Here is a 114,527-nt window from a genome sequence, read left to right on the forward strand (position 1 = left end):
CACGGGCATGAAGAAGGACAAGGGAACGCTGGTGCTCTTCCACGTGACACCGGAGGCGACCTGGTCGAACCTGCCGATCTCCGGCAGCTTCGTCGAGATGCTGAGACGCATAGTGCAATTGTCGCGCAACCAGGGCACCGCGGTCGCCAATGCCGAGGCGGCCGCCGCTTCGCTGGCGCCCTATCGCATGATCGGCGCCGACGGCGCGCTGGTGCCGCCGACACCCGATGCGCGGCCGCTCGTGCCCGCCGCCGGCCCGCTTCCGGTGACGCTGGAAAACCCGCCCGGCCTCTACGGTTCGGAAACCGGCGTTTTCGCGCATAACCTGCTCAACGCCTCGAGCACATTCACGCCGCTTGCTCGGCCACAGGTCTCGCTGCCAGTGACGGCCATCGCTTACGCCTTCGACGAATCGGAGAACCTGAAAGGCCCGCTGGTCACATTGGCCCTCTTGCTGATGGTGCTCGACACGCTTGCCGTGTTCTGGATGGGTGGGCTGTTCTCGCGCCGGCCGCGCCGCGCCGCGGCGACCGCCGCTGCCCTGCTGATCGTGTTCGGCGGGCTCTTCGCCCACGTCGACTTTGCCCGCGCCGATGATTCGAAGCCGGGCGATGCCCAGGCCATCGAGGACATTTCGAAAACTCGCATCGCCTATGTCATCACCGGCGAGCCCGGCGTCGATTCAATCAGCCGCGCCGGCCTTGAGGGCCTCACCCGCTTCCTGATCGAGAAGACCGCGCTGGAACCCGGCCCGCCGGCGGGCGTCGACATCTCCAAGGACGAACTGACCTTCTATCCGCTGATCTACTGGCCGATCGACGCCACCGCGCCGATGCCCAGCGAAGCCGCGATCGCCCGCATCGACGCCTATATGCAGCAGGGCGGCACGGTTCTCTTCGACACGCGCGACCAGTTCTCCAACGGCATCGGCGCCGGCTCGGCAAGCCCGGCCACCGAGCGGCTGCGCGATATTCTCGGCAATCTGAACGTGCCGCCGCTGGAGCCGGTGCCCTCGGACCATGTGCTGACGAAGTCCTTCTTCATCCTTCCCGAGTTTCCCGGCCGCTTCAACGGCAGTCCGCTCTGGGTCGAAGCCTCGCTCGATGCCAGCAACACCGAGAACCGTCCCGTGCGCACCGGCGACGGCGTCTCCCCGATCATGATCACCGGTAATGATTTCGCCGGCGCCTGGGCGGTCGACGAGAACGGCGATCCGATGCTGCCGACCGTGCCGCCGGATCCGATGCAGCGCGTCTACGCGCTGCGCGCCGGCGTCAACATCATGATGTACATGCTGACCGGCAACTACAAATCCGACCAGGTGCATGTGCCCGTCCTGCTCGAACGGCTGGGACAGTAGTTCATGAACTGGTCGATCTCCTTCGAGCCGCTCGTTTCCTGGCCGCTGTTCTGGGTCGTCATCGTGCCGCTCGCGCTGCTCGCGCTGGCTGGCCTGTGGTTCCGTCAGCGCGGCTCTGTCCTGCGCTTCATCGCCCTGCTGGCGCTGGGCGCGGCACTGCTCAATCCCGTTTTCCTCGATGAGGAACGCGAGGCATTGAAGAGCGTCGTCGCGGTCATCGTCGATCGCAGCCAGAGCCAGGACATCGGCGACCGCACCAAGCAGACCGACGAAACGCTGACGGGCCTTCAGCAGCGCCTCGGCCGCTTCAAGCAATTCGACGTCCGCGTCGTCGAGGCCGGCAAATCCGAGGCCGCCGATGAGCGCACGGAAACCAGGCTGTTCGGCGCGCTGGAAAGCGCTTTCCGCGATGTGCCGCCCTCGCGCATCGGCGGCGCCATCATGATCACCGATGGCGAGGTGCATGACGCGCCGGCCGGCGCTCCGGAATTCAACGCGCCGCTCCATGCGCTGATCACGGGCAACGAGCACGAGAAGGACCGCCGCATCCGCTTCGAGAACGCGCCGCGCTTTGGCCTCGTCGGCAAGCCGCTCGACATGAGCTATCGGGTGCTTTCCACCGAAGGTCAGGGCGGCCCGGTCGACGTGCGGGTCTCGGTCAATGGCGAGCAGGTCTCTGTCGAGCATGCGACCATCGGTCAGCCGATGAAGCTTGAAGTCACCATTCCCAACGCGGGCCGCAACGTCGTCCAGCTTTCGATCGACCACGAGCCGGGCGAGTTGACCGACACCAACAACCGCGCCATCGCGCTGGTCGACGGCATTCGCGATCATCTGCGCGTGCTTTTGGTCTCCGGCGAGCCGCATGCCGGCGAGCGCACCTGGCGCAACCTGTTGAAATCCGACGCTTCGGTCGACCTCGTCCACTTCACCATTCTGCGACCGCCGGAAAAGCAGGACGGCACGCCGATCAACGAGCTGTCGCTGATCGCCTTCCCGACGCGCGAGCTGTTCGTCGAGAAGATCAAGGACTTCGATCTGATCATCTTCGACCGCTATCAGCACCGCGACGTGCTGCCGATCCTGTATTACGACTACATCTCCGAATATGTCGAAAAGGGTGGCGCGCTGCTGATTGCCGCCGGCCCCGAATATGCCGGCGAAAGCTCCATCGCCCGAACGCCGCTGATGTCGGCCCTGCCCGCGATGCCGAGCGGCGAGGTCGTCGATAAGGCCTTCTATCCGCGTCTCACCGATCTCGGCCAGCGCCACCCAGTCACGCGCGGGCTCGACGGCTCCGCCGCCGATCCGCCCCGCTGGAGCCGCTGGTTCCGCACCATCGGCGTCAAGAATCCCGAGGGCGCGGTGGTGATGAAAGGGGCCGACGACCGCCCCCTGCTTGTGCTCGACCGCAAGGGCGAAGGCCGGGTCGGCATGCTGCTTTCCGATCAGGGCTGGCTGTGGGCGCGCGGCTTCGAAGGCGGTGGACCGCATGTCCAGCTCTATCGGCGCATCGCCCATTGGCTGATGAAGGAACCCGAACTTGAAGAAGAACGGCTGACCGCCGACGGCCGCGGCATGGTGCTGGAAATCCGCCGCCAGACGATGAGCGACGATCCCGGCCCCGCCCAGGTGATCACGCCTTCCGGCAAGACGATGACGGTCAAGCTGGAAAAAGCCGAACCAGGGATTTTCACGGGCAGCCTGCAGACCAGCGAGATCGGCCTCTATCAGGTCGGCAACGGCGACCTCACCGCGCTTGCCCATGTCGGCCCGATCAATGCGCCTGAATTCGCCGATGTCGTTTCCACCGAGGACAGGCTGAAGGCGCCGGCCGAGGCGACCGGCGGCAGCGTGCGCCGGCTCGCGCCATCCTCCATGCTTGGCGATCTTGCCGGCGGTGTGGCATTGCCTTCGATCGTACCGGTCCGCTCCTCGGGGGCGGCATCGGGGAACGATTGGATCGGGCTGCGCACCACCGACGACAGCACGCTGAAGGCCGTCTCGCGCGTGCCGCTGTTCGGCGGCTTCCTCGGCCTCGGCTTGCTGCTCCTGGCCATCGGCTCGATGTGGTATCGAGAAGGAAGGTAGAGCCTTTTCCTTCTCCCCTTCCGGGGAAAGGTGCCCGAAAGGGCGGATGAGGGGCGGCGCGCAACAATCAATACGGCGCTTGCCCCCACCCTCACCCTGCTCGGCCGGCGGCCTCGCTTTCCCTCTCCAGGACACGGGCGAGGCAGAGCCGCCCTACTCTTCCGGCTCGGTCGTGAACAGCAGCGGATAGCCCTTGGCCTTACCGGCGTCGGTTGCTCGCGCGGCCTTGGTCTCGGCAACGTCGCGCGTGAAGACGGCGACCACGCAGACGCCGCGCGTATGCGCGGTGATCATCACGCGATGCGCCTGATCCTCGCTGAGCTTGAACTCGCCTTTAAGCACCGTCACCACGAACTCCCGCGGCGTGAAGTCGTCATTGACCAGGATGACCTTGTAGAGCTTCGGCCGCTCGGTCTTCGGCTGCGTCTTGGTACGCGGTTTGAGGACGGTCTCAGGCATTGGAATTCACCAGCTGGAAACTGGGTCTGGCTTGCACTCCCTCAGGCAGGGAAGCATTTGTCCATTTGTCCGCTGGAGGGCGGAGAATCGAGGGACGACGAAGGCTTATGTGGGATAGCGTTGTTTGCGCTTCAACGCCCCTGCCGACCGATCGTGCGACGCACCGTCGTCCATGTTGGAACCGCGCTCCATGAAGGCGCCAATCACCCAGGCGGCGAAGCCGATCAGAGTCGCGCCCGTCAGCGCGATCAGGATCCAGCTCTGTGCCGGCGTGATGTAGTCGAAGCTCGATGAGATGGCCGGTGCGAAAAGTTCCGGCTCGGTCCTGCCGCTGGCGGGATCCGGCACTGGGCTGGCTGTCAAGATGATCAGCGCTCTTGCTGCCGCGGTGGCAACCAAGCCGCCGAGAGCCAGCGAGCGCATCATGGACGAAAGCCGCTTCTTCATGCGGATTGTCCTACGGCACCGGCATTGCGATCGGGTTAAGGAAGTGGCGCGGCGCAAGCTGCCGGTGTCAGGATTCGGCCGCTGGAAGCCGCCCCGGCCGGTTTCGGCCGGAGCGGTCTTGAAAGATCAGGATCGAAGCCTGGATTAGGACTTCTTCGCGTCCTTCTTCGGGGCCTTCTTGACCGGGCACTTGTGGGTCTTGGTCACCTTGCAGGCCTTCTTGGCGGCGACCTTCTTCGGAGCGGTCTTCGCCGTAGCGTCAGCGGCCGGAGCCGTGGTCGTGGTCGAGGCGGCCGGAGCGGCGGTCGTCGTGGCGGCGGCGTTGCTGACAGCCGGCATCGAGAAAGCGAGAGCAACAGCGAGGCCGAGGGCGGAGAGGAGGGACTTTGTCATGGCTTCATTTCCTTTTTCATGCGGGTCGAGGAGTTGAGCGTCACTGAACCGGGTCGATCGGTGTCACTCCAAGCAGCTTCAAAGCGTTTGCGAGCATCCGGATGCCCTGCGCCTGTTTCTTGGCAGCGCAGAACCGGTTTCCCTTTCTTTGAAGTGCCTTCGCCGCGGTGACCTGCGTTGCCGCGGCATGGGTTTCGAGGGCTTCGTCAACTTGACGGTTGAGATTGGTGCAGCGCTCGGTCCGGGTCAGCGGCGTTACCTTTGCGTTGGAGGCCCCGACTGCGGCTGTGATGAGCGACATGCTAAGCAAAGCACCCATCACGCTGATCCAGAACCTCTGCATCGGTCTTGCCCGTTACTCCGGAAACTTGCGTCGCAGCCGATGACCTGACCGCCACGGCACCAGTTATGCCCTTGAAATTTTTCACGAGTTTTTCCCGAGTGTAGAATTTTGTTTCTGAATTGTTTCTGGGGAAGCCATTCCGTCCCACGTCGCCGCCACTGGCCAAGATGTGGCCCGAATTCTATCGTGTGGGTGATCACAGAAGGGCAGCTTGGCTACACAAATCGCGGGGTTCTCGTGAAATCCGACTCGCACATACTGATCGTCGATGACGACAAGGGCATACGCGACCTGCTTCAGGAGTTTTTCCAGAAGCGGGGGCTGCGCACGACAGTGGCCGCCGACGGCACCGAGATGGAGTCGATCCTGCGCCGGGCGCAGGTCGACCTGATCGTGCTCGATGTGATGCTTCCCGGTAAAAGCGGGCTGGAACTGTGCCGCGAGATCCGCGCCAATCACACGACACCGATCATCATGCTGACCGCGGTGACCGAGACGACGGATCGCGTCGTCGGGCTCGAGATGGGGGCTGATGACTATGTGCCGAAACCCTTCGATCCGCGCGAATTGCTCGCCCGCATCCGAGCGGTGCTGAGGCGCAACGGCACGGCCGAGCCGCGCCGGCCCACAGCCAAGCAGATCTACCGCTTTGCCGGCTGGACCATGGATTGCTCGCGCCGCCGGCTGACGGCGCCCGACGACGTGCGGGTGGAACTGACGATGGCGGAGTTCAACCTGCTGCAGACCTTCGTCAAGAGCGCGCAACGCGTTCTCACCCGCGAGCAGCTCATCGAGTTGTCCGGCGGCGACACCGGTTACAGCTTCGATCGCAGCGTCGACATCCTGGTCAGCCGCCTGCGCCGCAAGATGGAGGACGATCCCAAGACGCCGAAACTGATCTTGACTGTTCGCAGCGGTGGCTATCAGTTTCTGCCCGAAACGACCTCCGAATGAGACGCTTGCTGCCGCAAACCCTGCCTGTCTGGGTTCTGCTCATCGTTATTGCCGGCCTGATGATCAGCCAGGTCGCGACGCTTTATATCGTGGCGCGCGACCGCGCCGCCGCCAACGATGTGGTTGATCTCTACCGGCTGAACGACCGCGCCTATTCGCTGGTGCAGCTTATGCATGACGCCACGCCTGAAGAACGCAAGACGACCGCGTCCGGTCTATTCAATGCCACCTACGCATTGACCGTTTCGGACAGCCCCGCCGTCACTTCCTCGATCGCCGGCGATGACCAGCTAGCCGAGTTGGAGGACATCCTGGTCGGCCGCCTGTCCAAGTTCGGCATCACCGACGCGCGTGTGCGGCGCGATCCGGCAACGCAGGAAGCCGATGTCCCAGACGGCCAGGTGATGAACAAGGATGTCGGCCAGGTCGAGCGCGATCTGCTGGTGCTGGCCGCGGATTTCGCCCAGAGCGACAAGCTGACGGCATCGCTGCGCTTTTCCGACGGCCAGTGGCTGAACTTCACCGAGCCGATCACGCCGGCTGGGCCGATCCTGAGTTGGGACAGCCTACCGCTCTATTCGCTGATAGCGGGACTGATCATCGTGATGTCGATCTGGTCGCTGCGCCGGCTGACCGCACCCTATCGCATGATGGAGACCGCGGTGAACCGCATCGGCAAAGACCTCAAAAGCCCGCCCATCGCCGAGACCGGCAGCCGCGAGATCCGCGCCGCGGCAAAGGCGGTCAACGCCATGCAGATGCGCCTGCGCGACTATGTCGAGGACCGCGAGCACCTGGCGGCGGCACTGGCGCATGATTTGCGCACGCCGCTGACCAGGATGCGATTGCGTCTCGAGCTGCTGCGCAAATCGCCGGCCCGTGAAGCGCTGGCGCATGACCTTGCCGACATCGAGAGCATCGCAAGCTCGGTGATCGACTTCGCCAAATTCGAGGTCACCGAGGAAAAGGCCGAGCGGATCGACTTCTGGTCGCTGGTGGAGGCGGTCGCCGACATGTTCGAGGACGCTTCGTTCGACGAGGACGCCACGCCGTCGCGCGGCCTGGTCTGCATCGCGCGGCCGGTGGCGCTGCGCCGCTGCATCACCAATCTAGTCCAGAACGCCGTCACCTATGGCAAGAAGGCGCATATCGGCGTGCAGCGCTCTGGCGATACAATCACGCTCAGCATCCGCGATGAAGGGCCGGGCATTCCGCAGGTAAAGCTGGATCAGGTGTTCGGTTCCTTCGTGCGCCTCGAACAGTCGCGCAACCGCGAGACCGGCGGGCTCGGCCTCGGCCTGACCATCGCCCGCAACATCGCCCGCGGCGCCGGCGGCGAGATCAGCCTTTCCAACCATCCCGGCGGCGGCCTGCTGACGGAGCTGCGCCTGCCGCTGGCAGCTTGAGTCAGCAAGCGCTTTCCCGGCTGCTCCAGAGGACTGGATCAGCCGCGCCATCCTTGTGATAGTGCAGCCCGCCCTAAAGCGCCGTGCGTTCTCCAGGACGCGGGATGCTGTAGCACTTCAATTTGGTGCATGACCCTTACCGAACCGAAGGTCAGCGACGCAAAAATCGATTCTGATTTTCGGATCCCCGCACGAGGAACCGAACCATGTTCTACGCAATCCTTGCCTATCACGTCGAAGAGACCGTCGAGTCCTGGACGCCCGACGAGGATGCAGCCGTCATGAAAGACCTGCTCGAGATCAACGACAGGCTGACCCGCGCCGGCAAGCTGGGCCCGGCGGCAAGGCTGGGGGAGACGGCGAAAGCCGTCACGCTGCGCGGTCCGGGCGACGGCATGGTGATCGACGGCCCCTTTGCCGAGACCAAGGAGCAGTTGCTGGGCCTCTATGTGCTGGATTGCGCCAACCAGGACGAGGCGATAGCGGTGGCGCGCGATCTCAGGCGCGTCAATCCCACCGCCGTCTACGAGATCCGGCCGATTGCGCTTTATCTGCCGGGCGCGCCGCTGGCCTGAATTCCGGGAGTAGCGACGGATTCACCGCAGCGGGCGGCGCCCGGCGGTGCGGCTGCGCGCCGCAGCATCCGCGGGGGCTTCATCGGCCGGATAGCCGAAATCCTTCAGCTCCGAAATGGACAGACCGGCCAAAGCCCTGCGCTGCATGGCGTCCTGATACCGGCGCTGGAACCCGGCGAAGATTAACGCGATCTTGGCGGCGAGCGTGCCGGCAACTCGGGTGCTCGGCTGGCAGGTTCTGATATTGATGTAGGTCATTGTCATTCTCCCTCGTTCGAACTCACGAGGGCAGTGTCTCATCGGCGCGCTTTGGCAACGTTCGTCCAGGCGTGAAACCGCAGGAAAAAGCCCGCAAAATCGTCGTTAAGTCGGCGGCGGGACATGGTATTCTGCTTAACGCTGTTTCACGGGGCCCCGGATGTACATTCGATTGCTTGGCGGCATCGAGGTTGTCTCCGCAGGCGGGCAACCTCTGCACTTCGCGACGCGCAAGACGTCGCTGCTCTTTGCCGCGCTGGTTCTGGCCGGCCCGAAAGGGCTTCGCCGCGAGAAGGTGGCGGCGATGCTGTGGACCGGCAGCGGCGAGCAGCAGGCGCGAAACAGCCTGCGCCAGGCCCTGGTCGACATCAGGCGGCTGTTTCCGTCCACCGGCAACGAGGCCATTCGCATCGAAGGCAATGCCGACACCATCTGGGTGGTGGCGAATGACAACGAGGCCGACATCTGGATTTTCGACCGGAACTGCCAGGCCGATGACGGCGCGAGCCTCGCGGCAGCTGCCGACCTGTACCGGGGTGACCTGCTCGACGGACTGCCATCCCCCGGCGAAATCGACGAATGGCTTGCGCCGCTTCGGGCGAACTACACCCGCAAGGCGTTGGACCTGGCCGAACGGCTGAGCCTCCTGCCGGAACTCGGTGAACGCGAGGAGCAGGCCTGCGAAAGACTGGCTGAGCGGCTAGTGACGTCCGACCCATGCGCCGAGCAGGCCCACCGCGCCCTGATCCGCGTCTTCCGCCGCCACGGCCGCACCAACGACGCCTTTCGCCAGTTCCTGGCCTGTAAGGAAGCGCTCAAGCGCGAGCTCGGTGTCGAGCCTGAGGAAGCGACGCGGGCGCTGATCGAACGCATCGAGGCGCCAATGGAGCTGAAGGGTTCGATAGCCGACTATGGCCAGCCCGAGGCCGAACTTTCCCGCCTGGAAGCGAAGGCGCCTCGCCCTGTCGTTTCGGTGCCGGAAAAGCCGTCGATCGCGGTCCTGCCGTTCCAGAACATGAGCGGCGACGCCGAGCAGGAATATTTCACTGACGGCGTTGTCGAGGAGATCACGACGGCGCTGTCGCATGTCAGCTGGCTGTTCGTGATCGCGCGGAATTCCGCCTTCGCCTACAAGGGCCAGGCGGTTGACGTCACCCGCGTGGCACGCGAGCTCGGGGTGCGCTATGTGCTGGAGGGCAGTGTCCGCAAGGCCGGCAGCCGGCTTCGGGTGGCAGGTCAGCTTATCGAGGCGTCGGCGGGAGTAAATCTCTGGGCCGACCGCTTCGAAGGCGATGTCTCGGAAGTGTTCGAACTGCAGGACCTCGTTGCCTCCAGTGTCATCGGCGCAATTTCACCCAGACTCGAACAGGCCGAGATGGCGCGCGCCAAGCGCAAGCCCACCGAGAGCCTCGACGCCTATGACCACTATCTGCGCGGCATGGCGAGCCTTTACCGCTGGACGAGAGAAGGGCTGGAGGAGGCGTTGCCACAGTTCTACAGGGCCATCCAGCTCGACCCCGATTTTGCCGCCGCGGAAGGCGCTGCCGCCTGGTGCTATTTCTGGCGCATGGCGAATGGCTGGATGATCGACCGGCAGAAGGAAACAGCCGAGGTATCCAGGCTGGTCGGCGACGTGGCTATCGCCGGCAAGGACGATGCGGTGGCGCTGGCTTTCAGCGGCCTGGCGCTGGGTTATGTCACCGGCGATTACGAGGCCGGATCGGCACTGGCCGACCGCGCGCTCGTGCTCAACCCGAACTGCGCAGCCGCCTGGAGCGCCAGCGGCTGCCTCAAGGCCTGCCATGACGACCCGGACATGGCAATCGAGCACATGTCGCGGGCAAGGCGGCTGAGCCCGCTCGATCCGCTGACCTTCTTCATGCAGACCTTCACTGCCTTCGCTCACTTCGTGGCCGGCCGCTACGACGCCGCCTGGCCGCTCGCCGAGGCGGCGTCGCGCGCGCAGCCCTATTATCTCACCGGCCTGCGTGTGGCGGCCGCCAGCAACGCCATGGCCGGCAGGCTGGATGCCGCGAGCAGGCACATCGCGCGCTCGCTGGAGCTCGACCCGCAACTGAAGCTTTCCAACCTCAAGCATCGGGTAGGGCAGATCAGGCCAGAATATTTCGCCAAATATGTCGAGGCGCTACGGCTGGCCGGCCTCCCGGAATGACATGTCTTGGCGCTCTCTCGTCAGTCTGGTAGCGCCGCGGCCTTGATTTCCGCTCCGATGCGAAGCGTCTCACGCAGCAGGAGATCGAGGTCGTCGCGGCGGGTGCGGTGGTTGGTGATCGCGACCCGCAGGCAGTGCTGCCCGTGCACCGTGGTGTCGGACACGGCTGCAATGCCTTCTTCCTGCAGCCTGAGCATGATTTCGGTGTTGAACGCCTTGAGCCGTTCCTCGGAGGCGCCGTCCAGGCGATGGCGGAAGCAGACGATGTTGATGGTGGTCGGCGCCGTCAGCTCGAGCGCCGGCTCGGCCCGGATCAGCTCGGTCAGATAGCCGGCCTGGGCGATGTTCTGGTCGATCAGCCGCCCGAATTTCTCGATGCCATGCTCCTTGAGCGACATCCAGATCTTGAGCGCGCGAAAACCGCGCGATGTCTGCAGGCCATAGTCGTGCAGCCATTGCCCTGAGGCGAGGCCACGCGGCGTCGATTCCAGATATTCCGGCGTTACGGCGAAGGCGTTGCGGTGGGCGACGGCGTCGCGAACCAGCGCACAGCCCGCTTCGAATGGCGCGTGCAGCCATTTGTGCGGGTCGAGCGCGACGGAATGGGCGCGTTCAATGCCGGCGACGAGCGATCTGTTTTCAGGCGCGATGGCGATCAGGGCGCCGATGCAGCCATCGACATGAAACCAGAGGTCTTCCTCTGCCGCCAACACGGCCAGCGCCCGCAAGTCGTCGATCGCGCCCGTGTTGACGGTTCCTGCGGTGCCGATGATGCAAGCCGGCTTGAAACCTGCCGCGCGGTCTTCCGCGATGGCGGTCTTGAGCGCATCGACATCGATGCGCAGATCGGCGTCGGTCGAGACCCGCCGCAGCGCCCGGTTGCCGAGGCCGAGCGCTTCCATGGCCTTGCGGTGGCAGGAATGGACCTGGTCCGAGGCGTAGAAGCGCAACGGTTTTGGGATCGCCCCGACACCCCTTTCGCGCACGTCGACGCCTGCTTTGGCATTGCGCGCCACGGTCAAACCGATGAGGTTGGCCATCGAGCCGCCGCTGACAAGCGTGCCGCTGGCCGAAGCCGGGAAGCCCACCATCTCCTTGCACCAGTCGACCACCTGGCTGTCCATCAGCCCGGCGGCGTGATTGCCGCCGCCGAGGTTCGAGCCCTGGATCGCCGCCAGAAAATCGCCGAGCGCGCCCGTGAAATTGCTCGAGCCCATATACCAGGACCAGAAGCGCGGATGGATATTGCCCATCGGATAGGCCATGACGTTGCGGCCGACATCGCCATAGACCTCGGCTATCGGTGCCGGCGAGCGCGGCAGCGGCTCCGAGAAGAAGGCGCGAACCTCGACCGGCATTTGGCGCCACACCGGACGGTCCCGGACATCCTTGAGATAAGCGACGGCATCCTCGACGATCCGATGCGACAGGGCCTGCATCTCGGCCCAGTCTGGCGGGTCGAGCGTCTCATCCATCACCGCTGCTTCCTGCAAAGTGTCCATTCGCTGCTCCCCCGCCATCATTCCTGGATCGTCGCGCGGCGCCGCCATCCGAGTGGACGGCAGCGCCGCGATTTGTCCTCAGGCGTCGAACTGGCAGCCTGGTGTGGAGCGCGACAGTGCCGTCTCCTCGGCATCCATCTCAGCCTCGATGCCGTCGAAGAGCGGGGTCGACATGTAGCGCTCGCCGGTGTCGGGCAGCATGCACAAGATCACCGAGCCCGCCGGAGCGGTGCCCGCGATCTGGCGCGCGACGGCGAAGGTGGCGCCGCCTGAAATGCCGGTGAAGATGCCTTCCTGCTGCGCCAGAGCCTTGGCCCATTTAATGCCCTCCGGGCCGGCGATCGGCACCACATCGTCATAGTAGCGCTTATCGATCGCCTCCTGCAGCACGTTGGGGATGAAGTCCGGCGTCCAGCCCTGGATCGGATGCGGCTCGAAGGCCGGATGGCTGGCGGACGGCGCACCGCCCTGGCCACGCTCCTGCGGCTTGCCGCTGCCGATAAGCTGCGCGTTCGCCGGTTCGGCAAGCACGATGCGGACATCCGGCCGCTCGCGGCGCAGCACCCGGCCGACGCCGGCCACGGTCCCGCCGGTGCCGTAGCCGGTGACCAGCACGTCGAGGCGCGACCCTGCGAAATCGTTGATGATCTCGCGCGCCGTGGTCGCCTCGTGGATGGCGGCATTGGCTTCCGTCTCGAACTGGCGCGCCAGGAACCAGCCGTTGGCGTCGGCGAGTTCCACCGCCTTCTTGTACATCCCGAAACCCTTCTGGGCGCGCGGCGTCAGCACCACCTTGGCGCCAAGCATGCGCATCAGCTTGCGGCGCTCGATCGAGAAGCTGTCGGCCATCGTCACCACCAGCGGGTAGCCCTTCTGCGCGCAGACCATGGCAAGGCCGATACCGGTGTTGCCGCTGGTCGCCTCGACGACGGTCTGGCCCGGCTTCAGCTTGCCGCTACGCTCGCCTTCCTCGATGATGTTGAGCGCCAGCCGATCCTTCACCGAGGCCGCCGGATTGAAGAACTCGGCCTTCACATAGATGGTCGCGTGGCCGGGGCCGAGATTGTTGATACGGATGACCGGCGTGTCGCCGACGGTGTCGAGAATGCTGTCGAACAGCCGGCCGCGACCGGCAGTGGTCCTGATTTTCAACTTCTGCAACATGGGCTTTTCTCCTCGCGATCTCACGCGCCGGTTACAGACCGGCGGCTTGGGCGGCGCGGTTTCGACACCTTGCCGCGTTAGGTTGCTTGACCTGCCGCGAATGCGGCAACGGCGGCATTCCGGCATGGAATTGGGCTGCCGGATGCTTCCTGTCGTCTTTGGTGATAGAACATGGACCAACTGGTGAGCGTTGGAGAAGGCGTGGGAACATACGTGGAATCCAGCCGATCGAGCCCGAACGACACTGCCGCCGGCCTGTCCTTGCGACTGCTTGGGCAACTGACGATCGCGCGTGGCGGCGAGCCGGTTAAATTGCCTTCTTCGCGCAAGTTGCGCGCGCTGCTGGCCTATCTGGCGCTCGCGCCACATCCCGTCAGCCGCAGCCGGCTTTGCGAGCTTCTGTGGGACGTGCCGAACGATCCGCGCGGCGAGCTTCGCTGGTGCCTGAGCAAGCTTCGCGGCGCGCTTAACCAACCGGGCCGGCAGAGGGTCGAGACCGAGGGCGACACCGTGGCGCTTCGTCTTGCCGATACGAACGTCGATGCCGTCGAAGCCGCCGCAGCGGTCGCCGAAGGGATCGAGACGCTCAGCCTCGGGCGTCTTCGGGCGCTTGCGCAGCTCTTCGCCGGCGATTTCCTTGACGGGCTGGAGCTCGATCGGAGCCCGCATTTCACCAGCTGGCTGACCGCGCAACGCCGCCGTTTCAGCTCGTGCCACGTCGCCGTTCTGGAGCACATCATCGGCCTGCTCCCCCAGGGAGCCGATGAAGCGGGCGCCTATCTGGACAGATGGCTGGAACTCGCGCCCTTCGATGGCCGCGCCCATGTGGCGCTGCTGGAAAACCTTGCGCGGCGGGGACAGATCGGCGCCGGTGAGGAGCATATCGCGACCGCGGCGGAACTCTTCCGCTCCGAGGAGCTGGATGTCGCTCCCTTGCGGGAAGCATGGCATGAGATCAAGGCACGCCATTCCAGCGCAACGTCATGCGCGCGATCCGGGCTAGCTCTTCCGGCCCCGCAAGCACCGATCGTTGCCGTCGAATCCGAACCCGCATCGGTGCGCCGGGCCTCGTTGGCGGTGATGCCGTTCGCGGAAAGCGCCGTCAATTTCCGTGGCGGGCTTGCCGATGGCTTGACCCACGACATCATAACGCGGCTCGCCAAGCTTCGCGATTTCTTCGTCATTGCCCGCGGATCGGTTTTCGCGCTGGCCGAGAAGGACATCGCGCCGGAGGACGCCGGGCGCCGGCTGAATGTCGACTATGTGGCGACAGGCTCGGTCCGCAGCCTTTCGGGCAGGGTGATCGTCTCGGTCGAGCTCGTCGAGGTCCGCACCGCGAGGATTGTGTGGGCCGAGACCTTCGAGCACAGGCCGGACGAGATCTTCACGGTGATAGACGACATCGGCAACAGCATCGTCTCTTCGATCGCCGCCGAGATCGCGACCGTCGAGCGAAACCGGGCAATGCTTAAGGCGCCGAATTCGCTGAATGCGTGGGAAGCCTATCATCGCGGGCTCTGGCACATGTACCGCTTCACCCGCCAGGAAAACGAACTGGCGCAGCAGTTCTTCAATGACGCCCTGAAGCTCGACCCGACCTTCGCCCGAGCCTATGCAGGCCTCTCCTTCACGCATTGGCAGAATGCCTTTCAGCGTTGGGGCGATCGCGACCGTGAGGCGTCGCTGGCTTTCGCAACTGCCGGTCACAGCCTCCTGGTCGATGACCGCAATCCGGCCGCGCACTGGGCGATGGGCCGCGCCTTGTGGCTGCGCGGCGAGCAGGACGGCTCGCTGCTCGAGTTGGCAAAGGCCGTCGACCTCAGCCCGAACTTCGCGCTCGGCCACTATGCCCTGTCCTTTGTCCATTCGCAGTCGGGCGATCCGCAATCGGCGATCGGCTCCTCCGATCACTCGCGCCATCTCAGCCCCTTTGACCCATTGCTGTTCGGCATGATGGGCGCGCGGGCCATGGCCCATGCGCGGCTGGGCGAATACGATGAAGCCGCCGAATGGGCGCTGAAAGCTGCGGCCAGGCCCAACGCGCATGTCATCATCCTGGCGATCGCCGCGCATTGCTTGGCGCTGGCCGGCCGCCAGGACGAGGCACGAAACTTCGCCGCCGCGATCCGCACCACGTGGCCCGACTATCGGGCGGACGATTTCATCGCCACCTTCCGCTTCGACCGGGACGGCGAAGCCCTGTTCCGCAGAGGCGCGAAGCTGATCGGATTGAATTGATTTTCTGGCACATCCAAAGGCGTGTTGCGATTGAGGTCAGGCCGAGCCGAGAATGGCGGGTTCCGAGAGCCGGAGCGGAGCGTACTTGAAGTCCATGAGCACCAGCAAACGCGCGTTTGCAGGTCGGCATCACCTGAATATCAACAGGTCTCAGTGCATCAGCGGACCGCTGGCCTTGCGCCACGCATCGATGCCGCCCTGGATGTGGCGGGCGCTCGATATTCCGCGATCCTGCGCCGCCTGCACGGCCATCGCCGAGCGCTCGCCGAAGGCGCAATAGAACAGGATCTGCTTGGCTGTCGATTTCGCCAGCTCGTGCAGCATGCCGCCGGCGGCGATATTCTCCTGCAGCCGCGCATAGGGCAGATGGATCGCGCCGGGGATGACGCCGTGGCGATCCCGTTCGGATTGCTCGCGCAGATCGATCAGCGCCACGTCGGGCCGACCGACCAGCGCCAGCGCCTGTTCGGCGGTCACTGCCCAGCCGCGGCTGGCGATGTCGTCCTGATGCAGCCCCACCCGCATGTTGGCCGGCACGGCCACATCCATCATCTTCGGATTGGACAGCTTCAGGTTGTTCATGATATTCACGTACTCGTCCACCGACTTCACCTGCAGGCGCGGATTGAAGGCCTTTTCCTCGCCGATCGTCGACACGGTCTCGCCCTTGTAGTCGTGTGCCGGAAAGATCAGCGTCTCGTCGGGAAGCTTGAGCAGGCGGCCGAAGATCGAGTCATATTGCTGGCGCGGATCGCCGTTCTGGAAGTCGGTGCGGCCGGTGCCGCGAATGAGCAGCGTGTCGCCGGTGAAGACGCGGTCCGGCAGGACGAAGCTGTAGGAATCGTCGGTGTGGCCGGGCGTATAGACGACGTCCAGCGCCAGCCCCTCGATGGCAAGCTTGTCGCCGTCGGCAAGCCGCATCGACACGACGTCGGCCTTGGTCTGCTCACCCATCACGGTGACGCAATGCGTCCTGTCGCGCAACGCGCCGAGCCCGGTGATGTGGTCGGCATGAAGATGTGTGTCGACCGCTTTGACCAGTCTGAGGTCGAGCTCGTTGACCAGTTGCAGGTAGCGTTCGACCTTCTCCAGCACCGGATCGATGATCAGTGCCTCGCCGCCGCGGCGGCTGGCGAGGAGATAGGAATAAGTGCCCGAAACGGAATCGAAAAGCTGACGGAAGATCATTTTATCGGCCCCATGCGCGAGCGGCCCACCCCGGCTGCCGACCAAGTCTAGATCAAGCATGAGGTGCCCGCCAGCGAACACTTCATGCTTGAGTTAAGGCCGAGCTCCTACCGCCTGAGCACCGCGCTCAGCACGTCGCGGATGCCGATCGCGCCGACGAAGCGCGAGCCTTCGTCGAACAGCGCCACCGGTGCCGTCTGCGAGCGGTGCATGGCGAGCATCACCGTCTTCAGCGACGTGCCGGGATTGGCCCAGAACACCTGCGCACCCTCCTCCGGCTGCCTCTCGACCTCGGCGCAGGATACCCACACCGCCGGCTTGCCGTCGCGTTCGGCCGCCGCCACCAGGCCATGCTCGTCGATCTTGAAGCGCGTCGTCTTGCGCCGGTCGAGCCAGACCCAGCCATTCTCGCCCTGCTCGAGATCGCGGCGGTCGCGCATCACGTTCCAGGCGGTGAGCACCGAGAGCGGATTCACATTGGCGATGAAGTCGCGGACATAGTCGTTGGCCGGCCTGAGCACGATGTCTTCCGGCGCGCCGGTCTGGACGATGCGCCCGCCTTCCATGATGGTGATGTGGCTGCCGATCTTCAGCGCCTCCTCGAGGTCGTGGCTGACGAAGATGATGGTCTTCTTCAGCGCCGCCTGGAGCTGCAGGAGCTCGTCCTGCAGCTTGGTGCGGATCAGCGGATCGAGGGCCGAGAACGGCTCGTCCATCAACAGGATCGGCGCCTCGGTGGCGAAGGCGCGGGCGAGGCCGACGCGCTGCTGCATGCCGCCCGAAAGTTCATGCGCGTATTTCTTCGACCACTGGTCGAGATGGACCAGCTGGAGCTGCTTCTGCACCCGTGCCTTGCGCTCGGCCTCCGGCACGCCGGCGAGCTCCAGACCGAAGCCGACATTCTCCTCGACCGTGCGCCACGGCAGCAGGCCGAACTGTTGGAACACCATCGCCACCTGCTTCTGCCGCAGACGTCTCAGCGTCGGCTCATCGCAGGTGACGACGTCGACCGTGCGGTCGCCGTCATTGACCAGCACTTGGCCGCGCGACACCACGTTCAACCGGTTGACGGCTCTCAGCAGCGTCGACTTGCCGGAGCCGGAAAGGCCCATCAGCACCGAGATCTCGCCCTCATGCACGGTGAGGTTGGCGCCGGCGCAGCCCAGCACGTTGCCGGTCTTTTCGAGGATTTCGGCGCGGGTTGCGCCCTGGTCGATCAGCGCGAGGGATTGCGCCTGATCGGCACCGAAGACGATATCGACATTCTTGAAATCGACGGCGACGGTCATTTCTTGCCTCCAACGCCGATGCGGGTCATGCGATCGAGCACGATGGCGAGCACGACGATGGCAAGGCCTGCTTCAAGCCCGAGGTCGATCTTGCGGGAGCCCAGCGCGCGGTTGATTTCGGTGCCGAGACCGCCGGCGCCGATCAGCGCCGCGAACACCACCATCGACAGCGACAGCATGATCGACTGGGTCAGCCCCGCCATGATCGTGGGCAGCGCCGAGGGCAATTCGACCTTCCACAGAAGCTGGTTCTTGGTGGCGCCGAAGGACTCGCCCGCCTCGATGATCGCCTTGGGCACCGAGACGATGCCGAGATGGGTGAGACGCACCGCCGTCGGGATGACGAAGATGATGGTGACGATGAGGCCGGGCGCGTTGCCCAGCCCGAACAGCGTCAGCACCGGGATCAGGTAGACGAAGGTCGGCAGCGTCTGCATCAGGTCAAGCACCGGCAGCATCACGCGGTAGACCTTCGGCTTGTGCGCCGCCCAGATGCCGAGCGGCACGCCGATCGCCATTGCCATGGCGGCGGCGGCCACCACCAGCACCAGTGTCTGCACCGTCTGCTTCCAGAGGTTCTGGTTAATGATGAAGATGAGGCCGATGAAGACGCCGATGGCGAGCGGCCGCGAGCGTTGCAGGAACCAGGCGATGACGGCGACGACCAGCGCCAGCAGAACCGGCGGCAGCATCAGCAGGAGGTCCACCGCCCCGTCGAGGATGAAGTTCAGGCCGTTCGAAAAGGCCCTGAAGACGGTATCGAAATTCTCGGTGAGGAAGCCGAAGAAGGCCTTGCCCCATGGACCTATGGGAATCTTGTAGGCGACCAGAAATTTCGAGATCGGATCCATCTTTCCCCTCTTTGATCCTTGCCGCCCTTGCCGAGCGGTCACCTTCTCACAGCATATGAAAAAGGGCAGCCTTTTCCAGCGGCTGCCCCTTTCCGGAGATCATGCCGGACTCAAAGCCGGCTCAGCTCCCGAGCGCGGTCTTGATGGCCGCAGCCGCATCGCCGCCGTCGAAGGTGGTCACGCCGGCGATCCAGGGCGCGATCGCGTCCGGATGCTTCTTCAGCCAGTCGGTGGCGACCGTCTGGGCATCGCCGCCTTTCAGGATCGCGTCCATCATCTCGCCTTCCATGTCGAGATTGAATTTCAGGTTGGAGATGAACTTGCCGGCATTCGGGCACTCGGTGGTGTAGCCCTTGCGCGTGTTCGTATAGACGGTGGCGGCGCCGAAACCGCTGTCGCCCATCCCGTCGAGATAGGTGATCTTCATGGCGCCCATCACCGGATGCGGCGTCCAGCCGAGGAAGGCGATCCACTCATTGTTCTTCATCGACTGCTCGGCCTGCGTCAGCATGCCGGCTTCCGAGGACTCGACCAGCTCGAAGCCTTCGAGATTGTCCTTCGGGTTCTTGATCATGTCGAGGATGATGCGGTTGCCGTCATTGCCGGCCTCGATGCCGTAGATCTTGCCGTTGAACTTGTCCTTGAACTTGCCGAGATCGGTCAGTGTCTTGACGCCCGCATCGGCGACATAGGTCGGCACGACGATGCCGTAGCCGGCGCCGGTCAGGTTGGTGCTTACCGTCTCGACCGAGCCGTCGGCGGTATAGTCCTTGATGTCATTGGTCATCGACGGCATCCAGTTGCCGAGAAAGACGTCGAGGTCCTTGTTCTTCAGCGACGCATAAGTCACCGGCACCGAAAGCTGGATCACCTGCGGCTCGTAGCCGAGCGCGGTGAGCAGCACCGAAGCCACCCCGGTGGTTGCCTGGATATCGGTCCAGCCGACATCGGACAGTCGCACGGCCTTGCAGCTCGCCGGATCGCCGGCATAGGCCGCGGTCGTGGACAGAAGCGCCGCCAGCCCGAGGCCGGCGACGAAGGATTTCATACGCGACATGAACTTTCTCCCATTGCGGTTTTTTAAAGCGGCGCGAAGTCACGGTTCTTGCGCCCGCCTTGTTTCGCCAGCCAAACACCATTTTGATGCGGTTTCAAGCGGTTCCACACCGCGATCAACGGCGCGCGCTTGCCATTCAGCGACATGCCGCGCTTTCCGGCGGGCCCGCTTTTTTGGTGGAAGGAGCCCGCGGCCCCTTCCCCGCCCCGCGGCAATTGAGCTTAAACACTCATATGGCCAAGCTCTACTTCAACTACGCAACGATGAATGCCGGCAAGACGACGATGCTCCTGCAGGCATCCTACAACTATCGCGAACGCGGCATGACGACGATGCTGTTCGTCGCCGGCCATTATCGCAACGGCGACAAGGGACTGATCTCGTCGCGCATCGGTCTCGAGACCGAGGCCGAGATGTTCCGCGACGGCGACGATCTCTACGCCCGCGTCGCCGAGCATCATGAGCACACCACCGTGCATTGCATATTCGTCGACGAGGCGCAGTTCCTCGAGGAGGAGCAGGTCTGGCAGTTGGCCCGCATCGCCGACCGGCTGAACATCCCGGTCATGTGCTACGGCCTGCGCACCGATTTCCAAGGCAAGTTGTTTTCCGGCTCGCGCGCGCTGCTCGCCATCGCCGACGATCTGCGCGAAGTGCGCACCATCTGCCGCTGCGGCCGCAAGGCGACGATGGTCGTTCGCCTCGGTCCCGACGGCAAGGTGGCAAAGCAAGGCGAGCAGGTGGCGATCGGCAAGGACGTCTATGTCTCGCTCTGCCGCCGGCACTGGGAAGAGGAAATGGGCAGGGCTGCGCCCGACGACTTCATCGGCTTTGCCCGCAACTGAGACGGGAGCCTCGCGACTTCCGACTAAGTTGGGCAATCGCTGCCATCGGCCGGCTGATGGCCGGCTTGATTGCCACGATCCGCCACAAGAGATTTTGCACATTTCCCAGCGCCGCAGCTTGTTCGCAAAAACAAGAGCTTAAGGCATACCAGCTAAAGCTGCCTGAAGGCGGCGCGCATTACTCCGCCAGGAGCATGCTTGCCTTATCTTTCAAGGACCTGGCCAATTCTTTTGTTTTGCCACGTCTCCCTGTCTTCCTTCTTTCAATCCCTTGAGCCCCCACATATATTCGGCGACGTGCGACACGAAACCGGATGCCGAAGCGGGAGGCCCCTATGGCGACGTTGCAGAATTTCGATGCCGAAATTGCCAAGACCAAGCAGGTCGTCGAGGACATGCGCACCAAGATCGAGCAGTCCGGAACCGTGCTCGACACGCTGGCGCAGGCCGACAGGAAGATCGGCGATGCCAATTTCGACCTCGAGAACGCCCGCATCGAGGACGTGCTGAAACAGCAGAAGGTCATGGAAGGCAATATCGCCGACCTGATCATCGGGCTGGAGGACGCCACCAATGTCTTCGGCGCCGAATTCGAGAGCATGAAGAGCTATACCGGCTGGGAAAATCTGGTCGGCGTCTTCTCCGAGCAGCGCAAGCAGCGCATGCGCACCGACCGCGTGCGCAACATGTCGCTCGCCGGCAATTTGCAGGAGCTGCTGGCGAAATCGGACACCATCGTCGGCATCCTGAAAGCCCAGAAGCAGATCCTCGACCAGCGCTACAAGACCTCCGAAGCTAGCCTGTCGCAGGTGATCGAGCGCCGCAAGGCGACCATGACCAATCTCGAGGCGGTGCAGAAACGCATCGAGGAACTCAACCCGATGCTGCTCGACATCGAGAACAAGATCGCCGCCTCGACCAGCCAGAAGGAACGCACCCAGCTCGAGGGCGAGCGTTCGAAGATGGCGACCGAGTACAACGAGAAGCAGGCCAAGGAGCAGGAGCTGCTGGCCGAAAGCCAGACGCTGGAGCGCTACACCTCGATGTTTCAGACGTTTGTCGATTCCCTCAACAACCAGATCGCCGCGCAGTCGACGCTGATCAACAAGCTGACAATCGACACCGAGCAGCGCATCGTGCTCTACAAAGCTCTGGAAGACTCGCTGAAGACGGCCGCCCAGCAGGACGTTGCCCACAAGATCAACACGCTGGGCAGCCAGGTCGACAACACGGCCGAGGAGACGATGGCCGGCATCGGCGCCGCTTCGCAGAAGCACATCGGCGATCTCTTGGAGATGCACGAGAAGAATATGGTGGCCACCGCCGACATCCAGCGCCGCAAGAAACTCGCCGACGACGCCTTCGCCCGCCGCTTCGACGAGGTGATGAAGAAGCACAATTCGGCGAACTACGTGCAGCAGTAGGCGGTGTGACGGCATTCTTCGACACGGCGGTGCCATGACCCCCGAAAATGAAGCGGCGGCGCGCTACTTCTTCGCCATCACCGCAGCGCTGAGCGGGCTCGAACTGTTCATGCGCGACGACCGCTCGCCGCTCTACCGGCACGGCATCGTCGCCAAGATCGTCGCCGAATACATCGCCCGGCTGGAAAACTCATTCGACTGCTGGCGCAACCGGCTGGGCTTCATGGATACGTTCCGCATTTCGCGCGCCGACAGCGGCTATCCGGTGTTCCAGAATCTGCTCGAATTGGAGAACGACCGCCGACAGGCAGATAGCCGGTTGGCCAACATTCCGCAGGCCGGCGAGTTGCGCGAGGAGATGGCCGACTTCATCCTGCGCCACAAGGAATTGCCTGTGGCGCTGCAAAGGTCGATGGCCGAGCGGCTCTATCTGGAGGGTGTCAAGAGCGAGACCACCTTCGGTCCGTTCACCCTGGCGCAGACGGCCAAAGTCTCGGTCAATCCGAAGACCATGCGGCCTTACTACCTCGTCCACTGGGCCTCGTTCGACGGCAGCGCCAACCTGCCGCTGATCTATATGGTGACGGTCGAGGACTCCTCCGAGAGCATGGTGCGACAGCTCGTCGACGCGAACGGCAAGCTGAACGAGAAGATCGACATTCCGCTTCCTGTCGATGGCCTGCTCAACCCCGAGCTTGCCCACCGCTTCGACGATTTCACCGAGAAGAATTCCGCCTACACGCTGTCGCCGGCGACCATCGCGGTCAATCTCGACAAGGATTTCGAGCCGCTGCACCCGAAGCAGTTGCGGCGCGTCGTGCTCGGCCCCTTCTATTCGGCCGGGATCACCGAGAACAATTCGACCGTTACCGAGGTTCTGGCCAAGGTGCGCAAGCCGGAGAACGCCTGGCTGCTCACTTGGACCATCCAGGAAGTCTTTTCCAAGTCCGAGAAGCCCGGCCGCAAGGGGCTGTTCTCCAGCGAAAAGTCTACGCAGGAATTCTTCATCAACACCGACGACCTCGAAGCGGCGCGCCAAGGCGTCTCCAGCTACGAGAACCACGCGCTGATCCCGCACGAGGCCTATCAGGCGCTCTATGCCGCGGGCGAAGCGCAGAAGATCTTTTCCGGCTACAAGGTCCACATCCTGTCCAAAGGGCAGGTCATCAGCGATGTGTGACCGTCGAATCGCGGAGTATCCGTAATGGACACCGGGCTGACCACGATCTCGGAATCGACAATCGAAAAGCATCGCGCCACCGCGCAGAGCTTCATCACCCGCATCGTCGTGCTGGAGGATCCATCGCGCGAGTCCGGCACCGCGCTCGCCGGCACCAACCGGCGCTTCGTCTCGACCGTCTCGGCCGGTTCGGTGCGCCGCACGCGCGAGGTCGAACTGTCGAAAACGGTCGCCGCGATCCATCCCGACGACCAGCTGATGAGCATCCCCCAGCACATGCTTCTCTACCGCGCCCGCCGCGGCCTGGCGATCGCGCTGGCCATATCGGATGTCTTTGCCGAGGGATCCGATCTCGAAAGCCTGCAGGCCAAGAACGCGCGTGCCCCGCTCGAAGGCGACGAGGCGGCGACATTCAAGAAGCTGCTGTCGGCCTCCGCCTACGTTTCGGCTTTCAGCTTCGCCTCCTACCTGTTCCAGCTGATCGATAGCGACGGCGAGGCGCCGAACGACAGTCCCGAACCCGACTTCCTGTTCGACACGCCGCAGGACGCGGTGAAGTCGATCGTGGCAGGCCTCGACAAGGCGATTGCCGGCTCCAAGGACGATGCCGATCTGATGACCAGGGCGCGCGCATTCGCCCGCGTCGCCATCGACGGGCTGCTCGCGCGCAAGGGGCGCTTCGACGGCATCGGTCCGTTCGAGAACGCGCATATCCGCATTGATGCCGACGACTTCACCCTCGACGGTTTCGACGTCGCGCCCGGCAAGCGCTTGAAGCCGCTGGTGATGACCTTCAAGAAGCCGGAAGAGGTCGTCGGCAATCACATTGCCAAATACCAGTCGGTAAAGCTTGCCAAGATGCTGATGGCCTATGATTTCGACCGCGAGCTGAACCCCTTCGTCGAGCTCGGCGGCTTTCTGTTCACCTTCATCGGCGACGGCGCGCCAGGCACCGGCAAGACGACGCTGATCCAGATGATCGCCGGCCTCGTCAACAACTACTGTCAGGTCGCCGGCTATCCCTTCGTCTACAAGAATTTCGGGGTCGACCAGATTTCTTCCTACCAGGGCAAGTCCGGCCAGAACTGCCGGCAGTTCATCAACAATGTGCTCAATCCGCGGGCCATCGGTTTCGGCACCATCGACGACATCGACCAGGTTGCGGCGCGCCGCTCCGATGACCGCGCATCCGCCGGCCAGCAGGAGATCACGGGCGTCCTCATGGACGCATTCGCTGGCGCTTCCACCGTGGTGCGCGGCAACTGCTCCTTCGGCATGTTTTCCAACTACCCCGAAAATGTCGACGATGCGCTGCGCCAGCGCGCCGGCGCCCGCTGGCGGGTCGACGGCCCGCAGAGCCGTGACGACTACATCGACATCTTCGTGCTGCTCGCCGGCAAGAACCACAAGATCCCGCTGGGCGAGCACGAGCTCTATGCCGCGCAGGAAATCCAGCGCGCGGTGACTGCCGCTTATGAGGAGCACGAGAAGCCGCAGGAAGATGGGCTGATGAAGGTCTATGAGCGCTACATGAAGGAAAACGGCGCGCCGAAGACGATGGCCGATATCGGCACCTACCTGCACATGATCAAGGATGCCGAGCCGCGCTTCACCGGCCGCGCCATCAAGAATGTGACCGACGCCATCAAGATGCGCGCCATGGATATCGAGCTGCCGGACGACTGGTTCGAGAAGCCGGAAGCCTTCATGCACAAGAGCTACGACGACAAGAAGGCGATGATCGAGGAGTTGCGCGGGCCGTTCTCGATGGACATGGTCATGCAGGAGATCAACCGCTACGCCGATTCCGAATTCCGCTACTCCGACAAGTCCGACGACGCGGCGGTCGAGAAGCTTTTGCGCGACGCGCGGCTGCGCGAACGCGCCGTGCGCGAGATGGAGGAGCTGAAGAAGAAGGGGCTTTGGAATGCGTAGGCCTCCTTCGCTGCCCGCAAGTGCGGAAGGATGTGGTGCCAACGTCGGCGCCTCCCTCTCCCCGTCCTTCACGGGGAGAGGGTAAGGGTGAGGGGCAGCGCCGTGCGTGGACCAGAAGTCGCTACAACGAAACGGGCAAGACGCCTCCGGCAGTCGGATAACGACGCGGAAACAGCTCTTTGGATGGAACTGCGCGACAGACGATTGAATGGCCATAAGTTTGTGCGGCAGTTTCCGATAGGCAATTATTTCGCTGATTTTGCCTGCAGGGAGTGCCAGCTCGTTGTCGAGGACGATGGCAGCCAGCATGCAGGCAACAGCTACGACCAGATCAGGGATCGCTTCCTGGTCTCAAACAATCGGTCCGTTCTCCGCTTCTGGAATGTCGATGTCTTGAAGAAGCGGGATGAGGTGCTCGAAACCATACTTGCTGCGATCGAATGCCGTCTCGATCGTCTGATCGAGACGCACGAGCTTCGATTTATTGCTGCCAGCGGCTACGGGGAGACAAATCTTTGATCGTTGGCGCCGCCCCTCACCCTTACCCTCTCCCCGTCAAGAACGGGGAGAGGGGGGCGTCGGCGTTGCCGCTTCGCCTTTCGAGGCTACATCCGTCGGACCTTTGCCAATGACCCGTCCCGCCAAAAAGCCCGACCTTCTGCGCGACAACGAGCTGATCTATGGCAGGCTGCTCGTCGTCGATGAGCCGCATCTCATCCAGCGCTACAACAAGGCTCTCGTCGCCTTCGGCCTCGAGCCGACCAAGCTGACGAGCTTCCAGATCGACCGCACCGGTTTCTCGCCCGAGGTGGCCGAGGAATGCGGCGATTACGGCTATCTCGATCCCAACGAGGTCAACCGCCGCTTCATCATCCTGACGCCGTCGCAAATCGATCTGCCGGTCGTGCACACCGCCTTCTCCAACACCTCGCAGCTGATGTTCGAGTTCATGTCCAAGAACCAGCGCGCCATCGACGCGCTGACCATCAAGGACGTCATCTACGGCGAGATCGAGGACTCCGTCCCCAAGGTCGACGACATCGAGGACCTGCTGTCGATCAATCAGGTCGAGTTCAAGGTTTTGTCGGCCGAGGACGTGCTCGGCAAGGCGGCCGAGCTCGGCAAGCTGGTCGACCGGCTGAAGCAGGAGCCCGACGCCTGGCGCGACAACGCCATGCTCGAGCGCATGGTCGGCCTCGCCAAGGTCTGCGGCGACATCCGCGAGAACGCGCTGGTGCCCGATCAGGTGATCTTCCGCCACAACGCCTACTGGACCAGCCATTTCGGCGGGCTCTACGTCTTCGTCGACCCCGACATGACGACGGTGATCAGCGATCCGGCAGCCCCCGGCTTCCGCCGCTCGCGGCCGTGGCAGGTCAGCTATCTGTCGATCAACGACGCCGACAAGGTATTCCGCTTCCTCACCGCCACCGGCCGCCTGGACCTGCCGCGCGCTTCCTGGATCGAGACCTCGGGCTATCTGGAGCACCGCGCCGAGATGGTGGTGAGGGCGCTGATCCGCGATGCCGAGCCCAACCGCAACCTGACGAACGTCGACAAGGTCTGGCTGCAGACCTGGATCCACAGCCATGCCGACCTGATTGCCAGCGACGGCAATTTCCCTTTCCTCAACGTCGCCAAGCGCGAGATCGCCCAGTTCGGCCACCTGAAGCTTGAAGATGTGCCGCCGCGCCAGCGCTTCCTGGTTGTGCGCGCCAAGCCCGATCATCCCGATGCCTGGCTCACCAATCAGTTGATCTCGGATTTCGTGCCGCAGGACTTCGTCTCGCGCTACGTCTTCAATAAACCGGGCTTCTACAAGGACTTCGACGGCTTCAGCGATGCATGGCGATCGCATGTTGTGGACGTTCTGAAAACCACATATTTGAAGGACAAGGCGGCATTCCGCGCGCGCCTTTTCGGCTTGACGGACTGAGGGGGGGACGAGAGCCATGCTTGATCCGATCGTGAGTTTCTTCACCCGGATTTTCCAGTGGATCGGCCGCGGCATAGGCTTCGTCGTCGGCATTATTCTCTGGCCGTTCATATGGGCCGGCCGCTGGTACGGCCAGCGCGGCTGGATCCTGAAGGCGGTGGTCGGCCTTGCCTTGCTGGTTTTGATCGGCCTTTACGCCAACTTTTTCTACGCCACCCAGTGGTGGAACAATTTCGACCCGAACTATCCTGACAAATACACCTTCGAGAAGCGCAGCGTCTCGGCCGGCGAGCAGGTCTCCGCCGGCGCTGGCACCGACACCGCCAAGACCTGCGGCAACTCAGGGATAGCCCAGGTGGCTGCCGATCTGACGGACTTCAACGTCAACCAGAATGCCTGGGTCTCCTCGATGATCCTTTACAAGCTCGGCTTGTTCGGCATCGACTGGGACCATACGCCGTGGATGGACAACAAGGCCTCCTTCCAGCGCGGCATCAACCAGGCGGTCCGGCGCACCGCCACCGAGCTTGCCGACAATCTCGGCCGCGTGCGCACCACCTCGCAGATCGACGCCGACCTGCAGGATGCACGCGGCAATCTGCAATTTGACGAAGAGACCTGGTATTTCGGCCTCAACCCGTTCGGCCCCAAGACGCCGACGCCGAGCTACTACCGCGACGCGGTGCGCAAGCTGCGCTCCTTCAACGCTCGCCTTGCCAGCTGTCAGGCGACGTTCGATGCCCGCGCCGACAATCTGAAGCAATATATCGACCGCATCGCCAGCGACATCGGCTCGACCTCCGCGATCTTGAAGGAGCGCGCCGAGAACCATAATGACGGCTGGTTCGACTTCCGCGCCGACGACCGCTTCTGGTTCGCCTATGGCCAGCTCTACGCCTATTACGGCCTGATGAAAGCGGCGCAGGCCGACTTCGAGGACGTGATCAAGGAAAAGCACCTGCAGAATTTGTGGGACACCATGGACGCGCAATTCGTCTCGGCACTGCGCATCCAGCCCTTCATCATCGCCAACGGCCGCGAGGACGGCTGGCTGTTGCCGACGCATCTGACAACCATGGGCTTCTATATCCTGCGCGTGCGCTCCAACATGGTCGAGATCAGCAACGTGCTCAGCCAATAGCGCGGCCGCCACAGCAGGAGGGTGGCGGATTTGCGCCGTCGCGTCTGTCGCATTCCGCGCATTGCGCGGCTGTTTTGAGACGGCGGAACGATCCCTGCTCTGGCTTCTATACGCTCGCAACGACCGGGCGCCAAAGAACCTTGGGGAGGTCGGCCGGGAACGCAATAATTTCTTCGCAGGAAACATAGTTGCATGGAAGTTGACGCCGTGACAGCGACAGGGTTAGAACATGCCCTTGCGTCCGGGCGGAAACGCAGAACCGCCCCGTTTCCTCGTTTAACGCAATTCCGGACGGCAGACCGTCTCACACTTTTCCTGGAATTGCTGTAGTGATCGAAACCCTCCCCTCCACCGCCCAATCCAGAGGAAAGCCGTCATGGCCGAAGTGAAGTCCGACATCGAGATCGCGCGCGCCGCCAGGAAGAAACCGATCCAGGAGATCGGCGCCAAGATCGGCATCCCTTACGAGCACCTTTTGCCCTATGGCCACGACAAGGCGAAGGTCTCGGCCGAATTCATCAAATCGGTGAGGGGCAACAAGGACGGCAAGCTGATCCTCGTCACCGCCATCAACCCGACGCCGGCCGGCGAAGGCAAGACGACCACCACGGTCGGCCTCGGCGACGGCCTCAACCGCATCGGCAAGAAGGCGATCGTGTGCATCCGCGAAGCCTCGCTCGGCCCGAACTTCGGCATGAAGGGTGGCGCCGCCGGCGGCGGCCTGGCCCAGGTGGTGCCGATGGACGATATGAACCTCCACTTCACCGGCGACTTCCACGCGATCACCACGGCCCACAACCTGCTTTCGGCGCTGATCGACAACCACATCTACTGGGGCAACGAGCTCGGCATCGATACCCGCCGCGTCGCCTGGCGCCGCGTCATGGACATGAACGACCGGGCGCTGCGCGAGATCATCTGTTCGCTGGGAGGCGTCGCCAACGGCTTCCCCCGTGAAGCAGGCTTCGACATCACCGTCGCTTCGGAAGTCATGGCGATCCTGTGCCTTGCCACCGACCTCAAGGATCTTGAGAAGCGCCTCGGCGACATCATCGTTGCCTACCGCCGCGACAAGTCGCCGGTCTATGCCCGCGATCTCAAGGCCGACGGCGCCATGGCCGTGCTTTTGAAGGACGCCATCCAGCCCAACCTGGTGCAGACGCTGGAGAACAACCCGGCCTTCGTGCATGGCGGCCCGTTCGCCAACATCGCGCATGGCTGCAACTCGGTCGTCGCCACCACGACGGCGCTGAAGCTTGCCGACTACGTCGTGACCGAAGCCGGCTTCGGCGCCGACCTGGGAGCCGAAAAATTCTTCGACATCAAGTGCCGCAAGGCCGGGCTCCAGCCGGCGGCCGCCGTGATCGTCGCCACCGTGCGCGCCATGAAGATGAATGGCGGCGTCAAGAAGGAAGATCTCGGCAAGGAAAACATCGAAGCGGTCAAGAAGGGCTGCCTCAACCTCGGCCGTCACATCGAGAACGTGAAGCAGTTCGGCGTGCCGGCGGTGGTGGCGATCAACCACTTCACCACCGACACCGACGCCGAAATCCAGGCGATGAAGGACTTCGTCAAGGCGCAGGGCGCCGAGGCGATCCTGTGCAAGCACTGGGCTCAAGGCTCGGCCGGCATCGAGGACCTGGCGAAGAAGGTTGTCGAGATCGCCGAATCCGGCGCCTCGCAGTTCTCGCCGCTTTACCCGGACGAGATGCCGCTGTTCGAGAAGGTCAACACCATCGTCAAGCGCATCTATCGCGGCGACGAGGCGATCGCCGACAAGTCGATCCGCGACCAGTTGCATGCGTGGGAACAGGCAGGCTACGGCAATCTGCCGGTCTGCATGGCCAAGACCCAGTACTCCTTCTCGACCGACCCGAACCTGCGCGGCGCGCCGACCGGCCATACCGTGCCGGTGCGCGAGGTCAGGCTCTCGGCCGGCGCCGGCTTCGTCGTCATCATCTGCGGCGAGATCATGACCATGCCCGGCCTGCCCAAGTCGCCCTCCTCGGAGAAGATCTTCCTCAATGAGCAGGGCCAGATCGAGGGCCTGTTCTAGGCAGCGTTGGGAGCTGAAACGACCAAGGGCGCCGCACTGCTGCCGCGCCCTTTTTCTTTCGGAGTTGGTGCGGCTAGAGCAGTTCCAGGAAAAGTGTGAGCCGTTTTCCGTCCGGAATTGCGTCAAAAACAAAAAGCCAGAGCATTTCGCCGTTTCCGTGAAACGGTGAATGCTTTAGGCAGCGTTCCGCTTCAGCGCCCGCTGGTTCGACGCATAGATCGTGTCGCGCTCCGGCAGGGCGCCGGTCTTCAGGCAATCGATCCATTCGGCGGTCTTGAGCACCGCGGCGAAGCGCGACTGCAGCACCACGCTCACCACGCGATGGATTTCTTCGGCAGACGCGTAGCCGGCGCTGTTGGCGTAGGGAACCGAGCCGCTGGCATCCGAGAGGAACTCGACGGCAAAGCCCATATGCACCGCATGGATGATGGTCGACAGGTCGCAATTATGCGTCATGTAGCCGACGACCGCGATCGTATCGATGTGGTTGGCGCGTAGCCAGTTCTCGAGGTCGGTGCCTGTGAAGGCGGAGGGCAGCGTCTTCTCGACATAGTGGTCGCGGGCGCGCCCGGCGATCTCGGGATGCAGTTCGCCGCCATGGCTGCCCTTGGCGAAGATCGGCGAAGTCTCCGGCGCCATCTGCTTCACGACAACGACCTTGATGCCGGCAGCAGTGGCGGCGTCCATGGCGCGCGCCACGTTGGCGACGCTGTCGGCGAAGGGCGGATGCTGGATGGCGAGATTGCCGCCATTGTAGTGCGCGGCGTGGCTGGGTGGCTGGTGCTGACATGGCGGTTCCTTTCGAGCGGGTTGATAGGTGGCGAAGCTAGGCCGAACATCTATTCCCAGAAAGTGGCCCAATTGACATTATTCGAAAGAATTGGGACACTCCTTGCCGTAACCTGGTGATGTCTGCCATGCGCACTCCGATCGTCGCCGTCGTCGCCTTCGACGGCATCAGCCCGTTCCACCTTTCCGTGCCTTGCCTGGTCTTCGGCGCGGACCGCACCAAGCTCGGTCTGCCGCGCTTCGACTTCCGCGTTTGCGCGGCGGAGCAAGGACCTATCCATACCGATGCCGGTTTGAGCATTTCGGTCCCGCACGATCTTTCGGCGCTCGACCAGGCCGACATCGTCATCATCCCAAGCTGGAAAGAGCTCGATGCTCCTCTGGCCGCGCCGCTCAAGCATGCTCTTGAACGGGCACATAAGCGCGGCGCGCTGATCGTCGGCCTCTGCCTCGGCACCTTCGCCATCGCCGCCGCCGGACTGCTGGCGGGACGCAAAGCCACCACGCATTGGGCCTATACCGACCAGTTGCAGACGCTGCACCCCGATATCGCCGTCGATGCCGACGTGCTCTATGTCGATGAAGGCGACATCGTTACCTCGGCCGGCGTCGCCGCCGGGCTGGACTGCTGCCTGCACATTGTGCGCGCCCGCTACGGCGCCGAGGCAGCGCTTCGGCTCGCCCGCCACGTCGTGCTGTCGCCGCACCGGCAGGGTGGACAGGCTCAGTTCATCGAGCGACCGCTCGCGCCGACGCCAAACGCCGACCGGTTCACAAAGGCACTTGACGGGGTGCGGGCAACGCTTGGCGAAGCTCACACCCTGGACAGCGTCGCCGAAGCAGCTGGCCTCACCCGCCGCACCGTCACGCGTCGCTTCCAGAAGACGACCGGCACCAGCTTCGGCAGTTGGCTGGCCGAACAGCGCTTGGCGCTGGCGCAGAGGCTGCTGGAACAGACCGACAAATCGATGGACATGGTGGCCTTCGAGGCCGGCTTCGGCAGCGCCACGTCGCTGCGCCAGCATTTCGCGGCACGGCTCAGAACCTCGCCGATGCAGTACCGGCGCGAATTCTCGAAGGGCAGCGCACGGGTCGCCCTCAGCGGCGTGTAACCATCCGCGCCGGGTTGCCGACCACGGTCGCATTGGCCGGAACGTCGCGCGTCACCACCGCGCCGGCGCCGACGATGGCGCCTTCGCCGATGCTGACGCCGGCGAGGATCACCGCGCTGCCGCCGATCCACGCGTTGTCGCCGATCGTCACCGATTTGGCGATCTCCAATCCGGCCAGCCGCCCGGCGGCCTCGCGGTGATGCTCGGCGCAATAGATCTGCACATTGGGGCCAAGCAGCGTCCTCCTGCCGATCTTCACCGGAGCGGCATCGAGAATGGTGCAACCGGCGTTCAGGAAGGCGCCCTCGCCGAGGAACAGGTTGAAGCCGTAAGCGCAGTGGAACGGCGCCTCGATGCGCGCGCCCTCGCCTAGGCCGCCGAGCAGCGCTCGCAGTGTCGCGCCGATGTCGCCGCGCTGCCGGGGCGGCATGCTGTTGTGCTCGAACACTGCGTCGCGGGCGGCCACCCGCATCGCCTCCAGCTCCGGGTCGATGCAGCTGTACCATTCACCCGCCGCCATCTTCATGCGCTCGCTTGTCGTCATGGCTGCTCCTCCATTCCCGTCCCGCTGCCAAAGCACAATCCGCCCGACCGGAAAAGCCCATGGCCAAACGCCAGGCCTATGCTAGCTTGCCATCCGCGGAACCGTGCGGAGCTCCGAATTTGAGGGGATGATGATGCTCTACATTCTGGCATTGCTGATTGGCGTCGTCGCCGGCCTTCGCGCCATGACCGCGCCAGCGACCGTTGCCTGGGGTTCGTATCTCGGCTGGATCCCGGTTGCCGGCACATGGGCAAGCTTCATGGGCCACTGGATCGCGGTCGGCATCTTCACCGTCCTGGCGATTGTCGAACTTGTCACCGACCAGTTGCCGTCGACGCCGAGCCGCAAGGTGCCGCAGCAGTTTGGCGCGCGCATCGTCACGGGCGCCTTCTGCGGCGCGGTGATCGGCGCCACGGTCGGCGCCACCATCGGCGGCCTCATCGCCGGCGCGATCGGCGCGGTGATCGGCACGCTGGGCGGCGCGGAAGCACGCGCCAGGATGGCTGCCGCCTTCGGCAAGGATCCGCCCGCCGCCTTCATCGAGGACGCGGTGGCGATCATCGGCGGCCTGCTGATCGTGGCGGCGGTCGCATGAGCGCGAAAAACTTCGACGCCATCGTCATCGGCGCCGGCCAGGCCGGCCCTTCGCTCGCCGGCCGGCTCGACGCCGCCGGCATGAGCGTTGCGCTGATCGAGCGCAAGCTTATTGGCGGAACCTGCGTCAACACCGGCTGCATGCCGACCAAGGCGATGGTGGCGAGCGCCTACGCCGCGCATCTTGCCCGCCGCGCCGCCGACTATGGCGTCGCGCTCTCCGGTCCGGTCGGGGTCGACTATCAAAGGATCAAGGCACGCAAGGACAAGGTGACCAACGATGCCCGCGGCAATCTCGAAAGCTGGATCGCGGGGATGAAGGGCTGCACGCTTTATCGCGGCCATGCCAGGTTCGAATCCGCTAATACAGTGCGCGTCGCCGACGACCTGCTGACCGCGCCAAAAATCTTCCTCAACACCGGCGGCCGCGCCTCCGTGCCGGACCTGCCCGGCGTCAACGACGTCCCCTATCTCACCAACTCCTCGATGATGGATCTCGATGTGCTGCCCAGCCATCTGGTCGTCGTCGGCGGCAGCTATATCTCGCTCGAATTCGCCCAGATGTTCCGCCGTTTCGGCTCCGAGGTCACGGTGATCGAGAAAGCGCCGCGGCTGACGGGCCGCGAGGACGAGGACGTCTCGGCCGCGATCCAGTCGATCCTCGAAAACGAAGGCATCACCGTCCATGTCGGCGCCGAGGACATCGGCTTTGCCAGGCAGGGCAACGGTATCGCCGTGACCTTCTCTGCCGGCAAGCCGCCGGCGGTCGGCTCGCATGTGCTGCTGGCGCTCGGCCGCGTCCCCAACACCGACGACCTCGGCCTCGACAAGGCCGGCGTCGAGGTCGACAAGCGCGGCTACATCGTCGTCGACGACCACTTGCGCACCAATGTGCCCGGCATCTGGGCCATGGGCGACTGCAACGGCAAGGGCGCTTTCACCCACACCTCCTACAACGACTACGAGATCGTCGCCGCCAATCTGCTCGACAACGATCCGCGCAAGGTCACCGATCGCATCGAGGCCTATGCGCTTTACATCGATCCGCCGCTCGGCCGCTGCGGCATGACCGAGACCGCTGTCAAGAAATCCGGCCGCCGCGCGCTTGTCGGCCAGCGGCCGATGACCCGTGTCGGCCGCGCCGTCGAAAAGGGCGAGACGCAAGGCTTCATGAAGATCCTGGCCGACGCCGACACCGGCGAGATCCTCGGCTGTTCGGTGCTCGGACCGGGCGGCGACGAGGCGATCCACTCAGTGCTCGACCTGATGTATGCCAAGGCGCCGATCTCGACGCTGGCGCGCGCCATGCACATCCACCCCAACGTCTCGGAGCTTCTGCCGACCATCGCCCAGGACTTGAAGCCGCTGGCATAACGGCAGATCGCCGCTCCACGTCGGGGCCTCTCGGTCTTGGCAAAACAGTGCTCAAGGCGTCCGACGATCGGCTTGCGCCTATCGCGCGGGCGGACTGGACCACTGACACCCGGGCCGTAACCATGCATGCCTGGCCACCCACCGGAGGAACCCCGTGCAAAAGACCATCGAGCGCATCGCAGGCGACAGCGAAGGCGTTGCTTACGAATTCCCGGTTTTCCGCTTCGAGGGCACGGACAAGGCGGCGCCCTCGGCCTATCTGCAGGCGGCGCTTCATGCCGGAGAATTGCCGGGTGTCGTCGCCATCGACGCGCTGATGCCGATGCTTGCCAAGGCGGAAGCGGAAGGCCGCATCAGGGGCGCCATCACGTTGGTGCCCTGGGCCAATCCAATCGGCCGGGCGCAATACCATTTCGGCGAGCACCAGGGCCGATTCAATCTCGGCACCCGCACCAACTTCAACCGTGCTTTCCCGCTGCTTGCCGCGCCGGACGCCAAGCTTTTAGCGGATGTCAACCTCGGCGGCGCCGATCGCCGGCTGAAGAAGCGGCTCGTCCAACTCTCGCTCGGCAACGACATCGTGCTCGATCTCCACTGCGACGATGAGGGCCTTGCCTATCTCTACATCCACACCAGCCTGTGGCCGCATATGGCCGACTGCGCGGCTGCGATGGGCATCGATGCCGTCCTGCTGTGGAGCGAGGACAGTAGCGGCACCTTCGAGGGCGCCTCGATCATGCCCTATCAAAATGTGCCAGCGAGCGTCGCGCGCTTCGACCGGCGCGTCGCCACCACGGTCGAATATCGCGGCATGCTGGATGTCGACAGCCGCTTGGCCGCCTCCGATGCCGCCGGCCTCTACCGCTTGCTGGTGACGCGCGGCGTCATCCAGGACCCTTCCGTCCCGAAGGCGAGCAGCTTCTCCGGCGCCGTCGTACCGCTGGAAAACATCGAGATGATGCCTTCGCCCAAGGCCGGCGCCATCCTTTACGACGTCAAGCCCGGCGACCGCGTCAACAAGGGCGACCGGCTGGCGACGATCGTCCATGCGCCCGGCGAAGCCGGCGGCCGCACCGAGGTGTTCGCGCCCCAGTCGGGTTTCATCCTGACCCGTCGTTCGCGCCGCATCATTCGCGCCGGCGAGGATCTTTTGAAGCTTGCCGGCGACAAGAGGAGCGCCGACGCGCGCTCCGGCACGCTGGAGGAGTGACGGGCCGGCTTTACCGTTCGCGTGAAATCCAGTTGCGCGGGCCGTCATTCGCCGCTATGGGAGTCGCCATGAACATGCGTTCGAACAAGACCGTTTGGTGGTGGGCTCGCTGACAGCGGCCGGTTCGAACGCGCATGCGTGAAAATGAGGGTGGCCGCAGCGGAATGTCCGGGCGGCCATTTGTTTTTCCAAGCCATTCCCGGGTCCGTTGCCCAAAACGCTGATGGAGACGGCAATGACGACTACAGTTCTGGACAACGGGGCGGAGCGCTTCGTCACCGCGGGCGGGGTGACGATCACCCGAGAACGCCATGACCAGCCCTATGAAGGCGCGATCGACGCCTATGTCGACGGCCTGAATTCCCGCCGCGGCGCGGTGTTCTCCTCGAACTACGAATATCCGGGCCGTTACACGCGCTGGGACACGGCCATCATCGATCCGCCGCTGGTGATCTCGGCGCGCGGCCGCGCCATGCGGATCGAGGCGCTGAACCAGCGCGGCGAAGTGCTGCTGCCGGTGATCGGCAAGGCGCTTGGCGAGCTGAGCGAGGTGGCGATTGCCGAGAGCTCGAAAAAGCTGATCCGCCTCGATGTCGCCAAGCCCGGCCGCGTCTTCACCGAGGAAGAGCGCAGCCGCGTGCCGTCCGTCTTCACGGTGCTGCGCGCCATCACGGCTTTGTTCAAGACTGCCGAGGACGCCAATCTCGGCCTTTACGGCGCCTTCGGCTACGATCTCGCCTTCCAGTTCGACCCGGTCGACTACAAGCTCGAGCGTAAGCAGAGCCAGCGCGACCTGGTGCTGTTCCTGCCCGACGAGATCCTCGTCGTCGACCACTATTCGACCAAGGCCTGGACCGACCGCTACGACTATTCCGGCGAAGGGTTTTCCACGGAAGGCTTGGCCCGCGATGCTCATGTCGAGCCGTTCAGGACCGCCGACCGCATCCCGCCGCGCGGCGATCACGAACCCGGCGAATATGCCAATTTGGTGCGCCGGGCGATGGAGAGCTTCAAGCGCGGCGACCTGTTCGAGGTCGTGCCTGGACAGATGTTCTACGAGCGTTGCGAGACCCAGCCCTCCGACATTTCCCGCAAGCTGAAGTCGATCAACCCCTCTCCCTATTCCTTCTTCATCAATCTCGGTGAAAACGAGTATCTGATCGGCGCCTCGCCGGAGATGTTCGTGCGCGTCAACGGCCGTCGGGTCGAGACCTGCCCTATCTCCGGCACCATCAAGCGCGGCGACGACGCCATCTCCGACAGCGAGCAGATCCTCAAGCTGCTCAACTCCAAGAAGGACGAGTCCGAGCTCACCATGTGCTCGGACGTCGACCGCAACGACAAGTCGCGCGTCTGCGAGCCGGGCTCGGTGCGCGTCATCGGCCGCCGCCAGATCGAGATGTATTCGCGCCTGATCCACACCGTCGATCACATCGAGGGACGGCTGCGCGAAGGCATGGACGCCTTCGACGCCTTCCTGTCACACGCCTGGGCGGTCACCGTCACCGGCGCGCCGAAGCTGTGGGCCATGCGTTTCATCGAGCAGAACGAGAAGAGCCCGCGCGCCTGGTATGGCGGGGCGATCGGCATGGTCAATTTCAACGGCGACATGAACACCGGGCTGACGCTGCGCACCATCCGCATCAAGGACGGTATCGCCGAAGTGCGCGCCGGCGCCACATTGCTTTTCGACAGCGTTCCTGAGGAAGAAGAAGCCGAAACCGAACTGAAGGCATCCGCCATGCTCTCCGCCATACGCGACGCCAAGACCGGCAACGCCGCAGGCACCGAACGCACCACCGCGCGCGTCGGCGACGGCGTCAACATCCTGCTCGTCGACCACGAGGACTCGTTCGTCCACACGCTGGCCAACTACTTCCGCCAGACCGGCGCCACTGTTTCCACCGTGCGCACGCCGGTGCCGGAAGAGGTGTTCGAGCGGCTGAAGCCCGATCTCGTCGTGCTCTCCCCCGGCCCGGGTACGCCGAAGGATTTCGATTGCGCCGCGACCATCAGACGAGCGCGCGCCCGCGACCTGCCGGTCTTCGGCGTCTGTCTTGGCCTGCAGGCGCTGGCCGAAGCCTATGGCGGCGAGTTGCGGCAGTTGCACATTCCGATGCACGGCAAGCCCTCGCGCATCCGTGTCTCGAAGCCGGGCATCATCTTCTCGGGGCTGCCCAAGGAAGTGACCGTCGGCCGCTATCATTCGATCTTCGCCGATCCGGTGCGCCTGCCCGAAGGTTTCGTGGTGACGGCCGAGACCGAGGACGGCGTCATCATGGCCTTCGAGCACCGCAAGGAGCCGATCGCCGCCGTTCAGTTCCACCCGGAATCGATCATGACGCTCGGCCACAATGCCGGCATGCGCATCATCGAGAACATCGTTGCGCATCTGCCGCGCAAGGCCAAGGAAAAGGCTGCCTAGCAACGATGGCCGCGGTGGAAGACACGGCGACGGCGGCCGCAAGAGCCGCCGCGAAGCGCAAGATCGCCAGCCTCGCTTTCTGGTCGATCGTCATCGCCTTCCTGGTGATGGGGCTGAAATTCGTTGCCTGGCAGATGACCGGCTCCGTGGCCCTCTATTCCGATGCTTTGGAATCCATCGTCAACGTCATCACTTCAGCAGCCGCTCTCTGGGCGATCCGCATCAGCCATAAGCCCGCCGATAGCGACCATCCCTTCGGCCATCACAAGGCCGAGTATTTTTCTGCGGTGCTCGAGGGTGTTCTGATCGTCGTTGCGGCGCTGCTGATCATCGCCAAGGTGTGGCAATCGCTGCAGAATCCCGCGTCGCTCGAACAGCCCTGGCAGGGCTTAGCGATCAATGCCGGCGCGGCGCTCGTCAATGCCGTCTGGGCATTCGTGCTGATCCGCAACGGCCGCAGCGAACGATCGCCGGCCCTGGTCGCCGACGGCCAGCACATCATGACCGACGTGCTTACCTCGGTCGGCGTCATCGTGGGCCTTGTCGCCGCGGTGATGACTGGATGGCATATCCTCGACCCGCTGCTTGCGCTTCTTGTTGCGCTGAACATTCTCTATCAGGGCTGGAAGCTTACCGGAGAGTCGCTGAGCGGACTGATGGATCGTGCCGTCGACACCCAGGAGCACATGCAGATCCGCGATATCATCTCGGCCAATTCGAAGGGTGCGCTGGAGGTGCATGACCTGAAAACCCGCATCGCCGGGCGAGCGACCTTCATCGAGTTCCACCTCGTCGTCGACGCCGACATGACGGTCGGCGCCAGCCATGTCATTTGCGACCGCATCGAGGACGCGCTGAAGGCCGAGATCCCCTCGGTGCGCGTCACCATCCATGTCGAGCCGGACGACGAGGCGAAGCTGCCGAAAGGCACAACGGCGGTGCCTTTCGCCTGAAGCGATTTCCAGGCACGCCTTGGAAAATTGGCCGGGCCTCCGCGGTGTCGTCATCCCTGGAAGAAGCAGGAGCGAAGCTCCATCGCCGAGACCCCTGGGATCCATGCCGTGGCCTTGGCCGAAGCATGCAGCGAAGCAGAGTTCTGCACCGTTTCAACGCTTTAGCATAACGGCATGGATCCTATGGCTGCGCGCGTCGCTTCCCTCCTTGCTCCGCATAGGATGACGAAGCGCCACACTTTAGAGTGACGAAGTGGCACACTCACGGCGTGCAGGCCGACTGCGGCATCGGATTGAGTCTGTACACCTTGTCGTCGGACGTGGTCTTGCCGCCCGCCATCTTCGAGCAGAGGTCGACGATGGCGAGCGCATTGTTGGGGTTGGCCAGCAGCATCGTGCCGCTGGCGCCCCGCTTGAGAAAAATCTCCTTCTGCGAGATGTCGCAGGCAAAGTCGCTCATCTTGGAGCTGGCCGAGCAGCGCCACTGATCGGCCTCGCCCTGGCAGGAATAGGTCTGCGTAACCTTGGCCTCTTTCTGCCTGGTCGTCACCGAGATGGCGATGTCGGCGCCGTCTGGCCAGTTGCCGGCATCGCCACCGGCGGCAAAGGAAGCGAGCTCGATCGGCCCGCGGAAGACGCGGATCGACTGCGTCATCTGGTCCGGATGGGATTTCAGATGCGCGTCGTCATAGTCGCGGCCGTAGCAGAAGGGCTGGTCCGGCTTCAGCCGCTCGCGCAGCGGGGCCCCGATCGCCGGGTCGATCGGATCGATGCGCGCGAACTCCGCCTTGCAGGTGTCGGCCGGCATCGGATCGAGACGGAAATTATCGTCTTCGCTGCCCAGCGCCTGCTCGTTGTATTTCGCCTTGCCGAGATCCTCCTCCGCGCCGGCGTCGAGATAGACGTCAGGCTGCACGTTGGAGAGGATCAGCCGGCCCTTGTCGTCGACTTTCAGCGAGGCCAGCGTGCGGTCGCATTCCATGCCGCAGCGGATGCCGCTCGCCTTGTCGCTCGGATCCTCCTTGTTGCACCAGCCAGCCGCCCATTCCGGCTTCTTGGCGCCGCGCACCGTGGTGGTGAGAAAGCCGTTATAGGCAGCGTCGGACATCGAGCTCGGCTCCTCGTTCGGCCGGCTGGCCGGATCGTGGCCATGGTAGAAGAAGATGCGCGCCACCTTCTGGTGCGGATGCGCCTTGAGATGGGCGGCATCATAGACCCGGCCGAAGCAGACGTCGGCGCCGTTCGGGCTGAGTTCGGTCAGCTTGGGGGCATCATCTGCGAGCGCCGCGCCGGCAATGAACAGCGCGGCACCCAGCACCGCACCTGCCACCATCCTCGACGTCATGTGATCCTCTCCTCGCACCGACAGGACGTGATTGCGATTCATGCTAGTCTAGGCACGAAGGCTGGGCCACGCAAACTTGCGAGAGCCGCCGGATCGAGGAGGATGCGATGCTGCGCCGTGACGTTTTCCGCGCCGGTCTTGCCGGAGTGGGCGGTTTTTTCGGTCTGCGACAGGCGAGCGCCGCCGCCGGCGAAGACAGGCTGAAGGTCGCCTACCATCTCAGCGACGGCGACAAGGTCAACTTCGTCCTCGGCAACATCAAGAACCACTATGAGGGCACCGGCGGCAATGTCGAGGTCGTGCTGGTCGTGCACGGGCGGGCGCTTGCGGCCTTCAAGGCAAAGAGCGCTTCCGGCGCGACCTCCAGCCGCTTTGCCGGCCTCGTCCAGCAGGGACTTGTTCCGCAGGCCTGCAGCAACACCATGCATGGCATGGACATCGCACTGACCGACCTGCTTGCCGGCTTCCAGGTCGCGGAGAAAGGCGGCGTGGTCAAGCTCGCGGAGCTGCAGCGCCAGGGCTATGTCTATCTGCGGCCCTGAATTCGCGCCCTGATCTTGCCTTGACTTGAACACCTGGCCGGGAAGCGTCTACCAATTGCCAGCGCAATCCTGGAGATATCGACGTGCCAACTGACCCGACCACGCTTGTCATTCCCGATCTTGCCGGCAAGGCGGTGCTGGTCACCGGCGCGTCGACCGGGATCGGAGCAGCCCTCGCCCTCGCCTATGCCCGGCAGAAATGCCGCGTTGCGCTGCATTACAACTCAAGCCGGGAAGCCGCCGAAGAGCTCGCCAAAACCATCCGCGACGACGGCGGCGAGGTGTTCTTGACGCAGGGCGATTTTTCGGTTCCCGCCGACGTCGAGCGCGTGGTCGAGGGGAGCGCTGAACATTTCGGCCGGCTCGACGGGCTGGTCAACAATGCCGGCGGCATGCTCGGCCGCGTTGCCTATGCCGAGCAGACCGAGGCCCATTACGATGCGGTGATGGATCTCAACGCGCGCTCGGTGCTGACGGCCTCGCGCAGAGCGATCCCATGGCTGAAGCGCCAGGGCGGCTTCATCATCAACACCACCTCGATCGCCGCCCGCAACGGCGCCGGCGGCGGCGCCGGCCTCTATGGCTCGTCCAAGGCCTTCGTCTCCAACGTGACGCGCGGCATGGCCAAGGAGCTGATCGGCTTCGGCATCCGGGTCAACGCCGTGGCGCCCGGCACCATCCTGACCCCGTTCCACGAGCGCTATTCCACCGCCGAGCAGATGAAGGGCATGGTCGCCACCATTCCGCAGGGTCGCGCCGGAAGGGCCGAAGATTGCGTCGGCGCTTACCTGTTCCTGTCTTCCGACCGCTTGAGCGGCTACATCATCGGCCAGGTGATCGAGGTCAATGGTGGCCAGTTGATGCCGTGAGCTGGCGATTGCATACTCAGCTCAGCGTGCAACCTGGAGGGAGAGGAAGTGAATGTTCGGACTGATCGGCAAGATGCGGGCGGCACGCGGCCAGCGCGATGCAGTCATGGACGTGCTGCGTGAGACGACCGGTGCCCTGCCCGGCTGCCTGAGCTACATCATCGCCACCGATCCGGCCGATGCCGACGCGATCTGGGTCACCGAAGTGTGGACCGATCAGGCAAGCCATAAGGCGTCCCTGCAACTGCCCGAAGTCCAGGCGGCAATCGCCAAGGCGCGTCCTTTCATCGCCGGCTTCGAATTCCAGGTCGAGACCCATCCTGTCGGCGGCTTCGGCCTTCCGGCCCCCGAGAAGGGCAGCTGAGCGCGAGACCGTCGCCAACGGCATTTCCGCGGGAAAATGGGTTCGCATTTGTCCGTGCCCGGGCTAAGAGCCGGATATGGACTCTTCATCAGAAGGACCGTCACTGGAGCAACCGTCTGTTCAACGCATGACGCGATTGCGCCCGCTGCAGCAGTGGCTGGCGCTGGTGGTGCTCTCGCTGCTCTTTGCCGGCGCGCTGGAATTGGCCGCCTTGCCTGCGGCGCTGCTGATCGGCCCGATGCTTGCCGCGATCCTGGCCGGCACCAACGGCGCCACGGTGCGCGTACCCCGCGCGCTGTTCGGTTCCGCTCAGGCCGTGGTCGGCTGCCTGGTGGCGAATTCGATCTCGGTCGACATATTTCCGGTCTTCTACGCCGAATGGGCGCTCTTCTTCGGGATGGTGGTGGCGACGCTCACCGCCTCCAGCCTGCTAGGCTGGCTGATCAGTCGCTGGCGCATCCTGCCCGGCACCACGGCGGTCTGGGGTTCCTCGCCGGGCGCCGCCACCGCCATGGTGCTGATGGCCGGCGCCTTCGGTGCCGACCAGCGCCTCGTCGCCTTCATGCAATATCTGCGTGTCATCTTCGTTTCGGTGACGGCGGCGCTCGTCGCCAAGATGTGGGTCGACACGTCGGGCGTCGAAGTGCCGCCCATCATCTGGTTTCCGCCGATCGATCCATTGGCCTTTGGCGCCACCCTTGGCATCGCGGTCGTCGGCGGCCTGCTCGGCAAGCTGCTCAGACTGCCCTCGCCCTTCTTCCTTGGCACCTTCATCTTTGGCGCGGTAATCCATCTCGGCTTCAGCGTGCCGATGCAATTGCCGCCCTGGCTGCTGGCCGTCAGCTACGCCATGGTCGGCTGGGCGATCGGGCTGAACTTCACCCGGCCGATCCTGCGCCACGCGGCACGCGCCCTGCCGCAGATCATCGCCTCGATCGTAGCGCTGATCGCCTTCTGCGGCGGCATGGCTTTCGTCATCAGCGGCGTGCTCGGCATCGATCCGCTGACCGCCTATCTGGCGACCAGCCCCGGCGGCATGGACAGCGTCGCCATCATCGCCGCCGCCGCGCAGAACGTCGACATCTCCTTCGTCATGGCGCTGCAATCGGCCCGTTTCCTCGTCGTGCTGCTTGTTGGGCCAAGCGTCGCCAAGCTTGTGGCGCGAAACGTCAGGGACTGATCCGCGCTACCAAGTGCATGGAGAAGCAGAGGAATTGGCCATGAACCGTCGTTTGAATGCTGTCGATCTCTCTGGCCGCGTCGGGGTCGTGACGGGCGGCGCGCAAGGCATCGGCCTTGCGGTCGCCCGACGCCTGCTGTCGTCGGGCGCAAGCGTCGCCATCTGGGACATCGACCAGGCCGCGATGGCGAGCGCTGTGGCCGAGCTTGCTCCCTTGGGCCGGGTCGATGCCTTGCTTTGCGACCAGTCGCAGATCGAGGCCGTCGACCGCGCCGCCATCGAAACCGAGCAGGCGCTCGGGCCTGTCGATCTCCTTGTCAACAATGCCGGCATTGCCGGGCCGGCCGCGACCGTGGTGGACTATGACCCCGCCGCCTGGCGGCAGATCATCGAAATCGACCTCAACGGCGTCTTTTACTGCTGCCGACGTCTGGTGCCCGGCATGATCGCGCGCAACTACGGCCGCATCGTCAATGTCGCTTCCGTGGCCGGCAAGGAAGGCAATCCCAACGCCGCCGCCTATTCGGCCGCCAAAGCCGGCGTGCTTGCGCTGACCAAGTCGCTCGGCAAGGAACTCGCCGGTCTCGACATCGCCGTCAACGCGTTGACCCCCTCGCCCGCCCGCACCCGTATCCTCGAACAGCTCACCGAGGCCCAGGTGACCTATATGCTCAGCAAGGTGCCTCGCGGTCGATTCGTCGAGGTGGAGGAGGCTGCGGCCATGGTCGCCTTCATGCTGTCGGACGAGAATTCCTTCACCACTGGCGCCACCTTCGATCTGTCCGGCGGGCGCGCGACCTACTGAGCGAGGATCGCGACAGCGCGCCCACGCCGCCATTCCACATGACCCGAGGTGGCGGCCAACCCCGCGACGCGCATCAAAAGGGATTGTACGCCGATACTGTCGGATTGGTTCCAGCGCGAGATCTGCTCGCGTCCGCGGAAGGAACGGCCCCAATCGGTGAGCAAGGCATCGGCGGTGAGGGTTCGAGAAAGGCCCCGGGTCGCCGGCATTGGTGGCTTCGACAAGCGGCGGATCGGGTCGGGCGCGGTCATCAGTCGATCCTGTGCATCAGGTCGTCATCGAGCCAGCGGCCAAAGAAATAGACGAGTTGCTTGTGCCACCACGGCCAGTCGTGGCTGACGTCGCCGCCCCAATAGTCGACCCAGGCCCCAATGGATTTCTCGCGCAGCACCTGCTCCAGTTCGCGCGTTTCGACGAGCATTCGTTCTTCCCAGGCGCCCTGCCCGCAGCAGAAGATCAGCCTCAGCGCCCTCAGCCGCCCGAGCAGCTTCTGGTCGACGATGCCCGGCAGATAGTCGAGCGGCGAATTGTAGAAGATGCTGCCCTCGAGCGCCCGACCGAAAAAGTCGCGGGTCGAATAGACGCCGGATAGCGAGATCACGCCGCTCGCCAGCTCCGGAAAGCGGAACACGAAATTCGACGAGTGGTAGCCGCCCATCGAGCAGCCGCAGAACAGCGGCTTGAGGGCGCGTCCGCCATTGGCCTTGGCGGCAACCGCCTGCAGCTCCGGCAGCGCCTCCTCGCGCACATAGCGGAAATAGGCTTCGTGGCGGGCGATGCGACTGACGTGATCGCCATGCTTGTCGAAGAAGGATTCCGAATCGATGCCGTCGAGCGTGAACAGCTGGATGCGGCCGGTGTCGACGAATTCGGCGAGTGCTGCGACGCCTCCCGAATCCTCGAACTGGTAAAAACGCCCCTGCGAGGTGGGAAACACCACCACCGGCCGCCCGGCATGGCCGTAGCGCTTGTATTCCATGTAGCGGCCGAGATTGCGGGCATGGGCCTTGTGATAGGAGACGTCCATCGGCTCACGCCTTTTCCGCGTGGATATAGTCGACCGCCTGACGCAGCGCCTTCTGGTCCTTCGAGCGCATCTGGTAGGCGTAGTTCCCCATGGCGCGGCTGAAAACCTCTTCGATGGCCTGATGGTGGACGATCTTGTCGCCGTGGGCGGCTAGCACGTCCTCATGGCTGTGCAAATAGTCGAGGTGTCGCTTGCGGCTGGCATAGGCCGTGAAATACTTGCCCTTGTAGGGCCCGCCGGCCGCGTCCTTCACCACCATGTTGGCCCATTCGGCATAGACGTCGATGTCGAAAGTGTAGTTGATCGCATCCGTCATCCAGGCGCCTGGCGGCCGCATGTTGACCTCCAGCGCAATGATGCGCTTGTCCCTGGTCTCGAACAGTTCGATGTGGAAGAAGCGCTCGCGTACGTCGAACGCCTTCAGGATCTTGCGGCCTGCCTCCTCGACCGCGGGCGTAATCTCGGGGAAGCAGGTGTAGCTCATATGGCGGTCGCGGTTGACCACCTCCATGACGCTCTGGTCGTAGCGGTGGCTCGCCGCCAGCACCACCTCGCCGTCGCGGTTGACCAGCCCGTCGAAGGTCACCACCAGCCCCTCGATGAACTGCTCCATGACGAAGGTCACGCCTTCGGGCTTGTCCTTGAAGAACTGATCGAGCTCCTTCGCGTTGGAGATCTTGAACGTGTTCGAGGCGCCGGAGCCCGAATCCGGTTTCACCACCACCGGATAGCCGACCCGGCGGATGAAGGTCATGGCGCCGGCCCGATCGGAGCATTTGCGTTGCGGGATTGTCTCGACGCCGCTCTTGCGGAAGAAGGCCCGCATGCGGCTCTTGCGCTTCAAATTCTTCACGAAGTCGAGCTTGGTGCCGAAGATGTTGAAGTCGGTGCGGATATTGGCCTCGAGCTCCAGCCAGTGCTCGTTCAACGACTCGAAGCGGTCAATGCGGCCCCATTTGTGGATGAAATGGCCCATCGCCCGGAATACGGCATCGTAGTTCTCCATGTCCGCGACCCGATAATATTCCGAAAGCGCCGCCTTGAGCTTGCTGCTCAGCGTCTCATAGGGCGCGTCGCCGATGCCGAGCACGGTAGCGCCGGCCTTCTTCAGCCGGTCGCAGAAATCGGCGCCGTTGCCCGGAAAATGCGGCGAGAAGAACACGAAATTCATGCACGACCTCCCCCTCGGATCAGGTCCTCCGGAGGCGAGTGTGGCGCATTTGGCTGATGCGGGGAAGAGCCGCGCCAAAGCATGTCGACCAAAACTGTGCAGCGGTTTTGGGAAGACGATATGCATGAAACCAAAGACTTAAAGCCGGGCCGGCACTTGCCTCCGGATGGCCGCTCCTGTAAGAGAGCCGGCATGACCACGCGCACCCGCTCCGTCGCTTCTTCTCGCCCCGGCTTTGCCCGCGAGACCGTGCGCGCGCTTGCTTCGACCCTGCTCCTTCTCGGCCTTATCGGCGATCGCCGGGTTCGCTGAAGGAGCGCCCGGCGGTCGAAAACCGCCGCTTTGGGCGCCTGCTCCTTGGCTAGATTGGCAAGTCACATCAAGCGAACGAAATTCTTTGGTAAAGGCGCCGCTCGGCACCGATCCGCCTGAAGGCGGTCCCACGAGCCGCCGGGAGAAACGACGATGAATAGAAGAGAAGCAATCCGCGCCGGCGAGGCCGAAACGGGCGCGCAAGCGCCCGGCCGCATGGCCGATGCCGCCCGCAAATATCAGCCCTACCCGACCGTCAACCTCGCCGATCGCACCTGGCCGTCCAAGGTGATCGACAAGGCGCCGATCTGGTGCTCGGTCGACCTGCGCGACGGCAACCAGGCGCTGATCGACCCGATGGGCCATGAGCGCAAGGCGCGCATGTTCGCGCTGCTGCTCGACATGGGCTTCAAGGAGATCGAGATCGGCTTCCCGTCGGCCTCGCAGACCGACTTCGACTTCGCCCGCTGGTGCGTCGAGGAGGGCGGCGTGCCCAAGGACGTGTCGCTGCAGGTTCTGGTGCAGTGCCGGCCCGAGCTGATCACGCGGACCTTCGAGGCGCTCGAGGGCGCCCACCGCCCGATCGTGCATTTCTACAACTCGACCAGCGAGCTGCAGCGCCGCGTCGTCTTCGAAAAGGACGTCGCCGGCATCAAGCGCATCGCCACGGATGCCGCCAAGATGATCACCGACATGGCCGCCAAGGCCGGCGGCGGCTTCCGTTTCGAATATTCGCCGGAGAGCTTCACCGGTACCGAGCTCGAGGTCGCGCTGGAGATCTGCAACGCCGTCACCGAGATCGTGAAGCCGACGGCCGACAACAAGCTGATCGTCAACCTGCCATCGACGGTCGAGATGTCGACGCCCAACGTCTATGCCGACCGCATCGAGTGGATGTGCCGCAATCTCGACAACCGCGACAAGCTGATTATCTCGCTGCATCCGCACAACGACCGCGGCACCGGCATCGCCACCACCGAGCTCGGCCTGATGGCCGGCGCCGACCGCGTCGAGGGCACGCTGTTCGGCAATGGCGAGCGGACCGGCAATGTCGACATCGTGACGCTGGCGCTCAACATGTACACGCAAGGCGTCGATCCCGAGCTGGACTGCTCCGACATCAACCGGATGAAGGACGTCTATGAATATTCGAACCAGCTGAAGATCCCGGAACGCCACCCCTATGTCGGCGAGCTCGTCTACACCGCTTTCTCCGGCTCGCACCAGGATGCCATCAACAAGGGCATGAAGGCGCTGCGCAAAGCCAACACGCCGGTTTGGGAAGTGCCCTACCTGCCGATCGACCCCGCTGATGTCGGCCGCACCTATGAGGCGATCATCCGCATCAACTCGCAGTCGGGCAAGGGCGGCATCGCCTACGTGCTGCAGGCCGACTACGGCCTCAATCTGCCGCGCAACCTGCAGATCGAGTTCAGCCAGGACATCCAGGCGATCACCGACGCCGAAGGCAAGGAAGTGCCGGCCAAGCGCATCCACGAGCGCTTCCTCGAAGCCTATGTCGACCAGCCCGGCGCCAGGCTGAAATTCCTCGACCATCGCACCTATCCGGACACTGCGGTAAAGGGCCGTCGCGTGGTCGAGGCGGAGATCCTCGACAACGGCAAGGAAGTCACCATCACCGGCACCGGTACCGGCCCGATCGACGGCTTCGTCGATGCGCTTTCGCGCCATATCGGCGTCGACATGTCGGTGCTCGACTATTCTGAACATTCCTTGCAGCGCGGCTCGAACGCCTCGGCCATTTCCTATGTCGAGATGGAATATCCCGGCGGCAAGCTGTTCGGCGCAGGCATAAACACCAACATCGTCGCCGCCTCGCTGGAGGCCGTGGTCTCGGCCGCCAACCGCATCCTGGGCCGCAAGGCCGCCTGATTGTTCGATTGATAAAGCGTGGCGCGTTCATCGGACGTGCCACGCTTCATGGCAGGCGCGAGCCGCGTTCAAATTCGTTAACCGGCCGGTAAATTTCCCGTGGCTTACGCGATCACATAACAGAAGGTTCCTTGTGCGCTGGAGCGCGCGCTATATTATCGCGCCCTAACCTGTGCCGACTCTGAAAGGTCCGACACTTGGAGCCTGCCACGCCTGCCGCCCCCGCAGTGCGCGAGACATTGGAGCGACTGCTTGCCAGCGAAACGTTCGGACGATCCGAGCGGGCCCGCAGGCTGTTACGCTATCTGGTCGAACGCGAGCAGGCAGGCGAAGCCGACCGGCTGAAGGGTGTGTCCATTGCCATGGATGTCTTCGGCAAGGACGGCGATTTCGACGGATCGACCGACGCGGTCGTCAGGGTCCAGGCGGGGCGGCTGCGCGAGCTTTTGGATCAATATTTCGCCAGCGAAGGCATTGGCGAGCCGGTACGCATCGCCATTCCGCGCGGCGGCTATGTGCCTTCTTACGAGTTGAACGCCATACGGCTCCCAGCCGACGCCAAACCCGCGGATGCCCCGATCGCCCGGCCTTCCAAGCATTTCGAGAAGCCCGAGGCCGCCGCCGCACCGGTCGACGCCGTGCCGCTGACGACGACCCCGGCACCGACCCAATCCGCGTCATCGCTGACGCGCCAGTTGCGGTTCTTCTGGGCCGCCATGGTGCTGGTCATCGCCATGCTGGGTATCCTTGTCGTCCGCCAGGGTAACGCCTTTCTTCGTGGTGACGACGCGGTCGCGCCGGTTGAAGTCGAAACGGCAGGCGCGACCAGCAGCGTCGCTTCCCAAACGTTCGAAGGCCTGCCTTTGATCTACTTGGCCATCAAAGCCGACGGACCCGAGGCGGCCCGTGTTGCTTCCTCGCTGCGCGCCGGTCTGGCCGGCTTCGATACGATAGACTTCATCGGACGCGACGCCGACGCTACGCGCAATCGTTCCGCCGATCCGATCAGCTTCGTTTTCGATCTTATTCCCGGGACTAACGCCGGCGACGTCATGATCGAGCTGCAGAGCGTCGCGACGGGACGGGTTCTCCTGTCACGCAACCTGACATCGGCCGAAAGCGCGCCTGGTGCGGTCGAGAGCAACATCGCCAATCTCCTGAGCTCTACCGTCCCCGCTTCGGGCGCGATCTACAGCTATATCGACCAGAGCGATATCCGGACCAGCCAGATAGGATGTCTGGTGCTCGACGACCTCTACTATCTCGACCAGAGCGCCAAGGCGCACGAAGCTGCGTATCGCTGTCTGGAGAAGCTGGTCAGAGAAAGCACCAAATCATCGCTCATCTACTCGGAACTGGCTTCCCTGCATCTGGAAGCCGTCAACAACCGCTACGCCTATCCGCCCGGCGCAACGGTCGAGCAGGCCATGTCGTTTGCCCACCGCGCCATTCAGATGGCACCGATGAGCCCGCACGCGCATCGCGCCTACGGCTACCTCAACTCGCGCCTCGGCAACACCGACGAAGCGATCCGCTGGATGCGCAAGGCTTATGAGCTCAACCCCTACGATCTCGGCATGGCCGCCGCTTATGGCTACGGCCTGATCTTCGCTGGCAGATACCAGGAAGGGACGCCGATCCTGGGCCATGCCGTCGAGGCCTTCAGCGGTCATCCGACCTGGTGGGACTATGGCCTGTTTGTCGGAGCCTTCATGCAAGGCGACACCCAGAGGGCAGCGATTGCCAGCGAGTCGCTGCGGACCACCGCGTCCAAATCGCATTACCTGGCGGCGCGCCTGATCGGCGCCAAGATCTCAGGCCGCGACAAGCTCGCAAACGAATTGGCGAACGAGCTCACGGCCGAATTCCCGAAATTCGCCGCCAATCCGCGCGCCACTTTTGTTGACAGGAAGTACCCCGCCGATCTCATCGACCGGCTGGTGCAATCCTTGCGCTCTGCGGGGATTGGCAATCCGAGCTGAGCGAACGTGGAGCATTCGCTGACGTGCGGACTGATTGGAATATTAAATTCGCACGCCGGATCTGCTCGGCACAGCGGGCGTCGACACTCAACGAGTCTTAGGCCTGCTTACGCGTTTGATTGGGGCGCGCACGGCGAATTCGCGAAGAGGCTATCGACCTGCTCAGGGAGCAATTCAGCCACAATCTTGAATTGCCCCTCATACTGCTTCACAGCCAACAATCTCGATGTTTAACTCTCTTCACGTCGCCGAAAGCGGTGCTGGCTCGAAGACGATCGTCTTCCTGCACGGCTTCGGCGCTTGCCATTCGATCTGGCGCGACGTGATTGCGGGATTGACGCCCGATGTGAGGACACTTGCCTACGACCTGCCGGGCCACGGAAACTCCCTGCAGTGCCAGGCGACAGGCATAAAGCAAGCCGCCAAGGTCATCCTGACCGATCTGGGCGCGCGCCGCCTGGGCAAAGTTCACGTCGTCGGCCATTCAATGGGCGGCGCGATCGCGACTTTGATGGCATCTGCCGATCCCGAAAGGGTGGCCTCGCTGACCTTGCTGGCGCCCGGCGGCTTCGGCCCCGAGATCAACGGTCCGTTGCTGCGGCGCTATGCGGCCGCGGCCGATAGAGATGAGATCCGCGCCTGTCTTGCCGCCATGTCGGGGCCGCAAAGTTCTCCTCCTCAACACGTGGTGGAGGCGCTGTGCGGCATGCGCAAACGGCCGGGCCAGTTGCGGACCCTCGTCGGTGCTGCAGCCGTGATCACCAGGGAAGACCGACAAGGTATCATCCCGAGCGAACGGCTGGAAACCCTGAGCATGCCGGTGATGGTGCTTTGGGGAACGGACGATCCCGTCCTGCCCGTCGCCCAGGCCGAGGACTTGCCGCCGCATTTCCACCTGCACCACGTGCTGGAGGCGGGCCACATGCTGGTCGAGGAGGCGCCTGACCTGATTGCAGAGGCCGTGCGCCGCAACACGCGTCGCCGCAGCAGAATCCAGAGACCGGTGTTCAGCGCAGCCGCAAGCTGAGCCCATCTCGCAGTGCATTTTGCCGGCGACTGTGTTAACTCGCTGTTTACCAACAGCGAGGCAGCGCCATGAAGGATGCAGGCGACAAAATCACCCCGATCGAGCCATCGCGAAAGCTCGCGGACGCGATCCGCGACGTCAAGAACGCCTTCGCCGACCGCGATGATGTGGTGGTCGACATGCGCGAGGCGCACCGCATGCGGCTCGAGTTGCTGGCCACGGAACTCGCCCCCGTTTTCGCCGACGTGCCGGCGGATATCGACAATTTCGACTTCGCCGTCTCGTCCGGCCTGCAGCCGCGGCTGTGGGTCGATGCCGTGAGCCATGTCGCCATGGGGCGGGATCGCCGCACCTTCCGCTTCCTTAAGGACACGCGCATCGGCCGCGTGGTGCTGGCCGAATCGACCGACATGAAGCCCGTCGCCGATGCCGTTACGCGATACGTGGCCGAGCGTGTCGTCGAGCGGCAGCGGATGATGGAAGGCGCGGTGGAGAGCGCGGTGACTGGCCTGCATCGAGCCGAGGTCCGGGAAGCCGAGCCGCCCTTGCAGGCTGCAACGCGCCGCAACGGCTGGACGACCTTCTTCGCCGGCCTTGGCTTGATCGCCGCGGGCGCCCTGGTCGGCCTGGCGGTATCGCTGGTGCTGTTCTGGGACCGCATCGCCCAGATGAAGATCAGCTTCTGACGACGGGCTCGCGCACCACCGGCATATCGGCACCGAGCTCGATCACCTGAATGTCCGACGGCGGCAGTGCCGGACCGGTCAGGCCGCGCCGTGTCAGGCGGATGGTCCAACCACCTTTTTTTCCTCCGATCTCGAACAGATTGTACTGAGCGGCGGGATGATCGCCGCCCGGCGCCTGGCCGGCGGCGGCCACGCCGACCACCGGCACCTTGACGCCGCGCGGACCGATGGTGAACAGCGAAGGCAAGTGCGAGTGGCCGTGCAGCACAAGCTCGGCGCCATACCGGCGGATGACTTTGTGGAAGCGCGCGATACCGAACAGCCGCTTATGCTGCGAGACCGCGCCACGCACCGGCGGATGATGGATCATGATGGCGCGAAACAGCCCCTGTCTGGCCGTCGCGTCGAGGATGTTGCCGAGCCGCTCCGCCTGGCCCTCCATGAAGAAGCCGTTGGCCATGAAGGGCGCCGTGGCCCGCGCCGTCGTGACGCCGATCAGAGCGACATCACCGCGAACCCGCAAATAGGGAAAGGAATTGCGGTCGATCGGGCTGTTGATGCCGTCGCCCGTCATCCACGGCGCCCATGACCGGCAGACCTTGTCGAAGGCGCCCGGCACATAGGCATCGTGATTGCCCGGCACCACGGATACGTCGTTCGCAGAGCCCAGCGTCTCCAGCCAATGTTTCGCCATCTCGATCTCGCCATCGAGCGCCAGGTTGACGAGATCGCCGGTGACCGCGAGGTGGTCGGGGGCGTTGGCTTTGATATCGCCGACAATCGTGTCGATCACCGCATCGTGCATATGACGGCGGCGGTTGCGCTGCCAGTTGACGTAACCCAGCACGCGCTTGGACGCGAGATCGCGATAGGTTACATCGGGCAGCGGCCCCAGATGGACATCGGAAATATGTGCAAGCCTGAGCATAGCCCCTTCTTAAGCGACCCGGTCCGGGCTTTCTACTCAACGTTTCCTGTCCGCTCGCGGTTTCGTGGATGACTGGCGCCGATCCGGAACAGGCGTTCCGCCGGACCGGCTGGGCGGGACTGCGGGCAAGGCTGTTCCATCTCTATTTCCTGCTGCGGCGCCCGATGACGCTTGGCGTGCGCGGCTTGATCTACGACCGCGCATCCAACTCCATCTTCCTCATCCGCCACACCTATGTTCCGGGCTGGCAGTTGCCTGGCGGCGGCGTCGAGGTCGGCGAGACGCTTGTCGAGGCGCTGGCGCGCGAGCTCGCCGAGGAGGGCAACATCGCGTTGACGGCTCCGCCGGTGCTGAGATCGATGCACTTCAACCGTCGCGCCAGCACACGCGACCACGTCGGCCTCTATCTGGTCGAAGCCTTCAACCAGACGGCGCCGAAATCGGCGGACCATGAGATCGCCGAGGCGGCGTTCTTTCCGCTCGACCGTTTGCCGGCAGATGCGACGCCGGCGACGCGACGTCGGATTGCCGAAATTTTCGGCGGCGAGCAGGTCTCGGCCTACTGGTAACTCATGCCGCCTTCCTGAACCGGCCGCGATCATGTGGTGCGGCATAGTCGAGTTCAGGTCCCGCCGGGATTATCCCCGTCGGATTGATCGATTTGTGGCTGCCGTAGTAGTGCGACTTGATGTGATGCAGGCTGACCGTGCCTGACACGCCGGGCACCTGGTAGAGGTCGCGCAGATAGTTCGACAGGTTCGGATAGTCGGCGATCCGGCGCAGATTGCATTTGAAGTGGCCGACATAGACCGGATCGAAGCGCACCAGCGTGGTGAATAGACGCCAGTCAGCTTCGGTGATCCGCTCGCCGACAAGATAGCGCTGCTTTGACAGCCGCTCTTCCAACGTGTCGAGTGCTGCGAAGAGCTCGCCGAACGCTTCCTCATAGGCTTCCTGCGAGGTGGCGAAGCCGGCGCGATAGACGCCGTTGTTGATCGCCGGATAGACCAGCGCATTGATCCTGTCGATCTCGGAACGCAACGCCGGCGGATAGAAGTCCAGGCTCGCATCACCCCATTCGTCGAAGCCGGAATTGAGCATGCGGATGATTTCTGACGACTCGTTGCTGACGATGGTTTCCTGTCTTTTGTCCCACAGCACCGGTACGGACGCGCGGCCCGAATAGCCGCGATCGGCCTTGGCATAGATCTGGTGCAGGAAGTCGAAGCCGTAGAGCGTGTCACCGGTTGCGCCGTCCTCGGCTGTGAAGGTCCAGCCGTTCTCGCCCATGAAATGGTGCACCACGGAGACGGAGATGATGTCTTCCAACTTCTTCAAGACGCGGAAGATCAAGGTCCGGTGCGCCCAGGGGCAGGCGAGCGAGACGTAAAGGTGATAGCGCCCGGGCTCCCCCTTGAAACCGCGTTTGCGCCCTTGCGCCGGCGCACCGTCGCGCGTCACCCAGTCGCGCCATTGCGCTTCGGCACGCACGAACCTGCCGCTGCTGTCGGCAACGGTCGAGCGGTCCTGCCATTTGCCTTCAACTAGCAATCCCATGCGAAATCTCCCTCAGGTTCCAACGGACATCTAGGCGCTTACCCGGAATGTCGAAGCCCTCAGGCGCTGAACAGTTCGTCAAACGGCGAAAAGAAAGGTGAAAAGGGCCGATTGCAGCCGTGAACAATTGATGCTAGCGGAAGCGCCCATGTTTGACTTTGCCACGATCCGGTTCGACCGACGACGAAAGGACGCCCGCGCTTGATGAAGCGCTGACTGGCGAACGCTGCCGCTTGCAGCAAACCTTTCCTCGCATACCGGAACGCAAAGACCATGAGCCTTGCCGACGTGAAATATCTGCCGGAGACCCCGGCGCACGATCCTGAAATCGAAGCCATCAACGACGAGGCCTTCGGGCCGGGCCGTTTCGTGCTGGCCGCCTATAAGATCCGCGAGGCGGGCGGGCACGACCGCTCGATGTCCTTTGTCGCCCTCAAGGACGAGACGGTGATCGCCTCGGTGCGCATGACGCGCGTGGCGGCAGGCGCCGGACGCGCCATGATGCTTGGCCCGCTTGCCGTCCGGCCCGCCTTCAAGAATCTCGGCATAGGCCGCAGGCTGGTCGCGATCGCGCTCGAAGCCGCCGCGAAGGCCGGCGCGCCGGCCGTCATGCTGGTCGGTGACGAGCCCTACTACGGGCCGCTCGGCTTCAAGCGCTTCCCGCGTGGGCAGATCACCATGCCGCGTCCGGTCGATCTCGACCGGCTGCTCCATCACGAAATCAGGCCTGGCGCGGTGGCCCGGTTCGTCGGTGAGGTCTGTCATGCGGATACGGCGCGGGTTGCCGACCTGGCCCAGGTCGCGGTCCGCGCCTCGGCCATTCCGCAGTCCTCGATCGATCCGGTCATTCAGGTTGCGCCGCAGCAGCGCGCTTCGTAGCATGATCCGAAATTCTGGGAGGACGCCACCATGACCCCGAACGGCCAGATCGCGATCGTCACTGGCGGTGGCTCCGGCCTTGGCGAAGCGACGGCGCGCGCCCTTGCCACCAAGGGCGCTAAGATAGCGATACTCGATATCGGTATCGATCGCGCGGCCAAGGTTGCCGCCGATATCGGCGGCATCGCGGTTCAATGCGATGTCAGCAGCGCAGACAGTGGCAGCGCGGCGATCGCCGAAGTGGCGGCAAAGCTCGGCGAACCGCGCATCCTGGTCAATTGCGCCGGCATTGCCATTGGAGTGAAGACGGTCGGCAAGGATGGCCCGCACCCGCTGGATCAATACCGCAAGGTGATCGAGATCAACCTGATCGGCACCTTCAACATGATCCGCCTGGTCGCCGACCGGGCGGCGAAACTCGACCCGCTCGCCGGCGGCGAACGCGGCGTCATCGTCAACACGGCGTCGGTCGCCGCCTATGACGGCCAGATCGGCCAGGCTGCCTATTCGGCGTCCAAGGGCGGCGTCGTCGGCATGACATTGCCGGTGGCGCGCGACCTGGCGCGCTCAGGCATTCGCGTCTGCACCATCGCCCCAGGGATCTTCAAGACCCCGATGATGGCCGGCATGCCGCAAGAGGTGCAGGATTCGCTCGGCGCTTCGGTGCCCTTCCCGCCTCGCCTCGGCGAGCCCTCGGAATATGCAGCACTCGCGCTCCACATCATCGAGAACCAGATGCTGAACGGCGAGACCATCCGCCTCGACGGCGCGATCCGCATGGCGCCCAAATAAAAGCGAAATGAGCACGCCGCCGACAGCCGCCGACAAGACAGGGCCGTTGGCTGGCCTCAGGCTGATCGAGATGGCGGGCCTCGGCCCGGTGCCGCTCGCCGCCTTGATGCTATCGGAGATGGGCGCAGACGTCCTGCGCATCGAGCGGGCGGACGCCAAAGAGCCGCTTCTATCCTTGCCCGAGGCCCACGACCTCGACCGCCACGGCCGCTCCATCCTCAGGCTCGACCTGAAGCGGCCGGACGGCGCGGAGCTTCTGCTGCGCCTTGCGGAAAAGGCCGACGTTCTCATCGAAGGTTTTCGCCCAGGCGTCATGGAGCGGCTGGGCCTCGGGCCTGATGTCGTGCTGGAAGGCAATCCTGCGCTGATCTACGGCCGCCTCACGGGTTTCGGCCAGGACGGGCCGCTATCGCGCCGCGCCGGTCATGACATCACCTACCTCGCCTATGCCGGCCTGCTGCATGCCGTCGGCCGGCAGGGAGCGCCGCCCGTGCCGCCGCTGAACCTTGTCGCCGACCAGGGCGGCGGCGCCATGATGCTGATCGCCGGCGTGCTGGCGGCCCTGTTCCAGCGCTCGCGCACCGGCAAAGGTCAGGTGATCGATGCCGCCATGGTCGAGGGTGCATCGATGCTCGCGGCTCCGATCCATGCCTTCATGGCGGCCGGCCTCTGGAGCGAGCGACGCGGTGAGAACCTGCTCGATTCCGGGGCCCCCTTCTACGACGTTTACGAGGCGGCGGACGGACGGCATGTCGCCATCGGCTGCCTCGAACCGCAATTCTTTGCCGAGTTCGCCCGATTGTTGCCGCTCGACCGGCGTTTTGTCGGCGGTCAATATGACAGGACATCGTGGCCCGACATGCGCGCTGCCATTGCCGCGAGAATCAGAGCGAAGACACGCGACGAGTGGGCCGAGGTGTTTGGACCGACCGACGCGTGCGTCGCTCCGGTCCTGTCGCTGACCGAAGCCAGGGATCATCCGCAGAGCCGCGCCCGGCAAAATTTTGCAAGATCGGGCGAGCTCGAACGTCCGACGTCGGCGCCGCGCTTCTCCAACGCCGCCTCGACGCTTGCCGCGGCGCCGACCGTCGCCGACCGCCGGCCTTCGGCTGTGCTGGCACGCTTCGGCATCGACGAGACTGAAATTGAAGCCCTTGTCAGGTCCGGCCTGTTTGGCAGATAGCCGGAGAGTAGAAATCAACTTATCGCGGTGAGCGCTGTGACCGAGACCAGGAAGGATGTCATCCGCGAGACCGACACCGAGGCCGTCAGGCTGGCGAAGACTCTGGTCCGCTCGGCCCGCTTCGGCGCGCTTGCGGCCATCGAGCCCGGCACCGGGGCGCCGCTGGCAAGCCGGGTCGGCGTGGCGACCGACATCGACGGCGCGCCGCTGATCCTGGTCTCGATGCTGTCGGCGCATACCGGCGCGCTTCTCGCCGACCCGCGCTGCTCGCTGCTCGTCGGCGAACCCGGCAAGGGCGATCCGCTCGCGCATCCCCGCATCTCGCTTGTATGCCAGGCGCTGCGGTTGGAGCGCGGATCGGTGGGTCACGCCCGCGCCGAACGGCGCTATCTCAACCGCAATCCGAAGGCGAAACTCTATGCCGGGCTCGGCGACTTCTCGATATTCCGGCTCGAGCCTGAACGCGCCAGTCTCAATGGCGGCTTCGGCAAAGCCTATCTTCTGGATCGCGCCGACCTGATCGCCGGCGGCCCGATCGTCGAGGAGCTGGCGGCCAGCGAACAGTCGGCGCTGGACCACATGAATGCCGACCATCGCGATGCGCTTTGCATTTATGCGCGCCATTTCGGCCGGGCCGAAGGCGATGGCTGGATCGCTACGGGTTTCGATGCGGACGGCATGGATCTGGCTTCTCCGGATGCCACCTGCAGGGTCTTCTTCCCTCGGCCTCTCGGCACTGCCGGCGAGTTGCGGTCCGTGCTGGTCGAGATGGCAAAGGCCGGGCGCGCCGCAGGCCGGGCACAGTAGCGAAAGTTAATCGTCCCGGATCGAAAGCAACTCTTGAGATTTAGGTAAAATGATCTACCTTTTGTTGCAGCGCCGATTCAGCGGCGCTCCCTGACCTGAATATCGTGGAAATCAGCCGCCATCGCCCCCATGGCAGCTGGATGAGCCAGAAAACATGGGGGATCCATGATCTCAAGCAAGCTAGTCGCCAACGCCGAATCGGCTGCCGCGTTTCTGACGCTCATGGGCAATGAAAAGCGGCTGCTGATCGTCAGCTATCTGATCGAGGGCGAAATGTCCGTCGGCGCCATCGCCGAGAAAGTCCAGTTGAGCCAGTCCGCTCTGTCGCAGCATTTGGCCAAGCTGAGAGCGCTTGATATCGTCGAGACGCGTCGCGATCGCCAGATGATCTATTATTCCTGCAACTCCGACGCGGTGCGCGAGCTGCTTCGCACGCTGGAAGGCATTTTCGGCGACGGCGACCTGTCTCAGATGGCCTACAGGATGCGCCGCGCCGGGACTTGACCCGGGCTCTGCAAAGCCCCTTACCTTGCTGACGATCGTTCGCCGGCGAGATTTCTATGAACCTCATCCCTGTCGACGACCCGCGGGATCCGCGTGTCGCCGCCTATCTCGATATCCGCGAGCGCGATCTCGTCGGCCGACATGGGCGCTTCGTCGCCGAAGGCAAGGTGGTGCTGGATCTTCTGCTGTCGGCCGGACGCTTCGCGGCGGAATCGGCCCTCATTCTGGAGAACAGGCGGGCGGGCCTCGAAGGTGTCTTGCGCAAGGCGCCAGCCGACCTCCCGATCTATGTCGTAAACGGCGACGTCATGGACCGGATCGCCGGCTTTCACATGCATCGCGGCGTATTGGCGATTGGCGTTCGGGGCTCTCCTCAACCGGCCGAGGTGCTGCTCGAAACCTTGCCGGCAAGCGCGTTGGTCGTGGTTCTGGTCGGCATATCCAATCATGACAATATGGGCTCGATCTTCCGCAACGCCGCAGCCTTTGGCGCGGACGCCGTGCTTCTCGATCCCACCTGCTGTGATCCGCTTTACCGCAAGGCGATCCGCGTTTCGGTCGGCGCGGCGCTGAAGGTGCCCTTCGGCTCCTTCGACAATGCGATGAGCTTGGCCGCAACGCTTGACCGGATGGGTTTCGCCCAGTTCGCGCTCTCGCCGCGCGGCGAAACGGACATCCGCGCTGCGGAAAGAACGTCTCGGCTGGCCCTCTTTCTCGGCACGGAAGGCGAAGGCCTGCCCGAGACCCTGCTCAGTCGCCTGCGGACCGTACGGATCGGCATGGCGGAGGGATTCGACAGCCTGAACGTTGCAGCCGCATCGGCCATTGCCCTGCATCACTTCTCGAAACGATAGCGGCGCAGCGACCAAGACGCTCCGCTCGCCACGGCATTCGGATCAGTTGCTTGCGTTGGCCTTCTGCAAGGCCCTGACACGGTCCGCGAGGCTGATGCCGCGCTCGCCGATATCTTGCCGCTCGTCGCGAGGTGTCGCCAAGGCCTTGGCGATCGGCGAATCCGGCCCTTCCAGCCTCATCGTCAGGTTGACGACCTCGGCTGCCAGTTCGTTCATTTGTTCGCGAAGCGCCGCACCGGCGCGCGGTGCCTCGGCTGCCTGTTCGGGCTGTGCCGTTTCGAGGGCGGCAAGATCGGTCTTGAGCCGCTTGTTCTCCCGCGCAAGCGCCGTCAGCCGCGCCTCTAGCCGCTCGCGATCGCCTTCGAGCTTGGCGATGGCATTGTCGATCCCTTGGACTTCGTCGGCCTTATGCGTTCCGCCATTTACCGCATGATCTTTGCTTGGGCGTTCGCGCATCGGCGCAAGCTCCTTTTCGCGCCTGTCCAGCTTTTCCTCGCGGTCGGCAAGGGTTGCAAGCAGCCGTTCGACCTTCTTGTCCAGCTCGGCCGTCCGCTTCTTCTCCGCCTTGAGCGCGTCCCTGGCGGCTTTGCTTTCCGCTGCCAGTTCCTGATTGCGCCGGTCCGCTTCCTTGCGCTGGCTGCGCAGCACCGCAATGTCATTGGCAAGCTTGTCCAGTTCCGATTCGCGGGCGACGAGCTCGATCTGGCGGTTTGAGGAAGAAAAGCTGGCTTCGTCATACATCTGCTCGAGCTTTTGCAGCTCCAGCGCGCGCTTCTCCAGCGAGCGCTCCGCCTGCGCCAGCTTTTCCGTAAGCTTGTGCAACTCTTCCTCGCGCAGCCTGAGCTCCGCGTTCTTGGCCTGCAGATCGGAAAGCGCCTGAGTCTTGTCCTTCTTCTCGACCGCCAGTCCCTTCAGGGCCTCCTGGGCGCGGCCGATCTCGACCAGTTGCTCGGCCACCTTTTCCTTCAGATTTTTGATGTTCATCTCGAGTCGGCGCGTGTTCATGGCGAACTCGGCGCGGATACGGTCCTTCTCGGCCAGCATCTCGGCAGGCGTCAGCGGCATCGAGGCCTCAAGGCGCCGGCGTGTCAACACGACGGCCCTCCGCCAGACGGCCGGCGCGATCAGCGACACCAGAAAGGCCGCGCAGAGGAAGCCGAGTGCGAAGAACAGGATCGACTGGACCAAGGTGGACTATCCGTATGCGAGGCGGCAACCCGCCATGCCGACTGTGCCACCTTGGCATGGCGGAAATCCAGCGCCGCGGCAAGAGCGCGCCGCGGCACGATCAGTCTTATCCGAGCGGCTGTGGCAATCCTGTCCGGTCAGAACGGATTCCACGTCGCCCGCTCGGTCAGCTTCAGATAGCCGAGATTGACGCCGAGCCGGGCACCGACCCCGGTGCGGATCGGAACGAGCAGCACTCTGTTGCTTTGCAGCACGTTGAAGCCGACGCCCGCCACGACGTAAGCCGATCCGGCGACGCCGCCGAAGCGGTTGTAGAGGCTGCTGATATCGTCGAGATTGTAGACCAGCATCATCACGCGCGAGCCTTCGCCGCCGAAATCCCAGCCGAGCGATGGGCCTTGCCAAAACACCTTATGGTCGCCGGCGTTCTTGGTGTACAGCGTGCCCTCGCCATAGGTCAGGCCGCCGATCAGCGCGCCGGATCCCTCCTCGCCGAGCAGATAACCGTTTGGCAGGCCGTAGGACGCGAACACCTTTTCGACCACGGTGGCGAGGCCTCCCGACGTCGCGCCGAAGAACTTGTGGCCGGAATCGACAATCTCTTGCGCGGTGTATTCCTGGGCCCGCGACGCCGAGGTTGAGAGGATGAGAGCACCCGAGAGGGCGATCGTCATGGTGAGGACGCGGACGAACATCCGGTCAAAGAATCGGGAAAACATGCTTCCAATCTCCGTCAGGGAGCACTTTCGCCGACGCCTCGTATCCCTACGGCTCTTGGCGGCCGTTTCGAGATGACTGTTACAGGCAAACTATGCCGTAATCCTTTTTCAACCATTAAGCTGGCGCAGGAAGATGGCGGTTCGAGGGCTGAAGAGCCTGACACGATCTCTATCAGCCTCAATTTCGCGGCATCAGGCACCATTTTCGCTGTCCGCAGCTGTGGATTTGTTGATGCATGGACGGACGCTGTGTATTCAGAAGGCCTTGGAAAAGAGCGTGATTCGCGTAGCGGGCGCGACAACGTTCGGCCATGACATGTGAACCAGCAGGGATTTCTCCGATGGCCGAGCTCTTCACCCTCTCCGCCCCCGATCTGGCTGCGCTTTTGTGCAGCCGCGTATGCCACGACATCATTTCGCCGGTCGGCGCCATAAACAACGGCCTCGAACTGCTCGATGAAGGCGGCGCCGACGAAGACGCCATGAAGCTGATTCGCCAGAGCGCCAGGAACGCCTCGGCGCGGCTGCAGTTTGCCCGCATCGCCTTCGGCGCCGCGGGCTCCGCCGGCATGATGATCGATACCGGCGACGCCGAGGCCGTGGCCATTGCCTTCCTGAAGAACGAGAAGCCGGAACTTGTCTGGAACGGCGCCCGCGCGCTGCTGCCCAAGAACAAGGTCAAGCTTCTGCTCAATCTCATTCTTGTCGCCAATGCCGCCATACCGCGTGGCGGCAGGCTGGTTGTCACGCTGGAGAACCTCGAGACCGAACCGCGTTTCTCGCTGTCGGCGAGCGGCCCCATGCTGCGGGTGCCGCCGAAATTCCTCGAGCTGCATTCGGGCCACAAGCCCGAGGAGCCGATCGACGCCCACTCGGTCCAGCCTTATTACACGCTGCTTCTGGCGCGCGAGGCGAACATGACGATCTCGATCCATGCGACGGCCGATGAGATCGTGTTGTCGGCGGCCTGAGGCGACAGCCAAGAACAGGTCAAGTATCCATTGTCACTGATCTTGCAGCTGGCAGTGCGATCGAAGCATTGCCTGCCGCCTGGCACTGCAATGCATCGCAGGCCAAAACCGCGCAAAGCGGTTCTTTGGAAAAACTTTACCTAACCGCTTTTCGGCTTCTTTACCAGATTGTTCTAGGGTGCCTCACGGTTACCGGATTGCCGGTTCGGCAGATGGCAAAGAGGACCCGGAAATGAAACGCTGCCTGTTCGTGGACGACTCGAGCGTCATCAGGAAGGTCGCGAAGCGTATCCTTGGCGGCTCGGACATCGTGGTCTTCGAGGCGGCCAGCGGGCTTGATGCGATCGAGATCTGCTCCGGCGACATGCCCGATGTCATTGTTGTCGACGGCGGCCTGCCGGATATGCAGGCGGTCGACCTCATTCGCCGCATCCGTGCCATCGAAAACCGCGTCAAGCCGCAGATCCTGGTCTCGCTCGTCGAAGTCGATGTCGGCTCGATCATGCGAGCGAAACGTGCCGGCGCCCAGGGTTACCTGCTGAAGCCCTTCAACCGCGCGCAGTTGCTCGAGAGCTTCCGCTTCCTGAAAATCGCGGCCTGAGCTTTTCGACACCCCAAACAAAAACCCGGCCTGAGCCGGGTTTTTTGTTTGAATTGGCAGAGGATCAGGCGCTGACGCGGATGTCTTCCGGCTCACGCAGCACATAGCCGCGGCCCCACACCGTCTCGATGTAATTCTGGCCGCCGGACGCTGCGTCGAGCTTCTTGCGCAGCTTGCAGATGAAGACGTCGATGATCTTCAGTTCCGGCTCGTCCATGCCACCATAGAGGTGGTTGAGGAACATTTCCTTGGTAAGGGTCGTGCCCTTGCGCAGCGAGAGCAGCTCAAGCATCTGATATTCCTTGCCGGTCAGGTGCACGCGCTGGCCGCCCACCTCGACCGTCTTGGCGTCGAGATTGACCGCCAGGTCGCCGGTGGTGATGACCGACTGGGCGTGGCCCTTGGAGCGGCGCACGATGGCGTGGATGCGCGCCACCAGCTCGTCCTTGTGGAAAGGCTTGGTCATATAGTCGTCGGCGCCGAAGCCGAGGCCGCGCACCTTATCCTCGATTCCGGCCATGCCGGAGAGGATCAGGATCGGAGTCTTGACCTTGGAGAGGCGAAGCGTGCGCAGCACCTCGTAGCCCGACATGTCGGGAAGGTTAAGATCGAGGAGGATGATGTCGTAATCGTAAAGCTTGCCGAGATCGACCCCTTCTTCGCCGAGGTCGGTCGTATAGACGTTGAAGCTTTCCGATTTCAGCATCAACTCGATGCTCTGTGCGGTTGCACTGTCGTCTTCAATCAGCAGAACACGCATTTCATTCCCCTTTTCTGCCGCCGGGCCGCGTCACGACCCGTCCCGAACCCGGAGCAGTGATTGCCTGAACAGAAGGTGCCACCGACTGGTTAACAAATCCTAATTTCGTGTCGGTCACGATATCAGATTTTTTAACCCCTTTCTACACCCACTTGAATCTAATAACGAATCGTAGACCCAAATCGCTCATGTACCACATTAATAAGCAAGCCTAAGTGACTCCAGAGACTCGCAGGCCGCGCTTCCTGCCGCTGTCCGGAATTTTTACCCGGCCTTAAGTCCTCGCCCGTATGATTAACAATGCCCGTAAACGAATGGTTACCGCCGGCAAAAATCTTTAGGGCTTTGTTTCCCATAGAGCGGGGAAAGCCGGTGGAAACGGGCGACGCGTAGGCCTCTCGAGGTCGATGGGACGATATGCAGGTGTGCGTTTTGCGGAGTACCGAGTCATGAAGTCACGTGAAAACCTCGTTCGGCTGAAGCAGTTTCAGGTGAATGAGAAGCGGCGCCAGCTGTTGCAGCTGGACATGATGATCGCCGAATTCGAACGCATGGCCGTCGAGTTGGAGGCGCAAATCGTCGCCGAAGAGAAAAAAGCCGGCATCACCGACATCAATCATTTTGCCTATCCGACCTTCGCCAAGGCGGCACGCCTGCGCCGCGACAACCTCAGGAACTCGCAGAACGATCTTGCCCAGCAGCGAACCATGGCCGAATCATTACTCGGCGAAGCTGAAGCGGAGCTTTCCAAGGCGGAGATGCTGGAATCGCGCGACAGCAAGATCCGCGACACGGAAGTGGGCGGCCGCAGCGCCATGATCGGCTGACCGCCGAGCGCAATTGATCCCTCGGAGCGCTGCCTGATCGCCGTTTCGAACCACGAGCCGAAAAAGCCCGGCCTCCGGCTTAGGGCAGCATCGCCGTTTCATCATCCTGATGGTCCACCGATGCCCGCGCTCGGGCTTCCTTGATGTCGGGGGCATGCTCTTCCGCCCAGGACCTGATCTGGCTGAGAAGTCCCGCAAGGTTCTGGCCGAGCTCCGTTAATTCATACTCGACCCTCGGCGGTATGACCGGATAGACCTCGCGCCGGACGAGCCCGTCGCGCTCCAGCACGCGCAGCGTCTGCGTCAGCATTTTCGGCGTGATGCCTTCCAGCTTGCGGGCGAGCTCGCCATTGCGCAGGCGGCCGCGCCGCAACGCGCAAACCGTCAGATAGACCCATTTGCTGGCCAGCATTTCGAGCACCGTATGCGACGGGCATGTGCGCCGGAATGCATCGTAGCCAAAGGAACCGCTGTCTTCACTATCCATGAGGTATCTATATATCCGAAAGGTGCATACTAGACAAGAGATTGTTACTATCCAAATGATAGCGGCAGCAATCAAGCAGGAGACCATCCATTGCGTGCCGTTACCCAGAATTCCGTTGGCGAACCCGACGTCCTTTTCGTCGCCGAACAGGCGGCCCCCTCGCCCAAGGCCAGCGAGGTTCTGGTCCGCGTCAAGGCCGCGGGCATCAACCCGGTCGATGGCGCGGTGCGCGCCGGCTACTTCCCTCTCATCGGCGAACCACCTTTCATTCTCGGCTGGGATATCTCGGGCACCGTCGAGGCGCTGGGCACCGGCGTGACCGCCTTCAAGGTCGGCGATGCGGTCTTCGGCATGCCGCGCTTCCCCAAGCAGGCCGCCGCCTATGCCGAGTTCGTCGCCACGCCGGTGGACGAGATCGCAGCCAAGCCTGCCGCCATCGACCATGCCCAAGCCGCGGCGCTGCCGCTGGCCGGGCTGACCGCCTGGCAGGGTCTCGTCCGCCACGGCGGTTTGCAATCCGGCCAGCGCGTCCTGATCCACGCCGGCGCCGGCGGCGTCGGCCATCTCGCTGTGCAGATCGCCAAAGCGCGCGGCGCCTGGGTCATCGCCACTGCGAGCCCGGACAAGCTTGATTACGTCCGCTCGATTGGCGCCGATGAGGTCGTCGACTACACCAAAGGCGATTTCACCGAACGGGTCCGCGATATCGACCTGGTGCTGGACGCAATGGGCGGCGACCATGCCGACCGGTCGCTGAAAGTGCTGCGCGAAGGCGGCGTGCTGGTGTCGTTGCTCAACGTCCATGATGCGACAAGGGCCAAGGCCGGGGAGCGCAACATCCGCGTCGAGCGCATGTCGGTGGTGCCGGATCGCGAGGGGCTGGTGGAACTCGCCAGGCTAGTCGATGCCAGGAAGCTCGCCGTGCACGTGGCGAAGGCTTTTCCGCTGAACCAGGCAGGTGCCGCCCATGCCTTCCTCGCCACCCGACCGATCGGCAAGGTTGTGCTGACGGTTTGATCAGCGCAGATCCCGGAAGCAAAAGGGCGCGGAGTTCCGCGCCCTTCTTTGGTTTCCGGCAGTCGGAGCCTAGTGGCGATATTGCTGGATCCGCGTCGTGCGCAGCCCGGCAAGGCCATATTCGTCGATCGATGCCTGCCAGGAGAGAAACTCCTCGGTGGTCAGCTTGTAGCGCTGGCAGGCCTCTTCCAGGCTGAGCAGTCCGCCGCGGACCGCCGCGACCACTTCCGCCTTGCGCCGGATAACCCAGCGCCGTGTATTCGTCGGCGGTAGATCGGCTATCGTGAGAGGGCTGCCGTCGGGCCCGATAACATATTTGACTCTAGGTCTAACCAGATCGGTCATCGTACTCTCTACTAAAAACTCAAAGACCCAATCCCCGCCACCGTACTGCCACAGCTTTAAAAATTGCCTAAGCGAAGCCTAATGACTAGGTAAGGATCGTGAACGTCGCGTTAGGTTTTCGTTCGGCATTTGAGATAATCGCGGTCCGGCCCTGATTTTGCCCGGAAATATCGCCGATAAAATCGCTTGAGGAGCCAAGCTGGCGCCGCCGGGATGCTTGACCTATATTCCGGCCATTGGCAGCCAGCGCCACGCAGATTGAAAGAACCATGAACAGCCTCGATCTTCCCGGACGCCCAGAAGACACCCGCGTCGTCGTCGCGATGTCGGGCGGCGTCGATTCATCGGTCGTTGCCGGCATCCTCAAGCGCGAAGGCTATGATGTCGTCGGCGTCACCCTGCAGCTTTACGACCACGGCGCGGCAACGCACCGCGCCGGTTCCTGCTGCGCCGGCCAGGACATCGACGATGCCCGCCGCGTTTCCGAGACGCTCGGCATCCCGCATTACGTGCTCGACTATGAAGAGCGCTTCCGCAAGGCGGTCATCGATCCCTTCGCCGAGAGCTACGTCGCCGGCGAGACGCCCATCCCCTGCGTGTCCTGCAACCAGACGGTCAAGTTCGCGGACCTTTTGGCCACCGCCCAGGATCTCGGCGCCGATGCTTTGGCCACGGGCCATTACATCCGCTCGCGCGCCAATGGCGCGCATCGCGCGCTCTACAGGCCGGTCGATGCAGACCGCGACCAGAGCTATTTCCTGTTCGCCACGACCCAGGCGCAGATCGACTATCTGCGCTTCCCGCTCGGCGGACTTCCCAAGCCGCAGGTGCGGGCGATCGCCGAGGAGATGGGGCTGACGGTCGCCGCCAAGCAGGACAGCCAGGACATCTGCTTCGTGCCGCAGGGCAAGTACTCCGACATTATCGCCAAGCTGAAGCCGGCGGCCGCCAATCCGGGCGATATTGTCCATATCGACGGTCGCGTGCTTGGGCGTCACGAAGGCATCTTGCGCTACACGATCGGCCAGCGCCGCGGCATCGGCATCGCTTCGGGCGAGCCGCTCTATGTCGTCCATCTCGACGCCGACCGCGCCCGCGTCATTGTCGGCCCGCGCGAGGCGCTGGAGACGCACAGGATCTACCTGCGCGCCATGAACTGGCTCGGCGACGGCCCGCTCTCCGACGTTCCGGCCGGCGGGATCGAGCTTTTCGCAAAAGTCCGTTCGACCCGGCCGCCGCGCCCGGCCGTGCTGCATCACCGCGACGGCGTGACCTCGGTCGAGCTGGTCGACGGCGAATCCGGCATCGCGCCCGGACAGGCCTGCGTGCTCTATTCCGATGACGGCGATGAGGCGCGAGTCTATGGCGGCGGCTTTATCGAGCGCTCCGAGCGCGGCGCCGAGGCCGAGGCGATGCTGTCTAGGCTTGCGCAGCAGCCCGCGCACGTCCCCGCCGAGTAACCCACGCCTTCAATCGGGCGCTTTGCCTCAGGATTCCTTTTGTGGTCGCGCCTTAAGCGGGCGACCCGCTATGCGCCACCGTCCCAGCCGTCAGGATGCGCAGCACCCGGATCGCTTCCTCGCCGTCGGTGCGGGGTTCGGCGCGCGTCTCGATGCACTGCATGAAGTGGGCGAGCTCGCGCGTCAGCGGCATGCCTTCGCCGACCGCAACGTAGGAAGGCTCGTTGGCGGTGAACGCCCACTGGCCGCTGTCCTGCCAGACAGCGTGCCTGTAGACGGCAAGCTTGCGCTCCCACGGCTCGACATCGTCGAACACCGCCATCGCCTTGGTTCCGACCACGGTCAGCCGGCGCTCGCGATAGGGATTGAGACGAGAAGCGAAGAGATGGCTGCGCACGCCGTTCGGAAAGCGCATGTGCAGATGCGCGAAGTCGCTGAGGTTGTCGAGCAGTGCCGCGCCCTCGCCCCTGACCTCGATCGGCTCGGTGCCGGTGATGGCGAGGATCATCGAGAGGTCATGCGGCGCAAGGTCCCAGAGCGCGTCGTTCTCGGTGTGGAACTTGCCAAGGCCGAGCCGATGCGAGTGGATGTAGCGCACCTCACCAAGCTCGCCATTGTCGATCAGCGCCTTCAGCGTCTCGAAGGCGGGGTGGAAGCGCAGCACGTGACCCACCATGAAGACGCAGCCATTGTTCCTGGCCGCCTGCACCGAACGCTCGGCGTCCGCGACCGTCAGCGCGATCGGCTTCTCCACCAGCACGTCCTTGCCGCCCTCGATGGCGCGCAGCGCCATGTCGGCATGGAATTGCGGCGGCAGCGCCATGACAATGGCGTCGACATCGGCGCGCTCGAACAGCTGGTCCGGCCCGATCGCCAGGCAGTCCTGCTCGCTGGCAAAGCCTTCGGCGCGGGCACGGTTGACGTCGGAAACGGCATGGAGCGCGCCAAGCGCCTTGAGGGTGCGGATGTGGTTGCTGCCCCAGTATCCGCAACCGAGGACGGCGATGCGCGGCTTCATTCGCTCAAACTCTAGAATTTCGTGGCCGAGACATAGCGACGTGCCCCGTCGAACTCAACCCCGATTGCATGCGCTTCAGCGTCTGCCCGGCAAGGCTTTTCCGGGATGAGGATTATGCTGATGAGTGCGGCTTGACAGCTTTGCCCTGCCAACCTTATATCCGCGCGACCTTGGCGAACGCCTCGAATTGCCCACGACCGGTGTGGTTCTTCGAGCCTCTTCGCCGCTCCTGGCGGAGTAGCTCAGTTGGTTAGAGCACGGGAATCATAATCCTGGGGTCGGGGGTTCAAGTCCCTCCTCCGCTACCATCTCACACCTGTCCGACCCGAATACATCGTTCGTGACTTGCTCGGACCCGGTTCGGTGATTTGCCGGCAGGCGCGGCACCCAGCTCCTACTGCCCGGGCTTGTGGGAAAGCCGGTCCAGCGCGTCTCGAAGCGCAGTGGCGGCACCGCCACGCTCATCGGCGGACATCAGCCCCGGTTCAAGTTCCAGCCTGAAGTGCGGCAGCTCGGTTCGAACAACGCGACAGGCGCCCGCTAGATTGGCCTTGATGACGCGGTAGGTAGCGACCGGATAGGCGATGCCCTTGACCTGGACGTGCCCCATCTCCTCACAATCGATCGTGTCCTTCACTTGCGCAAACGTCTCGTAGGAAATGAGGATGGTCCCCGGAGCCGCCTCTTGTTCCAGGCGCGAGGCGAGATTCACGGCGCCGCCGATTATCGTGTAATCCATCCGGTCCTCGCTGCCGAAGTTACCAACGGTGCAGTAGTCGGTATGGATGCCGATGCGGCAGCGCAGCGGTGTTTCGATCCCCATGTCCCGCCAGACCTCCGTAAGCTCGCTGATCCGCTTTTGCATGGCAAGCGCCATCTGCACGCAAGCCAGCGCGTCCTGCTTGACGCCGCGCGTCTCAGGGTCGCCGAAAAACATCAGGATCGCGTCGCCGACGTACTTGTCGATCGTGGCACCATGATCCAACGCGATTTTCGACATTTCCGTCAGGTAGTGATTGAGGAGCTGGGTGAGATCCTCGGATTCCATCTTGTCGGTGGTCTCGGTAAAGCCGGCGATATCGGAGAAGCATATGGTCAGCTTCTTACGCTGGCTGGCGATTCTAACGTCTTGGCGGCCGGTGAATATCGAGCTGTACACTTGGGGCGCCAGATATTTCGCCAGCTTGCTGGAAAGCGCTTCCAGGGCAGCGGACTTCTCGGCGAGGTTCTCCTCCCTTTGCTTCAGCTCGGTGATGTCCGAATAGACGGCGACCGTGCCGCCGGCGCTGATCCGCCGCTCGTTTATCATGATCCATCGTCCGTCGCCCCGCCGCTGCACCCACGGTTCGCCGGGGTTACGGTGCCGCCATAGGCGCTCCGCGACCCACTCATCGACCCGACCCTCGGCATCCCTGATGTAGCCACGCTCCGCGGATCGGCGAATGATCTCCTCGAATGCCATGCCGGGGGTTAGCTCTGCCTCCAGACCGGCGTATAGCAGTTCGCGGTAGCGGCTGTTGCTAAGGACAAGCCAGTCCTCTTTGTCATAGAGAGCGAAACCTTCGGAAATGCTTTCGATGGCATCGACCAGCCGCTGACGCGCTTCTGCAACGTCGCGCAGGTTCTTTTCCTCGACCTCGACAGCGGTATCCCGGAAGAGGCTCAGCGCCTCGGCCATGCGCCCGATTTCGTCGCTGCCCGCCGCCGGCAGCGGCGCACGAAGGTCGCCGCCCGCGATCGCGAGCATGCCCTGACTCACCGCTCCCAGACGGGCGAGTAGGCTGCGGTCGACATAGAGCCAGACGACCAGAACCGAGCTCAACAGGCTGAGAAACGCAGAGCCGAGGACAACTCCGGTGCCGTAGCGCTGGACGAGCGCGGCTTCGCGACCGGAGGCAGCGATCTCGCGGTCCGCTGCGGCGACAAGACGGTCGACGGCTGCGGTCAGACTGCGCGACAGCCGATTGTTTTCAGCCAGAAGCTTTTCGCCCTGCGAGAGGACCGCAAGCTCCTCCTCCCGTGCCTTCGGGATGCTGCTCTCACCATCGGTGAGTGCCTCGAACTCGTCCACCCGCAGCCGAAAACGGGTTTGCAGCTTTTCGTCGATCTCCGAGGAAGCCGTTTCCAGAGCGGCGAGCGAGCGGTGCAGCGGAAACAGGATCAACGCCAGGTCGCCTCGCGTCGGCGCGGTCGCGGCCTTCACCAGCGCGTCGTTGACTGCCGAGATCTCCAGCAGCGCCTTCTGCTGGGGGATGTAAGCCGCAATCGCGTGGACCATGTCGGCCATTGTCGCTGCGCGTCGATCGGGCGACAGCGACGTATCGGCCGCGACCGCCCGCCATTGCGGGAGCCTGGAATCCATCACCACGATGCCGGTGGCCAGAAGGCGTTGGCTGCCGGTCGTCGTCGCGGCGAGGCGGTTCAGAAGCTCCTCCTTGCGGGCGACCACATCGAGGCGGGCGACAACAAGAGAGTCGAGCTCCTTCAGGTTGCGCCTCAGGACAACCGCAGCTTCCTCGATCTCAGCTAAAGGCACTGTGCCCAGCGTAGCATCTCTGAGATCCGTACGCAGGGCCTCGAGGCGGGACATCTCGAGCGCGACGGCCGCCGAGACCTTGCTGTGCTGAGCCTTGCTTGTCGCCGCCAGCACCGATGGCGCGGCAGCGGCGACCCGTTCGGCCTGGCGCGACAGCTGGAGGGAGGCCAGCGCCGACGGCACCCGATCCCTGGTAATTCGGTCGACGACGTCGCCGACATCGAGGAAGGCATAAAGCGCCGCGGCGGTAGCCAGCACCGCAAGGCCGCTGATCCCGAAAAAGGCGAGCAACAGCCGACCGCGTATGCCGAGGCGTTCAAGCATCGTGGGGAGTCGGAACAATCCAGCCACACTGGTCTGCATCAGACTAGACGTCTCAGCGTCACGCCGGCGTTCGGCGCACCCTATTCAACCGGCACGTACTCCCCGCCCCGCCAGACGTACCAAACCCAGCTCTGCCTCGTGAGGTCGCCCTTGGCGTCGAAATCGACCCTGCCAATGACGGTGTCGAATTGCTGTTCGCGCAGTGCCGCTATGACCGCCTTTGGCGCCAGCGAACCTGCCTTCGCCACCGCCTGGGCCCAGACCTGCACCGCGCAGTAGCTCAACAGCGTATAGCCCGCGGGCTCGAAGTTGTCCGCACGGAACTGCTCCACGATCGCGGCCGCGCCGGCATTTCGCCGCGGGTCCGCCGGGAAGGTGAACAGGGTCCCCTCCGCCGCTGAGCCTGCGATCAGGGCGAATTCCTCGGTAGCCAAAGCATCTCCGGATATGAGCTGAAGCGTGTAGTCCCGGTCGCCTGCAGCGCGAGCGATCAGCGCAACGTCGGCATGATACCCGCCCACATACAAGGCCGAAATGCCGGCGGATTGCAACGCAGCGACCTCGGCTGAATAGTCGTCCTTCCCAGGCCTGTATGCGTCGTAAAAAGCTTCAGTCACGCCCCGTTTGTTCAGCTGCTTCCTGGTCTCGTCGGCGAGACCCTTCCCATAGGTCGAATTGTCGTGAAGGATTGCGATCTTCTTGTCGCCCCAGTGATCGGCAAGGTAGTTGCCGGCGATGAAACCCTGCGCGTCGTCGCGGCCAATGGTGCGGAAGACATTGCCACGGCCCTGTTCGGTCAGCTGCGGATTGGTCGAGCCTGGGGATATTTGCACGACGCCCGCCGCCTCATACACTTTTGATGCGGGGATCGAGGCTCCAGAGCAATAATGCCCGACGACGAGCACCACCCCGTCGGCCACCAGCTTCTGGGCGGCCGCGACCGCCTGCTCGGGATCGCAGAAATCGTCGACCGAGATCAGCCTCACCTTCTGGCCGAGCACGCCACCCGCCGCGTTGAGGTCGGCCACCGCCCTCTCCGCGCCGCGTTGCCCCTGCTCGCCGATCCAGGCAAGCCGCCCTGTCATCGCAGACGAGACCCCGATCAGCACTTCAGCCCTCGCGGAACTGAACACGGCCGCCAGAACTAGGATCGCTAGGGCGATGACACGGTGCATGTTTTGCACCCCCTGTGAACAGTAGCTTACGCTAATCCAGTCACACCCGACAGCCCCTTCGGTAAGCGCGAGTGCCTCGGATGTGACGCGAAAACACCGCCCCGGCGCACGGGCCTAATTCTAAACCGTCGGGCATGAGCGCTCTCCATTCAAGCCTGTTTTCAAGTCTTGTTTGCCTGCAGGAAATCGCGGGCTATGGTTTGGGACTTTTGTTCTACGTTCGAAGCAGGCGCGGGTAAGACGGCGTGGCGCATAATCCTCTGGTTTCAATCGTGGTTCCTGCGCACAACGCCGAGGCAACGCTGGCGCGCGCACTCGATTGCCTTCTCGATCAGGATATAGCGGATTGGGAGGCGATCATCGTCGATGACTCCTCCACGGATCGCACCCCCGCGATCATCGCCGGTTATGTTGAGCGCGATGCCCGATTTCGCACATTGAGCTCTTGCGCGCACAACGCCGCCGGCGCGCGCAACAGCGGGATTTCGACAGCGCGCGGCCAATGGCTCATGTTTCTGGATGCGGACGATTGGGTGGATGCCAGCTTCCTTGCGAAAATGCTGGCCGCTCTGAAAACCGCTCCCGATGCGGTGGCCGCCTATTGCGGTTCTCGGCGCGTGATGCCCGACGGCGAACTGACCCCGTCGAGCATCTCAACAGAGGTTGCGATCGAGCCCTTCGAAACTTTCGCGCGCCGGCGCGCCATTCGCACTCACGCGCTGCTGGTCGATCGGAAGACAATTGTCGAGTTGGGCGGTTTCGATGTGTCGCTGCGCACCTGCGAGGACTGGGACCTGTGGCAGCGTCTCGCACGTCTGGGCAAACGTTGGGTGATGGTCGACGAGCCTCTCGCTTTCCATCGGGTCAGCCCCAACTCGCTCTCCTGCAATTCGACGCAGATGCTGGCAGATGCGGCAATCGTGATCGTCCGCGGCTTTTCTCCTGATCCCAGGGTCGAACACCCGGCATCGGTTCACGCCAATGGAGCGATCGACGCGAACGGCTGCTCCGCTGCCGAAGCACTCGCGTGGTTCGCGCTGTGGAACGCCGCGTCGGATTGCGGCCGCGGCGCCTGCTCAATCGACGCGCAGTCCCTGCGCGCGGTCCCGGCAGCACGCAAATGGGCGCGTGAGATCGCCAGGGTGGTCTTCGATGGCCTTATGGTAGGAAGCCTGTCGGTGCCAGCGCAATTGGCTGCCAGGTGGGACAGGTTCGGTGGCCCCCTCACCGAGTTGATCGTCGAACTCGGCAGGGTCTGGTACGATCCCGCAGCGGGTCGCCGCGTCCAGTATCACCTTGAGCAAATGCTTCTCGACTCCGACGATCTCGCCGCGCCGCGCAGACTGACGCGGACACTGGGAATTCGCGTCGACGTTGGAAATCCGGCCTCCACCGACCTGCCGGAAGGAATCGATCGAATTTATGCGTATCTGATGATGGACGGCCGGATCGAGGCTCGCGTGCAGTTCGGCGCGCTCGGGAAAGTGACAAGGAACCATTGGATTGAGTTGGCCTCGCAGAGCGGCGTCGCCGACAAGTCAAACATGTCTGAAGCCGAGGCATCGTTGTCCATGGCGGAGCCTCCGTCCGATCCGGATAGCCACTTCGGCAAGCTGGCGCGATTGGCCGCGAAAGCGCAGGAACTGGTTCGGTCGAGCGCCGAACCTGCAGAGCCATTTGCGGCACCGCGCCGTAAACCGGCCGCGGATGACAACGGTACTGATCGCACGTCGTTCTGGAATCGCCGTTTCGCGACCGAGGATCCCTGGAACTATCGTTCGCCCTATGAGCAGGAAAAGTATGAGCGGCAGCTCGAAATTCTGCCTGCCGGTCTCATCGGACGGGCGCTTGAGCTGGCCTGCGCGGAGGGCCACTTCACGCGGCAGCTGGCGCCGCGAGTCGGCCATTTGACCGCAACTGACATCTCCAGCGTAGCCGTCGAGCGGGCGCGCGCGCGATGCAGCGGTCAGCCGAATGTCGACTTCGGCGTACTGGATTTCTCCGCGGAAACGCTTCCGGGCAAGATGGATCTAATCGTCTGTTCGGAAGTGCTCTACTACCTGGACGATCTCGCTGAGTTGCGGCGCATCGCCAAGAAATTTGTTGAGGCGTTGACGCCTGGCGGCAGTGTCGTCAGCGCACACGCATTCGTGCTCCGAGACAATGTTGAGAGGACGGGCTTCGACTGGAACACATTCGGCGCACAAGCGATCTCGGAGACGCTGGCGGCGACCGAAGGCCTCGTCCTCGAGCGATCGATCCAGACCGAGCTCTATCGCATAGACCGCTTCCGCCGCCTGTCACCGGACGGCGTGGCGACGGACCCGGTGATTGATCATGTGCCAATCCACGCGCCCATCGGTGTTGGAGTCGCGCGAAATATCGTCTGGGGCGGGGCACGGGCCTTGCGCCGCGACGTCGCGCGCAGCGAGCGGCGGCAGCATGTCCCTGTCCTCATGTACCACGGCATCGCCGATGATGGTCCAGCCGCGCTCGCCCGTTTTCGGCTCACGCCCGCCGCATTCGACCGCCAGATGGCATGGCTGCGCGCCAATGGCTTTCACGCCATCACGTCCGAGCAACTGGGATGGTCCATCGCCAACCGTGAACCTTTCGTTGGCCGCCCGGTGCTCATCACCTTCGATGACGGCTTCCAGAATTTTGCCGACCATGCTTGGCCGATCTTGCGCGCGAACGACCTGACCGCGGAAGTGTTCCTGGTAACGGACTTGGTAGGGGAAAGTGCACGGTGGGACATCGACAGCGGTCCGCCGACGCAGCTTATGGACGCTGGGACGGTGCGACGTCTCGCCGGCGAAGGTGCGTTCTTCGCAAGCCATCTGGCGACGCATCGCGCGATCGATGGTCTGTCGAGTTCTGATTTGGCCGCCGAGCTCCTGCGCTCTCGCATGTTCGTCGAACGGTGGACCGGTCGGCCAACCACGGCGTTCGCGGCACCCTTCTCTGTCACCGACCGACGGCTTGGCCGGCTGGCCAGGGAGTGCGGCTATCGGATCGGCTTCGGCGGCAAACACGGGCCGGCGGATCTCGATTGCGATCCCATCGACCTTCCGCGCATCGAGGTTCGCGGGGATCGCTCGCTCGAAGACTTTGTTGCGCGTGTCGAGGCCGTGCTCGGATGACCGGTCAACAAACCGGGTTCTGCTTTTTTATCGGTGTCCCGCCCGACTATCTTGTTCGCAAGTCTATTGAACGACCTGGGATACGGCTGACATCAGCTCCTGCGGGTTTGGCGCCCCAAACATGTATCGCCCACCCTCTGGAACCTCCGTGAAGCTCCAGCGGACCACCCCCTGCCGGTCCAGCAGGAATTGACCGATCAGTTGTCCGTGTCCCGTTGCCATCATCTGCTGGTCGGCCTCGGTCACTTCGTAATGGTCCTTCTTGTCGAGGAATTCGCTGGCCGCAAAAGGATCCATGGGAGCGGGCAACTCGCCTGGTATGTCGACCCGCATATCCTTTGCCGCTGCCATCGAGACCTTGTACGGCCAGTTCGTGTCATCCTGGGTGAATTCAAGATTGGGCAGTCCAAAAGCACGATGCGAAGCGCGTTCAGGGTCGGAAGCCGCAAGCAGATTCGGCATCGGGTGGTAGCGGAAATAGAGACGCGCCCGTTCGATCGGCGTGTTGACCACCGTCAGGCTTTCCACCCCCTTTTCGCGCAGTTCCGGATCAAGCCGCGCCTGGGCGGCGATATGGCGTCGGCAAAACGCACAATGCAGACCTCGAAACAGGCCAACCAGCACCGGTTTTTGTCCGCGGAAGTCGTCAAGCGCGATCTTGCCTTCCTGGGTTATGGCGTCGAGCACCACGTTCGGCGCACGATCGCCTGGCTGAAGCGGTACCAAGTCAATACGCGCGGACATTGTTCAACCTCCCACCCGGCTAGTCGAGAAAAGGCAGCACCACAAGCGCTTCCGGGTCTAGCCCGTGCTGGGCGCATATACCCTGCGCCAGGGAAAAGTAGCGTTCGGCCTCGGCCAGATTGTCGAGGTCGAGATTAAGCGTTGCCAGACCATCATAGCACGGAAACAGCAGTTGGGGTTCACTCGTTTCGCGCGCTACGTCCAGTGCTTCATGGAACAAGCCAACCGCCAGTTCCGGACGACCGTTGCACTGGTGGATCTGCGCAAGCACGATCAACGGCACCGGCAGGTGCTCGCGCTGGTCGAGTGCCCGGTCGATCTCGATGGCCTTCTCGGCAGCAGGCACGCCCTCCGTTGGGCAACGATCCGTGAAAGTACAACAAGCAACCGCCAGGTTCGCGAGGAGGCGCGCCTGAAAGCCCAAATCACCAATATGGCGCGACACTTCAAGACCGCGCCGACAGACCTTTATCGCCTGTGCCGGATCGATGGTCGTGTAAAGCACGCCGAGATTGGTATAGCCGCGGCAGGTCGCGCCCAGCAGACCGGCGGCTTCGGCCAGTTCAATGCTACGCTCAATCTGGCGCACCGCTTCAAGGTTTCGCCCAAGGCGAGCCAGCGCGACAGCCTTGGTGTTGAGTGCCTCGGCGGTCACAAGAGTGGCGTCACGCCCTTCCTCGGAGACATGCTCCGCTGTCAGAGCGCGTACGCCATCCAGCGCCGCGTCTGCCCATTTTGCTGCAAGAGCGTGATCTCCGCTACGGAACGCCTGTCGGCCACGTTCTTGCCACAGCTGCGCCTGCTCGATCGGGGCATCCGCTCCTTCGAGGAGCGCTGCGGCTTCAGCATAGCGGGTTTCTGCGTTGTCCCGCTTGCCGACGTCCCAGAGCAGCCGACCGATCTTGCGCAAAACTCGTGCCGACGCGACGCGATTGCCTGACTCCCGATATGCCTGCAGCACCGTTTCGTAGTGCTGGTGCGCGACCTCGCGGCGGCCCACCGGGCCGCTCAAATCGGCAATGCGCTCCGCGATTGCCAGCTTGAGCGGCGTTTGCCCGATCGCGCCCAACGCAGCCAGCGCTCGCTCATAGAAACGAAGGGCGTCGTCGTTGGCGTATATCATGCGAGCGCGATCGCCCGCCGCCTGCAAGTAATGCGCGCCTTTCTCCCGCTCCGCGCTCTGCGCGAAATGATGACCGAGCACGGTCAAATCCTCGAGCCGTTCCGGCTTGTCGCCACACAGCTGCTCCAAGGCGGCACCGACCCGCCCGTGGATATCGGTCCGGCGTTGCAACAGCAGATTCTGGTAGATCACGTCCTGCAGCAACGTTTGCGTAAAGCGGTAGCTTGGCGACGAGATCGAGCCTGATCCGGCGACCTCCTCGATGATTTCGGCATCGCAAAGCAGTTCGCAGCCGGCTTCCAAGCGGCCGGGTTCGGCTGTCACGGCTTTCAAAAGTGTGGCATCGAAACGCGGGCCGATCACCGCGGCTTCCTGGGCCAACCGGCGCACCTCCTGGGGCAGCCGGTCGACCCGGGCAAGCAGCATTGCCTGGATAGTGGCGGGAATGCCGGTTGCGACTTCGCCTGCCGCAGTCCGCCATCGCTGGCCCTCGCGCATCAGCACACCGCGATCGATCAGGCCGCGAACGATCTCCTCTATAAAAAGCGGATTGCCGCCGGCGCGCTCGAGGATCTGGTCGACAAGCCTGTCTGCGGACTTTACCCAGCTCTCCCCGAACAGCGCCGCCAGCAGCCCGCGTCCGTCATCAGTGTTGAGCGGCGAAAGCCTCAGCGCTGTGTGACTGACCCGACTTGAGTCGAGCTGGTCGTTGTCCGGCGCCGGACGATGCGTGACCAGCAACATCAACCGCGTGCGTTCCAACCTGTCCATCACGAAACGCAGCGCCTCGAGCGACACGGCGTCGGCCCAGTGCAGATCTTCGACGACAATCAACAGCGGCGACAACGCAAGCCGCCTTTCGATGATCGTGCGGACTGCGTAGAGAATTTGCCTCCGCAGCTGCTCGGGCTCGACATGCTGCAAGGTGGCATCGGGGTCGCCAAGGCCAAGCACATGGTAGAGCAAAGGCATCAGCCGCTTCGCCTCCTCGCCCTGCAGGCCGAGGTCGGTCAGCAAGCCTGCGAGCTTCGCCCGCATTTCGTCCCCAGTATCGCTTTGCATCATCCCGGCAGCGCTGCGCACCACTGCGCCCAAGGCGCCAAAAGATTGTTCGCCCAGCGGTGAGCATGTGGCCTGCCGCACGGCGACGTTGCGAAAACGATCCTCGTCGCCGACGCGGGCGACGAACTCCTTCACCAGCCTCGATTTCCCGATACCGGCTTCTCCGACGAGGCGAACAAGTTGGGCCGAGCCGCCGCACGCCTGGTCAAGGCTGGCCAGCATTCTATGGAGCTCCGCACCACGACCTATGATCGGCGCGCTCAGGCCGAGCACCTCGAGCCCACGCGCTGCACGCGGCAACGCAAGCGGTGCGTCCAGTCGATGGACGAGCACACTGCCTGCTTTGCCGCGAAGCACAACATCGCCCAGCGGCTCGAAAGAGAAGGCATGCCGGGTCAGCCTGTGAGTGAGTTCGCCTACCAGAACCTCACCCGGTGCGGCCAGCGATTGCAAGCGTTGCGCCGTATTCACGGTATCGCCGGTCACCGAATAGGATTTGGCGGTGCCGATGCCCAATCCGCCGGTGACGACCGGACCAGTGTTTATGCCGATGTGGAGCAACAGAGGCGAGCCGGAGTGGGGAGCGCTTTCGCCGAGCCGCGTCGTCCGGGCCATCATGTCGAGAGCGGCGCGAAGCGCACGTTCCGGATCGTCTTCATGCGCGACCGGGGCACCGAACAAGGCAAGCAATGCATCGCCGATGAATTTGTCGACGAAACCGCCAAAGTTTCGCACGGCTGCCGTCAATTCCTTGAACAGTTGGTTCTGCAGCGCTTGCATCACCTCGGGGTCGAGCTGCTCGCTCAGTGTCGTGAAGCCGCAAAGGTCGGCGAACAGGACCGTCACCGTCCTGCGATCGGCTTCAGAGACGGGATGCAACCCATCATCTTCGCTTTCGATGTTCGCGAGCAGCGACGGAGTTCGAGAAGGCGGCACAATGGTCCGGCTTGATGTCGGAGCAGGCCGTTCGACGGCTTTTGCCGTCGCACCGACGCTTGCCCCACATTTCGGACAGAACTCGAAATCGGGTGCGCACAGGTAGCCGCAGCTGGCGCATGGCACGGGCTGGCGCCTGCCACACTTCGGACAGAAAGCGAAACCGCCCTCGACCTCGAAACCGCAGCCCGAGCAGTCCATCGAGCAAGACCTCACTGGAGCCATGACGGCGTGATCTCGCCACGCACTTCACGGCCGGGTATTCAGACAAGAATGAACCGATAGTCGTCGGCCAGCAAGCGGCAGCGCAAATGGGGCATCGAGCGATCGGTCCAGGCCCGGTGGCAGAGCGCTGCCGACTCGCGCGTCTGCGTAGCCGTCGTCCACGAAAATTCCCTCTTAGCCTCCGCCTTCCTGCTATTATGGAGCCGAGGACACGTGCCCATGAGCGAAAACCGGAAGCTGGCCGCAATCCTCGCTGCAGATGTGGTTGGATACAGCCGGCTCGCGAGCGAGGACGAAGATCGTACTTTGGCGAGGTTGCGGGCACTGCGCAGCGACCTGATTGATCCAATCATCGCAGTGCACAACGGGCGGGTGATCAAGCGCACGGGGGATGGAGCGCTGGTCGAGTTCCGCAGCGTGGTGAATGCCGTGCGCTGCGCCGTTGAGGTTCAGAACGGCATGGTCGAGCGCAATGCCGGCGTGCCGCAGGACCGCCGCATCGAGTTCAGGATCGGCATCCATCTGGGCGATGTGGTCGAAGAGAGCGACGGCGACCTGATGGGCGACGGCGTCAACATCGCCTCGCGTTTGGAGGGCGTCGCGGCGCCCGGCGCCATCTGCCTGTCCGAGGATGCCTATCGCCAGGTCAAGGCGCGGCTCGACCTCTCGGTCAGCGATCTCGGCAGCACACAGCTCAAGAACATCGCCGAGCCGATCCGGGTCTATTCGCTACAAGTCGGCAGCGCCGGGACCAAGGCGGCCGCGACCCCGGAAACCGCGGCAAGCCGGCCCGCGACGGCAGCGCCGCCGAAACTGTCGATCGCCGTCCTGCCGTTCGCCAACATGAGCGGTGACGCCGAACAGGATTACTTCGCCGACGGCATTTCTGAGGACATCATCACGGCGCTGTCCAAACTGTCGCAGCTCTTCGTCATCGCACGCAATTCGTCGTTCACCTTCAAGGGCCAGAACGTCCATGTGCAGGAGGTGGGCTCGAAGCTCGGCGTGCGGCATGTACTTGAGGGCAGCGTACGCAAGTCGGGGAACAGGGTGCGCATCACCGCGCAGCTCATCGATGCAACCTCGGGCGGCCATCTTTGGGCAGAGCGGTTCGACCGCGACCTGACTGACATATTCGCGGTGCAGGACGACGTGACGCAGCAGATCGTCGGAGCCTTGGCGCTCAATCTCACCGAAGGCGACCGTCAGCGGCTGGCGCCCGAGTATGCGCGCAACACGCAGGCGTATGACTATTTCATGCGGGGCCGGGAGCTGTGGCACCGGCTGACGAAGGAGACGAACGTCGCAGCCCGCGACCTCTTGCAACGTGCGATCGAACTGGACCCGAAGTTTGCCTCTGCCCACGCCTTCCTCGCCCTCACGCACGGGCTCGATTACCTGAACAGGTGGAGTGCGTCGCCGCCGGAATCGATGGCGCAAGCGGAAGAGGCTGCAACGCGAGCGGTAACGCTGGATGACAGCGATCCCTGGGCGCACTGGGCACTGGCTATCGTGAAGCTGTATACACGACGGCACGATGAAGCCATCAACGAGGCCGAGCACGCGATAGCTCTCAATCCGAACTTCGCCGAAGGGCACGTGATCCTCGGCGAGGCGCTGCACTATTCGGGCAGATCCGAACAGGCGCTCGAGAGTTACGCCCGGGGCAAGACCTTGAATCCATACTTTCCGGATGTGCTTCTGCATTTCCAGGCTTTGGCATCGTTTCAACTCGGAAGGTACGAAGAGGCCGTTGACCTCTTGCTGCAGCGGCTGGCTCGCAACGCTGTCACCGATGTCTCGCGCGCGCTTCTGGCCGCCAGCTACGGCCATCTGGGCCGTTTCGCCGAGGCCCGCGAGGCATGGCAGGAGGTGCTTCGCGTCAATCCCGACTATTCGCTGGACTACCGACGCAAGGTCTTGCCCTACAAGAACCCTGCCGATTTCGAACTCATCGTGGACGGGCTCCGCAAGGCCGGTATCGTGCAATGACAGGTGAGGCCATGTCAGGTCAGGCCTTGAACTGCGTTCATTCGCGAATGGACTCTCCGCGAATAAAACCTGATGCGAAGCTCAGGTCGCCTTGATCTCTGCCTGGCCGATCTTGCGCCATCGGGCGTCTTCCCGAACTAGTTTCAGGTAGTCGGTCGTCTCGGCAAATGTTTGCAAGCGATACTGCCGGAGCAGATCCGCGAAGAGCGCCCCTTGCGGCAGGCCGGCAAGCTGCTCGCGCACCGAGATCTTTTCATCGATGACCCGCACGCCCCAGGCATTTTCCCGAACCTGCAGCTCCTGAGCCAGATCGCGCTCTTCCGGCGCGTTCTCGTCAAGCGCGGCCAGCAGGATCGAGTGGAAAAGCGCCACATAGCCAATCTGTCTCAGGCCGCCCACAACCCGCACGCGCGGCAATATGGCGAGCACGAGGAACGTGAGGAACAAGTTCGGCAGCAGCACGCCTTCCAGTAGCGCCTGCTTGAGATGCGTTCGCTCGAACGGGATGGAAAGACCATGCCGCCTGTCGGGCTCGATCAGATGGCCGTTCTCGAGGACGAGCTTGCGCACGCGCTCGTCGCGGATGCCCCAGAAATAGGCTGTGGCATTGGGCAGGAATCTGCCAAATGGTCTCGATGCGGTCTCTTCCAAGGCACGTTCGAGACGCTGGCGCCTCGCCGGCTTAAACAGCAGCCTGGAAAGAAGGCTGCCGTCATATTCCAGATGCCGAGCCATGGCGGCCGCGGCCAGCCGATCATCGATGAAAACCGGCCAAGTCATGTCGGAACCATCCCAATTGGCGACCAGATCCTCGTTGAGGGCTGTGACCGCGTCGGCCGCGGTTGCAAACATCTTGTCCCGGCTGGCAAGCAGTGTGCCCAGCCAGCGGCTGGCATCCGTTTCATCACCAACCGCTTCGAGCGCGCGTTTGTTGAGGAAGACGGGACCGGCCGCGCAGGCGCTTTTGCGGCAAAGCTTGTGGCGCCCCATGCCAAACAGGTTGACCTTGTCGTCGCCGACATCGAGCCATCCGGGCCCCTCCCGGCCGATTGTCTCCATGGTCATCGTCGTTCCCATGAAGCAGAAGAAGGCCGAGAGCCCGCTTTCGACCGCGCCGAGCCAGGCAAGCAGCAGGGCGTCGAAGGTGATCCGGTCCATCAGAAGCAGACAGTGCAGGCCGGACTGAATGACCGGTCTGTGCTCGAACTCGTCGAGGGCCTTGCCGACCTCTTCAGGCTGCATGATCGCACCAAGACGCTGATGCAGCACGTCGCGCAGGATCGAGCGGGCAGCGATCGCCGGGTCCGATGCAGGCCTTGCCACCGGCCGCCACAGATGGCGGGCATAATCGGAAACCGGTGCGTTCCAGTTCTGCTCGATGTCACGCACGACCTCCGGGCAGAGCAGCGACAGCACAGCCAGAATTTCCACTGGAGGCGTAGGGATTGGGTCAGCCACGGCGGTCATCTGTCCCGTCTGGCGGCTCGCGGTGCAAACGCCAAGGGAGACCAGACTTTCTGGATGCCGGCCCACACATGGATCGTCAACTCGATCAGAACGGTGTGAGACGAAGTTATCCTACAGAGCTCTCCATCGGCAACCGCCAGTTCGCCGACTCGGCTTGGATTGCTAGATTGGACAAACAGTTAAGACCGAACAGCGGACCTCAGAATCGCAGCCGGGCCATGCTGAGGAGGTCGTGGTACTGGCCGTCGGTAAAGCCGGCCTTCACATGCCGACCTTCGACCTCGAAGCCATGGCTTTTGTAGAGGCGCATGGCCGGTTCGTTGTCGGCGTAGACGGTCAATTCGACCCGCTTCAGAGCGCGCCAATTGTCGGCCACGTCGAGCAGCGCGCCAAGTATGGCAGAGCCGATGCCTTTGCCGACAAAGGCATCGTCAAGACCGATATTGATCTCGCCGATATGCGAACGGCGCGGCGAACCCTGCACGACCAGGCTGCCATGGCCGACGACCCTGCCCTCCACCTCCGCAACGATCCAGGTGGTTTCCTGGCCGGACTTGGCGATGCGCCGCTCCACCTGCTCCACCATCTCGAAAGGCATCCTGAGCGTGCCCCAGCGGAAGCCCGGCATGTTGAAGATGGCGCAAAGCGCCTCCGCATCGCTTAGCCGAACGGATCGGAGCTGCGGCTGGATTTTCTCGGAGGATGGCGAGGTTGTGCTGGTCATAACGTTCCCGGCGATGGCAATCGGCACGGTACGATGCACCCTACGTCACCTGAAAATCCAGCCGTCTCTAGAACCTATGATGCCGATTGCGAGCTAAAATACCGAGTGGCGGCGAAGAGTTTGAAGACACCGCTGATGCCGATCCAGGCGAAAAGGGCAAGCCAGCACAATGTCCCGATCGCCGCCCAGTCGATCCGGTGCACGGCAGCGTCGGTGATGACGAGTCCAACAATGGCAAGCAGGCCAACCAGCAACTGCGCCAAGCCCAGCACCAGCAGTTCCTCGCGCCGCGCGCTTCTCCAGACGACATATATGCCGCCCGCCCCCGCGAGGAAGATGGCGCTGTAGACCTGAGCGTGGAAGCCATCGACCGGCCATGGCCAGAAGCTGCCGAATGTCAGTGGGAACAGCAACAGGCCGACGCCATAGAGCCCAAGGACTGCCGATTCCACCGGCATGTAGCCGCGCCATGCGGGCCTTAAGGTCACGCCTTTTGCAGAAGGACGGGCCCTGGCCCGCCATAGGAACAGCCCGGATACCGCGACCGAACCAAGATAGACCAGAAACCAGAGCCAGGGCGCTTTGCGCCCGAAGTTGAAATAGCCGAGATTGATGAACGACGCCACCGACACGATGACGGTGAAGATGAGCGCCATGACGAGCACGAGCCTGCCGGGCGACCAGCGATTCCAGAACAGCAGCGCCGCCATCACGACCATTTCGGCGGTGTAGAAGCCACCAAGGAAGCGGGCATTGAACGGGGTGACGGCCCACGGCCAGCGCGGCTTGACCAGCACGGGCGCGAAGAACAGGCCGGCGCCTACGGTCAGGACGATAATGACCACCAAGGAAAAGAGGCGCAGGGTGCCGGGAAACGGCGGATTGTCGGATGTCGGCATCGGGTAGCCCGCATAGATAAATGCCCATGGATCATCATAGTGCCGGTTGCGGCCGGCGAAAATCCACCAAACGGACTTGATGTATCGCCCGGCTTGTCTATTCGAATGGCCGTAGGGTCGGTTTCGAAGTAAAATGGCGCAGTCGGACCAGGACCGGTCCGGTCAACACGTTTCGGCGGCGCATTTCTTCCGGAGCCTGCACGATGAACGAAGCTCAGGATCTGTTCTCGCTTCTGCGGCAATCGACCGATGTCGATCCGCGGGCAATCGATGCGATCAAGCGAACCATCGCGGAGGGCAAGGACCGCGAGCTTTGCCGCATCAATGCTCTAGCCTTCGCCAGCAAGCATGGCCTCGACGAGGAACGCGCCATAGGCGCCTTTCTGCATGCGGCGCGGGTGGGCCTGTTCGACATTTCCTGGAATGTTCTATGCCCGGGCTGTGGCGGCGTGCTCGACAGCAACGCCACGCTGAAAACCCTGCAGAAGGACGAATATACCTGCGCGCTGTGTTCCGAAGGCTATTCACCGACCCTCGACGAGATGGTCGAGGTGACATTCACGGTCAGTCCTCGCGTGCGCAAGATTGCCGCCCACAATCCACACGAACTGCCGTTGGTGGAGTATTTCCGCCAGATCTACTGGGCGTCCGGCGTCGACCTGCCGGAAGAGGATTTCGCCAAGACGATGGAAGCGTTCTCGCTGGAGGATATCGAGCTTGCGCCAGGTGAAAAGGCTGTTCTGCCCGTACAGCTTCCGTCCGAATTCATCATCGTCTTCGAGCCGGTCACCCATTCAGTGCAGTTCATCGACGTCAAGGGCGAACCGGCAAGAGAGCGCCGAAGCCTCTCATTGGTCTTCGACCGCGAGCATGTCCAGAACCAGACGCTGGAGATGCAACCCGGCCCGTTGCGCATTTCGCTGGAAAACAGGACCGACACCCGCGTGCTGCCGACGGTCTTCATCGCCGGCCAGGAATTGCATGATCTCCTGGGCAAACGCCGGCCGTTCCTGACAGCCAAGCGCCTGCTCACCAACCAGACGTTCCGCGATCTCTATCGCACCGACACGCTCGACATCAACCAGCGCCTGAAGATCACTAGCCTCACCTTCCTGTTCACCGACCTGCGCGGATCGACCGAGCTTTACGAGCGGGTTGGCGATCTTTCAGCCTTCGATCTCGTGCGCGTGCATTTTCAGGTCCTGCACGAGATCGTCGCGTCGGAGGCAGGCGCGGTGGTGAAAACGATCGGCGATGCGGTGATGGCGACCTTCGCGACGCCGGATCGTGCGATTGCCGCGGCCCTGAGGATGCGCGATGCCATGCGTGCGCTCAATGAGAAGAGCGGGCGCGAGGATCTGCTGCTCAAGATCGGAGTCCATGCCGGCCCGTGCATTGCCGTGTCTATGAACGAGCGACAGGACTATTTCGGCCAGACGGTCAACATTGCTTCGCGGGTCCAGAACCTTGCCAACGCACAGGCGATCTTCGCCACGCGCGCGGTGGTCGACGACAATCTCACCGCCGATCTGTTGCACAGGAACGCGCTGACGCCCGTGCCCCACGAGGTCTCGCTGCGCGGCATCGAGCGGGAGATAGCAGTATACACGATCCCCTGAAGACTTGGGCCGTTTCGGCCTCAGACACGCCTGCAGACAAAATAGCGATCGGCGGGTACCGAAGGCGGCAGTGGAAGGCGCTGCAACTGCGGGTGATCGAGCGGCGTGCCGCTGACCGCAATGCCTCCGACGCGAAGCAGGCGCGCGGTTAGTTCGGGAAGCCAGGTAGAGGTCACTGCATCGCGATCTTCATAGCCGGTGCCGATGTCGGCATGAACAAGGGCGGCCTCGATGCCGATGAACCTGCTCGCCGTCTCGCGGATTTCGCCGAGCACGAGGTTTTCAGCTTCGGGAATTGAGCTGGCGTGTGCGGCAAGTGCGCGGTCGAACGCCACGATCCGTCGGCCGGGCAGACGCTCGCGCAGATGGTGGAACGTCCGGCCATTGCCGAGGCCGAGCTCAAGGATGGGACCCTCGATCTTCGCCACCTCCGCGCAGACTTGATCGAGAATGTCGCGCTGTGCCGTCAGCCTGCGGATGAAACTTTCGAGGCGACTCATATGCGTCTGTGTGTCCTGAACCAGCTCAAGAGACCGGCAATGCCCGCGACCAGGATAAACCCGAGCAACGTGTTAGCCCGATCCGGCGTCGCCGCATATAGAGGCGAACGTTCAACACAGCAACAACCGAACAGGCCCCCGACGAACTGGGCGGAGTCTGCGCCTTGAAGCGCGGCGGACTGGCGATGTCACTTGTAGGGGTCCGCAGCGTCCCGCAAGCCGTCGCCGAGGAAGTTGAACGCCAGAATGACGAGAATGACGGGGAGGATCGGCAAAAGTAGCCATGGATAAAACGCGATCACGCTGACGCTGCGCGCCTCGGTGAGCAGGATGCCCCAACTGGTTATCGGTGCCCGCAGCCCGAGCCCGAGGAAGCTCAGCGCCGTCTCGCCCAGGATCATGCCGGGTATGGAGATCGTCGCCGTCGCGATCAGATGCGACATGAAGCCCGGAATGAGGTGCCGCCGGATAATGCGGCCGCTGCTGGCGCCCATCAATTGCGCGGCCAGAATGTAATCCTCCTCTCGCAACGCTAAAAGCTTTGAACGCACGGCCCGCGCCAATCCGGTCCAGTCGAGCAGCCCGAGAATGACGGTGATGCCGAAATAGATCAGGATCGGACTCCAAGTTATCGGCATGATCGCAGCCAGAGCCAGCCATAGCGGAATGCTGGGGATCGATTGCAGAACTTCGATTATCCGTTGAACGATCAGGTCGAAGATGCCGCCGTGATAGCCGGCCAGTCCGCCGATGACTATGCCGAGCAGGAAGCTGAAACTGATGCCGACGAGGCCGATCGTCAGTGAAATGCGTGCACCATAGATGATGCGCGAGAGCACATCGCGCCCCAGCCTGTCAGTGCCGGCCAGGAAGAGCTGGCCGTTTTCGGCAGGGCAGACAAAATGCCTGTCACCTTCGATCAGGCCCCAGAACCGGTAGCTGTCGCCCTTGCAGAAGAAACGGATCCGCTGAACATCATCCTGTTGGTCGATGTAGTTCCGCTTCAGCGTGTCCATATCCAGCGTCATTTGGCGGCCGTAGACGAACGGCCCGACGAACTGGCCGTTGTGGAACAGGTGCACCCGCTGCGGCGGCGCATAGATGTAGTCCATGTTGCGCGTGTGCAGATTGTAGGGCGCCAGGAACTCGCAGATCAGTATCGCGAAATAGAGCACCGCCAGGAATATGCCGGATACAAGAGCAAGCCGGTGCCGTCGAAATTTCCACCACATCAGCCGCAACTGCGACGCCTGAAAGACCTTCGACTGCTCCGGCGTCATTGCCTCGACCGACTGCAGGTCAAAGGGCGCGATGGAAACATAGTGTTGCAGCGGAGCACCCGGAGCGGGAAGTGGCGATTGCGTGTTCATTTGGTACTGCCGCCCTGCAAACGAATTCGTGGATCAAGCAGTGCCAGCGCCAGATCGGAAATCAGCACGCCGATGACCGTCAGGAAGGCGAGGAACATCAGGAACGACCCTGCCAGATACATGTCCTGGCTTTGCAGCGCCTTGATCAGCATCGGCCCGGTCGTTTCCAAAGACAGCACGATCGCCGTGATTTCGGCACCGGAAATGATGGCCGGCAGGATAGAGCCGATGTCCGAAATGAAGAAATTGAGCGCCATGCGCAGCGGGTATTTGACCAGGGTCCTGAAGGGATGAAGGCCCTTGGCGCGCGCCGTCACGACATATTGCTTGTGAAGCTCATCGAGCAGATTGGCGCGCAGCCGCCGGATCATGCTTGCCGTGCCCCCGGTGCCGATGATCAAGACCGGGATCCAGAGATGGGCGAGGATCGACTTCGCCTTGGCCCAGCTCATCGGCTCGCCGAGATATTGCTGGTCCATGAGATGGCCGACGGACGTGCCGAACCAGATATTGGCGAAATACATCAGGATCAGCGCCAGCATGAAGTTCGGGATGGCAAGGCCGAGAAGGCCGAAGAAAGTCAGGCCGTAGTCGCCCCAACTGTATTGATGCGTGGCGGAGTACATGCCGATCGGAAAGGCGATGAGCCAGGTGAAGAGGATCGTCACGAAGGAAACCAGCACGGTCAGCCACATTCGGTCCCCGATCACGTCGCGAACCGGCAGCTCATATTCGAAGGAATAGCCGAAATCGCCGTGCAGCATCCCGCCGACCCAGTAGAAGTAGCGAATGACCGGCGGCTTGTCGAAACCATAGTCCTTCCGCATCATCTCGATGCGGTCGGAATCCACCGCTTCGCCCTGAGCCCGAAGCTCGGCAACATAGCTGTCGAAATAGTCGCCTGGGGGAAGTTCGATGATCGTGAACACAAGCGCCGATATGATCAGCAGCGTTGGAACCATTACGGCAAGGCGCCAGACAATATATCGAAGCACGCTCAGGACTCTCCAAGCCAGAATGTATCGGGCATGTAGACACCGAAATAGGCGGTCGGGTCGTAGCCGTAGAGCGCCTTGTCAGGCAGATTGCGCAGCCGCGAGGAGGCCAGAACCGGCTGATATGTTCCGTTCACCGTGCCGATCGAAAACACCTGATCGGTGTAGATCGACAGCATTGAATTCCAGATTTCAGCGCGCTCCGTGGCTTCGGTCGATGCGTTCCAGCGCTTGAGTAAGGTCATCAACTCGACCACCGGCGGAAGATCGGGCGCCTCGCCGAGCCTGCCACGAGACAAGTAGTGAGCACCCCAGAGCGGCCATTGCAGTTGGTCGTCAATGGTGGGGGCCAGCTGGTACGGGTTCATGTCGGCGGTCGGCACGCCATTGTCGATGCCCGACCACATCGACATCATGATCTGGCCGCCAAGCGCGCGACTGCGAAAGATGTCGCGCTGCGAAGTCCGGATGAACAGGGCGATACCGATCTGGCGCCAGTGATCGCTGATGAGCTCGAGCGCATCGGTTTCCAGCGTGCTTTCGCCGGCCGTTTCCACGACGATCTGCGCCGGGCGTCCATCGGGAAGTACCCGCAGGCCGTCATCGTCACGCGCCTGAAGCCCGACCTCGTCGAGCAGGGCATTGGCCTGATCAGGATCGTAGGTGACCCAGGCTTTCGCGAATTCGGGCCGGTAGAGCGGGCTCTCCGGCAGGACCGTATCGGCACTTTCCTGCGCCAATCCATAGAACACAGCCATATTGATCTCGCGCCTGTGCACAGCGAGCGAAAGTGCACGACGCACGCGCACGTCGCGAAAAAGGCCACGCCAGACTTGGTCGGCACAATTCAGATTGGGCAGCAGCGCCAGTCGCGAACCCTGTGTGCGTTTCCAGAGATGCATCTTGACCGGGTAGCGCTTCTCCGCGTCCTTCAGGAAGGAGTAATCGCTGAAATCAATTCCCATGCATTGCAGGTCGCTCTCGCCCGCGCCGGTCTTGGCGGAAATAATCGCCGACGAGCTCACATTCATGACAATCCGGTCAACATAGGGTAGTTGCCGGCCATTCTCGTCTATGCGGTGAAAGAACGGATTGCGCTCGAAGACGAACTGCTCAGCCGGCGGCTTGGTCCGGTTCCGCCAGGGATCGAGCGTCGGCAGTTCCGGGTTCTCCGGGCGATACTGCCGCGACATGCGGATATGCAGGAGCGTCCATTTCTTGGCCCTGTTCTCCTCCATCAGGCCGGCGAGCCGGAATGGATCCTGGTATTTCTTGTGGAACTGCTTGAGATAGGCGGCCGGCAGAACAAGCGATAACGGCGAAGCAGCCGCGAGCTTGGGCAGGAAGTCGGGATTTGGCGCATCCCAACTATAACGGACCGTCAACGCATCGACGATCTCGAAGCGTGGCGGCTTGCCGTCGGCCAGCAGGGCCGGGGCGAGCCCGCCTTGCGAAAGTTCGTCGTTCAGCCAGACATCTTCCCAGCAATAGCGAAAGTCCTCCGGCGTCAGCAGGCTACCGTCAGACCATTTATGTCCTTCCCGTATCTTGAAAGTGAAGACGCGATCGTCCGCTACCTCGAAACTTTCAAGAATGTCGGCTTGCAAGTTGAGCTTTTGGTCATAGCCGACCAGGCGAGCATATCCGTAGATCGTCATCATCCGGATATCTTTCTGACTGCCGATGATCGTGCGCAGCGTGCCGCCATACTGGCCGGGCTGCCGCCCCATCGCAGCGAGATTCAACACGCGCGGCTTCTTGGGCAAGCGCTCGGAGAGTGCCGGCAGCGCCAGGGCCTTCAGCAGCGGCTGAAGAAACTGCGGCTCCAGATCGCCTGCGTGCAATGTGCCCGGCAAAACCGCCGAAGCCATGAGTCCGAGGACGGTGCGCCGGCTGATCAATGGCGTAGCTCGCTGACATCGGCCGAACGTCGGGCCAACACGAGGTGGCCGCCACCAAGATCGAGCGGCGACAATACATCCTCGTCGCCCTCGTCGCGGAATTGCGGTCCCCATGCGCTGGTGTCGGAAGCGCCGCTGAGCTTCAGCGTCTTGAAATCCATCGGCCTGTCGAGGTCGGGGAAAGGTACTGCGGCGACGAGTGAGCGCGTGTAGGGGTGGATCGGTTTCCTCAGCAGAGTTTCGCGTGGCGCAAGCTCGACGATACGCCCGCCGCACATCACTGCGATTCGGTCTGCCATGTAGTCCACCACCGCCAGATTGTGCGATATGAACAGGTAGGTCAGGCCCAGTTCCTTCTGCAGGTCCTTCAGCAGGTTCAAGATCTGCGCCTGGACAGAGACGTCGAGCGCCGAAACCGGCTCGTCGCAGATCAGCAGTTCAGGGCCCAGCGCCAACGCGCGCGCGATGCCGATACGCTGACGCTGCCCGCCGGAGAAACTGTGGGGATAGCGCTTGATGAAGCGCGGATCGAGCCCGATCGCCTGCATCAGGCTTTTGACAGTGGCGAGTCGGGACGCGGCATCGCCACGTTGATGGATCTCCAGCGGCTCGCTCAGGATGTTCTCCACCGTCATGCGAGGTGACAGCGATGAAACCGGATCCTGGAAGACCATCTGGATTTTGGCGCGCAGCATGCGCAGGGCGTCTCCCTCGCCTTGCAAGACGTCGATCGCTCCATCGCGGCCGTTGAACGTCACAGAGCCGCCGCTAGGGGTGATAGCCCGCATAAGGATCTTGCTGACCGTGGTTTTGCCGGAGCCGCTTTCGCCGACCAGCCCCAGGCACTCGCCGCGCCTGATATCGAAGCTCACGCCGCCCACGGCGCGAACCGTGGTTTGATGATCCCCGCCAAACAATCCGGACTTGCGGATTGTGAAGGTCTTTTTCAGATCCCTGACCGACAACAGGATATCGTCTGGCCCCTTCGACGGCGGCGCCGTCTGCTTGCCGAGCAGGTTCTCGACATTCACCGGCACCTCGCGCAGCGCCTTTAGCCTTTCGCCAGGCTTCAGGTCGAAATGCGGAACGGCTGCCATCAGGCCCTTCAGGTAGGGGTGACCTGGTCGGCGGAATATCGCCTCGACAGGTCCCGCTTCCATGATCTCGCCATGGTACATGACCACGACCTCGTCGGCGACGTTGGCGACCACGCCGAGGTCGTGGGTGATCAGCAGCATCGCCATGTTCAGCTTGGTCTGAAGGCCGCGCAGCAAATGTAGGATTTGCGCCTGGATGGTGACGTCCAACGCCGTCGTCGGCTCGTCGGCGATCAACAGGGCGGGCCGGCAGATAAGCGCCATGGCGATCATGGCGCGCTGACGCAATCCTCCTGAAAGCTCAAAGGGATACATATCATAGGCGCGTTTGGGACTCGGAAAGCCGACAAGACCGAGCATTTCCTCGGTCCGCGCCTTGCGCTCCGCCCGAGCCATGGGGGTATGAATCTGCAAGGATTCGCTGACCTGGTTGCCGATCGTGTGCAGCGGCGACAGCGATGTCATCGGCTCCTGAAAGATCTTGCCGATGCGGCTGCCTCTCAATGCCCGGATTTCGGGTCCATCACGCGGCATCTTCAGGATATCTTGCGTGGTGCCGGGCCTTTCGGGATCGGAGAACAGGATACGGCCGCGAACATGGGCTGATCCCGGCAGAATGCCCATCACTGCCTGGCTGAGAACCGATTTTCCGGAGCCGGACTCGCCCACAAGCGCGGTAACCTTGCCGGGCAGGACGCGAAGATTTGCGCGCCTGACGGCATGCAACGGTCCGCCGATGATGGCAAAAGAGATGCCAACATCCTCGATCCGCAGCAGATCAACACCCGAATTCATTCCACACCAGCCCCAATCTGGCAGGTTCGGAAGCGAGACTAACCTATTGCCAGCTTAGAGCAACTTGGATTCGGAACGGTCGCCAGCGGCGGAACCGGCGAGCGGACTGTCTATCTGGGGCCCTTCGGATCAGGTCGTGGCGGTTACTGGAGCTTGCTCGGGTCGCCCGCCGACAGCCGCGCGGCATCGCGGTGAAGCAGCATGACCTGCTCGGCGTCCGATCTTCGGTCATAAACCGGCTCCAGCGCACCGTCTTCATCGACTGCGAGAGCACCCGACAGATCGGGTGAGAGCACCGTCAGCTTCTGCTTGATGCCAGCCAGTTCCTCGCTGCCGAGCGTCAGCCAGTTGCTGGCGCCGCAATAGCTGGCGAAGTCCTTGCTGGCGAGAATGCTGTGCGGATATTTCTTGGTCAGTACCTGGAGACGCTGGACCTCGTTTACAGCCGATCCGAAGACGGAGAATGTGAGCCGGTCGGTAAGCCCGACATTGCCGAACATCACATTGCCGACATGTAGACCGATACCAAATTTTATGTCGGTTAGCCCCTTTTCCTTTCTGCGCAGATTGAGATCCGTCACGCGCGCTGTGGCGCTGCGCGCTGCCGCAAGAGCAGCCTGGCAGGCGATCTCGGACTGCGAGCGATGCCTTTCGCAAGGGTAAACGGCGATGAAGCCATCCCCGATGAAACTCATGATCTGCCCCCCTTTGCGATTGAAAGGTGCAGCAACGGCGTCGAAAAACTGGTTCAGCGTATCGATATAGATTTCACGGCCGGAGGTTTCGGCAAGCCTTGACGACCCGCGCATGTCGCCCATGACCAGCGCGGCCCGGATTGTATCGCCCTCGCCGCGCTTGATCTGACCGTCAAGCACGCGCCTGCCGGCGTCGCCGCCGAGATAAGTGGTCATCATGTTGTCGGCGAGCTTGGTGAGCACCGCCATCTTGGTTGCCATAGCGAGATGGTTCTGGATGCGCAGCAGCGCCGAAATCATGCTGTCGCTGAACCCTGCGGCACTGTCGGTGGACCAGGACCCCATCATGCCCTGACTGGCGTTGCCGTTGAAGGAATGCACGAAAGCCAAATAGTCGGTGACGCCTATAAGCCTGAGATCATCGAAAACAGGAAACTCTGAAGGCAGCGACGGGTCGAGCCGGCGTCGCAGGTGGTCGAGCTTATTGCTGAGCAGATGATAGTATGGGCTGGTCAGGAACCTGTCGGACGGCGCGCCGGGCTCATTGCGGAAGCTTTCGATTTCTAAGCCTCGGCCGCGAACCCAGGTGAAGCCAAGCGCATCATAAAGCGGATGAAGCATCGAAAAGCTCAAATGCACCCGCTTCAACGGCAGGCCGGCAGCAGCCAGCCGTTCGCAAAAGCCTTTTACCAATGTTTCCAGGTCGTTGCCGGCAAGTACCGATTGGTTCAGCCAATCGGCTACCTTATCCATGAGAATGGTGGAAATTTCTGCTTGCGTTGTGCTCATGCTATCTCGAAACTCCTCGAAGACGAGGCATTGTCCTTTGATCCGCCCACAACACAGTCCGCCAACGACCCCAAGAAGAGATCCCCGAAGTCAATGAAGCCAGCTTTGGCAGGAAAAGCCGGCGAAGAACTTCGCAACTGGCTGTCCGTGCGGGCGAGCGACAGGCTAACTGTATCTATTTACTCGCGGCATTATGTGTCGACGCTGCCGGCCGAGTGCAACCACGATCCTGACATCGAGCAAAGAATTCGCCGGCTCAGACCGCCATCAGGCCTTTACCACCGTCTCTCGGGCTAGCCCGAGGCGGCCGAAAACATTGCGCGTGTCGACGATCAGAAGGGCGTGATCGGCGATCGCCTGATAGTCGATCGCGTCGTGGTCGGTTGCAACGACGACAGCATCGAAATCCTTCAAGGTCCCCTCGCTCAATTCGACAGACCGACGCCCCTTGATCGGCATATGCTCCCGTGTCGCCGGAATTTCTCTGACGTGCGGATCGTGGAATTCGGCCTTGCCGCCCCATTCCTCGATGAGTTCAATGAGCCGCAATGAAGGGCTCTCGCGGATGTCCGGCACATTCTTCTTATAGGCGAGCCCAATGATGAGAATGCGCGAGCGGCTGAGCGCCTTGCCGCAACGCCGGTCCAGCGCCCTGGCCAGTTCATCGACCACATGACGCGGCATAGCCGTGTTGATCTCTGCCGCCAGTTCGATGAAGCGGGTCGGCAGTTCGTATTCGCGCGCCTTCCACGTCAGGTAGAAAGGATCGATGGGGACGCAGTGCCCGCCAAGTCCGGGCCCAGGATAGAACGGCATGTAGCCGAAGGGCTTGCTCTTTGCCGCCTCGATCACCTCCCAGATGTCGATGCCCATCGCACCGAGCACGACCTTCAACTCGTTGACCAGGGCTATGTTGACCGAGCGAAAGATGTTTTCCGTCAGCTTGACCGCCTCGGCGGTCGCGGTGGTGGAAACCGGAACGACGGTCTTGACCACACCCTGGTAGAAATCCTTCACGAGCGCCGCCGCTTCAATGCCGTCGCCTGCCACGACCTTGGGGATCGTCGCGACTTCAAAGCTGCGGTTGCCGGGATCCTCGCGTTCGGGCGAGAAGCCAAGGAAGAAGTCTATCTTCGACTGCAAGCCGGTTTGTTCCAGGATGGGCTTGATCACGTCGTCGGTGGTGCCGGGATAGGTGGTCGATTCCAGCACGACCAACTGGCCGAGACGCAGATGCTTCGCGATGGTGCCTGCCGTGTTCCTGACAAAGGAGAGGTCTGGCTCGCGGTTTTTCGTCAGCGGCGTCGGAACGCAGATGACGATGACATCGCAGGCGGCCAGTTCGGTAAAATCCGCAGTGGCGCGAAACCGTCCGCTCGCCACCTCGACGGCAAGGGCAGTGGACGTCACCGCCTCGATGTAGGATTGCCCGCTGTTCAGATTCTCGACCTTCTGGGCTTCAATGTCGAAGCCGAAAACCGGGAAGCCGGCGCGTGCTACCGCGACCGCCAGCGGCAATCCGACATAACCCAGTCCGATCACCCCGACTTGCGCGGTGCGCGTCGAAATCCGGTTCAGCAGACTGTCATATGTCGATCGTGAGGCGTCCAAAAATCTGTTTTCCTCAATGTGGACAGACTGCCCGCTTCCACGGCGAGGCTCATGTGGGCCCAACAACCCCGAGGCATATTGCGGAAAATGGATCTCCGCAAGCCGTCGTCAGGCCGACACCTTCGCCTTCAGGCTTGCGGCAGCCATCGCATAACCGCCGGCGGCGCCGTCGATGAAATGAACATGATCGCGCTGCAGCGGCGAGGCGACGAGGCACGTCATCAACGCCGATTGCTGGCGGTGCAGGCCATAGGTGCAAATGCCCGCCTCTTCGGCCTGCTGCAGCCGGTGCTCGATCCGCTGCAACAAATCCGCATCTACATCGATGGTCATCTTCAAGCCGTCATCGAACTTCCGGAAATCCGAATTGCTGGCCACGTCGCGTTTGTAGATCTTCGGATCGAACCTCCCGATCGTCCAGCCATATCGATCGGTCACAGCCGCAAGCGACAACAGGAACACTATCCACAGCTTCGACAACCACCGCCTTCCCGCCGGCGCGACGGCCCGGGCCTCGAGATCGAGGCCGGCGCGCGAAAAACCGTAGGCCGGCCCGTTCACCGGCACCGGATGGCCATCACGTTCCTGTCGACCGACAAGGGCGATGATGTCGGAAGCCAGAACCTGAAAACCGCGCACATCGCGCGAGGCGCCCGGAACGGCTATGATCGAGACGATTTCGCCATGCCGGGCTTCGATCGGGCTCCAGCGGCAGGAGAGACCAGTCAGATCCGGCCGCGCGTTGGCCGGCGCAGGATCGATCAGGTAGCGCCCCGCTTTCATCTCGGCTTCCGCCCAACTGCCGCCGCCGCCGGCAAACATGGCATAGAACACCGCTTCGGAGGCCCGGAACCTCGCTACCCGAACGTCGAGGCCTTGCGCTCTTATATCCGCTATCGGCACGATTGCGGCACGCAAGGTCAGGGCCAACTCGTCCGCCACCCATCGCTGGACGGCCGCCAGGGCGTTGCGCGTGATCTCCAGCGCCGAACTCGGAAACGCCACGAGCGCGCCGTCGCCGCCGAAGACAAAGGGAAGATCTTGCCGACCCAGCGCATTGAGCAGCGCCGAAATGACGCTGGCGCCGGCCATATTCACGGTTTTATAGCGCCCTGCCTCGATCGCCTTGGTCGAGCCGACGATGTCGGCGGTGGCCAGCGCCCAGCCATCGGGAAGCGGCCGATAGTTGTCGATGTCGGCAACGCTTTCGAACTTCGCGAACACCGGCAAGGAAGCGACGAACGGGTCGGACGCTGCGGCTGTTTCCATGAGCATGCAATAGCACATTCCACTGCTTGAAGGTGAAACTCGATCATGCTTCGAAATTGACTTGCGCAGGCTTTCGAATGATAGGCTCCGGCGATGCGAATTGCCTTCTACGCGCCGCTGAAGTCGCCCAATCATGCCGTTGCCTCTGGCGACCGTCAGATGGCACGGATGTTGATCAAGGCGCTTGAGCATGGAGGGCATCGCGTCGATCTGGCATCCGAATTGCGCTTCTATCTACGCGAACCGGAGTCGAAAAGTTTCGATGCGCTCAAGGTCGAAGCCCGAGAGGAAGTCGCGCGGCTGACAGAGCTTTGGCAGCGTGACGGCAAGCCCGACCTCTGGTTCTCCTATCATCTCTATTACAAGGCGCCCGACCTGATCGGGCCCGAGCTGGCGTCGGCCTTTGCCATCCCCTATGTGACCGCGGAAGCCTCCTATTCGAAGCGGCGCAACGTCGGTTTTTGGGCCGATATGCAAGCCTTGGTGGCGCGAGCCGTCGAACAGGCGGCGCTGAACATCTGCTTCACGCAAAGGGATTGTCGGGGACTGACAGACGCTCTTCCAGACGCCGTTTTCGGCATGCTTTCGCCCTTCATCGACACATCGGTATTCCGGGAACTGTCGGCGCGTGGTTGTCCGACGCGTCTCGTTACCGTCGCCATGATGCGACCGGGCGACAAGGTCGATAGCTATCGCATGCTCGCGCACGCCCTCGCTCCGATCGGCCACCTGCCCTGGACCATGTCGGTCGTCGGGGACGGGCCTGCCCGTGACGAGGTCAAAGCGCAATTCGCCGGCCTGCCCGCCGACCGGATCGAATGGCTTGGCGAGATCGAGCCAGCCGCCGTGCCGGATGTCCTCTACAGTGGAGGGATTTACGTCTGGCCGGGTTGCGGCGAAGCTTATGGCGTTGCCTATCTTGAAGCACAAGCTGCCGGCCTTCCGGTGGTGGCGCAGGACATCGCCGGCGTGCCGGAGGTCGTGCGGGATGGCCAGACCGGATTTCTCACCCCGCCGGGCGATGTGGCGGCGTTCACGTCTGCCATTGAAAGGCTTCTGGTCCGTGACGACGAAAGAACCGCCATGGCCGGCAACGCCAGACGTTTCATCCTCGAAGAACGCTCTCTCGGTACTGCAGCGGCGCGTCTTTCCGAACTTCTTGCGAAGATCGCGGTTGCATGACAGTCGATCAGATCTGGCAGCCCTTGGTGGAAGAACTGGCGTGCTGGCGACGGGCGGACCGCAAGGCGGAGTTCTGGTTGCGCGACGACGACGCTGTGGATCCGACGGCTGCGCTTGATCGGCTGGTGGAACTCACCCGTGCATTCGAGGTGCCGCTCACTCTGGCCGTCATTCCGGCGCTGACCGACGAGAGGCTTGTCGTCCGGCTTGACGAGGCGCCGCATGCCTCGGTCGCCATCCATGGCTGGGCGCACCGAAACTATGCGCCGCAGGACCAGAAAAAGCAGGAACTCGGCGCCCATCGGCCACGCCAGGCGGTGCTCGATGAGATGGCCCGCGGGCTGTCGCGCCTAACCGGGTTGCACGGCGCGCGTGCCGTTCCGATGCTGGTGCCACCCTGGAACAGAATCGACGCCGGCTTGGTATCGGAGCTTGGATCGGTAGGATTTGCGGCATTGTCGGTCTTTGGGCCGCCGAAGCTGGCCCCAGTGCCGGTCATCAACAGCAATGTCGACATCGTCGATTGGCATGGCACGCGCGGCTGTCGCGATCATGGGTCCTTGGTTCAGGCCATCATTGCGCAATTGCGGCATGCATTCGACGGTGGCGAACCGGTCGGCCTGCTCACGCACCATCTCGTACACGATGAATCGGCCTGGCTTTTTCTCGAACGGCTGTTCACAGTCGCCGCACAGACTGAAGCCTGCGCATGGCTTCCGATCAGGACATTGATCGGGCGTAGCGGCGGTAGAGCAATTCCAGGAAAAGTGTGAGCGATTTTCCTCCGGAATTGCATCAAAACAATAAGATAGAGCAAAATAGCTCAGCGCTTTTTGTGCAATGAGACTGGAAATTTGAGCGTCTGGCCGTCCCGCGCGGCAAAAGCGCCGGCAAACCTGGCTTTGGCCAGTTTCTCGATCTCGTCCAATTGGTCGTCGGTGCGTGTCGGATCGTGGTGGAACAGCCCAAGCCCTCGGGCACCGGCTGCCTCACAGAGTTTGACGCCCTGCTGCCATGTCGAGTGCCCGTTGCCACGGCGGTCTTCCATTTCGTCCTCGGTGTAGGTGCAATCGTAGATGACGAGGTCGGCGTCTTCGATCAGGTCGAGCACCGCCTGATCGAGCTTACCCGGCTCGTGCTCAGTGTCTGTGATCACCGCCACGACGCGGCCGCCCCATTCGACGCGGTAGCCTATGCAGCCTCCGGGATGGTTGAGACTGCCGGTCCGGACGACCACTCCTTCGCGCGGCCTTAGAACGTCTCCGGATACGAAATCGCGGCAGTCGATGCTTGCCTTGCAGATGTCGAGCTTGGCCGGAAACCACGGCGGCCGCATGAATTCATCGACCATCTGACGGGTCGTCATGCGTCCTGCAAGATGGCCGGACCAAAGCCTGACCTTGACGCTCCGGTCATAGATCGGTTTGAAGGCCGGCAGCCCGATGATGTGATCGTAATGGCAATGGGTGAAAAACAGCTCGAAATCGGTCACGCCCGAGGCCCGAAACGCTCTGCCGGCAAGCCCTAGGCCAGAGCCGGCGTCGAACAGAAGCATATGCTTGCCGCATCGCATCTCAATGCAGCTCGTGTTGCCGCCATAACGAGAGAATTCTGGTCCCGATACCGAAATGCTGCCCCGCACGCCCCAAAACCTGACCAGGAAATCCATGCTGCTCCTTCGCCCGTCGTGGCCAACAACTGCTGCTAGGCGTTTCGTGCGTCGATCAGGTCCGCGGTCGTATGGCTTAGACGATCGGCAAGAACCCGCAATATCTCGATGGTCATCTCCGGGAACTCCTTCATAAGCCTCAGGAAATGATCCTTGCTGATTTTCAAGGCTTCCAGCGGACTTGCCGCTCTGACGGTGGCAGTGCGGGAGCTGTTGCACAAGATGGCGATCTCGCCAACGATCGAATTTGGCGCCAGTTCGGCAACTTTTATCGGCCCGCTGTCGGAATCGACCAGAACATCCGCACTGCCTGAAAGGATGACATAGGCGGCGTCTCCCTCGTCGCCCTGCCGGAAAAGGATCTGGCCGGCGCTGTAGCTCACACGATCGGATGTGAACGCAAGCAGCTTGAGCTTTGTCGGTTCGATGCCGGAGAACAAGGGAACGCGTTGCAGCATTCCAACTTCATCCTTGAGCAGCATTGTCGCAAACCTTCTCAAAATTCGCGTTTGCCAGGCGCCGTATCCCGAGGCCTTGCAGCCAATTCCCACCGACAGAACGATCCCATCTCAATGCCCGTTGATCTAAGACAGCAGTTCCTTGAAGATACCCTTCCCTGCCAAAAGTGTCTCGAGCGTTCCGTCTTCCACCAATTTACCCGAGTCGAAGACGATAACGCGATCGAACATCATCCCCATTGCCGGATTCGTCACGACCCACACAATTGCCGGCGAATGGCCGTCGCACCTGGCTTCGTCGAGCACGTTTCGCAGCACCTTGTCCTGCGCACGCTGGTCGAGCGCCGACAGCGGCCGGTTGAGAATGAGAAAATCGGGACGCTTGAGCAGGGCCCGGGCAACATCGAGCTTCTGCCGCTGTCCAGCGGTCAGCCGCCTGCCGCCGGCGCCGACGTTGAAGTCCAGGCCAACATCCAGAAGTTCGGCATAAAGCCCCAATTCGTCGAGAATGTCATAGACGATGGAGCGGATGCGATCCGGCGCGTCGGGATGGTTGTTGCCCACACGCCCGAACAGGACATTATCCATGACGCTGGCCGCGGCAATGTATTTGGCAGGATCATAGCGTTCGATCGCATTTTGCAGCTCGGACGGCAGGGTTTCATAGAACCGGTTGCGTGCAGCGACGATCTTGCTCATCAGATCCTCGCTCAGCAGGCCGAAGCGGTGCCGGGGCTCGATATAGGCAAAGCTCAGTGTAACGATCATGGCGCGATCGTTCTCCGAAACTGCCTCGTAGGGACGGTTCTTGAGCCGTTGTAACAAGGTTTCGTAGGCGGGTATCTCTTCGGCGCCCATGAAGGCGAGCTGCTGGAAGAACTGGTGATCGGGCGGCAGGTCGGCAAACAGCTCGATCGCCTGTTCGGCGATCTCCATGCCCATCTCGAAAAGCGTGCGGTCGAGGCCGGCTTGCCTCAGCACAGACGCAAAATAGGGATTGGCCGCTAGCGCCTTGTCGGCCAGTTCGGGGCCGGCGGCGGCGCCGAAGAGCAGGTTTTGGCCGATCGATGCTTCCTTGTTGTAGGCGCCTGGTTCGAAAGGAACCACCAGTCCGCTCAGCCCTTCCTGTTCCAGCCGGGTTCGCAGCGCCGCACGCAGTTCGACGATGCGCCTGGCGAGTTCCGTGTGACGCGTCAGGTCAGCCGAGGAGCGCAAGCCAAGATCCAGAATGTCGCGCGACAGAAGCACTGCGTCGAGCACCCGGCGCACCGCCTCAAAGAGGTCGTGCGGGCCGGTGGCGCCGGCGGATGCATAGTCGATCCAGTCGCTCCGGATGTCGAGGTCCGAATTGCCCGACCGCCGCGCCTCGTGAACGTTCCAGCGCTGCTGGTCTGCCGCAGCACCCTCATAAGGGACCGATGTCAGCGGCGCATGCTTCAACCCATAGAGCAGGTTATCACGGAGGCTTGCATGGAACAGGAAAACATCCGACGAGGCGTAGGACATGCGCCGGCCGGTCACCGCTTCGGGAAGTTCAAGCAGGTCGTCGGCGCCCGAAGCGATCTTCCCGCTGTCCGGCCAGTTCAGCCTCGCGAAGGCTTCCGCAAGCGCCTCCGCTCCACCTGTTGCGGTGCTGACCAGCGCCACCGTCTCACCCGGCTTGACCTGGAGCGAGATCCGGTCGAGGAGCATTCCACCGCCATCGTCCGCTATGGACAGATTGATCGCCGACAGCGGGTTGGTCATCGGACCGGGAGCATCGATCGTCAACGCCCCAATTCTTGGCGCAATGAGACCCTCGACGGTGAATTGCTCAACGACCTGCTGGTATTTGACCTGGACATCCTGGCGAGCCTGATCCCAGTCGATCAGTTCCTTCATCGGTCCGGGCAGGTCCTTGTAGGCGCTGATCACGGCCACCAGTTGGCCGACGTCCAGCCGCCCCCGAATGACCAGGTAGCCACCGATCATGTAGAACAGAAAGGGCGTGAGCTGCGCCAGGAAATTGTTGAGGAACTTCACCATGAATTTCCATTGGTAAAGATCGAAGCGGATCTTGAAAATGAGGCCGAGCCGGGCAGCTATGTCGGCGCGCTCGTAGTTTGATGTGTCGTGGACGTGAACCGCGCCGATGCCGTCGACGATTTCGCCGACCCGGCCCGAGAGCGCGCGCGCCGTCAACTGCCGTTCGCGCCCGAGCACGATCAGCCGCCGCCGCATGCGCGGGATGAGGACGATCTGGATCACCACGATCACGACCGCAATCGTTCCGAGCCAGAAGTTTTGCACCATGATGAACAGCATGGCCGTCAGCGCCTGACCGCCGAGCAGCACCGGCTGCAGGAAGGCATCGCCGATGAAGCCCCCCAGCGGCTCCACCTCGTCCTTCACCATGGTCGCCACTTCGGCGGATTTCACGCGTTTGAAGTAAATCGGCGGAAACCGCAGCACGCGATCGATCAGATCGAATCGGATACGCCGCAGCATACGCTCGCCAAGTCGGCCTTTGTATGTGTTGATGTAGAGTTTGAACAGGCCGTTGATGATGACTAGCAAAAGGAAAACAATACTCAGCGCAAACAGCGTCTCCGTGCGGTCGAGCTGAAAGCCGGAGAAGAACTGCACCTCACCAATGAATGGCAGGTCATAGTGCAGCCTCATGAACGGCTGGGTCGCACCGGGTTCTCCGAAACCCTTACCTTGGATGGGGCCATTGACGATCAGCTTCGGCAGATCGAAGGATATGAAATACGGGATCATCGAAAGCACGACGATCATCAATATCCAGACCTGCTGCTTCTTGGTGTGCGTCCAGATATAGCGGGCTAAACTGGGTTCCATCCGACCGTGGACCGTTCAATTGCAAGGCTGCAGGACATAGAAGCACCTGCTGGCTAATGGCGCATCGGCAATTTCTTCGTCGCCAACGACATGCTTCGAGCCACAGTGCACCGTGATTGTCCTGCGCTCAACGATGAAAGGACGCTGCGAGGCGGCGCGATCCAGTTCAGGCGCATGGTCGATGACCGCAACACGGGCATTGTTGATTAGCGAAGAAAGCAGCTGGCCAAACGATTGACGGCTGCCGTGGCGTTTTGGCGAACGGCCGCCACAGCTGCGCTGCTGATGCTGGCGCATGAACGCCGATGGTCCGGACTGATGCGACAGCCCCTCTCCGGCACGGGGCAATGGCGAAGCGGCGTGCAGCATGATCAACGTCCGCGAACCAACCAGCCTTGCCGGGGCAAGATTGCGTTGTGTCGCCCGAAATCCCAACCTACAAGACGAGTATGATGGATGTCACGCAACCACGCAATGCGGGCATGGACGGGCACGAACAGGCCTTGGACCTCACGCGGGGAATTGCCGCCTATGTCAACCACCCTCTCGTGGCAGGGCTGGCGCGCGTCATCGCCAGGCATCCGCAGGCCGATATCGCCAACGCCTTCAACCACAAGCAGGTCGCCTGCAAGATGTGGGCACTCGACAAGCTGTTCGATAGCTGCGGCGGCCGGTTCGGGCGCATATGGGTTCTGGGTGGATGGTACGGCGTATTGCCGGCAATGCTTTTCAACGATGCTCGCTTCGACATCGGAGCGATTGATAGCATCGACATCGATCCTGAAGTCGCGCCGGTCGCCCGGACCCTCAACCGGGATGCCGTTGACCGGTTCCGCGCGCTGACGGCAGATATGTACGCCGTTGACTATGTGGCCGCGCAGCCCGACCTGGTGGTCAATACGAGCTGCGAACACATAGTCGATCTGCGCGCCTGGCTTGCCCTGCTTCCGCGGGGCACGAATGTATTGCTGCAATCCAACGATTATTTCAGCGAGCCGACGCACGTCAACTGCGTGGCTTCACTGGCAGCCTTCGAAGCAATGGCGCCGCTACGGGAGGTGCGGTTCGCGGGCGAACTGCCGACCAAAAATTATACGCGTTTCATGCTGATTGGAACTGTTTAACGCATTTCGCTCTAAAGAAGCGTGACGGCTGTCGAATAACGACGTCGCGCGAATCTCACCGGGGCGACGCGCGTTAGCTAGAGTTCCGTTTTCAGGGACCATGTTCGATGTCGCTCGCGCAGGATTTGGGCCGAGCGACGCGCGCCTTCCAGATCGAGACGATGCGCGGACGGCCTCGGTCCAGCAAGCGCCTGTTCGATCGCTCGCGCCAAACCTTCAGGCGTTAGGTCCTTTTCCGTCAGCACCGTTGCAAGACCGAGTTCTTCGAGCATCAGGGCGCGAACCGTCTGTTCGGTTTCCGCGCCCGCTGCAAATGGAACGAGTAGGGAGCGACAACCCGCGCGAAGCACGTCGCAGACCGTGTTGTAACCCGCCTGCGAGACCGAGAGGCGGGCGCCGGTCAGCAGGCTGGCGAAATCCTCGCGGAACCGGAAGACGGACAGGCCCGGCGTGGCATCGCGTGCGATCGCGTCGAAATCGCCTTTCGGCAGGTTGGGACCGGTGATCAAACACCATTTCCAAGCGCTGTTGGCATTCCGCGCCGCTGCAACAGTGGCACTAACGAGGCTCTTTCCGGCAGCCCCGCCGCCAACCGACACCAGAACATCGAAGCGCTCGGAGACCGCGGGCGGTGGCGGCGCGGCAACGAGCCCAGTGTAGGCGACCTTGGCCCTGATCGCCCCGACCAGTGGAAAGGTCTTGTCGATGGTCGCGAAAGCCGGATCGCCGTGGACCATGACAAGGTCGAAATGCCTGTTGATGAGATCGACCGTTTCCTCGTTTCGGCCCGGCTTGACGCGCTCCTGAAGGATATCACGGACGGACGTCGCCAGCAGCGGTCTGGGTGATGTCGCGTCGATGGCCTCGATCAGCGGCAGGAGTTCGAAACGCATCTGCCGGCGTCCAAATGGAAACGCCTCGACAATGACGATATCGGGCCCGCAATCCCGATAGGCCTGCAACAGCATCTCCGAACGCCATCTCCTGAAAGCATCGTCGATGGGTTTGCCCTGCAGGTCGACAAGTCCGGAAAATCCCTCATCGCCGGAGGTGACGGGTGGCAGAGATACAGATTTGACGCCCGATCCTGGAAACCCCGCGATCGGCGCGCCGCCCGTCACCACGGTTACGTCAAACCCGTCATCGACCAGAGCCGCCGCAATGCGGCTGGCGCGCGCAAGATGGCCGATACCGAGGAGGTGCTGGACATAGAAGAAGGCGCGCAGTCGCTTCATTCGGCGGTCCGCCACTCCCGCTCGAAGAGTTCCTTGAGCTGCCCAATGCTTGTCATATGATCGAAATTGGCGCGCACGCGCCACTCTGCAGCGTCACCGAGGCGGGCGCGCAGCACGGGATCACGGATAAGGCGCTCCAGCGCCTGTGCCAGGGCAATTGGATTTTCTGTCGGGACCAGCAGCCCGGTTTCATCCGGAGATAAAAGCTCCGGCACGCCGGAAATATCGGTCGACACGCAGGCGAGCCGCTGGCTGGCCGCCTCAACCAGAACGTTCGGCAGACCGTCCCGGTCGCCATTTGCGGTGATCCTGCAGGCCAGGGCGAAGATGTCGGCGCGGCGGTAGTGCTCAAGCACCTCCTCCTGAGCAAGCGCGCCTCTCCAAGAGACGCGACCATCCAGGCCGAGCTTTTGCGCCAGCGCCTTGAGCCGTTCCAGTTCGTCGCCACCGCCGATATGCTCGAAACGCCACGCCAAATCACCAGGCAGGAGGGCAAGCGCCTCCAGCAAGGTATCGTAACCTTTCTTTTCAACGGCGCGCCCGACACTCAGAACGATAACCGGTTCGTCCGGTGCCGAGCCGTCATGCGGTTTGCGCGCCCCGCGGAAGCTGCCGAAGCGATCAAGGTCGAGCCCATGATAGCTCAGATGTAAACACGAGTTGCCGTTTGCGAGTTTTTTCAGACGGTCGAAGCCGGTTTTCGTGCAGGTGACCGTCCAGCGGGCCGAGGAAAGCTTGCCAGCCAGATCCCAGTCAGCCGAAGTCCAGATGTCCTTTGCATGGGCCGAGCAGCTCCACGGCAGACCGCGAAGCTGGCTGGCATAGCGTGTCACCGATGCCGGTGTGTGCGCGAAATGCGCATGCAGCCAGCCCGCATCTTCCGGCCATTCGGCCGCCAACACGAGCGCTTGCCCGAAGCGGCGCACGCGATTGCGCGTAAAGTCGCGGGGGATGTCGGCAGCCAGCGATCCGAACGCGCGCCAGAAGCCTGGCCGCAGCAGACAAGCAAACAGCGAGCGAACCACGCGCAGCGGTTCTTCATGCAGGTATTCCGGCAGATAATGGACGGGCGCTTTGATCTCGTTATGCACCGGATGGCGTTTTGCGTCGGTTGGCCGCCTCAGCGCAACGAGTATCAGGTCGAACCCCGCTCGCTCCAACCCGAGCAGTTCCTGCGCGATGAAGGTTTCCGACAGCCGCGGATAACCCTTCAGAACCATGACGATCTTGCGATGTTGCACTCAGTTGATGCCTTCAATGACCGAAAGATGATGGCCGGCCTGCCTGTCGAGCAGTTCCGCGACGATCGCGGAAATATGAGGCAGCCCTTCCAGCCTCAGATGCGGATTGCTCTGCGATGGGCGGGGCCGATCCGGCAGCACCTTCAGTGTATCGGCAAACCGCTGGGAATCCTCGGCTTCTTCCGGCGAAAGCATCTTGATGAGACCGAGTTCGGCTGCTCGCCGTGCGCGGATCAGTTGCTCCTCGCGCGGCTTGATGCGCGGCACGATCAGCGCCGGCTTGTCGAAGGACAGTATCTCGCAATAGGTGTTGTAACCGCCCATCGCCACTACCGCCTTGGCGCCGGCAATCAGCTCTTCCATGCGGTTGTCGAATTCGATGATCTTGATATACGGGATTTTGGACCCCTTCTTAAGAAACTTGTTGCGCTTGCGCGCCGGCATGTAGGGCCCAAGCACGATCAACGCCCTATGCTGCAATTGCGGATCCTGCTGATAGGCATCGATAACGTTGTGGATCAGATCGGCGCCGTCGCCGCCGCCACCGGTCGTAACGAGGATATAGTCGCCCTCGGGGCGGTGGCCGGGCAACTCGTTCTTCTGCAGGCTCCGTTGCAGGAAACCGACGAACTTCATCTTTGCCCTGATAGCCGGCGGCACATCCAGGCCGGTCAACGGATCGTAAAAATCCGGCGGACCGTAGGCCCAGACCTTGTCGTAGAACAGGCCTATCTTGCGCATCACATCCCTGCGTTCCCACTCTGCTTCCAGCAGATGCGGCGCATCCATCACCTCGCGCAGGCCAAGCACCAGCGTAGTGCCTCGCGTCTTGAGGTAGGACAGCGTGTCCTCGATCTCACCGCGCAGCCCGAGCGGTTCCTTGTCGACGATGAAGATATCCGGCCGAAACGTCTCGGCTGTGTGGCGAATGATCGACTGGCGCATTCTTAGCGTCTCATGCAGATCGATATCCTTTTCCAGCGAGGTGTATTCGCCGTTGCGCAACTTGATGACGCTCGGGATCTTCACGAAGTCGACGCGGGCGCGGTAGTCGAAGGCGCCGGCGATAGGCGCGCCCGAAATGATAAGCACCTGAAGTCCGTGGAAATCCTCGACCAGGGAATGCGCGATCGTGCGGCAGCGCTGCAAGTGGCCGAGCCCGAACGTGTCGTGGCTGTACATGAGAATTCGAGCATCTTGTACGTGCTGGGTCATTGTCGAACCTCTTTAGAATTCTCGCCTGAGGACCGCGGGCCCCCGCAGGATTCGAACCCATGTCTCGCAGGTCTATCGACCTGTTTTGAACATGAGGGAGCAATTTTTTCAAATTATATTACCCAAGAGGGTTCATATGCTGAGCAGCGTCTGGTCAGCTGCTATGCACATTGGATGCGATGCCCAGCCTATTTGCCTTGTCGGCCTCGTGCGCTGCAGATAGATCACGGCGGATACATGCACTTGTATCGAGACGGGTCGCGGGCTGGCCGATTGCTTGCTTTCAGAAAAGCGGCCAGGGCGATGGCGCTCCTCCCTCGTGGCCGACGCGGCTAAACTGCCCAAGAATGGGCTGAAGATCTTCAAAGAGAGCGCGCCGACACAAACCATGATCGATGCCCCAGATGCGGGCGCTCTCGCGCAGCCCACGCAGAACATCGCCTTGTCCCTCAGCCAGACGAATTCAGTAACAGCATTGGCGTTATCCCACCTCCGACCCGATGAGCGAGGGGGCAACCCGCGCGGCCCACCCAAGCGCAGGACCTAACGTCGACGATTGTGCCTTCGAGCGTCGCCCAAGTGAAAGAGCCATATCCTACTCAAATTGAGGTATGACTCCGCGGGGACAGCCTTTCAAGCATGTGCTAATAAAGTCGTTTCGGGGAGGATGCCATGCCGTCCTTGAGGTGGGCTGCAGTTGTCGCGCTTGCCGCGAATCTCATCAATGCGACACCGACCATAGCCGCCGAAGCAGTGGGCCGGGCAGTCGTGATCAAGACTGCCGTTACCGGCGCAACCGGACCACTGGTGGTCAGCGCACCCGTTCATCGGGACGAACGAATCAGGACATCCAATACCGGGCTTGGCCAATTCGTGTTCCGGGATGGCACCAAGCTGGCGGTGGGGTGGGGTTCTTCCGTCGTCCTCGACAAATACGTCTTCAACGATGATAATTCGGTGAAGAAGCTCACCATCCGCGCTGCCAAGGGAACGTTTCGCTGGATAAGCGGGAACTCGCCTTCGTCCGCCTACCAGATGGTGACGCCCGCAGGCACAATAGGCGTGCGGGGAACAGCATTCGATGTCCACATCGCGCCCAACGGCAAAACCGCCGTCGTGCTGCTGAAGGGGTCGGCCCGATTCTGCAGCGGCGGCGGATGCAGGGAACTGAAGCGGCGCTGCGATTGCGTGGTCGCGACGCCGTCAGGCGCGATGTCCGACGTTATCAAGGTCAATCGATCTGTGCTCACCACACTCGGCACCTCGCGGGCATTGCCGTTTCTGACCGGCAATCAGCAGCTCTCGGGAGGCTTTGACCCAATCGGCGGAAATTGCGGGCTTACGGCTGCCATTCAGCAGGAGCATACGGCGCGGCCGGAGCGGCGCAACTCACCGGCACCACCCAGTCCGGGCACCCCCGATCCGCCGAGCCCGCCGCGGGGCGACAAAGATGACGGCAACAACGGCCATGGAAATGATCCGGGCAAGCACGATCCCAGCAATCCCGGAAAATCCAAGGGTCCTGGCAAAAAGTAGCGGCAGGGGTGGCCGGCAGTGGCAAGAGCAGCGGATAGCCGCTCTTTTTCTCGGCGCGTCCGTATCCGACTTCGCCAACCGGTCTGGGCCAACTCGCCCCTACGTCGGGGTGGACGAAATTGTTGCCCTTTGAACACCACCGAGTCGAGCGGTCGACCGCCCTACATCAATGAAGGTCAGGAACCGGAGCCGAATTGTTGCTCCGCATAGCCGGCATTCGCTTCCATCGCCGCTCCCGCCCGCTTGCCAACAAAATCATCCGCTCTGCGCGAGATCCGGCCATAGAATTCCTGCAACCCTGTCGGCAGGCCCGCAGCCTTGACTTTGGCCGCCGCGATCATCTTTCGGGTGCCTGGCAAGCGCGATTGCAACGCCTCCACGAGCTTGCCGTGGAGAAGCCGCAATTCGGCAAAATCCGGCGACGACCCAACGTTTTCATCGCCTACGACGGCATTGATTCTGGTCCTCGTGCTCTTTCCCTTGAGTTCCAGCGATCCCGCGTCGAGCAAGGCCCAGCCTTGCAGCGATCTTACTGTGTCGTCGGACGCGAGGATATCGAAACTCACCGTCTTGCACGTTGTCTCGATACGCGCTGCGATGTTCACCGCGTCGCCAACGGCCGAATAGTTGAAACGCGACTCCGCGCCCATATTTCCGACACAGGCGACGCCGGTATGGATTCCGATACCGATGCGAACCGTCTGCCCGGCCCCGAATCCGAATGCATCGCTTTCGTTGAGGCGGGCAATCGTCTCGCGCATCGCCAATGCCGCGCGAGCGGCTTTGCGGGGATGATCGGTGACGTCGACCGGGGCATTCCAAAAGGCCATGATCGAATCGCCGATGAACTTGTCGAGCGTGCCTTCATTGGCGGTGACATGACGGCTGAGCGCGTCGAGAAGCGTGTTCAAAAACCGCACGACGGCGGTGGGCGGCAGTCTTTCGCTGATCTCCGTGAAGTTTCGCACATCGACAAACATCACGGTCAGTTCTCGGTCGTCGCCGCCAAGACGAAGCGCGTCGCGCGTGTGCTCGATCCGGTAGAGAAGCGATGGCGACAAATACTGACCGAAGGCCCGCCGGATCGCGCGCCGCTCTCGATCAGTCACCAGGAAGCGGAAAGAGGTTGTCGCGAAATGCGTGATCGTGCCCATGAGGATCGGCGCAAACGGGTCGAACAGCAGTCCCGCAAGCGAAAAGGCAAACCATGATGCGACGAGCGCCAGTCCCGTGATCGCAAGGCCGCAGGCGAGCGCAATCGCGGGGCTTACGAAAATCGTCAGAATCACCAGGAGGCTGCCGAGCATCGCGATCGACGCGATTTCCAGCCCGTTTGCCCAATCAGGCCGAGACAGATAGTGGCCGGACAGCACCTGTTCAACGATCTGCGCGTGGATCGAGACGCCCGGCACGTTCTCACCGAGCGCGGTGACACGAATGTCCTGCAGCCCGGCGGCCGAAGTGCCGACAAACACGATGCTGCCTTCGATCGCGGCCCTCGTTTCGGACGAGACGCCGCCGGGTGCAAGCACGTCCTTCGCCGAAACATAACGCTCGGCCCTGTCGGGACTGACATAGAGCCAGAGTTCGCCGGCCGAGGTCACCGGAATAACGAAGTCGCCGATCTTGACGGAGGTCATTATGCCCTGCCGATCCGGCGCGCCGGCAATGAGGTAGGTGGAGGCCCCCTGCGCTACTCTTATGGCTTCGAGGGCAAGATCCGGATAAAGCTGCTCGCCATCAGTCAGAAAGAGTGGGGCTGTCCTCACCACAGCGGTCGATCTGCCGGGATTGAGGCTGATGTGTCCGATGCCGGCTGAATTGGCCTCAAGCTGCGGCCGCAGCGGCGTGGCTGCCTTGATAGGCGGAGGAGCAGCGATCGGGCTCTCGCCCATAAAGGCAATGCCAGCCTTGATTTGCGGCCGATAGTTCCCTTCGTTGGAGATGCCGTAGCCCAGGATAACTGGCTTGCCGGCGATCGACCCGGCGAAGATCTCGTCATTGTCGGGCAGGCGGTCGAGCAGGGCCGGATCGATGCCCGGCACGTCGCGGAGGACAGTGCGAGGCGACAGACGGTCGGGCTCGGCGAAAAGAATGTCGAATGCGATGGCTGCCGCACCAAGCTCCGTCAGCTTTTCGACCAGGGCCGCCATGCGATCCCTGGGCCACGGCCACTGCCCGAACTGCTGCAATGAGGCCTCGTCGATGTCCACCACGCGGACGGGCATCGACTCGAAGCGGCGAGGTGCCAGCCTCTGATACTGGTCGAACGTCGCTTCGCGGGCGAGTCTCAACGGCTGCGGGTCGCTCGCCCGGACAATGGTAAGCGCTGCGACCAGCGACAGACCCAGGATGACGCCGGCCAACTGGGCGCGTGTCATGACATCTGCACCAGTAACTGTGCCGCGTATCCTGCCTGCATGGCCCCGCTCCGGGAGGCAGCTTTCGAGCCTCGAAGCTAGGCTGCATTGTTCCCGGCAAATGTGCAATCGCCAACCTTACGCCCAACGGAGCAGCGCGGGCCGTGCGCTGGCGATTTGCGTAGCGACGAAGTTCTCAATCGGCTCCAGCGCTAGACAGTCGAGGAGCAAGAGCGCTAGCGGAGGCCGCCGGCCATTTTCTCGCTCTCCGGCAAGTTTCGCAACCACAGCATAGCGGCCGCCCCAAGAAGCGGACCCGGCACCAGCAGCAGGAAGGCCCAGCGCCAGCCACCGATGAAGTCGGCGAAGCGCGGCGTCAGCCAGATGGCGAGCACCGTCAGCGCAAAGCCGGCGCCAAGCTGCACCGACAGCGCCGTGCCGACGAAGCGGCGATCGCCGAGTTCGGTCACTGCGGCTGAGAATTGCGCCGAATCGCCGATCACCGAAATACCCCAGACGACGGCGACCAGCATGAAGAGCCAAAGCGGCCCGGCAAACAGGAAGCCCATCAGCAGCGCACAGCTTCCCGAGACGATCATCATGCCGGCGGTGGTCGCGGTTCTGCCGATGCGGTCCGACAGATAGCCGCCCAACAGGCAGCCAATGATGCCGGAGGCGACGACGAAGAAGGTCGAAAGCGAGGCGGCAGCGGCCGATCCGATCGCCTGCGCCTCGAATGCCGAGCGCGTATAGGCAAGCAGCCACGCCCACATGGCGTAGAGTTCCCACATATGGCCGAGATAGCCGAGATTGGCCAGGAGCAGCGGCCGCTCGCGAAACACCTGCCCGATGCGCGATGGCTCGAACACCGCCTTGCCGAAAGGATAGGGCCCCTCCCTTGCGAACAAGAGAAACAGGAGCGCGCCGACCGTCGTTGCTAGACTGGCGGCCGCGACCACCGGCCGCCAGTCGAGCGCGGTCAGGACAGCGCGAAAAAGATGCGGCAGCGCCGAGCCGATGGTGAGCGCGCCTATGACTGCGCCGAGCGCCAGCCCCCGGTCGCGCGTGAACCAGGTGGCGACGAGCTTCAGCGCCGGCGGATAGACGCCGGCAAGTGCTGCGCCGGTGACAATACGCGCGGCGATCACGCCGCCCGGCCCGAGATGAAACAGCAGGCTCGCATTGGCGAGCGCGGCGACAAAAGCGGCGGCCGCCATCAGCCGGCTGAGCCGCACCAAATCGGGAAGGTTGACCAGGCTCGCCCCCAGCGCACCGATCACGAAGCCGACCTGAACGCCGTTGGTCAGCC

At 62.9% G+C, this 114,527-nt stretch carries 100 protein-coding genes and 1 tRNA gene (2 of these 101 cut by a window edge); 50 read left to right on the forward strand and 51 right to left on the reverse strand.

What is annotated here, in order from left to right; translation table 11 throughout:
- Nucleotides 1–1,360, forward strand: partial view of a DUF4159 domain-containing protein gene (locus EOD29_RS04130; protein WP_127245984.1) — the end only. Its footprint begins 1,457 nt before the window's first position; only the last 1,360 of its 2,817 coding nucleotides appear in the window; its start codon lies beyond the left edge, outside the window; its stop codon occupies nt 1,358–1,360.
- Nucleotides 1,361–1,363: 3 nt separating this feature from the next.
- The gene (locus EOD29_RS04135) at nt 1,364–3,451 is read left to right on the forward strand and encodes a hypothetical protein (protein WP_127245985.1); all 2,088 of its coding nucleotides are present in this window, start codon (nt 1,364–1,366) and stop codon (nt 3,449–3,451) included.
- A gap of 153 nt (nt 3,452–3,604) precedes the next feature.
- Here the strand turns inward: EOD29_RS04135 and clpS are convergent, their stop codons facing one another.
- The 4 genes from clpS to EOD29_RS04155 all read right to left on the reverse strand — a co-directional run bounded on the left by clpS (nt 3,605) and on the right by EOD29_RS04155 (nt 5,093).
- Nucleotides 3,605–3,910, reverse strand: coding sequence for an ATP-dependent Clp protease adapter ClpS (clpS, locus tag EOD29_RS04140; protein ID WP_040989718.1), 306 nt, complete (start codon nt 3,908–3,910; stop codon nt 3,605–3,607).
- 105 nt (nt 3,911–4,015) lie between these two features.
- Nucleotides 4,016–4,357: a hypothetical protein gene (locus EOD29_RS04145; RefSeq protein ID WP_245475213.1), complete on the reverse strand. Its 342-nt coding sequence runs from the start codon at nt 4,355–4,357 to the stop codon at nt 4,016–4,018.
- A gap of 144 nt (nt 4,358–4,501) precedes the next feature.
- Nucleotides 4,502–4,750 carry a hypothetical protein gene (locus EOD29_RS04150; protein ID WP_066994288.1) on the reverse strand — a complete coding sequence of 83 codons (249 nt, stop codon included), beginning with the start codon at nt 4,748–4,750 and terminating at the stop codon, nt 4,502–4,504.
- 40 nt (nt 4,751–4,790) lie between these two features.
- On the reverse strand, nt 4,791–5,093 hold the full coding sequence (locus EOD29_RS04155) for a hypothetical protein (RefSeq protein WP_066994286.1): 303 nt from the start codon (nt 5,091–5,093) through the stop codon (nt 4,791–4,793).
- 237 nt (nt 5,094–5,330) lie between these two features.
- On the opposite strand from EOD29_RS04155, the gene EOD29_RS04160 reads away from it, so the two are divergent.
- The 3 genes from EOD29_RS04160 (at nt 5,331) to EOD29_RS04170 (ending at nt 8,028) form a co-directional block, all read left to right on the forward strand.
- Nucleotides 5,331–6,047 carry a response regulator transcription factor gene (locus EOD29_RS04160; protein ID WP_066994281.1) on the forward strand — a complete coding sequence of 239 codons (717 nt, stop codon included), beginning with the start codon at nt 5,331–5,333 and terminating at the stop codon, nt 6,045–6,047.
- A complete protein-coding gene (locus tag EOD29_RS04165; protein ID WP_127245986.1) occupies nt 6,044–7,453 on the forward strand; it encodes an ATP-binding protein in 1,410 nt (469 codons plus the stop codon). Before EOD29_RS04160 ends, EOD29_RS04165 begins: the two co-directional genes overlap by 4 nt.
- Nucleotides 7,454–7,659: 206 nt before the next feature.
- A complete protein-coding gene (locus EOD29_RS04170; protein WP_127245987.1) occupies nt 7,660–8,028 on the forward strand; it encodes a YciI family protein in 369 nt (122 codons plus the stop codon).
- 21 nt (nt 8,029–8,049) lie between these two features.
- On the opposite strand, the gene EOD29_RS04175 is transcribed toward EOD29_RS04170, so the two are convergent.
- On the reverse strand, nt 8,050–8,286 hold the full coding sequence (locus EOD29_RS04175; protein ID WP_040996927.1) for a hypothetical protein: 237 nt from the start codon (nt 8,284–8,286) through the stop codon (nt 8,050–8,052).
- 160 nt (nt 8,287–8,446) lie between these two features.
- Here EOD29_RS04175 and EOD29_RS04180 point away from each other — a divergent pair, with 160 nt between their 5' ends.
- Nucleotides 8,447–10,459 carry a BTAD domain-containing putative transcriptional regulator gene (locus EOD29_RS04180; protein WP_127245988.1) on the forward strand — a complete coding sequence of 671 codons (2,013 nt, stop codon included), beginning with the start codon at nt 8,447–8,449 and terminating at the stop codon, nt 10,457–10,459.
- Nucleotides 10,460–10,479: 20 nt separating this feature from the next.
- Here EOD29_RS04180 and EOD29_RS04185 read toward each other — a convergent pair whose 3' ends face one another.
- Both EOD29_RS04185 and EOD29_RS04190 read right to left on the reverse strand, forming a co-directional pair.
- On the reverse strand, nt 10,480–11,961 hold the full coding sequence (locus EOD29_RS04185) for an aspartate aminotransferase family protein (RefSeq protein WP_127245989.1): 1,482 nt from the start codon (nt 11,959–11,961) through the stop codon (nt 10,480–10,482).
- A gap of 78 nt (nt 11,962–12,039) precedes the next feature.
- Entirely contained in the window at nt 12,040–13,125 is a 1,086-nt protein-coding gene (locus EOD29_RS04190; protein ID WP_066994265.1) for a pyridoxal-phosphate dependent enzyme, read from the reverse strand.
- 171 nt (nt 13,126–13,296) lie between these two features.
- On the opposite strand from EOD29_RS04190, the gene EOD29_RS04195 reads away from it, so the two are divergent.
- Nucleotides 13,297–15,363, forward strand: a complete 2,067-nt coding sequence (locus EOD29_RS04195; protein WP_127245990.1) for a BTAD domain-containing putative transcriptional regulator — start codon at nt 13,297–13,299, stop codon at nt 15,361–15,363.
- 150 nt (nt 15,364–15,513) lie between these two features.
- Here EOD29_RS04195 and EOD29_RS04200 read toward each other — a convergent pair whose 3' ends face one another.
- The 5 genes from EOD29_RS04200 to EOD29_RS37805 all read right to left on the reverse strand — a co-directional run bounded on the left by EOD29_RS04200 (nt 15,514) and on the right by EOD29_RS37805 (nt 19,894).
- Nucleotides 15,514–16,551 carry an MBL fold metallo-hydrolase gene (locus EOD29_RS04200; RefSeq protein ID WP_127246147.1) on the reverse strand — a complete coding sequence of 346 codons (1,038 nt, stop codon included), beginning with the start codon at nt 16,549–16,551 and terminating at the stop codon, nt 15,514–15,516.
- Between the two features lie 107 nt (nt 16,552–16,658).
- Complete coding sequence (gene choV, locus EOD29_RS04205; protein ID WP_095777280.1) at nt 16,659–17,840, reverse strand: choline ABC transporter ATP-binding protein; 1,182 nt, start codon at nt 17,838–17,840, stop codon at nt 16,659–16,661.
- The gene (gene choW / locus EOD29_RS04210; RefSeq protein ID WP_066994259.1) at nt 17,837–18,691 is read right to left on the reverse strand and encodes a choline ABC transporter permease subunit; all 855 of its coding nucleotides are present in this window, start codon (nt 18,689–18,691) and stop codon (nt 17,837–17,839) included. Before choW ends, choV begins: the two co-directional genes overlap by 4 nt.
- A 121-nt stretch (nt 18,692–18,812) precedes the next feature.
- Complete coding sequence (locus EOD29_RS04215) at nt 18,813–19,748, reverse strand: choline ABC transporter substrate-binding protein (protein WP_066994256.1); 936 nt, start codon at nt 19,746–19,748, stop codon at nt 18,813–18,815.
- Nucleotides 19,749–19,771: 23 nt separating this feature from the next.
- Nucleotides 19,772–19,894, reverse strand: coding sequence for a hypothetical protein (locus EOD29_RS37805; RefSeq protein WP_259979959.1), 123 nt, complete (start codon nt 19,892–19,894; stop codon nt 19,772–19,774).
- A gap of 87 nt (nt 19,895–19,981) precedes the next feature.
- On the opposite strand from EOD29_RS37805, the gene EOD29_RS04220 reads away from it, so the two are divergent.
- The 8 genes from EOD29_RS04220 to EOD29_RS04255 all read left to right on the forward strand — a co-directional run bounded on the left by EOD29_RS04220 (nt 19,982) and on the right by EOD29_RS04255 (nt 30,265).
- Nucleotides 19,982–20,593 carry a thymidine kinase gene (locus EOD29_RS04220; protein WP_066994253.1) on the forward strand — a complete coding sequence of 204 codons (612 nt, stop codon included), beginning with the start codon at nt 19,982–19,984 and terminating at the stop codon, nt 20,591–20,593.
- Nucleotides 20,594–20,928: 335 nt separating this feature from the next.
- Entirely contained in the window at nt 20,929–22,017 is a 1,089-nt protein-coding gene (locus tag EOD29_RS04225; protein WP_095801837.1) for a hypothetical protein, read from the forward strand.
- Nucleotides 22,018–22,051: 34 nt separating this feature from the next.
- Nucleotides 22,052–23,197 (forward strand): hypothetical protein, encoded by a 1,146-nt coding sequence (locus EOD29_RS04230; RefSeq protein ID WP_127215404.1) that lies wholly within the window; start codon nt 22,052–22,054, stop codon nt 23,195–23,197.
- A 24-nt stretch (nt 23,198–23,221) separates the two neighbouring features.
- Nucleotides 23,222–25,132, forward strand: coding sequence for an ATP-binding protein (locus EOD29_RS04235; protein ID WP_127245991.1), 1,911 nt, complete (start codon nt 23,222–23,224; stop codon nt 25,130–25,132).
- A gap of 102 nt (nt 25,133–25,234) precedes the next feature.
- Complete coding sequence (locus EOD29_RS04240; protein WP_127246148.1) at nt 25,235–25,651, forward strand: DUF559 domain-containing protein; 417 nt, start codon at nt 25,235–25,237, stop codon at nt 25,649–25,651.
- 109 nt (nt 25,652–25,760) lie between these two features.
- Nucleotides 25,761–27,068, forward strand: coding sequence for a DUF6638 family protein (locus tag EOD29_RS04245; RefSeq protein ID WP_127245992.1), 1,308 nt, complete (start codon nt 25,761–25,763; stop codon nt 27,066–27,068).
- A gap of 16 nt (nt 27,069–27,084) precedes the next feature.
- Nucleotides 27,085–28,209: a DUF2333 family protein gene (locus EOD29_RS04250; RefSeq protein WP_095777276.1), complete on the forward strand. Its 1,125-nt coding sequence runs from the start codon at nt 27,085–27,087 to the stop codon at nt 28,207–28,209.
- 376 nt (nt 28,210–28,585) lie between these two features.
- Nucleotides 28,586–30,265 carry a formate--tetrahydrofolate ligase gene (locus EOD29_RS04255; RefSeq protein ID WP_067326468.1) on the forward strand — a complete coding sequence of 560 codons (1,680 nt, stop codon included), beginning with the start codon at nt 28,586–28,588 and terminating at the stop codon, nt 30,263–30,265.
- 174 nt (nt 30,266–30,439) lie between these two features.
- Here EOD29_RS04255 and EOD29_RS04260 read toward each other — a convergent pair whose 3' ends face one another.
- Nucleotides 30,440–31,126, reverse strand: coding sequence for a cysteine hydrolase family protein (locus EOD29_RS04260; protein ID WP_245475214.1), 687 nt, complete (start codon nt 31,124–31,126; stop codon nt 30,440–30,442).
- Between the two features lie 56 nt (nt 31,127–31,182).
- Between EOD29_RS04260 and EOD29_RS04265 the strand changes: the two genes are divergently transcribed.
- On the forward strand, nt 31,183–32,166 hold the full coding sequence (locus tag EOD29_RS04265) for a helix-turn-helix domain-containing protein (RefSeq protein WP_127245993.1): 984 nt from the start codon (nt 31,183–31,185) through the stop codon (nt 32,164–32,166).
- Here EOD29_RS04265 and EOD29_RS04270 read toward each other — a convergent pair.
- Complete coding sequence (locus EOD29_RS04270) at nt 32,153–32,710, reverse strand: sugar O-acetyltransferase (RefSeq protein ID WP_127245994.1); 558 nt, start codon at nt 32,708–32,710, stop codon at nt 32,153–32,155. The two genes, EOD29_RS04265 and EOD29_RS04270, sit on opposite strands and share 14 nt — an antisense overlap.
- Nucleotides 32,711–32,843: 133 nt before the next feature.
- Here EOD29_RS04270 and EOD29_RS04275 point away from each other — a divergent pair, with 133 nt between their 5' ends.
- From EOD29_RS04275 to EOD29_RS04295, 5 genes are all read left to right on the forward strand, one after another.
- Nucleotides 32,844–33,305: a DUF4126 domain-containing protein gene (locus EOD29_RS04275; protein WP_067327104.1), complete on the forward strand. Its 462-nt coding sequence runs from the start codon at nt 32,844–32,846 to the stop codon at nt 33,303–33,305.
- Nucleotides 33,302–34,678: an FAD-containing oxidoreductase gene (locus tag EOD29_RS04280; RefSeq protein WP_127245995.1), complete on the forward strand. Its 1,377-nt coding sequence runs from the start codon at nt 33,302–33,304 to the stop codon at nt 34,676–34,678. The genes EOD29_RS04275 and EOD29_RS04280 overlap by 4 nt, the downstream gene beginning before the upstream one ends.
- A gap of 154 nt (nt 34,679–34,832) precedes the next feature.
- Nucleotides 34,833–35,888, forward strand: coding sequence for a succinylglutamate desuccinylase/aspartoacylase family protein (locus tag EOD29_RS04285; RefSeq protein ID WP_127245996.1), 1,056 nt, complete (start codon nt 34,833–34,835; stop codon nt 35,886–35,888).
- A 235-nt stretch (nt 35,889–36,123) separates the two neighbouring features.
- The gene (locus EOD29_RS04290; protein ID WP_095801838.1) at nt 36,124–38,313 is read left to right on the forward strand and encodes an anthranilate synthase; all 2,190 of its coding nucleotides are present in this window, start codon (nt 36,124–36,126) and stop codon (nt 38,311–38,313) included.
- 5 nt (nt 38,314–38,318) lie between these two features.
- Nucleotides 38,319–39,266, forward strand: a complete 948-nt coding sequence (locus tag EOD29_RS04295; protein WP_095801702.1) for a cation diffusion facilitator family transporter — start codon at nt 38,319–38,321, stop codon at nt 39,264–39,266.
- A 262-nt stretch (nt 39,267–39,528) separates the two neighbouring features.
- Here EOD29_RS04295 and EOD29_RS04300 read toward each other — a convergent pair whose 3' ends face one another.
- The gene (locus EOD29_RS04300) at nt 39,529–40,611 is read right to left on the reverse strand and encodes a hypothetical protein (protein ID WP_127245997.1); all 1,083 of its coding nucleotides are present in this window, start codon (nt 40,609–40,611) and stop codon (nt 39,529–39,531) included.
- A gap of 107 nt (nt 40,612–40,718) precedes the next feature.
- Here EOD29_RS04300 and EOD29_RS04305 point away from each other — a divergent pair, with 107 nt between their 5' ends.
- The 5 genes from EOD29_RS04305 to EOD29_RS04325 all read left to right on the forward strand — a co-directional run bounded on the left by EOD29_RS04305 (nt 40,719) and on the right by EOD29_RS04325 (nt 44,371).
- Nucleotides 40,719–41,153 carry a DsrE family protein gene (locus EOD29_RS04305; RefSeq protein ID WP_127245998.1) on the forward strand — a complete coding sequence of 145 codons (435 nt, stop codon included), beginning with the start codon at nt 40,719–40,721 and terminating at the stop codon, nt 41,151–41,153.
- A gap of 83 nt (nt 41,154–41,236) precedes the next feature.
- Nucleotides 41,237–42,022: an SDR family oxidoreductase gene (locus EOD29_RS04310; RefSeq protein ID WP_082953952.1), complete on the forward strand. Its 786-nt coding sequence runs from the start codon at nt 41,237–41,239 to the stop codon at nt 42,020–42,022.
- Between the two features lie 52 nt (nt 42,023–42,074).
- Nucleotides 42,075–42,386, forward strand: coding sequence for a putative quinol monooxygenase (locus EOD29_RS04315; protein ID WP_095781246.1), 312 nt, complete (start codon nt 42,075–42,077; stop codon nt 42,384–42,386).
- Nucleotides 42,387–42,462: 76 nt separating this feature from the next.
- The gene (locus tag EOD29_RS04320) at nt 42,463–43,566 is read left to right on the forward strand and encodes an AbrB family transcriptional regulator (RefSeq protein ID WP_127245999.1); all 1,104 of its coding nucleotides are present in this window, start codon (nt 42,463–42,465) and stop codon (nt 43,564–43,566) included.
- Nucleotides 43,567–43,618: 52 nt separating this feature from the next.
- On the forward strand, nt 43,619–44,371 hold the full coding sequence (locus tag EOD29_RS04325; protein ID WP_067327099.1) for an SDR family NAD(P)-dependent oxidoreductase: 753 nt from the start codon (nt 43,619–43,621) through the stop codon (nt 44,369–44,371).
- On the opposite strand, the gene EOD29_RS36485 is transcribed toward EOD29_RS04325, so the two are convergent.
- The 3 genes from EOD29_RS36485 to EOD29_RS04340 are packed head-to-tail and all read right to left on the reverse strand — an operon-like array spanning nt 44,365 to nt 46,569.
- Nucleotides 44,365–44,622, reverse strand: a complete 258-nt coding sequence (locus EOD29_RS36485) for a hypothetical protein (protein ID WP_067326429.1) — start codon at nt 44,620–44,622, stop codon at nt 44,365–44,367. The genes EOD29_RS04325 and EOD29_RS36485 overlap by 7 nt on opposite strands.
- Nucleotides 44,622–45,398 carry an esterase family protein gene (locus tag EOD29_RS04335; protein WP_127246000.1) on the reverse strand — a complete coding sequence of 259 codons (777 nt, stop codon included), beginning with the start codon at nt 45,396–45,398 and terminating at the stop codon, nt 44,622–44,624. Before EOD29_RS04335 ends, EOD29_RS36485 begins: the two co-directional genes overlap by 1 nt.
- 4 nt (nt 45,399–45,402) lie before the next feature.
- Nucleotides 45,403–46,569: an ATP-grasp domain-containing protein gene (locus EOD29_RS04340; protein WP_127246001.1), complete on the reverse strand. Its 1,167-nt coding sequence runs from the start codon at nt 46,567–46,569 to the stop codon at nt 45,403–45,405.
- 528 nt (nt 46,570–47,097) lie between these two features.
- Between EOD29_RS04340 and leuA the strand changes: the two genes are divergently transcribed.
- The 4 genes from leuA to EOD29_RS04365 all read left to right on the forward strand — a co-directional run bounded on the left by leuA (nt 47,098) and on the right by EOD29_RS04365 (nt 52,469).
- Nucleotides 47,098–48,774, forward strand: a complete 1,677-nt coding sequence (gene leuA, locus EOD29_RS04350; RefSeq protein WP_164748231.1) for a 2-isopropylmalate synthase — start codon at nt 47,098–47,100, stop codon at nt 48,772–48,774.
- A 197-nt stretch (nt 48,775–48,971) separates the two neighbouring features.
- Complete coding sequence (locus EOD29_RS04355; RefSeq protein ID WP_095823310.1) at nt 48,972–50,756, forward strand: tetratricopeptide repeat protein; 1,785 nt, start codon at nt 48,972–48,974, stop codon at nt 50,754–50,756.
- A gap of 226 nt (nt 50,757–50,982) precedes the next feature.
- A complete protein-coding gene (locus tag EOD29_RS04360; protein WP_127246003.1) occupies nt 50,983–51,783 on the forward strand; it encodes an alpha/beta fold hydrolase in 801 nt (266 codons plus the stop codon).
- 68 nt (nt 51,784–51,851) lie between these two features.
- A complete protein-coding gene (locus tag EOD29_RS04365) occupies nt 51,852–52,469 on the forward strand; it encodes a hypothetical protein (protein WP_127246004.1) in 618 nt (205 codons plus the stop codon).
- Here the strand turns inward: EOD29_RS04365 and EOD29_RS04370 are convergent.
- Nucleotides 52,459–53,397: a metallophosphoesterase gene (locus EOD29_RS04370; RefSeq protein WP_066994187.1), complete on the reverse strand. Its 939-nt coding sequence runs from the start codon at nt 53,395–53,397 to the stop codon at nt 52,459–52,461. The genes EOD29_RS04365 and EOD29_RS04370 overlap by 11 nt on opposite strands.
- Before the next feature lie 68 nt (nt 53,398–53,465).
- Here EOD29_RS04370 and EOD29_RS04375 point away from each other — a divergent pair, with 68 nt between their 5' ends.
- A complete protein-coding gene (locus EOD29_RS04375; protein ID WP_127246005.1) occupies nt 53,466–53,966 on the forward strand; it encodes an NUDIX domain-containing protein in 501 nt (166 codons plus the stop codon).
- A 1-nt stretch (nt 53,967) separates the two neighbouring features.
- Here EOD29_RS04375 and EOD29_RS04380 read toward each other — a convergent pair whose 3' ends face one another.
- Nucleotides 53,968–54,954 (reverse strand): glutathione S-transferase family protein, encoded by a 987-nt coding sequence (locus EOD29_RS04380; protein WP_127246006.1) that lies wholly within the window; start codon nt 54,952–54,954, stop codon nt 53,968–53,970.
- 273 nt (nt 54,955–55,227) lie between these two features.
- On the opposite strand from EOD29_RS04380, the gene EOD29_RS04385 reads away from it, so the two are divergent.
- The 6 genes from EOD29_RS04385 to EOD29_RS04410 all read left to right on the forward strand — a co-directional run bounded on the left by EOD29_RS04385 (nt 55,228) and on the right by EOD29_RS04410 (nt 59,973).
- Complete coding sequence (locus tag EOD29_RS04385) at nt 55,228–55,833, forward strand: N-acetyltransferase (RefSeq protein ID WP_127246007.1); 606 nt, start codon at nt 55,228–55,230, stop codon at nt 55,831–55,833.
- Between the two features lie 30 nt (nt 55,834–55,863).
- Nucleotides 55,864–56,625 carry a 3-hydroxyacyl-CoA dehydrogenase gene (locus EOD29_RS04390; RefSeq protein ID WP_067326396.1) on the forward strand — a complete coding sequence of 254 codons (762 nt, stop codon included), beginning with the start codon at nt 55,864–55,866 and terminating at the stop codon, nt 56,623–56,625.
- A 7-nt stretch (nt 56,626–56,632) separates the two neighbouring features.
- On the forward strand, nt 56,633–57,808 hold the full coding sequence (locus tag EOD29_RS04395) for a CaiB/BaiF CoA-transferase family protein (RefSeq protein ID WP_127246008.1): 1,176 nt from the start codon (nt 56,633–56,635) through the stop codon (nt 57,806–57,808).
- Nucleotides 57,809–57,844: 36 nt separating this feature from the next.
- Nucleotides 57,845–58,615, forward strand: coding sequence for a HugZ family protein (locus EOD29_RS04400; protein ID WP_127246009.1), 771 nt, complete (start codon nt 57,845–57,847; stop codon nt 58,613–58,615).
- A gap of 165 nt (nt 58,616–58,780) precedes the next feature.
- The gene (locus tag EOD29_RS04405; RefSeq protein ID WP_066994170.1) at nt 58,781–59,119 is read left to right on the forward strand and encodes a metalloregulator ArsR/SmtB family transcription factor; all 339 of its coding nucleotides are present in this window, start codon (nt 58,781–58,783) and stop codon (nt 59,117–59,119) included.
- 56 nt (nt 59,120–59,175) lie between these two features.
- Entirely contained in the window at nt 59,176–59,973 is a 798-nt protein-coding gene (locus EOD29_RS04410; protein WP_067326385.1) for an RNA methyltransferase, read from the forward strand.
- A gap of 42 nt (nt 59,974–60,015) precedes the next feature.
- Here the strand turns inward: EOD29_RS04410 and EOD29_RS04415 are convergent, their stop codons facing one another.
- Nucleotides 60,016–61,161, reverse strand: coding sequence for a hypothetical protein (locus tag EOD29_RS04415; RefSeq protein ID WP_127246010.1), 1,146 nt, complete (start codon nt 61,159–61,161; stop codon nt 60,016–60,018).
- 137 nt (nt 61,162–61,298) lie between these two features.
- Complete coding sequence (locus EOD29_RS04420; protein ID WP_245299591.1) at nt 61,299–61,835, reverse strand: EipA family protein; 537 nt, start codon at nt 61,833–61,835, stop codon at nt 61,299–61,301.
- A gap of 386 nt (nt 61,836–62,221) precedes the next feature.
- Here EOD29_RS04420 and EOD29_RS04425 point away from each other — a divergent pair, with 386 nt between their 5' ends.
- Nucleotides 62,222–62,851 carry a histidine phosphotransferase family protein gene (locus tag EOD29_RS04425; RefSeq protein ID WP_067326376.1) on the forward strand — a complete coding sequence of 210 codons (630 nt, stop codon included), beginning with the start codon at nt 62,222–62,224 and terminating at the stop codon, nt 62,849–62,851.
- 232 nt (nt 62,852–63,083) lie between these two features.
- Nucleotides 63,084–63,452 carry a response regulator gene (locus EOD29_RS04430; RefSeq protein WP_067326373.1) on the forward strand — a complete coding sequence of 123 codons (369 nt, stop codon included), beginning with the start codon at nt 63,084–63,086 and terminating at the stop codon, nt 63,450–63,452.
- 64 nt (nt 63,453–63,516) lie between these two features.
- Here EOD29_RS04430 and ctrA read toward each other — a convergent pair whose 3' ends face one another.
- On the reverse strand, nt 63,517–64,212 hold the full coding sequence (gene ctrA / locus EOD29_RS04435; RefSeq protein WP_127246011.1) for a cell cycle two-component system response regulator CtrA: 696 nt from the start codon (nt 64,210–64,212) through the stop codon (nt 63,517–63,519).
- Between the two features lie 449 nt (nt 64,213–64,661).
- On the opposite strand from ctrA, the gene EOD29_RS04440 reads away from it, so the two are divergent.
- Nucleotides 64,662–65,039 carry a flagellar export protein FliJ gene (locus EOD29_RS04440; protein ID WP_066994149.1) on the forward strand — a complete coding sequence of 126 codons (378 nt, stop codon included), beginning with the start codon at nt 64,662–64,664 and terminating at the stop codon, nt 65,037–65,039.
- Nucleotides 65,040–65,118: 79 nt separating this feature from the next.
- On the opposite strand, the gene EOD29_RS04445 is transcribed toward EOD29_RS04440, so the two are convergent.
- Nucleotides 65,119–65,526, reverse strand: a complete 408-nt coding sequence (locus EOD29_RS04445; RefSeq protein WP_095777256.1) for a helix-turn-helix domain-containing protein — start codon at nt 65,524–65,526, stop codon at nt 65,119–65,121.
- Nucleotides 65,527–65,616: 90 nt separating this feature from the next.
- On the opposite strand from EOD29_RS04445, the gene EOD29_RS04450 reads away from it, so the two are divergent.
- Nucleotides 65,617–66,543: an NADP-dependent oxidoreductase gene (locus EOD29_RS04450; RefSeq protein ID WP_127246012.1), complete on the forward strand. Its 927-nt coding sequence runs from the start codon at nt 65,617–65,619 to the stop codon at nt 66,541–66,543.
- A 69-nt stretch (nt 66,544–66,612) separates the two neighbouring features.
- On the opposite strand, the gene EOD29_RS04455 is transcribed toward EOD29_RS04450, so the two are convergent.
- Together EOD29_RS04455 and EOD29_RS04460 are read right to left on the reverse strand one after the other, a co-directional pair.
- The gene (locus tag EOD29_RS04455) at nt 66,613–66,888 is read right to left on the reverse strand and encodes a DUF1153 domain-containing protein (protein WP_006203587.1); all 276 of its coding nucleotides are present in this window, start codon (nt 66,886–66,888) and stop codon (nt 66,613–66,615) included.
- Nucleotides 66,889–66,973: 85 nt separating this feature from the next.
- Complete coding sequence (locus EOD29_RS04460) at nt 66,974–67,159, reverse strand: hypothetical protein (protein WP_127246013.1); 186 nt, start codon at nt 67,157–67,159, stop codon at nt 66,974–66,976.
- Between EOD29_RS04460 and mnmA the strand changes: the two genes are divergently transcribed.
- Nucleotides 67,158–68,348 (forward strand): tRNA 2-thiouridine(34) synthase MnmA, encoded by a 1,191-nt coding sequence (mnmA, locus tag EOD29_RS04465; protein WP_095781230.1) that lies wholly within the window; start codon nt 67,158–67,160, stop codon nt 68,346–68,348. The two genes, EOD29_RS04460 and mnmA, sit on opposite strands and share 2 nt — an antisense overlap.
- A gap of 52 nt (nt 68,349–68,400) precedes the next feature.
- Here mnmA and EOD29_RS04470 read toward each other — a convergent pair whose 3' ends face one another.
- Nucleotides 68,401–69,366, reverse strand: coding sequence for a Gfo/Idh/MocA family oxidoreductase (locus EOD29_RS04470; protein ID WP_066994138.1), 966 nt, complete (start codon nt 69,364–69,366; stop codon nt 68,401–68,403).
- A 231-nt stretch (nt 69,367–69,597) separates the two neighbouring features.
- Here EOD29_RS04470 and EOD29_RS04475 point away from each other — a divergent pair.
- Nucleotides 69,598–69,674 (forward strand) — tRNA-Met (locus EOD29_RS04475).
- Nucleotides 69,675–69,760: 86 nt separating this feature from the next.
- Here the strand turns inward: EOD29_RS04475 and EOD29_RS04480 are convergent.
- On the reverse strand, nt 69,761–72,226 hold the full coding sequence (locus tag EOD29_RS04480) for an adenylate/guanylate cyclase domain-containing protein (RefSeq protein ID WP_127246014.1): 2,466 nt from the start codon (nt 72,224–72,226) through the stop codon (nt 69,761–69,763).
- An 80-nt stretch (nt 72,227–72,306) separates the two neighbouring features.
- Nucleotides 72,307–73,401, reverse strand: coding sequence for a branched-chain amino acid ABC transporter substrate-binding protein (locus tag EOD29_RS04485; RefSeq protein WP_127246015.1), 1,095 nt, complete (start codon nt 73,399–73,401; stop codon nt 72,307–72,309).
- A 245-nt stretch (nt 73,402–73,646) separates the two neighbouring features.
- On the opposite strand from EOD29_RS04485, the gene EOD29_RS04490 reads away from it, so the two are divergent.
- Nucleotides 73,647–76,544 carry a trifunctional glycosyltransferase/class I SAM-dependent methyltransferase/polysaccharide deacetylase gene (locus EOD29_RS04490; RefSeq protein ID WP_127246016.1) on the forward strand — a complete coding sequence of 966 codons (2,898 nt, stop codon included), beginning with the start codon at nt 73,647–73,649 and terminating at the stop codon, nt 76,542–76,544.
- 63 nt (nt 76,545–76,607) lie between these two features.
- On the opposite strand, the gene EOD29_RS04495 is transcribed toward EOD29_RS04490, so the two are convergent.
- Entirely contained in the window at nt 76,608–77,288 is a 681-nt protein-coding gene (locus tag EOD29_RS04495; protein ID WP_066994127.1) for a redoxin domain-containing protein, read from the reverse strand.
- 19 nt (nt 77,289–77,307) lie between these two features.
- Nucleotides 77,308–80,610 carry an adenylate/guanylate cyclase domain-containing protein gene (locus tag EOD29_RS04500; protein ID WP_127246017.1) on the reverse strand — a complete coding sequence of 1,101 codons (3,303 nt, stop codon included), beginning with the start codon at nt 80,608–80,610 and terminating at the stop codon, nt 77,308–77,310.
- Between the two features lie 243 nt (nt 80,611–80,853).
- Between EOD29_RS04500 and EOD29_RS04505 the strand changes: the two genes are divergently transcribed.
- Nucleotides 80,854–82,626, forward strand: a complete 1,773-nt coding sequence (locus EOD29_RS04505; protein ID WP_127246018.1) for an adenylate/guanylate cyclase domain-containing protein — start codon at nt 80,854–80,856, stop codon at nt 82,624–82,626.
- A gap of 81 nt (nt 82,627–82,707) precedes the next feature.
- On the opposite strand, the gene EOD29_RS04510 is transcribed toward EOD29_RS04505, so the two are convergent.
- The 3 genes from EOD29_RS04510 to EOD29_RS04520 form a co-directional block, all read right to left on the reverse strand.
- Nucleotides 82,708–84,093, reverse strand: a complete 1,386-nt coding sequence (locus tag EOD29_RS04510; RefSeq protein ID WP_127246019.1) for a hypothetical protein — start codon at nt 84,091–84,093, stop codon at nt 82,708–82,710.
- Nucleotides 84,094–84,292: 199 nt separating this feature from the next.
- Nucleotides 84,293–84,817 (reverse strand): GNAT family N-acetyltransferase, encoded by a 525-nt coding sequence (locus EOD29_RS04515; protein ID WP_095823327.1) that lies wholly within the window; start codon nt 84,815–84,817, stop codon nt 84,293–84,295.
- A 74-nt stretch (nt 84,818–84,891) separates the two neighbouring features.
- Nucleotides 84,892–85,716: a hypothetical protein gene (locus tag EOD29_RS04520; protein WP_127246020.1), complete on the reverse strand. Its 825-nt coding sequence runs from the start codon at nt 85,714–85,716 to the stop codon at nt 84,892–84,894.
- Nucleotides 85,717–85,919: 203 nt separating this feature from the next.
- Here EOD29_RS04520 and EOD29_RS04525 point away from each other — a divergent pair, with 203 nt between their 5' ends.
- A complete protein-coding gene (locus tag EOD29_RS04525) occupies nt 85,920–87,335 on the forward strand; it encodes an adenylate/guanylate cyclase domain-containing protein (RefSeq protein ID WP_127246021.1) in 1,416 nt (471 codons plus the stop codon).
- Between the two features lie 20 nt (nt 87,336–87,355).
- Here EOD29_RS04525 and EOD29_RS04530 read toward each other — a convergent pair whose 3' ends face one another.
- From EOD29_RS04530 to EOD29_RS04565, 8 genes are all read right to left on the reverse strand, one after another.
- Nucleotides 87,356–87,835 carry a class I SAM-dependent methyltransferase gene (locus tag EOD29_RS04530; protein ID WP_067326330.1) on the reverse strand — a complete coding sequence of 160 codons (480 nt, stop codon included), beginning with the start codon at nt 87,833–87,835 and terminating at the stop codon, nt 87,356–87,358.
- A gap of 188 nt (nt 87,836–88,023) precedes the next feature.
- Nucleotides 88,024–89,205 carry an ABC transporter permease gene (locus tag EOD29_RS04535; RefSeq protein ID WP_127246022.1) on the reverse strand — a complete coding sequence of 394 codons (1,182 nt, stop codon included), beginning with the start codon at nt 89,203–89,205 and terminating at the stop codon, nt 88,024–88,026.
- Nucleotides 89,202–90,200 (reverse strand): ABC transporter permease, encoded by a 999-nt coding sequence (locus EOD29_RS04540; RefSeq protein WP_066994096.1) that lies wholly within the window; start codon nt 90,198–90,200, stop codon nt 89,202–89,204. The genes EOD29_RS04535 and EOD29_RS04540 overlap by 4 nt, the downstream gene beginning before the upstream one ends.
- A gap of 2 nt (nt 90,201–90,202) precedes the next feature.
- Nucleotides 90,203–92,101, reverse strand: a complete 1,899-nt coding sequence (locus tag EOD29_RS04545) for an ABC transporter substrate-binding protein (protein WP_095823329.1) — start codon at nt 92,099–92,101, stop codon at nt 90,203–90,205.
- Nucleotides 92,098–93,993: an ABC transporter ATP-binding protein gene (locus EOD29_RS04550; protein WP_067326322.1), complete on the reverse strand. Its 1,896-nt coding sequence runs from the start codon at nt 93,991–93,993 to the stop codon at nt 92,098–92,100. The genes EOD29_RS04545 and EOD29_RS04550 overlap by 4 nt, the downstream gene beginning before the upstream one ends.
- Nucleotides 93,994–94,136: 143 nt before the next feature.
- Nucleotides 94,137–95,477 carry an adenylate/guanylate cyclase domain-containing protein gene (locus tag EOD29_RS04555; protein ID WP_066994087.1) on the reverse strand — a complete coding sequence of 447 codons (1,341 nt, stop codon included), beginning with the start codon at nt 95,475–95,477 and terminating at the stop codon, nt 94,137–94,139.
- A 267-nt stretch (nt 95,478–95,744) separates the two neighbouring features.
- The gene (locus EOD29_RS04560; RefSeq protein ID WP_067326315.1) at nt 95,745–97,088 is read right to left on the reverse strand and encodes a nucleotide sugar dehydrogenase; all 1,344 of its coding nucleotides are present in this window, start codon (nt 97,086–97,088) and stop codon (nt 95,745–95,747) included.
- A 108-nt stretch (nt 97,089–97,196) separates the two neighbouring features.
- Nucleotides 97,197–98,375, reverse strand: coding sequence for a DUF3095 domain-containing protein (locus tag EOD29_RS04565; protein ID WP_127215850.1), 1,179 nt, complete (start codon nt 98,373–98,375; stop codon nt 97,197–97,199).
- Nucleotides 98,376–98,450: 75 nt separating this feature from the next.
- Between EOD29_RS04565 and EOD29_RS04570 the strand changes: the two genes are divergently transcribed.
- Nucleotides 98,451–99,539 carry a glycosyltransferase family 4 protein gene (locus EOD29_RS04570; RefSeq protein WP_127246023.1) on the forward strand — a complete coding sequence of 363 codons (1,089 nt, stop codon included), beginning with the start codon at nt 98,451–98,453 and terminating at the stop codon, nt 99,537–99,539.
- Nucleotides 99,536–100,312 (forward strand): polysaccharide deacetylase family protein, encoded by a 777-nt coding sequence (locus EOD29_RS04575; protein ID WP_127246024.1) that lies wholly within the window; start codon nt 99,536–99,538, stop codon nt 100,310–100,312. The genes EOD29_RS04570 and EOD29_RS04575 overlap by 4 nt, the downstream gene beginning before the upstream one ends.
- Nucleotides 100,313–100,362: 50 nt before the next feature.
- Here the strand turns inward: EOD29_RS04575 and EOD29_RS04580 are convergent, their stop codons facing one another.
- The 4 genes from EOD29_RS04580 to EOD29_RS04595 all read right to left on the reverse strand — a co-directional run bounded on the left by EOD29_RS04580 (nt 100,363) and on the right by EOD29_RS04595 (nt 104,876).
- A complete protein-coding gene (locus EOD29_RS04580) occupies nt 100,363–101,208 on the reverse strand; it encodes an MBL fold metallo-hydrolase (RefSeq protein WP_067326303.1) in 846 nt (281 codons plus the stop codon).
- Between the two features lie 35 nt (nt 101,209–101,243).
- The gene (locus EOD29_RS04585; protein ID WP_067326300.1) at nt 101,244–101,690 is read right to left on the reverse strand and encodes a cyclic nucleotide-binding domain-containing protein; all 447 of its coding nucleotides are present in this window, start codon (nt 101,688–101,690) and stop codon (nt 101,244–101,246) included.
- Between the two features lie 102 nt (nt 101,691–101,792).
- The gene (locus EOD29_RS04590; protein ID WP_127246025.1) at nt 101,793–104,507 is read right to left on the reverse strand and encodes an ABC transporter ATP-binding protein; all 2,715 of its coding nucleotides are present in this window, start codon (nt 104,505–104,507) and stop codon (nt 101,793–101,795) included.
- A gap of 15 nt (nt 104,508–104,522) precedes the next feature.
- The gene (locus EOD29_RS04595) at nt 104,523–104,876 is read right to left on the reverse strand and encodes a hypothetical protein (RefSeq protein WP_095800379.1); all 354 of its coding nucleotides are present in this window, start codon (nt 104,874–104,876) and stop codon (nt 104,523–104,525) included.
- A gap of 83 nt (nt 104,877–104,959) precedes the next feature.
- Between EOD29_RS04595 and EOD29_RS04600 the strand changes: the two genes are divergently transcribed.
- The gene (locus tag EOD29_RS04600; protein ID WP_095800629.1) at nt 104,960–105,631 is read left to right on the forward strand and encodes an SAM-dependent methyltransferase; all 672 of its coding nucleotides are present in this window, start codon (nt 104,960–104,962) and stop codon (nt 105,629–105,631) included.
- Nucleotides 105,632–105,708: 77 nt separating this feature from the next.
- On the opposite strand, the gene EOD29_RS04605 is transcribed toward EOD29_RS04600, so the two are convergent.
- The 3 genes from EOD29_RS04605 to EOD29_RS04615 are packed head-to-tail and all read right to left on the reverse strand — an operon-like array spanning nt 105,709 to nt 109,322.
- On the reverse strand, nt 105,709–106,866 hold the full coding sequence (locus EOD29_RS04605) for a glycosyltransferase family protein (RefSeq protein WP_095823334.1): 1,158 nt from the start codon (nt 106,864–106,866) through the stop codon (nt 105,709–105,711).
- Nucleotides 106,863–108,086, reverse strand: a complete 1,224-nt coding sequence (locus EOD29_RS04610) for a glycosyltransferase family 4 protein (RefSeq protein ID WP_206520451.1) — start codon at nt 108,084–108,086, stop codon at nt 106,863–106,865. The genes EOD29_RS04605 and EOD29_RS04610 overlap by 4 nt, the downstream gene beginning before the upstream one ends.
- Nucleotides 108,087–108,107: 21 nt before the next feature.
- A complete protein-coding gene (locus tag EOD29_RS04615; RefSeq protein WP_127216455.1) occupies nt 108,108–109,322 on the reverse strand; it encodes a glycosyltransferase family protein in 1,215 nt (404 codons plus the stop codon).
- A 672-nt stretch (nt 109,323–109,994) separates the two neighbouring features.
- On the opposite strand from EOD29_RS04615, the gene EOD29_RS04620 reads away from it, so the two are divergent.
- A complete protein-coding gene (locus EOD29_RS04620) occupies nt 109,995–110,858 on the forward strand; it encodes a FecR domain-containing protein (RefSeq protein ID WP_127246027.1) in 864 nt (287 codons plus the stop codon).
- Between the two features lie 176 nt (nt 110,859–111,034).
- On the opposite strand, the gene EOD29_RS04625 is transcribed toward EOD29_RS04620, so the two are convergent.
- Nucleotides 111,035–113,239: an adenylate/guanylate cyclase domain-containing protein gene (locus EOD29_RS04625; protein ID WP_127246028.1), complete on the reverse strand. Its 2,205-nt coding sequence runs from the start codon at nt 113,237–113,239 to the stop codon at nt 111,035–111,037.
- 215 nt (nt 113,240–113,454) lie between these two features.
- Nucleotides 113,455–114,527, reverse strand: partial view of an MFS transporter gene (locus tag EOD29_RS04630; RefSeq protein ID WP_067326274.1) — the 3' portion only. 172 nt of this gene lie beyond the right edge of the window; only the last 1,073 of its 1,245 coding nucleotides appear in the window; its start codon lies off the right edge, out of view; its stop codon occupies nt 113,455–113,457.

It is taken from the genome of Mesorhizobium sp. M1A.T.Ca.IN.004.03.1.1 (assembly GCF_003997555.1).
GTDB lineage: Bacteria > Pseudomonadota > Alphaproteobacteria > Rhizobiales > Rhizobiaceae > Mesorhizobium.

Coding starts and splice junctions, on each gene's coding strand:
- EOD29_RS04135 (WP_127245985.1), top strand. CDS start 1,364: ATGAACTGGTCGATCTCCTTCGAGCCGCTCGTTTCCTGGCCGCTGTTC.
- clpS (WP_040989718.1), bottom strand. CDS start 3,910: ATGCCTGAGACCGTCCTCAAACCGCGTACCAAGACGCAGCCGAAGACC.
- EOD29_RS04145 (WP_245475213.1), bottom strand. CDS start 4,357: ATGAAGAAGCGGCTTTCGTCCATGATGCGCTCGCTGGCTCTCGGCGGC.
- EOD29_RS04150 (WP_066994288.1), bottom strand. CDS start 4,750: ATGACAAAGTCCCTCCTCTCCGCCCTCGGCCTCGCTGTTGCTCTCGCT.
- EOD29_RS04155 (WP_066994286.1), bottom strand. CDS start 5,093: ATGCAGAGGTTCTGGATCAGCGTGATGGGTGCTTTGCTTAGCATGTCG.
- EOD29_RS04165 (WP_127245986.1), top strand. CDS start 6,044: ATGAGACGCTTGCTGCCGCAAACCCTGCCTGTCTGGGTTCTGCTCATC.
- EOD29_RS04170 (WP_127245987.1), top strand. CDS start 7,660: ATGTTCTACGCAATCCTTGCCTATCACGTCGAAGAGACCGTCGAGTCC.
- EOD29_RS04175 (WP_040996927.1), bottom strand. CDS start 8,286: ATGACCTACATCAATATCAGAACCTGCCAGCCGAGCACCCGAGTTGCC.
- EOD29_RS04180 (WP_127245988.1), top strand. CDS start 8,447: ATGTACATTCGATTGCTTGGCGGCATCGAGGTTGTCTCCGCAGGCGGG.
- EOD29_RS04185 (WP_127245989.1), bottom strand. CDS start 11,961: ATGGACACTTTGCAGGAAGCAGCGGTGATGGATGAGACGCTCGACCCG.
- EOD29_RS04190 (WP_066994265.1), bottom strand. CDS start 13,125: ATGTTGCAGAAGTTGAAAATCAGGACCACTGCCGGTCGCGGCCGGCTG.
- EOD29_RS04195 (WP_127245990.1), top strand. CDS start 13,297: ATGGACCAACTGGTGAGCGTTGGAGAAGGCGTGGGAACATACGTGGAA.
- EOD29_RS04200 (WP_127246147.1), bottom strand. CDS start 16,551: ATGATCTTCCGTCAGCTTTTCGATTCCGTTTCGGGCACTTATTCCTAT.
- choV (WP_095777280.1), bottom strand. CDS start 17,840: ATGACCGTCGCCGTCGATTTCAAGAATGTCGATATCGTCTTCGGTGCC.
- choW (WP_066994259.1), bottom strand. CDS start 18,691: ATGGATCCGATCTCGAAATTTCTGGTCGCCTACAAGATTCCCATAGGT.
- EOD29_RS04215 (WP_066994256.1), bottom strand. CDS start 19,748: ATGTCGCGTATGAAATCCTTCGTCGCCGGCCTCGGGCTGGCGGCGCTT.
- EOD29_RS37805 (WP_259979959.1), bottom strand. CDS start 19,894: ATGTCGCTGAATGGCAAGCGCGCGCCGTTGATCGCGGTGTGGAACCGC.
- EOD29_RS04220 (WP_066994253.1), top strand. CDS start 19,982: ATGGCCAAGCTCTACTTCAACTACGCAACGATGAATGCCGGCAAGACG.
- EOD29_RS04225 (WP_095801837.1), top strand. CDS start 20,929: ATGGCGACGTTGCAGAATTTCGATGCCGAAATTGCCAAGACCAAGCAG.
- EOD29_RS04230 (WP_127215404.1), top strand. CDS start 22,052: ATGACCCCCGAAAATGAAGCGGCGGCGCGCTACTTCTTCGCCATCACC.
- EOD29_RS04235 (WP_127245991.1), top strand. CDS start 23,222: ATGGACACCGGGCTGACCACGATCTCGGAATCGACAATCGAAAAGCAT.
- EOD29_RS04245 (WP_127245992.1), top strand. CDS start 25,761: ATGACCCGTCCCGCCAAAAAGCCCGACCTTCTGCGCGACAACGAGCTG.
- EOD29_RS04250 (WP_095777276.1), top strand. CDS start 27,085: ATGCTTGATCCGATCGTGAGTTTCTTCACCCGGATTTTCCAGTGGATC.
- EOD29_RS04255 (WP_067326468.1), top strand. CDS start 28,586: ATGGCCGAAGTGAAGTCCGACATCGAGATCGCGCGCGCCGCCAGGAAG.
- EOD29_RS04265 (WP_127245993.1), top strand. CDS start 31,183: ATGCGCACTCCGATCGTCGCCGTCGTCGCCTTCGACGGCATCAGCCCG.
- EOD29_RS04270 (WP_127245994.1), bottom strand. CDS start 32,710: ATGACGACAAGCGAGCGCATGAAGATGGCGGCGGGTGAATGGTACAGC.
- EOD29_RS04275 (WP_067327104.1), top strand. CDS start 32,844: ATGCTCTACATTCTGGCATTGCTGATTGGCGTCGTCGCCGGCCTTCGC.
- EOD29_RS04280 (WP_127245995.1), top strand. CDS start 33,302: ATGAGCGCGAAAAACTTCGACGCCATCGTCATCGGCGCCGGCCAGGCC.
- EOD29_RS04290 (WP_095801838.1), top strand. CDS start 36,124: ATGACGACTACAGTTCTGGACAACGGGGCGGAGCGCTTCGTCACCGCG.
- EOD29_RS04295 (WP_095801702.1), top strand. CDS start 38,319: ATGGCCGCGGTGGAAGACACGGCGACGGCGGCCGCAAGAGCCGCCGCG.
- EOD29_RS04300 (WP_127245997.1), bottom strand. CDS start 40,611: ATGACGTCGAGGATGGTGGCAGGTGCGGTGCTGGGTGCCGCGCTGTTC.
- EOD29_RS04305 (WP_127245998.1), top strand. CDS start 40,719: ATGCTGCGCCGTGACGTTTTCCGCGCCGGTCTTGCCGGAGTGGGCGGT.
- EOD29_RS04315 (WP_095781246.1), top strand. CDS start 42,075: ATGTTCGGACTGATCGGCAAGATGCGGGCGGCACGCGGCCAGCGCGAT.
- EOD29_RS04320 (WP_127245999.1), top strand. CDS start 42,463: ATGGACTCTTCATCAGAAGGACCGTCACTGGAGCAACCGTCTGTTCAA.
- EOD29_RS36485 (WP_067326429.1), bottom strand. CDS start 44,622: ATGACCGCGCCCGACCCGATCCGCCGCTTGTCGAAGCCACCAATGCCG.
- EOD29_RS04335 (WP_127246000.1), bottom strand. CDS start 45,398: ATGGACGTCTCCTATCACAAGGCCCATGCCCGCAATCTCGGCCGCTAC.
- EOD29_RS04340 (WP_127246001.1), bottom strand. CDS start 46,569: ATGAATTTCGTGTTCTTCTCGCCGCATTTTCCGGGCAACGGCGCCGAT.
- leuA (WP_164748231.1), top strand. CDS start 47,098: ATGGCCGATGCCGCCCGCAAATATCAGCCCTACCCGACCGTCAACCTC.
- EOD29_RS04360 (WP_127246003.1), top strand. CDS start 50,983: ATGTTTAACTCTCTTCACGTCGCCGAAAGCGGTGCTGGCTCGAAGACG.
- EOD29_RS04365 (WP_127246004.1), top strand. CDS start 51,852: ATGAAGGATGCAGGCGACAAAATCACCCCGATCGAGCCATCGCGAAAG.
- EOD29_RS04370 (WP_066994187.1), bottom strand. CDS start 53,397: ATGCTCAGGCTTGCACATATTTCCGATGTCCATCTGGGGCCGCTGCCC.
- EOD29_RS04375 (WP_127246005.1), top strand. CDS start 53,466: ATGACTGGCGCCGATCCGGAACAGGCGTTCCGCCGGACCGGCTGGGCG.
- EOD29_RS04380 (WP_127246006.1), bottom strand. CDS start 54,954: ATGGGATTGCTAGTTGAAGGCAAATGGCAGGACCGCTCGACCGTTGCC.
- EOD29_RS04385 (WP_127246007.1), top strand. CDS start 55,228: ATGAGCCTTGCCGACGTGAAATATCTGCCGGAGACCCCGGCGCACGAT.
- EOD29_RS04390 (WP_067326396.1), top strand. CDS start 55,864: ATGACCCCGAACGGCCAGATCGCGATCGTCACTGGCGGTGGCTCCGGC.
- EOD29_RS04395 (WP_127246008.1), top strand. CDS start 56,633: ATGAGCACGCCGCCGACAGCCGCCGACAAGACAGGGCCGTTGGCTGGC.
- EOD29_RS04405 (WP_066994170.1), top strand. CDS start 58,781: ATGATCTCAAGCAAGCTAGTCGCCAACGCCGAATCGGCTGCCGCGTTT.
- EOD29_RS04410 (WP_067326385.1), top strand. CDS start 59,176: ATGAACCTCATCCCTGTCGACGACCCGCGGGATCCGCGTGTCGCCGCC.
- EOD29_RS04420 (WP_245299591.1), bottom strand. CDS start 61,835: ATGACGATCGCCCTCTCGGGTGCTCTCATCCTCTCAACCTCGGCGTCG.
- EOD29_RS04425 (WP_067326376.1), top strand. CDS start 62,222: ATGGCCGAGCTCTTCACCCTCTCCGCCCCCGATCTGGCTGCGCTTTTG.
- EOD29_RS04430 (WP_067326373.1), top strand. CDS start 63,084: ATGAAACGCTGCCTGTTCGTGGACGACTCGAGCGTCATCAGGAAGGTC.
- ctrA (WP_127246011.1), bottom strand. CDS start 64,212: ATGCGTGTTCTGCTGATTGAAGACGACAGTGCAACCGCACAGAGCATC.
- EOD29_RS04440 (WP_066994149.1), top strand. CDS start 64,662: ATGAAGTCACGTGAAAACCTCGTTCGGCTGAAGCAGTTTCAGGTGAAT.
- EOD29_RS04445 (WP_095777256.1), bottom strand. CDS start 65,526: ATGGATAGTGAAGACAGCGGTTCCTTTGGCTACGATGCATTCCGGCGC.
- EOD29_RS04455 (WP_006203587.1), bottom strand. CDS start 66,888: ATGACCGATCTGGTTAGACCTAGAGTCAAATATGTTATCGGGCCCGAC.
- mnmA (WP_095781230.1), top strand. CDS start 67,158: ATGAACAGCCTCGATCTTCCCGGACGCCCAGAAGACACCCGCGTCGTC.
- EOD29_RS04460 (WP_127246013.1), bottom strand. CDS start 67,159: ATGGTTCTTTCAATCTGCGTGGCGCTGGCTGCCAATGGCCGGAATATA.
- EOD29_RS04470 (WP_066994138.1), bottom strand. CDS start 69,366: ATGAAGCCGCGCATCGCCGTCCTCGGTTGCGGATACTGGGGCAGCAAC.
- EOD29_RS04480 (WP_127246014.1), bottom strand. CDS start 72,226: ATGCTTGAACGCCTCGGCATACGCGGTCGGCTGTTGCTCGCCTTTTTC.
- EOD29_RS04485 (WP_127246015.1), bottom strand. CDS start 73,401: ATGCACCGTGTCATCGCCCTAGCGATCCTAGTTCTGGCGGCCGTGTTC.
- EOD29_RS04495 (WP_066994127.1), bottom strand. CDS start 77,288: ATGTCCGCGCGTATTGACTTGGTACCGCTTCAGCCAGGCGATCGTGCG.
- EOD29_RS04500 (WP_127246017.1), bottom strand. CDS start 80,610: ATGGACTGCTCGGGCTGCGGTTTCGAGGTCGAGGGCGGTTTCGCTTTC.
- EOD29_RS04505 (WP_127246018.1), top strand. CDS start 80,854: ATGAGCGAAAACCGGAAGCTGGCCGCAATCCTCGCTGCAGATGTGGTT.
- EOD29_RS04510 (WP_127246019.1), bottom strand. CDS start 84,093: ATGACCGCCGTGGCTGACCCAATCCCTACGCCTCCAGTGGAAATTCTG.
- EOD29_RS04515 (WP_095823327.1), bottom strand. CDS start 84,817: ATGACCAGCACAACCTCGCCATCCTCCGAGAAAATCCAGCCGCAGCTC.
- EOD29_RS04520 (WP_127246020.1), bottom strand. CDS start 85,716: ATGCCGACATCCGACAATCCGCCGTTTCCCGGCACCCTGCGCCTCTTT.
- EOD29_RS04525 (WP_127246021.1), top strand. CDS start 85,920: ATGAACGAAGCTCAGGATCTGTTCTCGCTTCTGCGGCAATCGACCGAT.
- EOD29_RS04530 (WP_067326330.1), bottom strand. CDS start 87,835: ATGAGTCGCCTCGAAAGTTTCATCCGCAGGCTGACGGCACAGCGCGAC.
- EOD29_RS04535 (WP_127246022.1), bottom strand. CDS start 89,205: ATGAACACGCAATCGCCACTTCCCGCTCCGGGTGCTCCGCTGCAACAC.
- EOD29_RS04550 (WP_067326322.1), bottom strand. CDS start 93,993: ATGAATTCGGGTGTTGATCTGCTGCGGATCGAGGATGTTGGCATCTCT.
- EOD29_RS04555 (WP_066994087.1), bottom strand. CDS start 95,477: ATGAGCACAACGCAAGCAGAAATTTCCACCATTCTCATGGATAAGGTA.
- EOD29_RS04565 (WP_127215850.1), bottom strand. CDS start 98,375: ATGTGCTATTGCATGCTCATGGAAACAGCCGCAGCGTCCGACCCGTTC.
- EOD29_RS04570 (WP_127246023.1), top strand. CDS start 98,451: ATGCGAATTGCCTTCTACGCGCCGCTGAAGTCGCCCAATCATGCCGTT.
- EOD29_RS04575 (WP_127246024.1), top strand. CDS start 99,536: ATGACAGTCGATCAGATCTGGCAGCCCTTGGTGGAAGAACTGGCGTGC.
- EOD29_RS04580 (WP_067326303.1), bottom strand. CDS start 101,208: ATGGATTTCCTGGTCAGGTTTTGGGGCGTGCGGGGCAGCATTTCGGTA.
- EOD29_RS04585 (WP_067326300.1), bottom strand. CDS start 101,690: ATGCTGCTCAAGGATGAAGTTGGAATGCTGCAACGCGTTCCCTTGTTC.
- EOD29_RS04590 (WP_127246025.1), bottom strand. CDS start 104,507: ATGGAACCCAGTTTAGCCCGCTATATCTGGACGCACACCAAGAAGCAG.
- EOD29_RS04595 (WP_095800379.1), bottom strand. CDS start 104,876: ATGCTGCACGCCGCTTCGCCATTGCCCCGTGCCGGAGAGGGGCTGTCG.
- EOD29_RS04600 (WP_095800629.1), top strand. CDS start 104,960: ATGGATGTCACGCAACCACGCAATGCGGGCATGGACGGGCACGAACAG.
- EOD29_RS04605 (WP_095823334.1), bottom strand. CDS start 106,866: ATGAAGCGACTGCGCGCCTTCTTCTATGTCCAGCACCTCCTCGGTATC.
- EOD29_RS04610 (WP_206520451.1), bottom strand. CDS start 108,086: ATGGTTCTGAAGGGTTATCCGCGGCTGTCGGAAACCTTCATCGCGCAG.
- EOD29_RS04615 (WP_127216455.1), bottom strand. CDS start 109,322: ATGACCCAGCACGTACAAGATGCTCGAATTCTCATGTACAGCCACGAC.
- EOD29_RS04620 (WP_127246027.1), top strand. CDS start 109,995: ATGCCGTCCTTGAGGTGGGCTGCAGTTGTCGCGCTTGCCGCGAATCTC.
- EOD29_RS04625 (WP_127246028.1), bottom strand. CDS start 113,239: ATGACACGCGCCCAGTTGGCCGGCGTCATCCTGGGTCTGTCGCTGGTC.